The following is an 89,958-nucleotide window of genomic DNA, read 5'->3' on the forward strand; positions in this document are numbered from 1 at the left end:
GTCACATCAAACTGGATAATACGTTTTTCGTCGAACCCTTCACTCAATTGTCGGGGCTCGTCATCGACGGCCAGGATTACCACCTGGAAAACGGCTTATCTGCCGAGAGTGGTCGTACCAAGTCATTGCTGGGCAAAGCTGGTGCCACTGTCGGGCGTGACTTCAACTGGGGAGAAAAGCTCGTTCAACCTTACCTGCGTGGCGCCTATGTACATGAGTTCGCCACTCACAATGAGGTGAAGGTCAACGACAATCGGTTCAATAATGACCTGTCGGGCTCCCGTGCCGAACTGGGAGCCGGTGTCGCCGTGTCGTTGGGCGACAGGGTCTCTATTCATGCCGATTTCGACTACAGCAATGGCAGCAAGATCGAGCAGCCGTGGGGTGCCAACGTCGGTGTGCGCTATCTCTGGTAACGGTGGCTGCGGGCCATCCGCCCCGAGACAAAATGGCTGACGTCATTGAACCCCGGCGTCGAGGCGTGCCCCGGCGTCACCAGCGAATCGACCAGGGCTTCGTCTTCGGCGGTGATCTTCACGTCCAGCGCCTTGATGTAGGTGTCCCATTGCGCCTCGGTGCGCGGCCCGACGATGGCCGAGGTCACCGCGCCGTTGTTCAGCACCCAGGCAATCGCGAACTCGACCAGGCCGACCCCACGCTGTTGGGTGTACTGCTGCAACTGCTGGGCGATGCGCAGGGACTCGGTGCGCCATTCGGTTTCGAGGATGCGCTTGTCCTGGCGCCCGGCGCGGCTGTTGCTGTCCGGCGCAACGTCGGGGGCGTACTTGCCGCTGAGCACGCCACGGGCCAGCGGGCTGTAGGGCACTACACCGAGGCCATGGGCATGGGCGGCGGTGATCTGTTCGGTTTCTGCCTGGCGGTTGACGATGTTGTACAGCGGCTGGCTGATCACCGGCTGATCCACCCCCAGGCGCTCGGCCACCCGCATCACCTCACTGATGCGCCAGCCACGGTAGTTGGACAGGCCCCAATAGCGGATCTTGCCCTGGCGAATCAGCTCGCCGATGGCCGCCACCGTGACCTCCAGCGGGGTGTTGTGGTCTTCGCGGTGCAGGTAATAGATGTCCAGGTAGTCGGTGTCCAGGCGGCTCAGGCTGGCCTCGATCGCATTGAAGATGTGCTTGCGGTTGAGGCCGGCGCGATTCGGTACACCGTCCACCGGGCCGAAACCGACCTTGGAGGCCAGCACCCATTGATCGCGATTGCCGGCGATGGCCTCGCCGACAATCTCCTCGGAGCGACCGTTGGTGTAGACGTCGGCGGTGTCGATGAAATTGATGCCCTGGTCCCAGGCCTTGTCGATGATCCGCAGCGAATCTTCGGTGCTGGTCTGTTCGCCGAACATCATGCTGCCCAGGGTCAGGGTGGACACCTGCAGGCCGGAACGGCCGAGTGTGCGGTAGCTCATGACGAATTCCTTTTACCGGAGGGAAAGGCTCAATCAGATACCAGAAGGGGGGATGTGGGCAACCGTATTTATCCACTGCCGGGCTGGATAAAAAAAGGCCACCGCAACCCGACGTTGCGATGACCCGAGGGTGACACGTGCCTGACGCTCGATCAGCAAAAAATCAATGCGCCCCGGCCGCCTTGTTCAAATCGCTTTCCGCCCATTCGGTGTACACACAGGCATCCGCCGTGGCCCAGCGCACCCGCACCGGATCCCCGGCCTTGAGCGGCATGCCCGCAGCGGACAGGGCCTTGACGGTCATCGAGGTGCCGCCGGACGTCACTACGCTGCAGGTCTGGCTTTCACCGAGGAACAACACTTCCACGACCTTGGCCGAGACTTGGTTCCAGCCGGCGGCCAGCGGTTCTTCGGCGGCCTGGGCGACGCTCAGGGCCAGGGCTTTTTCCGGACGGACCATCAGCAGTACATCCTGCTCGGTCTGCAGGCCGGCGGTCAGGCGGATCGACAGCGGTTGGCCTTCGAACGACGCCGCAGCGTTGCCCTGGGCCTTGAGCCGCAGGAAGTTGGAGTTGCCGAGGAACGAGGCGACGAAAGCGTTCGGCGGGTTCTGGTAGAGGTCATAGCCACTGCCCAGGCCGACGATTTTGCCGTGGCTGAAGATCGCGATGCGTTGCGACAGGCGCATGGCTTCCTCCTGGTCGTGGGTCACGTAGACGATGGTGATGCCCAGGCGCCGATGCAGTTGGCGCAGCTCGTCCTGCAGGTCTTCACGGAGTTTTTTGTCCAGCGCACCGAGGGGTTCGTCCATCAGCAGGATGCGTGGCTCGTAGACCAGCGCGCGGGCGATGGCCACCCGCTGTTGCTGGCCGCCGGACAGTTGCGAAGGGCGGCGATGGGCAAACTTATCGAGCTGCACCAGCTTGAGCATGGCGTCGACCCGGCGCTCGCGTTCGGCAGCCGCCAGTTTGCGAATCTGCAGCGGGAAGGCGATGTTGTCGCGCACCGACAGGTGCGGGAACAGCGAGTAACGCTGGAACACCATGCCGATGTCGCGTTTGTGCGGCGGCACGTTCACCAGCGACTGGCCGTTGACCAGGATCTCGCCGCTGCTCGGCGTTTCGAAGCCGGCGAGCATCGACAGGGTGGTGCTTTTGCCCGAGCCGCTGGAGCCGAGGAAGGTCAGGAACTCACCGTCCTTGATGTCCAGCGAGATGTTGTCCACGGCAGCGAAGTCGCCGTAGTGCTTGTTCAGGTTGCGCAGGCTGACCAATGGCTGGTCGTGGTGCCGGGCGCTGTCTTTGATCACTGCACTCATGTCTTGCTCCTCTGCGCTCAGGCGCTGATTTCGTTGCGCCGGCGCAGGGCGGCGGCGATGACCATGACCAATACCGAAAGGCCGATCAGCAGCGTCGAAGCGACGGCGATCACCGGTGTCAGGTCCTGGCGCAGGGTGGTCCACATTTTCACGGGAAGGGTTTGCAGGGTCGGGCTGGCCATCATCACGCTGAGCACCACTTCATCCCACGAGACGAGAAAGGCGAAGAGGGCGCCGGCGACCATGCCCGGGCGGATCGCCGGGAAGGTCACCTTGAACACCGCCTGCAACCGCGAGGCACCGCAGATCACCGCGGCGTCTTCGATCGACTGGTCGAACAGCTTCAGCGAGTTGATGATCGAGATGATGGTGAACGGCAACGCGACGATCACGTGGCTGACCACAAAGGCGAACAGGGTCCCGGTGTAGCCCAGCTTGAGGAACAGCGCGTAGACCGCCACCGCGATGATCACCAGCGGCACGATCATCGGCAGGGTGAACAGGCCGTAGAGCATTTCCCGTCCGGGAAAACGCCCGCGCACCAGGGCGAAGGCGGTCGGCAAGCCCAGGGCCACGGCGAAGAAGGTGGTCAGCAGCGCCACCTTGAGGCTGGCCATGGCCGCGTTCATCCAGTCGGCATTGGAGAAGAACTGGCCGTACCATTTCAGGGTCCAGCCCGGTGGCGGGAACACCAGCCATTGCGAGGATCCGAACGACAGCAGGACGATAAATACAATTGGCAGCAGCAGGAACAGGCCGATCAAACCGGTGGTGGCGTACAGGCCGAAGCGCATCCGTCGGCTCATCGCATTGGGAGTCAGGAGCATGACGGCTTACCTCGCGTTGCTGGCGCCAACCGGGGATTCCGGTTGCAGCTTCAGGTAGAAGTAGAACAGCACCAGGGTGATCACGATCAGCAACGCGGCGCCGGCGCTGGCCAGGCCCCAGTTGAGGAACGACTGCACCTGCTGAATGATGAACTCGGGCAGCATCATGTTCTGCGCGCCGCCGAGCAGGGCCGGGGTCACGTAGTAACCGAGGGACATCACGAACACCATCAGCCCGCCGGAAAACAGCCCCGGCCGGCACAGCGGCAGGAACACCCGGAAGAAGTTGGTCCAGGGGCTGGCGCCGCAGATCGAGCCGGCCTGCAGGATCATCGGGTCGATGGCCTGCATGGTCGCCTGCAACGGCAGCACGATGAACGGGATCATGATGTAGCTCATGCCGATCACCACACCGGTGAGGTTATGCACCATCTCCAGCGGCTGATCGATGATGCCCAGGGCCATCAGGGTCTTGTTGATCACCCCCGAGGCTTGCAGCAACACCAGCCAGGAATAGGTGCGGGCCAGCAGGCTGGTCCACATCGACAGCAGCACGATGTTGAGGATCCAGCGTCCCCAGCCGCGGGGCACCAGGGTGATCGCCCAGGCCAGCGGAAAGCCCAGCAGCAGGCTGAACACGGTCACCAGGCCGGCCACCGAGAAGGTGTTGAGCAAGACCCGAGCGTAGGCCGAGTTGGCGAACAGCTGCTCGTAGTTGCCCAGCCCCGGCACCGGCTCCAGCACGCCGCGCAGCAGCAGGCCGATCAGCGGGGCGAGAAAGAACAGACCCAGGAACAGCAGCGCCGGGAGCAGGTTGCTCGCGCCGCGCCAGCGCTGGGCCAGGCTCGGTGCTTGACTCATCGCAGGTGCCTGGCCGGCAGCGCCAGCGGCGCTCCCGGCAGGTGTGGATGGACGGGATGCAGGAACCGTCATTTTCATTTGACCAGCCATTCGTTCCACCGTGTCGCGATGGCCTGGCCGTTTTTGGCCCAGTACGCGAAATCAAGAGTGATCTGGTCCTTGGCGTAGGCCGTTGGCAGGTTGGGCGCCAGTACCGAATCCAGGCGCGCCAGGCTGTCGACGTTGACCGGCGCGTAGGCGGTGAGGTTGGAGAAGTCGGCCTGACCCTTGGCGCTGCTGGCGTTGGCCAGGAACTTCATCGCCGCGTCCTTGTTTTTCGAGCCCTTGGGGATGACCAGGATGTCGGCCATGACCAGGTTCTGTTTCCAGCTCACGCCAACCGGCGCGCCGTCCTGCTGCAGGGCGTGGATGCGGCCGTTCCAGAACTGACCCATGCTCGCTTCGCCGGAGGCCAGCAGCTGTTGCGATTGCGCGCCGCCGCCCCACCAGACGATGTCTTTCTTGATGGTGTCGAGCTTCTTGAAGGCGCGGTCCAGATCCAGCGGGTACAGCTTGTCGGGCGCTACGCCATCGGCCAGCAGGGCCAGTTCGAGCACGCCGGGGCTGGGCCATTTGTAGAGGGCACGTTTGCCGGGGTAGGTCTTGGTGTCGAACAGCGCGGACCAGTCCTGCGGCTTGTTGGCGCCCAGCTTGCCTTCGTTGTAGCCGAGGACGAAGGAGAAGAAGAACGAGCCGACACCGTGATCGGAGACGAAGCGCGGGTCGATCTTGCTGCGGTCGATGACGTTGAAGTCGAGGGGTTCGAGCAGGCCTTCGGCGGCGGCGCGCAGGGCGAAGTCGGCTTCGACGTCGACCACGTCCCACTGCACGTTGCCGCTCTCGACCATGGCCTTGAGCTTGCCGTAGTCGGTCGGGCCGTCCTGGACCACGGTGATGCCACTGGCCTTGCTGAACGGGTCGGCCCAGGCCTGCTTCTGCGCGTCCTGGGTACTCCCGCCCCAGCTGACGAAGTTGACGCTTTCAGCGGCCATCAACGCTTGGCTGGTCGCGCTCAGCAGGCCGGCGAACAGCACTGCGGTGACACGTTTGTTCAACACCATTTTTACGCCCTCATTGTTGTGTTTATGAGCGGGGCTTTGAGTGCCCGCCTATCGGGAGCAGAAGGTCCATCGAGTCGCTGAGACTGTCCGGCCTATGGAATGACATATTATGGTATACCAAGCTTTTTGCAAGCATTTTGCCGTACCGGCTATCTGCTGGGATGGTTTTTTTTGGGGTATCTGTGTTGGCTGGGGCTGACGACCGCCACCCATTACCTATGGGGACCCTTGTAGGAGCTGGCTTGCCAGCGAAGGCGTCCGGATTGTTCACGCAAAGCTTCAGATTGCCTTCGCTGGCAAGCCAGCTCCTACACAGGTGTATGCCCAAGAGGGGGAACCGCTCAGCCGATAAAGGGAATACTCTCCACCACCTCCAGGTCATACCCGGTCAAACCCGCGTACTTCAGCGGCGGCCCCAGGTGGCGTAGCTTGCCCACCCCGAGGTTCTGCAGAATCTGCGCGCCGGTGCCGACTTCCGAGTAGATCCGCGACTGCGAGCGGCTGAACTGGCGCGGTGCCTGAGTCAGTTGCGGGACGCGTTCGAGCAAGGCCTGGGACGATTCGTGGTTGGCCAGCACCACCACCACGCCGCGACCTTCCTCGGCCACCCGCTGCAACGCGGCCCACAGCGTCCAGTTCGACGGGCCGCTGTATTCGGCGCCGACCAGGTCACGCAGCGGGTCGATGACGTGCACTCGCACCAGGGTGGGCTCATCGTGGCGCAGCTCGCCCATGACCATTGCCATGTGGACACCGCCTTCGATGCGATCCTCATAGGTGATCAGACGAAAGGTGCCATGCACGGTGGGCAGCTCGCGTTCGCCGATGCGCTCGACCGTGTGTTCGGTGCTCAGGCGGTAGTGGATCAGGTCGGCGATGGTGCCGATCTTGATCCCGTGTTTTTGCGCGAAGATTTCCAGGTCCGGGCGGCGGGCCATGGTGCCGTCGTCGTTCATCACCTCGACAATCACCGAGGCCGGGGTGAAGCCGGCCAGGCGCGCCAGGTCGCAGCCGGCTTCGGTGTGGCCGGCGCGGGTCAGCACCCCGCCTTCGCGGGCGCGCAGCGGGAAGATGTGGCCGGGCTGGACGATATCGGCGGCTGTCGCACCGGGGGTAACGACGGCGGCTACGGTGCGTGCGCGGTCGGCGGCGGAGATGCCGGTGGTGACCCCGGTGGCGGCTTCGATCGACACCGTGAACGCGGTGCTGAACACACTGCCATTGCTCGGCACCATCTGCTCCAGGCCGAGGCGCTGGCAGTGTTCGTCGGTCAGGGTCAGGCAGATCAGGCCACGTGCTTCGCGAGCCATGAAGCTGATGGCGGCGGCGTTGCAGCAATCGGCGGCGAGCAGCAGGTCGCCTTCGTTTTCACGGTCTTCGTCGTCAACCAGCAGGACCATTTTGCCGAGGCGGTAATCTTCGAGGATTTCTTCGATGCTGTTGAAGGCCATGCTGGACTCCCGGTGTTTGTAGGAAATATAGTGTGGTATACCATAATACATAAAAACGAGGAGGTCACGATGAAGGCTTACTGGATTGCCCATGTGGATGTCAGCGACACCGATCAATACAGCCAATACACCCAACGCGCGCCCAAGGCATTTGCCGCTTACGGCGGCCGCCTGCTGGCCCGCGGCGGTCGCAGCGAAGCCCTGGAAGGCCGGCCGACGCCGCAGCGCAGTGTGGTGATTGAATTTGATTCCTATGAACAGGCGCTGGCCTGTTATCACTCGGATTTGTATCAGGAGGCGAAGGGGCACCGGGAGGGTGTGGCGCGGGCGGAGGTGATTATTGTGGAGGGGGTGGTGCCGGTCTAATGAGCGCCGGATGCTGGATGCCCCTGTCGGAAAAACCTGTGATGGATCCTGTGAACCCTGTGGGAGCTAGCCTGCTAGCGATTGCGGTGGATCAGCCGCTAAAAGTGTTGAAAGTGCCGGCCTCATCGCTAGCAGGCTAGCTCCCACAAGGGATTTTCCACAGTCTGGGGGAGGGACTCAACGGATGAAGTGAATCTTTCCGCTATCGTCATTGCCAATGTAAATCCCGTAGACCCCAGCCTGGCGCTCTTCGATGTAACGCTCGAGAATCTGCCGGATGGCCGGGTAATAGATCTGGTCCCAGGGGATGTCTTCGGGGGCGAAGAATTGGTAGGCGAGGGTTTCCGGGCCGAACTGGCCGGTGATCTCCAGGGCGATCGCGCGGAAGATGATGTACACCTCGCTGATCTGCGGCACGCTGAAGATCGAGTAGGGCGAGAGGATTTCCCCGCGCACGCCGCTTTCTTCCCAGACCTCGCGCAACGCTGCCTGCTCGGTGGTTTCCCCGGCTTCCATGAAGCCCGCCGGCAGCGTCCAGGTGCCCGGACGCGGCGGGATCGCGCGTTGGCACAACAGGTATTTGCCGTCCTGCTCGATGATGCAGCCGGCAATGATTTTCGGGTTGATGTAGTGGACGTAGCCGCAGCCACGGCACATCAGGCGCTCGTGCGTATCGCCCGGCGGTAACTGCGACTTGAGGTCAGGGCTACCGCATTTTGGGCAAAAGCTCGGGCTGAACATGATCAACGACCTATGCGAGGTTCTTTCAGGGCGATGGGCTGGGTGATCGCGGGGATCGCGCCGGTTTCTTCCTGCTTGCGCTTGAGGTAGTCGAGGGCGACGTTGGCAGCGGCGCGAACGTGGTCGACACAGGCCTGGTGGGCGGCGAGGGCATCACCGCTCTTGATCGCCTCGACCATGCGTTCCATTTCCTGGTTGCTCGCGCCACGGCGGTTTTCCTGGGACACCGAGGTCGCCCGCAGGTAGCTGATGCGCGCCTGCAACTGACGCAGCTGGGTGGCGGCGACGTGGTTGCCCGACCCTTCCAGCAGTACGTCGTAGAAGCCCTGCACCGAGTCGATGACCTGCTGCAGTTCACCTTCCTTGAGCGCCTGGCGGTTTTCTTCCAGGGCTTTTTCCAGGGCCTTGATGTCCCGCGCCTTGGCCCGCAGGGTGAACAGCTGGACGATCAGGCCTTCGAGCACGCAACGCAGCTCATAGATGTCGACGGCATCGGCCAGGGTGATGATCGCCACCCGTGGACCCTTGGCGTCGGCGAACTCCACCAGGCCTTCGGATTCCAGGTGACGCAAGGCTTCACGCACCGAGGTGCGGCTCACGCCCAGGCGATCGCACAGATCGCGTTCGACCAGGCGATCGCCCGGTAGAAGCTGGAAGTTCATGATGGCGCTTCGCAGTTTATCCAGCACGATTTCGCGCAGGGTAACGGGGTTGCGATTGACCTTGAAGCTGTCGTCGAGTGGCAGGCGTTTCATGGGGTACGCTCTAAAATTGGCTGTCCCTGCACAACGGGCATCGTCCGTGCGCGTTCGGTTCAGACAGCCTAAGGTTGACTTGAGGCCTCGGCGTCGGCTTCGGCGAAGGCTTCGCGGGCCAGCCGGAAGCTGTCCACGGCCGCCGGGACGCCGCAATAAATGCCGACCTGAAGCAGAATTTCGCGTATTTGCTCACGACTCAGGCCGTTACGCAAGGCGCCGCGCACATGCAGCTTGAGTTCGTGCGGACGGTTGAGCGCCGAGATCATCGCCAGGTTGATCATGCTGCGCTCCTTGAGCGACAAGCCCTCGCGCCCCCAGACATGGCCCCAGCAGTACTCGGTGACCATTTCCTGCAGCGGCCGGGTGAAGTCATCGGCGTTCTCGATGGAGCGATTGACATAGGCCTCGCCGAGCACCTGGGTGCGGATTTGCAGGCCTCTCTGGTATTTTTCGTTGCTCATTTCAATGTCTCCCATGAATCCCGGGGTGGAAACCCGTGTAGGAGCTGGCTTGCCAGCGAAGGCGTCGTCAAGTGCGCTTTCGCCGGCAAGCCGGCTCCTACAAAAGCATGTCATCGCCGGCAGGTGTGGGCTTCAAGCAGCCCCTACAACCCACCCATCAAGGTGTATTTGATTTCCAGATAATCCTCGATCCCATACTTGGAACCTTCACGCCCAAGGCCCGAGGATTTGATCCCGCCAAAGGGTGCGACTTCGGTGGAAATCAACCCTTCGTTGATCCCGACCATGCCGTACTCCAGCGCTTCGCTCATGCGCCACGCCCGGCCCAGATCGCGGGTGTAGCAGTAGGCGGCGAGGCCGAATTCGGTGTCGTTGGCCATCTGCACGGCCTCGGCTTCGCTGCTGAAACGGAACACCGCCGCCAGCGGGCCGAAGGTTTCCTGGGTCGCGACCTGCATCTGCGCGGTCACGCCCACCAGCACCGTCGGCTGGAAGAAACCATGGCCCAGGGCATGCCGCTCACCGCCACACAGCAGCTCGGCACCCTGGGCGAGGGCGTCCTGCACGTGCTCCTCGACCTTGGCCACCGCGCGTTCGTTGATCAGCGGACCTTGAGTCACGCCACTGTCGAAACCGCTACCGACCTGCAATTGCCCGACCCGTTCGGCCAGCCGGGCGACGAACGTATCGTGGATGCCGTCCTGCACCAGGAAGCGGTTCACGCAGACACAGGTCTGCCCGGCGTTGCGGAATTTGGCGATCAACGCGCCTTCCAGCGCACGCTCGAGATCGGCATCGTCGAAGACAATAAAGGGCGCGTTCCCCCCCAACTCCAGCGAGACCTTTTTCAGGGTCGGCGCGCACTGCGCCATGAGCAATTTGCCAATCGCCGTCGAACCGGTGAACGACAGCTTGCGTACCTTGGCGCTGGCGGTGAGTTCGCCGCCAATGGCGATGGCGTCGCCGGTGATCACGTTGAAAATCCCCGGCGGAACTCCGGCCTGCTCGGCCAGCGCCGCCATGGCCAGGGCCGAGAATGGGGTTTCCGGCGCCGGCTTGACGATGCATGGGCAACCAGCGGCCAAGGCTGGGCCGGCCTTGCGGGTGATCATGGCGGCGGGGAAGTTCCACGGTGTGATCGCGGCGACTACACCGATCGGATCTTTACTGACGACGATGCGCGCGTCGCCCTTGTGGCTGGGAATGGTGTCGCCGTAGATGCGCTTGGCTTCTTCGGCGAACCACTCGATAAAGCTCGCCGCGTAGAGGATTTCGCCCTTGGCCTCGGCCAGTGGCTTGCCTTGTTCGAGGGTGAGGATCGCGGCCAGGTCGTCGGCGTTTTCCAGCATCAGCCCGTGCCAGCGCTTGAGAATGTTGCTGCGTTCCTTGGCGGTCAGTCCACGCCAGGCCGGCCAGGCTTTGTTGGCGGCGTCTATGGCCAGGCGCGCGTGCTCGGCGCCGAGGTTGGGCACCCGGCCGATGAGTTCACCGTTGGCCGGGTTGAAGATGTCCTGCTGCGCACCGTCGGGCGCGTCGAGCCACTGGCCGTTGATATAGGCCTGCTGGCGGAACAGGGGGGAGGCGGCTGGGTTCATGCGGGCTCCTGGCAAGAAATAATTGACCTTTGTAGGAGCGAGCTTGCTCGCGAAGACGGACTGACATTCAACATCAATGTCGACTGATACACCGCCTTCGCGAGCAAGCTCGCTCCTACAGGGAAGGGCTGTGTCAGGCCAGCGTGGGCAACGGCCCGAGCTTGCCTTTGTGGTAGATCATCGGGGTCACCGGTTGCGCGGGCAGGATCAGGTTTTTCACCGCGCCGACGATGATCGCGTGATCGCCGCCGTCGTATTCGCGCCACAACTCGCACTCGATGATCGCCGTCGCCTTGGCCAGCAACGGATTGCCCAGTTCGCTCAGGTGCCAGTCGATGCCGGCGGCCTTGTCCTTGCCCTTGCCGGCGAACGCATAGGCCTCGGCGGTCTGGTCGGCGGACAGCAGGTGAATCGCGAACTGCTTGCTGTCACGCAGGATCGGGTAGGTGTCGGAGCCGTAGTTGGGGCAGAACAGCACCAGCGCCGGGTCGATCGACAGCGCACTGAAGGCGCTGGCGGTGATGCCGACGATGGCGCCGTCCGGGTCGAGGGTGGTGACCACCGTGACGCCGGAAGGGAAGGAGCTCATGACGTCTTTGTAAATGCCGGGTTCGATCATTTTCAGGACTCCTAGCGCATGACAAACGGATCAGGCATCGGTGCCTGGGACAGGTTGATCCACACCGTTTTCAGCTCGGTGTAGGCCAGCACCGAATCGATGCCGCTTTCGCGTCCATAGCCGCTGTTCTTGAAACCGCCGATCGGCGCCATGGCCGAGACCGCGCGGTAGGTGTTGACCCAGATGATCCCCGAACGCACGTCACGGGCCAGGCGGTGGGCGCGGCCCAGGTCGCGGGTCCAGATACCGGCGGCGAGGCCGAACTGTGAGTCGTTGGCGATCGCCAGGGCTTCGGCTTCGTCCTTGAAACGGATCACCGAGGCCACCGGGCCGAAGACTTCTTCCTGCATGATCTTCATCGAATTGCGGTCGCACTCGAACAGCGTCGGCTCGTAGAACCAGCCATCGCCGAGGCCCGCCGGACGCTTGCCGCCGAGGCGCAGGCGCGCACCTTCGGCAATCGCATCGGCCACCAGGCCTTCGACCACGGCCAGTTGCTGGGCGGTGGCCATCGGGCCCATTTCGCTGCTGTCGTCCTGCGGATTGCCGATGCGGATGCGCTCGGCGCGCTGCACCAGGCGGCTGACGAATTCGTCGTAGATCTCATCCTGCACCAACAGCCGCGAGCCGGACACGCAGCTCTGCCCGGAGGCAGCGTAGATCCCGGCGATGGCGCCGTTGATCGCGCTGTCCAGGTCGGCGTCGGCGAAGATGATGTTCGGCGACTTGCCGCCCAACTCCAGCGACAGTTTGGCGAAGTTCTCGGCGCTGCTGCGCACCACATGCCGTGCCGTGGCGGCGCCGCCGGTGAAGGCGATCTTGCGCACCAGCGGATGACGGGTGAGGGCGGCGCCGGTGCTCGGGCCGTAACCGGTGACCACGTTGACCACCCCCGGCGGAATCCCCGCTTCCAGCGCCAGCCGCGCCAGTTCAAGGATGGTTGCCGAGGCGTGCTCGGACGGCTTGATCACGATGGTGTTGCCCGCCGCCAGGGCCGGCGCCAGTTTGATCGCGGTCAGGTACAGCGGGCTGTTCCACGGAATGATCGCGGCGACCACGCCCATGGCTTCATGCACGGTGTAGGCAAACAGGTCCGGCTTGTCCAGCGGCAGGGTGCCGCCTTCGAGCTTGTCGGCGAGGCCGGCGGTGTAGTGGAAAAATTCCGGCAAGTAGCTGACCTGGCCACGGGTCTCGCGGATCAGCTTGCCGTTGTCGCGGCTTTCCAGCTGCGCCAGGTGTTCCTTGTTTTCGGCGATCAGGTCACCGAGACGGCGCAGCAACTTGCCCCGCGCGGTGGCGGTCAAACCGCGCCAGGCCGGGCTGTCGAAAGCGGTCTGCGCGGCCTGCACGGCGCGCTCGACATCGGCTTCGTCGGCATCGGGCAACTGCGCCCAGGGCTCGGCCAGCGCCGGGTTGAGGCTGTCGAAAGTCTTGCCGGAGAGGGCATCGACCCATTCACCGCCGATGCACATCTGGAAGCGTGCGAGTGTCATGCAACAATCCCCTTTATCTGGTTTTGTCGGGAGTAGGCAAGGTCGAGGAACTCCAGCAGCATCTGGTTGACCAGGCGCGGCGACTCTACCGGCATCATATGCCGTTGCTCGGGCAGCACCGCAACCTTGGCGCCGGGTATGCAGCGGGCCAGTTGCTCGGCCATTTCCGGGGTCGAGCCGGGGTCCAGCTCGCCGGTGGCGATCAGCGTCGGCACCTGGATACTCGCCAGGTCGTCGGCGCGGTACATGTCCTGGGTGGCGAACAGCTCGTAGGTGGTCAGGTAACCCTGGGGGTCGTTCTGCGCCAGGGTCTGACGCAGCGCGGCGATCTGCGCCGGATTGGCCGCCTGGTATTCGCGGCTGAACCAGCGCGACAGCGCCGCTTCGGCGTTGGCATCCGGGCCGTGTTCGGCGGCCTGGGCGGTGCGGGCAATCACACCTGCACGCTGCTCGGGACTGCGGTTGAACACGCTGTTGAGCACCACCAGGCTCTGCAGGCGCTGCGGGTAATGCAGGGCGAAAGCACGGGCCACCAGGCCGCCCATGGAAAAGCCGATCACCGTGGCCGCCGGCAATCGCAGGTGATCGAGCAGCTCCAGCAACTGCTCGGCATAACCGAGCAGCGGCGTGCCGCTGGCCGGACGCGGGCTGGCGCCGTGGCCGAGCATGTCGTAGGTAATCACCCGGTACTTGGACGCCAGGCCCACGACCTGGCCGCCCCACATTTCTTTATTCAGGCCCACGCCGTGGATCAAAACCACGGGCTGGCCTTGGCCGGTCGCCAGGTAACTGGTTCCAGCCGGGGTGAGTTCAGCGGTGAGCCGAATCATGGAGCGCTCCTGCAGACCTTTTTGTTGGTGTGAACGACCGGCTTACTGGGCTTTTTCGGCGGCCAGTTCTTCCAGGTCGATGTAGCGGTTGCCGATACGCGGGTGCAGGCGGCCACCGTCGGCGCAGCCGAGGACGACGACGATTTCGTCGGCACGTGGCGCGTCTTCGATTTGCATTTCCAGGGTGATGTAGTGCGAGCGCAGGCCTTCGTCGTCCTTGTGCATCATCGGGATCTGGATCGACGTGCCCGGACCGCCGCGCTTGTTGGTGAAGCTCAGGTAGCTCTTGGCCTTGACCGCTTCGCGGTAGTGGTTGCCGAAGCGCAGGGTGTGGATCACCGCCGAGGCGTGTTCGATCTCGCCGTCAGCGCCAACCACCGCCGCCTTGCCATACGCCTCGATCTTCTCGGCACCGCCGATGATCCCCACCAGGCGTTCAACCATCAGCGCGCCGAGGTCGGAGCAGTTGGCACGGATCTGCGGCTTGAGGTCTTCGACAAAGCCGTTGCCCAGCCATGGGTTTTTCATCACTACCGCGAGGCCGACCATGGTCACCGGCTTGTCGGTGGCCTTGCCGCCCTCGATGAAGGTTTCTTCGACATAGCTGACGATCTTGCGGATTTCGAAACTCATGAGCTGCTCCATACGAGAAGAAAAGTGTCTGTGCGTCTGATGGTATACCATAATACCGATCGTGCAAGCGCTTAATCGGGTTTCTCGTCGGCAGGCGATGAAAAGCAGGTGGGAGGGGGGACGCGGTCACTGTAGGAGCAGCCCGGGCGGCGTTCCGCTGCTCGCGATGAATTCAGCGCCACCACGTTTATCCAGAATAAACGCGTTGCCTGGGCGTCCATCGCGAGCGGGCTCGCTCCTACAGGGGATATGTCGGCGATCAGATGCAAAGGATTCAACGCACCAACTGCGAATACGTATCAAAAACAAATGAGGTGCTATACCATGCGCCGCAATTTTCTGGCAGCTATGCCACCCCATTTGGCTATTCAGCAAGGTTCTTTCGATGCGTCGTACGCTGCTGTCGATCTGTGTGCTCCAGGCAATCTCCGCGTCATCCTGGGCCGACCAGGCCACACCCGATGAAAACGTCCTGCAACTGCAAGCGACCGACATCGTCGGCACTGCGGCTTATGAAAACCCGCTGGGCCCGGTGGACGGCTACCGCGCCACTCGCTCGGCCAGCGCCACCCGCACCGACACCGCGCTCCATGAAACGCCGCAGTCGATCAGCGTAGTGGGCAAGGACGTGGTCGAGGACCTCAGTGCCACGCGCCTGCAGGACGCCCTCGACTACGCCGGCGGTGTGGGCCGGGCCAATAATTTTGGCGGCCAGGGCCTGACCACCTTCACCGTGCGCGGCTTCACCACGGGTGAGTTCTATCGCAACGGTTTCCCGATCAACCGCGGCTATCCGAACATGCCGGATGCCAACACCATCGAACGCCTGGAAGTGCTGCGCGGGCCCGCGACCACGCTCTACGGTCGCGGCGATCCGGGTGGCACCTTCAACGTCGTCTCCAAGCAGCCGCTGGCCGAACGGACGGTAACCCTGGGCAGCCAGTTCGATGATCAGGGCATGCAGCGCGGCACCCTGGATGCCTCCGGCCCGCTCGATGAAGAAGGCCGCCTGGCCTATCGCCTGAATGTGGTGGGCGAGGGCGGTGACACCTTCCGCGACCATGTCGAGACCGAGCGCTATGGCGTGAGCCCGGTGCTGAGCTGGCAGGTCAACGATGACACCAGGCTGATCTTCGAGGGGGATTTCATGCGCAACAATCACCCGCTCGATCGCGGCGTGACGCGCTACCCGAATCAGATCGGCACCGCCTCCCGGGACACCTTCTTCGGCGAGAAAGACGTCGGCAAGCTGCACAACGACAACAACATGGCGCAGTTGCGTTTCGAGCACCTGTTGAGCGACGACTGGACCCTGGGCGGCGGCTTCCAGTGGCTGGACGGCAGCCTGCAGGGCAATGCGGTGGAAGCCAACGGCGTCGCGGCAGACGGGCGCACCCTGGGTCGCAACTTCAACTACCGCAAGCTGGAGTGGACCGACAAGGACACCCAGCTCAACCTCACCGGGCATTTCAGCGCGGGCGGTTTCGAGCACACTTTGCTGACCGGCGTCGAGTACGAGGATTACGACTACCAGCCGATCATCCAGCGCTCCAGCGGCGCGGTGAGCGCCTACCCGATTGATATCTTCGATCCGGTCTACGGCCAGCCGCGTCCCGCCTTGACCCGTACCCCGACCGACGACCAGGAAAACCTCAAGACCTACGCCGCCTTCGTCCAGGATCAAGTGGCCCTGACCGAGCGCCTGAAAGTCCTGGCCGGCGCGCGTTTCGAGCGCTTCGAACACGACTACCAGACCTTCGTGCCGGGCGGGCGCAGTTGGCAGGCCAGTGACAACGCGGTGACCCCACGCCTGGGCGTCACCTACGACCTGACCGACAGCGTGGCGCTCTATGCCAACACCGCTCGCTCGTTCAAGCCCAATGCCGGCGCCAGCCGCGAGGGTGGCGGCTTCGATCCGGAGAAGGGCAAGTCCTATGAGCTGGGCTTGAAGTGGGAGGCGCTGGACAATCAGCTGAGTGTCGACGCCGCGATCTACCAGATCGAAAAGCGCAATGTGCTGACCACCGACCCGGTGGATTCGACCTACAGCGTGGCCGCGGGCGAGGTGCGCAGCCGTGGCTTCGACCTGAATATCGCCGGCAACCTGACCCCGCAATGGCGGGTGATTGGCGGCTATGCCTACGTCGATGCCGAGGTGACCAAGGACAACGTCATCGATTCCGGCACGCGCCTGATGAACATTCCGCAGAACAGCTTCAGCCTGCTCAACGTCTACGAATTCCAGGACGGCGCACTAAAAGGCCTGGGCCTCGGCACCGGCCTCAAATACGTCGACGAGCGCGCCGGGCAGACCGCCAATACCGCGTTTTCCATGGCCAGCTACACCGTCGTCGATCTGCTCGGCTACTACAAGATCAACGACAGGATCCGCCTCAATCTGGATGTGAAGAACCTGACCGACGAAGACTATGAAGAAGGCGCCTTCGGCAACGTCTACGCCTATCCGGGCGCGCCGAGGACGGTGCAGGTGGGGATTGCGTATACGCTTTAAAAACTCACTGTAGGAGCGAGCCTCTCGCGAAAAAACCGAGAGCGCCGCGTGCATTCAGACAGCCCGCGTCATCGTTGACGACCTTCGCCAGCAAGCTGGCTCCTACAGTTATCGCGGTGAGCGCAGATCGTGTGATCGACGCAACCCTCCTGTAGGAGCTGGCTTGCCAGCGAAGAACCTGAGGACGCCGCGTACATTCAGACAGCCCGCGTCATCGTTGAAGACCTTCGCCAGCAAGCTGGCTCCTACAGGTCAACTGCGGCCGATCACAGGATCTGCGAACACTGCACCTCACTGTAGGAGCGAGCCTGCTCGCGAAAAACCTGAGAGCGCCGCGTGCATCCAGACGGTCATCATAATCCGCGAAAGGTCTTATCTACATCTTGAGTAGTAGGCCCTCTGGCTCATTGCACGCCGTCTGTTTGTTCGTAGACACTGCAGAGACCTTCACCTCTCCAGCCCATTCGAGCGCGCAATGACCGAAAACCGCGATCCACCGCAGTGGCTGTTGCTCGGCGGTACGCTGTTCAGCCTGGTGGCCTTTGCCGCCAACTCGATCTTCTGTCGGCTGGCCCTGAAAAGCGCCGCCATCGACCCCGAGTCGTTCACCGCCATTCGCCTGATCGGCGGCGCGCTGTTCCTGATGTTGCTGTTGCGCATCGGCCACAAGGGCGAGGCCGGGGGCAGTTGGCGCGGTGGGCTCTACCTGTTTGTCTACGCTTACCTGTTTTCCCTGGCCTACATCCATCTCGACGCCGGGGTTGGCGCGCTGATCCTGTTCGGCGCCGTGCAAATCACCATGTTCGCCCTGGGCTGGAAAAACGGCGAGCAGCTGCGGCCGAAAACCGCCGTCGGCATGCTGCTGGCGTTCAGCGGTCTGATCGTCCTGCTTGCTCCCGGCGGCAACGCGCCGCCACTGCTCAGCGCCCTGGCCATGAGCATCGCCGGGATCGCCTGGGGTATCTATTCAATCCTCGGCAGACGCTCGACCAACCCGCTCAAGGACACCGCCGGCAACTTCCTGCGCAGCGTGCCGCTGGTGGCTCTGGCTGCTCTCGCGACCCTGGCTCAAGGCGCCATTTCCATCACCCCGACTGGCGCGTTCTATGCCGCCGCGTCCGGCGTATTGGCTTCTGGCGCGGGGTACGCGGTGTGGTACGCAGTGCTCGGCAAGATGCGCGCGCAGACGGCGGCAACCTTGCAGCTGAGTGTGCCGGTACTGGCGTCGGTGGCGGGGGTGGTGTTTCTGGGGGAGGGGTTGTCGACGCGGTTGATGGTGGCTTCGGTGATAGTGCTGGGGGGGATTGGGTTGGCGTTGGTGGGGCGGCGGTAGGTTAGTGAGAGCGTGGGTACAACACACCTACAGCCTGCCTGATCAGCCCCCCAGTTTGGCCCAGAACTGCTCAGCCGATGGGCTGATGGGCGCAGTCGGCCGCGTCAGATGAATCTCCAGGGGAATGTCCCAGCTTTCATCGAGGGCCCGGACCAGCCGTCCATCGGCGATTTCCTGTTCGGTCAGGCTTTTGGGCAGCCAGGCAACGCCCTTGCTTTCCAGGGCCATGGACATCAGCACGGCCGCCAGGTGGCTGCTGAACAGGGGCTTGAGGTGCAAGTAGTCCTGCTTGCCGTGAAGGCGATGGGCGACGATCCGGCCCAGGCCCGATTCCTGGGTGTACGCCAGGTAGGGCAGGGTTTCAGGTGAGGTGCCCAGGTTCGCAGAAGCACTGGCCAGCGGTATGAGTACGTCTTCTCCAACCTTCTTGCCAATGAACTGATCCGGGGCCAGCAGCGGCGGTACATCGGGATGGCGGTGGCACAGCAGGAACTGCACCTGACCGTGAATCAGCATCTGCTCGCAAACCGCCATGCTGTCCGAGTGCAGTTGCACCGCATCGATCGGCGCACCTTTTTCGGTACTCCTCAGCCATCTCGGGAAAAACGTGAAGGACAGCGAGTGAGTGGCGGCAAATTGCAGGGTCTTGGCGGCCATGCCGGCCACTTCCTGCGCCTCGGTGCGCAACCGGTACAGGTGCCTGGCGGCCTCCTGGGCGCTGGGCAAGATCTGCCTCCCCGCTTCGGTCAGGATCGCGCCCTGGGGCGTGCGCACGAATAATTCGACGCCCATCCAGTTCTCCAATGACCGAACCCTGCGGCTGAACGCCGGCTGGGTGACGTGGCGTGCCTGCGCGGCTCGCACAAAGCTGCCGTATTCAGCGAGTGCTGATAAATCCTCAAGCCAGACGAGTTCCAAGGGCAATGCCTCCTGTGCATAGGGCGCGGCATTAATAGCATTGGGCGAGGGTCTTCGCAAAGCATAACGTGGCCTCACCAACAACAAGAGGAACCCGTCATGCGCATTGTGGACATCCGTGAAAAAACCGTCTCCATCGCCTCGCCTATTGCCAACGCCTACATCGATTTTTCGAAGATGACCTGCTCGGTTGTCGCGGTCGTCACGGACGTGATTCGCGATGGCAAGCCTGTCATCGGCTACGGCTTCAACTCCAACGGTCGCTATGGGCAAGGCGCGCTGATGCGTGACCGCTTCCTGGCGCGTATCAGCGAAGCCGATCCGGACACACTCATCGACCATGCCAACAACAACCTCGACCCGTTCGCCATCTGGAAGACCCTGATGACCAACGAGAAACCAGGCGGCCACGGCGAACGCTCGGTCGCGGTCGGTACCATCGACATGGCGGTCTGGGACGCCGTGGCCAAGATCGAAGGCAAACCCCTGTACCGCTTGCTGGCGGACCGTTATCGCGGTGGTGTGGCCGACGACAAGGTCTGGGTTTACGCCGCCGGTGGTTACTACTACCCGGGCAAGGATCAAACCAAACTCAAGGCCGAAATGCAGAGCTACCTGGATCGCGGCTACGACGTGGTGAAAATGAAGATCGGTGCGGTGCCGCTGGACGAAGATATCCGGCGTATCGAGGCGGTGCTGGAAGTCGTGGGTGACGGACGCCGTCTGGCGGTCGACGCCAACGGGCGTTTCGACCTGCAAACCGGCATCGCCTATGCCGAAGCCATCAAGAAATACAACCTGTTCTGGTACGAAGAAATCGGTGATCCGCTGGACTACGCCCTACAGGCCGAGCTGGCCAATCATTATGAACTGCCGATGGCCACCGGGGAAAACCTGTTCTCCCACCAGGATGCCCGCAACCTGCTGCGTCACGGTGGCATGCGTCCTGATCGCGACTACTTGCAGTTCGATTGTGCACTGTCCTACGGGCTCGTGGAGTACATGCGCACCCTCAAGGTCATGGAAGAAATGGGCTGGTCGTCGCGTCGCGTCGTGCCCCATGGCGGTCACCAGATGTCGCTGAATATCGCCGCGGGCCTGCACCTGGGCGGCAACGAGTCCTACCCGGATGTGTTCCAGCCTTTCGGCGGCTTTGCGGATGGCATCCGCGTGGAAAATGGCTACGTCGGCCTGCCGGATATCCCGGGTGTCGGCTTCGAAGCCAAGTCCGCCTTGTACGCAGTGATGCGTGAGTTGGGCGAGGGCTGATAGCGCCACCCCGTGGCCTCTTTGCCTGAGGCCACGGTCATGAGGCGTCGCCCGCGACGCCCTGCCACACGCCCATCACAACAATAAAATGAGGTGCTCCCGTGGAAAACTCCAAGTCGCGCTGGTATAGCCAGCTCTACGTGCAAGTGCTGATCGGCATCGTCATCGGTGCCGCCATCGGTCACTTCGAACCGCAATTCGGCGCCAGGCTGCAACCCTTCGCAGACGGCTTTATCCGACTGATCAAAATGCTCCTGGCGCCGATTATTTTTGGCACAGTGGTCGTCGGCATTGCCAAGATGGGCAGCATCAAGGAGGTCGGCCGGATCGGCGTCAAATCGCTGCTCTATTTCGAGATTCTCTCCACCATCGCCCTGGTCATCGGCCTGGTGGTGGTCAACATCGCCAAGCCTGGCGTGGGCATGAACATCAACGTCGACACGCTCGACGGCAGTGCCATTGCCAAGTACAGCCAGGCCGCCAGCGAGCAGGGCGGGACCATCGAGTTCTTCATGAACATCATCCCGCAGACGTTCGTTGGCGCGTTCTCCAACGGCATCATGCTGCAGGTCATTCTGCTTTCGGTGCTGATGGGCGTTGCATTGGTGCAGATGGGTGAAACCAGCAAGCCACTGATCAACACCATCGATCTGTTCCTGCAGGGGTTGTTCAAAATCGTCGCCATGGTCATGCGCCTGGCGCCCATTGGTGCCGGCGCGGGCATGGCGTTCACGATCGGCAAGTACGGGATCGGCACCTTGCTGTCCCTCGGCCAACTGCTGATTGCGCTCTATGTCACGACCTTGATCTTTATCGTAGTGGTGCTGGGGACAGTGGCGCGGTGGTCGGGTATGCCGCTGATGCAGTTTCTGCGGTACTTCAAGGACGAGATCCTGATCACCCTCGGCACCTGCTCGACCGAGGCCGTGCTCCCGCGAATGATGGTCAAGCTGGAAAAGCTCGGCTGCAAGAAATCCGTGGTGGGGATGGTGCTGCCGACCGGCTACACCTTCAACGCCGATGGCACCTGCATCTACCTGACCATGGCGGCGATTTTCATTGCGCAGGCGACCAACACGCCACTGACGTTCATGGACCAGATGATTCTGCTGGGCGTGTTCCTGCTGACGTCCAAAGGCTCGGCCGGCGTCGCCGGTGCCGGCTTCATCACCCTGGCCGCCACCCTGACCACCATCCACTCGATTCCCCTGGTCGGCCTGGTGTTGCTGCTGGGCATCGACCGCTTCCTCAATGAAGCGCGGGCGGTGACCAACCTGATCGGCAACGGCATCGGCACCATCGCCATTGCCAAGTGGGACAACTCGTTCGATGTGCAGGCTTGCGAGCGTGAGATTGCCGCAATGAAGCACGAGAAGGCCGAGCGCAAGATCTTGGCCACCCAAAAATAAACTGCACTGGCCACCGAACGTTGCGCTTCGAGAGCGGTGCAATGTCCGGTGGCTGATTTGCTGTGCGGTGTTCCCAGGAACATGCACCCAGTGCCCATGTGTTGGAGCCAGAACAATGATTGAGAAAACGCATCACGAACTGCGTCGGGCGTTCGCTGATTTGCTGCAGGGGACCGTGTGCAAAATCGCCGCGTCGGTGTTTGACCCGATCTCGGCGCGGATGGCCGGGGACCTGGGCTTCGCGGTCGCCATCCAGGGCGGGTCGGTCGCCTCGCTGCAAGTGCTCGGGGCTCCGGACATCGCCTTGCTGACACTTGGTGAGTATGCCGAGCAAGTGGGCAGAGCAGGGCGCGCCAGCCAGATCCCGATCATCGCCGACGCTGACCATGGCTTCGGCAACGCCCTGAACGTGATGCGCACCGTCACCGAACTGGAGAAGGCGGGCGCCGCGGCGCTGACTTTGGAAGACACCCATCTGCCCGCCCGATTCGACGAGCCCGCCAGTGGCCTGATCAATCGGCAGGAGGCCGCGAGCAAGATCTACGCCGCGCGGTTTGCTAGATCCGATCAGGCCCTGAGCATCATCGCCAGGACGAATGCGGGCGTGACCAGTCTGGAGGATTGCATTACCCGGACTGCGGCCTATCAGGAGGCTGGCGCCGATGCCATCTGCCTGGTGGGCGTGAAGGACTTCGACCACCTGCACGCCCTGACGGCTCACCTAAAGGTCCCGATCATGCTCATCAACTACGGCAATCCCGCGCTGAGTGATATCGAGCGACTGAGTGCGGCCAATGTGCGGGTGGTGGTCAATGGGCATGCGCCTTACCTGTCGGCCCTCCAGGCGACTTACGGGGCGCTGTGCGAGCAGAGTGGCAACGCGCGGGACGAGCTTGCCCTTGCTGAGTTGCTTGCCAGGTACACACGCTCGGACACCTACCGCGAGTGGGCCAACCTCTATTTGATGGCCGAGAACGGGTTGCACAGAGCGCCCTGAAAAGGAGCGGCCCGCGAAAAACCTGGAATCGGCGCGTGCATCCAGACAGAACGCGTCATCGTTGAAGTCCTTCGCCAGCAAGCTGGCTCCTACAGTGGTTGTGGCCGATCACACGATCTGCGAACACGCAACTTACTGTAGGAGCGGGCTTGTCGAAACGTCGCACCGCCGCGAAGAACCTGAGATTGCCGCGTACATCCAGACGGGATCGGTTCGGCATTGCGAGGGGCCACGCGGCAATGATACAAGCCTCACAAGATCCGCACGGCCACCCGCAAGGACCACCCCATGAACCGCACCCAGCACATCCACCTCATGGCGACCTACAACCAGTGGATGAACACCAGGCTCTACCAGGCCGCCAGCAACCTGCCCGATGAAGAACTCACCGCCGATCGCAAGGCCTTCTTCGGCTCCATTCTCGGCACCCTGAATCACTTGGCCCTCGGAGACCGGGTCTGGCTGCAGCGCTTCGCCAGGCATCCGGCGAACTATCCGCTACTCGAGCCGATTCGCCAGCTGCCGGCCCCCGGCAATCTCAAGGAACTGCAGTTCACCGACATCCGCGACTTGGAAGCCCATCGCCTGTGGCTCGATCAACTGATCATCGAGTGGGCTGGTTCGATTACCGAGGCGGACCTCGACCATCCCCTGCAGTACGCCAACATGAAGGGCGTGCCGGCCCAGAGGGATTTCTTTGGCCTGATCATGCATTTCTTCAACCATCAGACCCATCACCGTGGCCAGGTGACGACCTTGCTATCGCAGGCCGGCATCGACCCCGGCGATACCGACCTGCTGTTCGTCATGCCCTCCGAACCTGTGGCCTAGAACGCGCTCTTGATCACTCCGCCATCGGCGCGCAGTGCCGCGCCGGTGGTGGCCGACGACAGTGGACTGGCGACATAGGCGACCAGGGAGGCGATTTCCTGGGGTGAGCTGAAGCGCTTGATCAGCGACGTGGGGCGGACTTTCTCGAAGAATTCCTTCTCGAAACCTTCGAAGGATTGGCCCTCGGCCTTGGCCAGGGTCTCGACGAACTCGCCGACGCCCCGGGACTTGGTCGGCCCCGGCAGCACACTGTTGACCGTGATGCCGGTGCCGGCCACGGCTTCGGCCAGGCCTCGGGCGACGGCGAGCTGGGCGGTTTTGGTCACGCCGTAGTGGATCATTTCGACGGGAATCTGCACCCCGCTTTCGCTGGAGATGAAGATGATCCGTCCCCAGTTGGCCTGCTTCATTGCTGGCAGGAACAGCCGGGCCAGGCGCACGCCGCTGAGCACGTTGACGTCGAAGAAGCGTTGCCAGTCTGCGTCGGGAATATCTTCGAAAGCCTTGGGCTCGAAGATGCCAAGGTTATTCACCAGGATTTCCACACCCGGAAAGCGCCGTGCGACCTCGTCGGCGGCGGCAGCGGTGCTCAGGTCACCGGCAAATCCATGCACCTCGCCACCGGTCTGTGCTTTGAGTTGCGCAACCGCGCTGTCCACCGACGCCTGGGAGCGGCCATTGACGATCACGCGGGCGCCTTCCTCGGCGAGGGTCGTGACGATCGCCAGGCCGATGCCGGCGGTGCTGCCGCTGACCAGGGCGAGTTTGCCTTGCAGGTTCAGGTCCATGAGCGAGTGCCTTCTTCGTGGGTGGAAAAAACAGGCGACGGTGCCGCCAAGGGTGAGCAATCAGTCTAGTGCGGTTTTGCCGATTGAAAGCCACGTTCGTCGCGTCCTGACGGATCAGTCCCGGCTAAGGAAAACCCCTAGGCGCACTGGCGTTTTCCCCGCCCTTGATGCTGTTCGTCTCGATACCGCCCCGACCTCTACTGACTTACCTTGCACAAGCCCGACAACGCGGCGGCCGGCTTTCGGCTGCCACTGCGTCGGGCTTGAATGCGCTCCTATAACAACAGTGCCAAGCACGTACAGAGGTGGAGAGGGTTGATGTCCAGGGATAAGCAAGCGTGCCGCGGGCTCGGGTTTGCCAGCGTGATGGGGATGGTCTGTGCGCCATGGGTCGCCCAGGCGGATGTGATCGATGACAGCCACTTCAAGGTCGATACCCGCAACTTCTATTTGCACCGCAACTACACCAATACCAACGCACCGGTGTCCGAAGTGCACAGTTGGTCCCAGGGCTTCGATGCCCAGTTCACCTCCGGCTACACCGACACCGCATTGGCAGTGGGGCTGGATGTGGACGCGCAATACGCAGTGCGCCTCGATTCGTCGGGCAATGACGGTTCGTTACCCTTCAGTGTGCATGACCAGCAGACCGCCAACGATTACAGCCGCGCCGGCGCGACCCTGAAAATGCGCTACAGCAAGACCGAGTTGAAAGTCGGCGACCTGCGTCCGCAGTACCCGGTGGCCTTCGATGACCCCAGCCGCCAGCTGGATACCATCTACCAGGGCGCGGTGGTCGAGTCGAAAGAAGTCGACGGCCTGACCCTGACCGGCGGGCGTTTCTGGTCGGCGGTGACCCGTGAGTCGTCGAACCACGAGAAGCTCTACAAGTTCGGCTCCACCGACAACCTCGACAGCGACGGCCTGGATTTCGGCGGCGCCACCTACGACATCAGCAAGAACCTGCAGGCCAGCTACTTCTATGGCGTGCTCCACGACATCTACCAGCAGCACTACTTCGGCCTGATGCACATGGCCGAGCTGGGCAATGGCTACAAGCTCAAGACCGACCTGCGCTACTTCAACAACAACGAAGACGGCAACGCGCTCAACGGTGAAATCGACAACCGTTCCTGGGGCACCCTGTTCAGCCTGTTCAAGGGCGCGCACATGGTCGGCCTCAGCTACCAGCGCATGCTCGGTGACAGCGTGTTCCCGACCATGAACGGCTATATCCCGCAACCCTACCTGGTGCACTGGTCGTCCCTGGGTTTTGTGCGTCCGGGCGAACGCTCGTGGGCCGCGCGCTACAGCTATGACTTCGCCGGGATGGGCCTGCCGGGGCTGAAGTTCGTCACCCGCTACACCAAGGGGACGCAGTGGGACCGGGGCGCGAATCTCAGCGACAACCAGGAGAGCGAACGCTTCCTCGGCGTCAATTACGTGGTGCAGGGCGGGGCGCTGCAAGGCCTCGGTTTTGACCTGCGCAACATCGATGTGAAGCAGAAGTACGGCTACGACTACAACGAGTTCCGCGTCGCCACGACCTACACCTGGAAGTTCTGGTAAGCACCGTCGACCAGCGCCTTGCGTGCCCGGGGCGCCCTCCAAGAGGAATAAAACCAATGAATACGCAAGTCGATACCGCGCTGTTGCAGAAGAAAAAAACCTACCTCTATGAATGGTATGTGGTGGGCCTGTGCATGGTCGCCTACATCTTTTCCTTCGTGGACCGGCAGATCCTCGCGCTGATGATCGAGCCGATCAAGGCCGACCTGCAGCTCAGCGACACCCAGTTCAGCCTGCTGCATGGCCTGGCGTTCTCGCTGTTCTATGCGTTCATGGGCATGCCCATCGCCTACCTGGCCGACCGTTTTTCCCGACCGAAAATCATCGCCGTCGGCGTGGTGTTCTGGAGCCTGACCACCGCCGCCTGCGGCCTGAGCAAGAACTTCCTGCACATGTTCCTCGCACGCATTGGTGTCGGCGTGGGTGAGGCAGCCTTGTCACCCTCGGCCTATTCGATGTTCAGCGACATGTTCCCCAAGGAAAAACTCGGGCGCGCGGTGGGCATCTACTCCATCGGCTCGTTCATTGGCGGCGGCCTGGCATTTCTGGTGGGCGGCTATGTAATCGCTCTGCTCAAGGACATGAACACCATCGAAGTCGCGGTGCTCGGTGCGGTCAAGGCCTGGCAACTGGCGTTCTTCATCGTCGGCCTGCCGGGGATTCTTGTCGGTCTGCTGATCTGGCTGACCGTGCGTGACCCGGCGCGCAAGGGCCTGCAACTGGACGCCGAAGGCAAGCCACGCAAGGTCGGGCTGGGTGACGGCCTGCGCTTCCTCGGGCGCCATCGCGCGACGTTCAGCTTTCACTACCTGGGCTTTTCCTTCTACGCCATGGTGCTGTTCTGCATGATGAGCTGGAGCCCGGCACTGTACATCCGCAAGTTCGGCCTGTCGCCGGTGGAGGCGGGCTACATGCTCGGCACCGTGCTGTTGCTGGCCAACACCGCCGGGGTGCTGTTCGGCGGCTGGCTCACCGACTACCTGGCCAAGCGCGGCCACCAGGACGCGGCGATGCGCACCGGGGTGATTGGCGCCCTGGGCATGATCGTGCCGGCGGTGCTGTTTCCGCAGGTCGATCAGCTGTGGCTGTCGGTGACTCTGCTGGTGCCGGCGATGTTCTTCGCTTCGTTCCCGATGCCGGCGTCCACCGCAGCCATGCAGATCCTCGCGCCGAACCAGGTGCGTGCCCAGGTCTCGGCGGTGTTCCTGCTGATCAGCAACCTGCTCGGCCTGGGACTCGGTACAACGCTGGTGGCGCTGTTGACCGACCGTTACTTCGGCTCGCCGGCCGCGGTGGGTTCGTCGATGTCGCTGGTGATGATCGGCGCTTCGGCCCTCACCGTGCTGTTGCTGTGGCGCGGGTGCAAGTGCTTCCGCGAGAGCTATGCACGGGAGTACCCGAACCGGGCGTGATTTTCGCACTCGAAGCTTGACCCCTTGGCCTCGCCCCGTGACAACGGTGCGGGGCCAAGGCGTTGCAGAGAAGGAGTTGGCACCATGTTGAATGACATCCATCTGCTTGAACGGCACAGCCTGTTGAGTTCCGCCGATCAGCGCGAGATCCAGGCCAGGGTCAGCCACTATCTGTGCCCGCACCGCTTCAACGTACTGCGCGATGCGCCAATCCACACCCGGCTCAACGGTGTGTTCTTTGGCGACTCGGCGCTGCTCGACCTGCGCTATGGCGCGCCGGTGGAAATCACCATCGGCGACATCACCGACCAGTACCTGTTTCGCATCACCCTGCAGGGTCAGTGCGAAGTGGCCCACGGCCGGCGCAGCGCGGCGATGCAAGCCGGTTGCCTGAGCGTTTCATCGCCCTTCGCCCGCAGCCGGATCGTCACCGATGGCGAATGCCGCAACCTGATCCTGCGGGTCGCCCGCGATGCCCTCGAAACCCAGCTGCAACGCCTGCTCGGGCGCAGCTTGCGGCAGCCGGTGATCTTCGCGGTCAGTGTCGACCGGCAGGGCACCGGCATCGTCAGCCTGTACCACAGCCTCGATTACATCTGCCGGTTGTACGGCAGCGGCGTCGAGGGTCCGCATATCGCCGGCAGTCTCTCGGACTACCTGATGCAACTGTTGCTGACCCAGTTGCCCCACAACTACTCGGCCGACTTGCTGCGCGATCCCCGGGCGCCATTGCCGCACCATGTGCGCAAGGCGCGGGACTATATAGAGGAGCATCTCGATCAAGCCATCAGCCTGAGCGCCCTCAGCGAACTGTGCGGTGTGTCGATCCGCACCCTGCAAAACGGCTTTCGGCAGTTCCTCCAGCAGCCACCGCTGGACTACATCCGCGACCGCCGCCTGGCCCTGATCCACGAGGCCCTAAAGCAGGGCCGGGACCACGAAAGCGTGACCAGCATCCTGTTGCGCCACGGCATCAACAGCCTCGGGCATTTCTCCAGTGCCTATCGCCAACGCTATGGCTGCCTGCCCTCGGACACCCTGCGCCGCAGGACGCATTGAGACGGTTGCGTGATCGGTCGCTCGGTTGCGCAATCGGGTAAGCCGCCGCCGGCACGGCTGGTTAGCATCGAATCTCCAACAAGAGGAGAGTCAGAATGAAGATCAGTGTGCTCGGTGGTGGTCATGGCTGTTACGCGGCAGCGGTGGAAATGGCCGAGAAGGGCCATCAGGTGCGCCTGTGGCGGCGCGACGCTGCAGCGCTCAAGGAGCTGCTGGAAATCGGCAGCCTGACGGTCCGTGATTACCGTGGCACGCGCCAGGTGTCGGTGGGCCAGCCGGGGGATCTGCTGAGCCTGACCGACAACCTCGCCGAAGCCCTCGGCGATGCGCAGTTGGTGATCGTGCCGCTGCCGTCGACCTCGCACGACGACCTGGCCCAGCAAGTCGCACCGCACCTGCATGACGGCCAAGTGCTGTTCCTGCCACCGGGCACTTTTGGCAGTTACGTGTTTGCCAAAGCCATGGCCGATGCCGGCAATCACAGCCGGGTGGCCTTTGCCGAAACCGGTACCCTTCCGTATCTGGTGCGCAAGCACGGCGCTGACCAACTGGTGATCAGTTGCTACGCGACGCGCCTGCCGACCGGGGTGTTTCCCGCCGAGTTGTCCGAGTCGGCCTTCGCCGTACTTCGCGAAGCCTACCCGAGTGTCGAGCCGATCGAAGACGCCCTCAGCGGCGCGCTGATGAACGCGGGGCCGATCATTCACCCGCCGTTGATCATGATGAACGCAGGTCCCTTGGAACACTTCGAGACCTGGGACATTCACAACGAGGGCACTCAGCCGTCGATCCGCCGGGTGACCAACCAGCTCGACGCCGAGCGCATGGCCGTGCGCGAAGCCCTTGGTTATGGCGCTCCGCACTTCCCTTTGATCGATCACTACAACAGCACGGAAGGCGAGGAGTGGATGTACGGCCGTGGCGCCCATGGCAAGTTGACCGACAGTGGCGACTGGCGTGAAGACATCAATCTGCAGACTCACCGCTACATGCTCGAAGACACGCGCCTCGGCCTGTCGTTGCTGGTCTCGGTCGGGCGCTGGGCGGGTGTGCCGACGCCGGTCGCCCAGGGCCTGTTGAGCATTGCCTCGGCGGTGGCCGGGCGCGATCTCTACGCGCAAGGCCGGACTCTGGAAAACCTCGGCCTGGCCGAGCTGGATCGGCCGCAGATGAACGCACTGCTGACCCAGGGTTGCCCACGATGAACGCCGCGCTGCCGAAGGTCTGCGTGGTCGGCGCCGGACGGATGGGCGAGGGCATTGCCCTGGCGTTCATCCATGCCGGCCTGCCGGTGAGCCTGATCGATATCAAGGAGCGTGCCGAGGACCAGCGCCGGGAGTACTTCGAGCGGGTGCGCAACAACCTGCGCAGTGAATTGCAGATGCTGGTGCACCTGGGGTTGCTTGAGGATGCGCAGGCGGACATTGCCCTGGCTCGCCTGACCCTGCAATCGCGGACCCAGGCCGCGGCAAACTTGGGCGAGTGCGGCCTGGTGTTCGAGGCGGTGCCGGAAGTCATCGAGTTGAAGCAGGCGACTTTTGCCTGGATCAGCCAGCAAGTGCCGGCGTCGACCATTATTGCCTCGACCACCTCGACTTTCCTGGTCACCGAGCTGGCGGGGATGGTCGACGCGCCGCAGCGTTTCGTCAACGCCCACTGGCTCAATCCGGCGTACCTGATGCCGCTGGTGGAGGTCAGCCGCAGCGAGGCGACCTGTCCGCAGGTGGTCGAGCGCCTGCTGCAGTTGCTCAAACGCATCGGCAAGGTGCCGGTGGTGTGCAACCCGGTGGCCGGCTACATCGTGCCGCGCATCCAGGCATTGGCGATGAACGAGGCGGCGCGGATGGTCGAGGAGGGCGTGGCCAGCGCCGAGGATATCGACACCGCGGTTCGGGTCGGCTTCGGCTTGCGGTTTTCGGTGTTGGGGCTGCTGGAGTTTATCGACTGGGGTGGCGGCGACATTCTCTACTACGCCTCGCGCTACCTGAGCCGGGAACTGGACCCGCGCTTCGAGTCGCCGCAGGTGATTGCCGACAACATGCAGGGCGGTCGCAACGGCTTGCGCGATGGGCAGGGGTTCTACGACTACCGGGAGCGGGATGTGGATGCCTACAAGCAGCAGCGGCTCGGGGAGTTCGTGCGCAAGTTGCAACTGAGCGGGCTGACGCCGGCGTTTGAGGGGGCCTTGCGGCAGGGGTGATGACCCGGGACTGCCGCTTGGCTTTGATGCGATTACACGATGATGTGTGACAACGCTGCCCTTGTAGGAGCGAGCTTGCTCGCGAAGAACCTGAGGACACCGCGCACATTCAGAATGGGCGCGTTATCGTTGACGTTTTTCGCGAGCAAGCTCGCTCCTACAGTGGCGTGAGGCGTTTACTGCTGCTTCATTTTCTCCGCAATTTTCTTGTCCACCTCAGCCCGCACCTGGTCGATGCTGAAGCTCGCCGGGCGTTGGCTAGGCGGGTAGTCGACAAAGGTCTGCAGGAACGCGGCGGACCGGCGGACACCATCGAATATCAGGTAGTCGTTCTTGGTCAGCCAGTCATAGTATTGATCGGACACTACGTCGGCACGCTCGTAGGGGTCCATGCGCAGGTTGAACAGCTTGGGTACCCGCAGGCAGGTGAAGGGTTCGCTCCAGACCTTGAGGCCACCTGGCGCACGTTGCTCACAGAACACCAGTTTCCAATCGTTATAGCGCATGCTCACCAGCTCGCCATCGTCGTTGAAATAGTAGAACTCGGTGCGCGCGCTCTTGTCGGTCTTGCCGGTCAGGTAGTCCAGCTGGTTGTAGCCGTCCAGATGCACCTTGAAGTTCTTCCCGCCGATGTCGGCACCTTTGAGCAGGCGGTCCTTGATGTCGGTATCGCCAACGGCGGCCAACAGGGTCGGGAACCAGTCCAGTCCGGAGAACATTTGCGTGGCCACTTCACCCGGTTTGACCTTGCCCGGCCAGCGGATCATCGCCGGTACCCGGTAAGCACCTTCCCAGTTGGAGTTTTTCTCGTTGCGGAACGGCGTGGTGGCCGCATCCGGCCAGGACCACTGGTTCGGACCGTTGTCGGTGGTGTAGACGACAATGGTGTTGTCGGTGAGCTTGAGGTCGTCGAGGGTCTTCAACAACTTGCCGACGTCGCCATCGTGTTCGAGCATGCCATCAGCGTATTCATTGCCGAGCATGCCGCTTTGGCCCTGCATCGACTCGCGCACGTGGGTGAAGGCGTGCATGCGGGTGGTGTTCATCCAGACGAAGAACGGCTTGTCAGCCTTGGCCTGTTTCTCGATGAATGCCTGGGCGGCAGCGGTGGTTTCGTCGTCGATGGTCTCCATGCGTTTTTTGTTCAGCGCGCCGGTGTCTTCGATCTTGCCGTCGGCGAAGCTGTGGATCACCCCGCGTGGCGAGGCGGCCTTGACGAATGCGGCATCATCCTTCGGCCAGTACGGGCGTTCGGGCTCTTCTTCGGCATTGAGGTGATAGAGGTTGCCGAAGAACTCGTCGAAGCCGTGATTGGTGGGCAGGTATTCGTCCTTGTCCCCCAGGTGGTTCTTGCCGAACTGACCGGTGGCATAACCCTTGGCCTTGAGTGCCTAGGCGATGGTCACATCGCGGGCCTGCAGGCCAACCGGTACGCCGGGCATGCCGACTTTCGACAGGCCTGTACGCAATGGCGTCTGGCCAGTAATGAAACTCGAGCGTCCCGCGGTGCAACTGTTCTCCGCGTAATAGTCGGTGAACATCATGCCTTCTTTGGCGATACGGTCGATGTTCGGTGTCTTGTAGCCAACCACGCCCATGGAATAAGCGCTGATATTGGTCTGGCCGATGTCATCGCCGAAAATCACCAGGATATTCGGTTTGTCGGCGGCTGTGGCCGACAGCGCCAGGACGGAGGTCGCCGCGAAGGCGACCCTGGGTAACCACTTGCCTATGCGAGTCATTCGACTGCTCCCTTGCCGGTGGGTCGCTCTTTGCGACAGATTGCTGTGCAGTCCGGCACCACGCATCGAGGGATGCACTACTTGGGGGCGGACAATTCGACAACCCTAACGACGATAGACCAGCTCTGAGTTTTTGCTCTACCAAGGGATTAATCAGGTGAGAAATTTCTGTAGGGCGTTGCCTGGTTCACACTGTGGGGTGGGGGCTGCGGGTTTGGTGGCAGTTGGCCTGCTGGCGTTGGGTGACTGACGGTGTCCATTCCTGCAGAAACGCTCGCTCTACTGCGGGAGCTGGCCTGCCAGCGATGGCGATCTGTCGGTGTACCTATCCATTCCTGTCGAAACTCTAGCTCCACTGTAGGAGCGAGCCTGCTCCGGGCGGCGTTCCGACGAAAAACCTGAGACCACCGCGTACATCCAGTACAGCTGCGTTATCGTTGACGATCTTCGCTGGCAAGCCAGCACCTACAAGGGATTGAGTTGTACTTGCTTCCCTGAATAGGCCGGCCGGTAGGCCGCCTCGGCTGCTTTTGATTTTGATCCACCGGCCCCGTTACAGAAGGCTGAGTGGAGGCATGCATCCGAGGGGAGCGCGTAGCGCGCTGCGGCGCAGCCGCAGTCATCGAGAGGAGGTGCCAGCGAAGCCAACCGGAGGCGATGACCCACGGATGGATGCCGGAGCGAAGGTACGCCGAGCCTAAGCGAGGGGGCCGGATGTTGGGGCAAGACCTTTTGGTTCCTTTTGGGGCGTTTGCCAAAAGGGACTCGCCGTAAGGGCGAAACCATAAGCCGCCGTTACCGCAGGAATGGATATGTACACCGATAAACTGCCATTGAGCCCGTCCAGCCCTCCCTCAACTCTCCCGAATCCAATCCCACCGCTGGGCAATCTGTTCAGGGCTATCGGCCTGCACACGCGTCAGGTCCACAGGATAGTCAACATCCGGGTGTTCGGCGAAGCGCGTGGCGGTGAACTGGCCGTTGCTGGCGCGCAGGATGTAGCCGCTGTGGCGGCATTGCGGCGAGGCGAGGAAGATCACCCCCGGCACCACCCATTCCGGCTTGAGGTTGTGCGGTTCGCCGGTCTCGCCCCACATCCGCGTCCTGGCCACCGGTGAAATGGCGTTGACCATGATGGTGTCCGCCGCACCTTCAATGCTCAACGCATTCATGATTCCCAACTGCGCCATCTTGCCCGCGGAATAGGCCACCAGCCCGGCCTGCGCATACTGCTGGTACATCGCCCGGTCCGAGGTGGTGAGGATCACCCGCGCGTCGCTGGCCTGGCGCAGATAGGGCCAGGCATGTTTGCACAACCAAATGGGGGCATGGACATTGATCTCCAGCGCGCGCTCGAGAAACCCTGCGTCAGTGCTCTCAATCCCTTGATAACCCACCCAGCCGGCGTTGTGGATCAGGATATCCAACTGCCCGAACGCCTCGATGGCGGTGTCGATCAACTGCCGGCAGCCGGCTTCGCTGGACAGGTCGCCGTGATGGCCGACCACCTTGCAGCCCTCGGCCTCGAGCATCTGCGCGGCCTGCAGGGCGATCGATGCGTCGCTGCCGGCGCCCAGACGGTCGGCGCCGATATCGCTGATCACCACATTGGCCCCACGCCTGGCCAATTCCCGCGCGTAGCTCAAGCCCAGGCCACGTCCCGCGCCGGTGACGATGGCGGTTTTTCCCGTGAAGTTCATTGCATGCCCCAGCCAAATATCTCCCCACCATAACAACGGTTATTCGGCTTGTTTAATACTAATCAGCGACGCACTTGATACCCTATGCATATCAGAGGCTTGCCTGCCGACCCTCGCCTCGACCCGCACAGCCGAAGGACCCCCAGCAATGATCGAAACCCGCCTGCTCCGGCAGTTTGTCGCCGTGGCCGAGGAGCTGCACTTCCACAAGGCCGCGCAGCGCCTGCACATGGCCCAGCCGCCGCTGAGCCAGGCCATCAGCCGGCTGGAAGGCAAGCTGGGGTTCAGCCTGTTTATCCGCGACAAGCGCGAGGTCAAGTTGACACCGGCCGGCGGCGCCTTTCTCAGCGCCGCCTACCGCACCCTCAAGGAGCTGGAGCAGGGCGTCGAGCATGCTCGCCAGGTGGCGGCGGGGGTTGCCGGCAAGCTGACGATCACCTCGGTGTCGATTTCCGGCTACCCCTCGTTGCTCAACAGCCTCAGACAGTTTCGCCAGGCATTGCCCCAGGTGCAGTTGGTGATCAGGGAAATGCCCTCGGCCAACCAGGCCGATGCGATTGTCGCGGGGGAGGCCGATATCGCGTTTCGCCGGCGCCTGCCGATGACCGCGGCGAATATCGAGACGCGCCTGGTGCTCGACGAGCAGATCGTCATTGCGCTGCCCGCCGATCATCCGAAGGCCGTGGGCGGCCCGGTGCAGTTGGCCGATTTCGCTGAGGAAGACTTCGTGTTCACCCCGGCCGGCCTGGGCATCGGCTATTACAGCCAACTGATCGCCCTGTGCGACGCCGCGGGTTTTTTTCCGAAAGTGGTGCAGGAGGCGGCGCAGATGCAGACCCTGGTGGGGCTGGTGGCCTGCGGGTTTGGCGTGGCCCTGGTGCCGGAATCCATCGCCAACACGGTGGCGGGGGACAAGGTGGTGTTTCGCGGCCTGGCCCCGGTCAGCGCCGCCGGCAACCCTGCGGTCGGCCTGTACATGAGCTGGCATGCGCACAACCCGTCACCGCTGATCGAACGCTTCATGGCGCTGCTCGACTTCAGTCACGAGCCGCACATCGACTGACACTCAGCTGTCGACGCTGACGCCGGTGTCCTCGATCGTCTCGGCCGCCAGCTTCAGGCGGTCGGCCTTGCTGATGTACTTGGGCTTGTTCTTCGGCGCCAGCTTGGCACTCGCCTTCTTGGCGTGGGCTTCGAGTAACTGCTTGATTTTCTTGCGACGGTTCATGGTCTGCGGCTCGGCGGGTGAAGGCGCGGATGATAGCAGCTTTGCGGCGTCGGGCAGATGGCGCGGGCAACGGCACCATGGACAATTGCGACCCGCGGTCCTTATGCTCCCCCGACATCACATGAACAACAATTACAAACTCCATGGATATCCAACTCTCCGCGCGCCCGTTCTGGCGACGCCTGGCCCGGCCGCGCCGCAGCCTGGTGGCGCGCTACACCTTGCTGTCGATCGTGGTCATGGGCCTGGCGCTGATTGGCCTGGCGGTGCTCTATGAGCAACTGGCCAAGGACTTGCTCAACCGCCTGACCGGCGAACGCCTGGATGCCCAGGCGCTGTCCACGGCGAATCGCCTGTCGTCGTTTCTCGACGACCGTTTCTACCAGCTCTCGGCCTTGTCCAATCACCCCAACATGCCCGACTTCATCGCCGACCCGACGCACCCGGCCGGTGATGTCGATGCCTTGCTCAAGCTCGAAGGCGAGCTGCCGTTTCTCTACGGCGTGCTGTTTTTCGACGAGCAGGATCGCCTGCTCAAGGTGTTGCCCGGGCAGGCCGCATCGGGCGCGCCGTACTGGGGCCGCGAAGCCTGGTCGCTGGACGGCCTGGCGCGCCAGCGGGTCGGTGATGTCGAGGTGATCGGCCCGCTGCTGCCCCAGGCCGGGCGCTCGGGCTGGCTGCTGATTCGCAAGACCATCCGCAATGGCCGCCAGGATCACCGCGTGAGCATCGGCCTGCATTTGCGCCTGGCCTCCCTCAGTGAGCTGCTGGTCAGCTCCGGCCTGAACGGCGTGGTCACACCCTTGCTGCGGGTGCCGGGCGGGGCGTTTATCGATGCTACCGGACGCCAGGTCAAGGCGCCGAGCGACTGGCGCGAAGGGCCGGTGATCTTGCCCGGCTGGCAAGTGGTGTTCAGCGTGCAACCGGGGGCGATCCTCAAGCCGCTGGACGACGCGCGCGGCTGGTTGTACCTGGTTGCCGTGGGCTTTATCGGCTTTATCCTGATCGTCTTCTTCACCCTGTCGCGGCAATTGCGCACGCGGGTCGGCTCGCTGGTGGAAGGGGCGCATCAGTTGTCTTCGGGGGATCTGCGCTATCGCCTGGCGGAACAGACCCATGATGACGAAATCGGCCGGGTCACCCGTGCGTTCAATGTCATGGCCGGGCGCCTGGCGGATGTCATGGAACGCACGGTGCGCGCGGAAAAACTCGCCGTGCTCGGGACCTTCGCCACCGGCGTCGCCCACGAGGTGCGCAACCCGCTGGCGACCATGAAAACCACGGTCCAGGCCTTGCTCCGAAGGGAACAGGAAAGCCAGCGGCGCGAACTGCTCAGCGACCTGTGCCAGGAAATCGACCGCCTGTCCCACGTTACCAGCGACCTGCTGGAATACGGCCGTCCGCACCCGGCGATCCCCCAGGTGCTGGACCTTGAAACCCTGCTGGCGCGCATTCTGCGCCTGGTCGCGCCTGAGGCCGAGGCCAAGGGCATCGAATTTTCCTGCCAGTGCCAGGCCGGTCTGCAACTGTGGGTCGACCCGGATCAGGCGCAGCAGATCCTGCTCAACCTGTGCCTCAACGCCGTCGAAGCCAGCGAAGCCGGGCAGTCGGTGCTGATCACCGGCCAGGCCTGGGGCGAACGGGTCTGTGTGACCGTGGTCGATCAGGGTTGCGGCATTCCCGCGACCGCGCTGGACCAGGTGCGGCAACCGTTTTTTACCCTCAAGGCCCGTGGCACCGGCTTGGGCCTGAGCATCTGCCAGCAATTAATGGAAGCCAACGCCGCGCGCATGGAACTGGCAAGCACCCCGGGCGCCGGCACCGTGGTGACCCTGGATTTCCCCGCGCCCGCCGCGACTTATCTGAAGTGAGCGACCGATGTCCGAAACACATGTACTGATCGTCGATGACGAAGCGGCGCTGGTGCGCTCGCTGAGCTACGCCCTGAGCGGCGAGGGCATGTTGCCCCGCGCGGAGTACAGCGGCGAGGCGGCGCTGGAGCTGCTGGCCGACAGCAAGGTCGAGGTGGACATCGTCCTGCTCGACCTCGGCCTGCCGGGCATCGACGGCATCGCCACCCTCGAGGGCCTGCGAAAATTGCGCCCAGAGCTGCCGGTGATCATGATCTCGGCCCATGGCGACACCCGCGCCGCCGTGCAAGCGGTCAAGGGCGGGGCCACCGACTACCTGACCAAACCCTTCGAGCTCGACGACTTGCTGGCGACCATCGGCGCGGCCCTCGAGCGGCCCGACGCCGTTGCCAGCAGCGCGGCAGAGCAGGGCGCCTTGCTCGGCCAGAGCCTGGTCATGGCCAACCTCAATGCGGCGCTGCAACGGATCGCCCGCAGCTCGGCGACGCGGATCCTGCTGCTCGGTGAATCCGGCACCGGCAAGACCCTGGTGGCCCAGGCGCTGCACGCCAACAGCTCGCGGGCTGGCCAGGCGTTTATCGAGGTCAACTGCGCGGCGCTGCCGGAGCAATTGATCGAAGCCGAGCTGTTCGGCTCGGAGAAGGGTTCCTACACCGGCGCCCACCAGAAACGTATCGGCCTGGTGACCCAGGCGCACCAGGGCACGCTGTTCCTCGACGAGATCGGCGAATTGCCCCTGGCCCTGCAAGCCAAGCTGCTGCACTTTCTCGAGAACGGCAGCTACCGTGCGGTCGGTGCCAGCCAGGCCAGCAGTGCCGATGTGCGGGTGGTGGCGGCGACCAACCGCGACCTTGCCGAAGACGTGCGCCAGGGGCGGTTTCGTGAAGACCTGTTCTACCGCCTCAACGTCATTACCCTGGACATTCCGGCGTTGCGCGAGCGCGGTGACGACATCCTGCTGCTGGCCAGGCATTTCGCCGCGCATCAGGGTCGCGAGGAAAAAGTCGCGCCCATCGCTTTTGCCGCTGACAGCGCCGCCACCCTGTTAAGCCATCGCTGGCCGGGCAACGTGCGCGAGCTGAAGAACCTGATCGAACGCCTGACCATCCTGCTGCCCGGGCAAACCATCGGCAGCGCCCAACTACCGGCCCATCTGCAATCCGCCGAGCCGGCGCCGGCCTCGCTGGCGGCGCTGGATCACCAACTGGAGCGGGCCGAGCGTGAACTGGTCAGCGATGCCCTCAGCCGCAGCGCCGGGCACAAGGGCCTGGCCGCCGATCTGTTGGGGATTTCCCGGCATGCGCTCAAGCGTCGCCTGCAGCGCCTGGGCATCGAGCGCGGCGGTGAGCGCTAACCGCTCAACCGCGCGCGCGGCTTGAGCGCCAGCCGCTCAACACTGCTCGCCATATGCCGCGTCGGTCTTCTTCGCGGCGCCTCCCGATACGTGCCAGGTACCACGCAAAGCCTCATCGCAGAGCGCTTTCGTGGTATTTCGTGGTGCCTGATGCAAAGGCTGGCACAGCCTTTGCGATAACCCTTTCGCTAACCGACAAGAGGCGTCCCCGAACGCCCCAAGGGATTTTATGCAACTGCCGTTTTCCCACCTGCCGATCGTTGTCGCCCTGAGCGGCCTGCTGCTGGCTCACGCCGGATCGGTGCAGGCCGGTCGCGTCGAATTGGGCGCGCCTGCCGCGCAAGCCGAGCTGACCCTCGGTTGCCTGTACCCGATGACCGAGCGCGCGGCGATTTACGGCCAGGACAGCATCGCCGGGATCCAGGTCGCCCTGAGTGAGTTGCGGACCCGGCGCGAGGCCGGTGAGGCGATCCCGCAGTTGCGCGTGATCATCGACGACGACCAGTCCAAGGCGTCCTACGGTGTCAGCCTGGCCCGCGCGTTCATTCGCAAGGATGGCGTGCAGGTGTTGTGCGGCATGGTCTCGTCCGGTGTGGCGCTGGCGGTCAGCCAACTGGCCCGGGACGAAAAAGTGCTGATGATCGGCACCGACCACGCCTCGTCGCGCATGACCCTGGAAAGCGGCCATCGCTATTACTTTCGCGTGACCAACGACACCTGGACCTCGATGGCCGCCGGCGCTCATTACCTCAAGGCACTGCAGGCGAAAACCGGCTGGAAGCGCCTGGCCTTCATCGGCCCCGACTACGAATACGGCCATGTCTCGCGCGATGACCTGCACGAAGCGTTGCGCCAACTCGGTGTGCAGTTCGACGACGTCACCGAGCTCTGGCCACGCCTGTACGAGCCGGACTACTCGGCCTACATCGCGGCCCTGGAGCAGGCGCGCCCGGACATCATCGTCTCGGCACTCTGGGGCGGCGACTTCCATGCTTTCGTCAAGCAGGCGGCGGGCACCAGGCTGTTCGAGACCTCGCGCCTGGCCAACTTCGATACCGGTGGCAACTACGACTTCCTGGTCTCCTTGGGCGACAAGGCGCCGCCGGGGCTGATTCTGTCGGCGCGGCACCACAACAACTGGCCGCAGACCGCGCGCAACCGCTCCTTCGTCGAGCGCTTCCACAGCCTGACCGGGCGCTACCCGACCTACGCCGCCGAAGGCGCCTACACCGGAGTGATGGTGTTGGCCGCCGCCAGCCAGAAGGCCGGCGCCACCGACACCGAATCCCTGGTCACGGCCCTCGAAGGGCTTGAGATCGCGTTGCCGGAAGACCCACCGGGCTTTGTCTCGCGAATCGATCCGCTGACCCACCAGATCCAGCAGACCCAGGCCATCGGCACCCCGGTGCGCAACAGCGACTACCCGCCGGCGCAACTGATGCTCGGCGAGTGGTCGGTGTATTCCGCCCAGGACCTGCTGCCCGACCCGGCCGTGCGCGCGCGTCGCCAGGCCGGGCCAACCCATCCCGAGGGGCATGCCCCTTAGCTTCAGTAACCCGTAATGGAAATGACCATGAACAACTATAAGAAAAGCGTCCCGCACACCCGCAAGGCACTGACCCTGGCCCTGGCATTGGCCACGGCAGGTCTCGCCACTGGCCTCAGCGGCAGCGCCGTGGCCGCCGAAAACGGCAAGTTCCGCATTGGCGTGGTGACCTTCCTTTCGGGTCCCGCCGCCGGCCCGTTCGGCGAGCCGTCGGCGAATGCCGCCAAGCTGCTGGTAGAAAACCTCAACCAGGGCAAGCTGCCGGCACCCTACGACAAGCTGGGGATCAACGGCGCCGAAATCGAGATGGTGATCATCGATGAGGCCGGCGGTGCCGCCAAGCAGGTCGAGGAATTCCGCAACCTGGTGCAGCGCCAGAAGGTCGATGCGGTGGTCGGCTACATCTCCTCCGGCGACTGCCTGGCCATCGCGCCAGTGGCCGAGGAGTTGGGGGCGATGACGGTGTTCTACGATTGCGGCACCTCGCAACTGTTCAGCGAAGACAAGACCCCGCAATTCGTGTTCCGCACCAGCCTCGACGCCGCCGTCGACAACATCGGCGCCGCGCGCTACCTGGCCAAGACCCGTCCGGACGCCGTGCGCGTCGGCGGCATCCAGCAGAACTACGCCTGGGGCCAGGACAGCTGGAGCGACTTCACCCTGTCGATGGCCCAGGTCATGCCCAAGGCGCAGGTGGTCGAGTCGCAGATGCCCAAGGTGTTCCAGGGCCAGTACGGCGCGGAAATCTCGGCGCTGTCGGTCAAGCGTCCGGACATCATCCACTCCAGCTTCTGGGGCGGCGACATGGAGGCGCTGGTGCTGCAGGCCAACGCCCGCGGCCTGCTGGAAGAAGCCACTTCGGTGCTGACCTGCGGTGAGTCGGCGCTGGCACGCTACAAGGACCAGGCGCCCAACGGCATGATCATCGGCGGTCGCGGCCCGTTCGGCGCCTTCGCCCCGCAGAACCCGCTGAATAACTGGTTCACCGAGGCTTATCAAACAGCTTACAAAGCCGCGCCGACTTACCCGGCGAGCAAGATGGCGCAAGCGATCCTCGGCCTGAAATTCGCCGCAGAAAACGCCAAGGCCGAGGCCGGCAAGGTGCCGGCGCCGCTGGAAATGGCCAAGGCGTTCAAGGGCGCGACCTTCGAATCGGTGTCCGGCACCGTGCAGATGGCCCGCGCCGGCGGCCACCAGGCGATGCAGGGCATTGCCTACGGTGAGTACCACTATGACAAGGCCAGCAAGCAGGGCAGCGTGCAGAACGTCATCGCCTTCGCCGGCGAGTGCGTGACCCCGCCGGACGGCACCAGCGCCCACGACTGGATCAAGGCCGGTTTCCCGGGCGCGCAGTGCAACTGATCGCCACGCACAGCTGACCGATCGTGGCGGCCACCCATGGCCGCCACTCTTGCCAAGGTAGAACCTTATGCTGAGTCTTTATGCGGTGCTGATCGACGGCGCCATCTATGCCTCGTGGCTGTTTCTGGTCGCGGCGGGGCTCACCGTGATCTACGGTGTCATGCGCATCCTCAACATGGCCCATGGCAGTTTCTATGCCATTGGCGCCTATGCCGCCGCCTCGCTGGTGGGCTGGTATTTCAATAACGGCGTGGGCCCGGTGTGGGTCGGCTACCTGATGATGCTCGGCTGCGCACTGGCCGCCGGACTGGTGGTCGGGCTGCTGATCGAGCGCGGCCTGCTGCGTTTCATGTACGGCCGCGACGAAGTGCTGATGGTGATCATCACCTACGCCTTGCTGCTGATCCTCGAAGACGCGATGAAAATGATCTGGGGCGTCAACCCGTACTTCGCCTATCAGCCTTACGCCGAGATGGGGCGCAGTGTGCTCGCCGGGCTGAAAGTCTCCAACTACGACCTGATGCTGGTGGGCGTGTCGCTGGTGCTCGGCTTCGGTCTGTGGCTGTGGCTCGAGCGTACGCACCAGGGCAAGGTCCTGCGCGCGGTGATCCATGACCGCGAATTGGCGCAGGCCATGGGCGTCAACGTGCGCAAGGTGTTCACCCTGGTGTTCGTCCTCGGCACCGTGCTCGGCACCCTGGCCGGGGCCCTGACCGCGCCGGCGATTTCGGTGGCGCCGGGTATCGGTGTGGAAATCATCGTGCTGGCGTTTGCCGTGGTCGTCATCGGTGGCATGGGCAGCATCGAGGGCGCGGCCCTTGGCGCCTTGCTGGTGGGCCTGAGTCGCGCAGCGGCGGTGCACTACGCGCCGCAATTCGAACTCTTTGTGATCTATGGCGTGATGGCGCTGGTCCTCGCGGTGCGTCCGCAAGGCCTGTTCGGTCGCGTGCTTGCGAGGAAAATCTGATGCGCCTGGATAAAACCGAACTGATTCTGCTCGGCGTCGCCGTGCTGCTGGCCGCCGCCGGCCTGATCGCCCCGCAATGGCTGGTGTTCCTGCTGACCATGGCGTTGGCCAAGTCGATGGTGGTGCAAGGCGTGGTGATGCAAATGCGCGCCGGCCTGGTGACCTTCGGCCAAGGCCTGTACTTCTGCATCGGCGGTTACGCCGTGGGCATGAGCGGGCACTTTCTGGCCATCAGCGACCTGCCGACCCTGCTGCTGATCGGCGTGGCGGCAGCGGTCGCGCTGGCCATGCTCCTCGGCCTGCTGATGACCCGCTACCGCGAGATCTTCTTCGCCATGCTGTCGCTGGCGTTCTCGATGATTCTCTACGGCATGCTGGTGAAAAGCCCGGCCCTGGGCAGCACCGACGGCTTCAACGTCAAGCCCTGGACCCTGTTCGGCTGGAGCCCGGCCGCCGGCCAGGCGCCGCTGGCACTGTTCGTCATCATCGTCGCGGTCACCGCGGTGCTCGCGGTGTTGCTGCACCGCTATGGGCGCAGCAGTGCCGGGGCGATGTGCGAGGCGATCCGCGAGAACGAAGTGCGGGTCGAGTACCTCGGTCAGTCGCCGCGCTGGGTGCTGTACATGAACTACGTCGCCGCCGCCGGGGTCTCGGCGCTGGGCGGTGGCTTCATGGCCCTGGCCGCCGGCCATATCGACCCGGAAATGGCTTACTGGATCACCTCCGGCGAGTTCGTCTTCATCGCCTTGCTCGGCGGTACCGCCCACGTCGCGGCGCCGATCATCGCGGCGATCCTGTTCGCCGTGGTGCGCACCTACGCCATCGAACTGGTGCCCCACAGCTGGCAGATGATCCTCGGGGTCACCTTGCTGGCAATCATCATCTTTCTGCCCAAGGGCCTGTGGAGCCTGTTCAGTGGTCAGGCCCGCGCGACCAAGGCAGTGGAGGCCAAGGCATGAATTGCATTCTCGAAACCCGTGGGCTGTACAAGGAGTTCGGCGCGGTGACCGCCGCCAAGGACGTCAACGTGCGCATCAGCAAGGGCGAGGTGGTCGGGGTGATTGGCTCCAACGGCGCCGGCAAGACCACCTTCATCAACATGGTCACTGGCTACCTCAAGCCCAGCCGAGGTGAAATCCTCTTCAACGGCCAGTCGATCATCGGCCGCACGCCACGGGCGATCACCCGTGCCGGCATGGCCCGTTCGTTCCAGGTCGCGCAGCTGTTCCCCGAGCTGACCGTGCTCGACAACCTGCTGATTGCCCTGGCCGGTGCCGAATCGCCGTTTCCCTCGCTGCTGCGGCCGTTGCGCAACGACGCGCGGATCGCCCGTGCCGAGGCAATTCTCGATGAGTTCAGCATTCTCGGCTGGCGCGACAACAAGGTCACCGCAGTGCCGCAAGGCGTGCGCAAGCTGATCGACATCGCCATGGCGCTGATCGGCGATCCGCAGATGCTGCTGCTCGACGAGCCCACCAGTGGCGTCAGCGCCGAGGAGAAAACCCAATTGATGGACACCGTGATGCAGGTGGTGATCCGGCATCAGGTGACGGTGCTGTTCGTCGAGCACGACATGGACGTGGTGCGCCGCTACGTCTCGCGGATCCTCGCGTTCTACAGTGGAGAAGTGCTGGCTGACGGTCCGCCGCAAACCGTGTTGGCCAACGCCCGCGTCCAGGAACTGGTGACCGGCGGCCAACGGGCCCACAAGGAGGCAACCGCATGAGCCTGGACATTCGCAACCTCAACGTCGCCATCGAATCGGTGCCGATCCTGCATGACGTCTCGCTGAGTGTCGGGGCCGGGCAGATGGTCGGTCTGATCGGCCACAACGGCGCCGGCAAGACCACCCTGATCCGCACCCTGATGGGCCTGCTCGATGCCAGTTCCGGCTCGATTCACTTCGCCGGCACCGACCTGCGCGCCCAGCCCGGTTACCAGCGTGCAGCGACTGGCATCAGCTACCTGCCGGAAGACCGCCGACTGATTCCGGCGCTGACGGTGCAGGAGAATATTCTGCTGCCGGTGTGGGCCAACAAGCTGCCAGGCAGCGCCGAGCGCCTCGAGTGGGTGTACAGCCTGATCCCGGAAATCGCCCAGTTTCGCGATCGCCGCGCCATGCAACTGTCCGGCGGCCAGCAGAAACTGGTGGCCCTGGCCCGGGCGCTGATGCCGGGCAACCGGCTGTTGATCCTCGACGAACCGTTCGAGGGTGTGGCGCCGGTGCTGTCGCGGCGGCTCTCCGAAGTAATCGCCCAGCTCGGACAGGAAGGCCTGTGCGTGCTGATCTCCGAATCCGATGACACCCATTCCGCTGACCTGGTCGATGCGCTGTACCGCATCGAGCGCGGCAGCGTGCGAGCAGGATAATCCGCATGTCGAACTTTACTTTTGAAACCACCCCACGGGTGATCTGCGAAATCGACGGCGCCCTGCGCCTGGGCGCGCTGTGCCGTGAACTCGGCGCCACCCGAGCACTGCTGGTCAGCGACCCGGGCCTGCAACGCGCCGGCCTGCTTGATGCACCGCTGCAGGCGCTGCGTGACGCCGGCGTCGAGGTCACGCTGTACAGCGACGTCCAGGCCGATCCACCGGAAGCATCGGTGCTCGACGCAGTGGCGGCGGGGCGCAATTGCCAGGCCCAGGCGGTGATCGGCCTGGGTGGCGGCAGCTCGCTGGACACCGCCAAGCTGGTGGCGCTGCTCTGCGGCCATGAGCAGGTACTCAGCGATATCTATGGCATCAACCTGGCCAAGGGGCCGCGTCTGCCGCTGATCCAGGTGCCGACCACCGCCGGCACCGGTTCCGAAGTCACCGCCGTGGCCATCGTCACCACCCCCAGCCACGAGAAGAAGGGCGTGGTCAGCCCGTTGCTGTACCCGGATATCGCCTTGCTCGATGCGCGCCTGACCGTCGGCCTGCCGCCGGCGGTGAGTGCGATGACCGGGGTCGACGCCATGGTCCATGCCATCGAGGCCTACACCAGCCAGCACAAGAAAAACCTGCTGTCCGACGGCCTCGCGGTGCAGGCCCTGCGGCTGCTGGGGGGCAATCTGGATCGGGTGCTGGCGCAGCCGGATGACCTCGAGGCGCGTTCCGCCATGCTCCTTGGTTCGATGCTCGCCGGCATGGCCTTCGCCAACGCGCCGGTGGCGGCAGTGCATGCACTGGCCTATCCGCTGGGCGGGCATTTCCATGTGCCCCATGGCCTGAGCAATGCGCTGGTGCTGGTGCCGGTGCTGAATTTCAACCGCAGCGCGGCGCAGGCGCTGTACGCCGAACTGGCAGCGAGCGTGCTGCCCGGCCAGCGTTTCGACGATCCGGCGCAAGCTTGCGAGGCGTTTATCGACTTCATGACCGCACTGGTCCGGCGCATGCCGTTTGCCCAGCGCCTGGCCGAGGTCGGGGTCAGCGAGGCCGACCTCGATCGCCTGAGCGACGATGCCATGAAGGTCCAACGCCTGCTGATCAACAACCCGCGTCCGGTCAGCCGGGAAGATGCCCGAGCCATTTACGCCTCGGTGCTGTAAGGAGATGGCGATGAATCACGAGTTCAGAAGCGTGCCGCGGATCGTCTGCGCGGCGGGCGCTTTGCAAGGGATTGGCCAGGAATTCGCCGGGCTGGCGGTGCGGCGGGTGCTGCTGGTGTGCGACCCGGGCATCGTCAAGCTCGGCTTCGCCGCCCAGGCCTGTGCCGCGCTGGAGGCGGCCGGTTGCAGTGTGGCGGTGTTCGATCAGGTGGTGGCCGATCCGCCGGCGGCAGTGGTCGAAAAGGCCGTCAGCCAGGGCCGGGCATTTGCCGCCGATGGCGTGCTCGGCCTCGGTGGCGGCAGCTCGCTGGATGCGGCCAAGCTGGTGGCGTTGCTGATCAACAGCGAGCAAACGCTGCCGGAGTTGTACGGCAGCGACAAGGCCCGCGGCCAACGCCTGCCGTTGGTGCTGGTGCCGACCACGGCCGGCACCGGCTCGGAGGTGACCTGGGTTTCGGTGATCACCGACGCAGAGCAGCGCAAGCAGGCGGTGTATTCGGCGCAACTGATGCCGGACGTGGCGGTCCTCGATCCACTGCTGACCCTCGGCCTGCCCGCCGGCGTCACTGCTGCCACTGGCCTCGACGCCATGGTCCATGCGATCGAGGCCTACACCAGCCGCACCCGCAAGAACCCGATCGCCGATGGCCTGGCCACCACTGCGCTGCGCCTGCTCGGCGGCAACCTGCGCAAGGTGCTGGCCGACGGCCGCGACGTCGCCGCGCGCTCGGCCATGCTCCAGGGCTCGCTGATGGCCGGCATGGCCTTCGTCAACGCCTCGGTGGCGGCGATTCACGGCCTGGCCTATCCGCTGGGCGCGCGTTTTCACATCCCTCACGGCCACGCCAACGCCTTGGTCATGGCGCCGATGATTCGCTTCAACCTGCCCGCGGCGCAACGGCAATACGCCGAACTGGCCGCGCACCTGCTGCCCGAAGCCCGCTTCACCGACGAGGCCAGCGCCGCCCAGGCCTTTGTCGAGGCCATCGAGGCGTTGGTACGCGACAGCGGACTGGAACCCCGGCTGTCGCGATTGGGGATTGATGAGGACTCGATTGCGCTAATGGCCAAGGATGTGGTGACGGGGTTGCAGCGCCTGATCGACAGTAATCCGAGGGACATGGACGAGGCGCAGGTGCAGGCGATTTATCGCGGTATCTACTGAGAGTAGGGGGCAGTCAGCCGGTGTGGATGGCTGCCCTCACGCCTAGTTCGCCATGCCACCGCGGCAACCGCTCAATCAGGTGCTGGCAAGCAAGCCTTTCTGTTTGGCGACATGGGTCGCCAGCACGTCCATCAAATCCGGCGACAGGCAGTCATAAGGTTCCAGCCCGAGCGCGCTTCCGTTTTGCGGCGACAGCTCGGTGTGAACGAAGTCCAGGCCATAAACGCGTGGTCCCTGTTCTCGATGCGTCCGAAAAGATGGGCGTGACACCGCGTGCAGGTGTTGCGTTACTTGATCCTTGCGCTTATCCCGCTTATCCCGCTTATCCCGAAGGCCGGTTACAAGGGCCAGGACCAGGGGTATAACTGGCGGAACAACAGGCGGTCACCCGCCAGCGGCGCGGAGCGATGTGATGAGTGGCAGAGCGTGGCGATGGGCTCGCAAGGGCCTTCCTGGCTGCATCGCGCTAGCCTTGCTGGTCGCTCCACTGTGCGCCAGTGCCCTGTTCAAGTGCCAGGCCAGGGATGGGACCATCAGCTACACCCGCCAGGCCATTGCCAGCGCTCGCTGCAATCAGGTCAACGGCGCGGCGGGTCCCGGTGCGACTCCGATGGCCGTGCCACGCCTTGTGCGGGCGGACGACTCGGGCGCCATGCGCATTCGGGTGTTTACCTTCATGCACAAGGGTGTTCGGCAATACGTCAGCCGTCGCCCCGAAGGGATCTCGGCGCGGGTCGATGTTCTGGAAGTTTATTACATCCAGGGCTGCTATCTGTGCAGGGCGCCCAAGGATTTCAAGGTTGCCTCACTGAGCCTGGACACCCAGTCCTATCGGCGCGAGATTGAAGCTGCTTCGACTCTTTATGGTGTCGACAGGGCGCTGGTCCGTGCTGTGATGCATGCCGAATCGGGGTTTCGCCCCAACGCCATTTCGATGGCCGGCGCCCAGGGCCTGATGCAGTTGATGCCGGCCACCGCCGAGCGCTTCGCCGTGGACAATCCGTTCGACGCGCGCCAGAACATTCGGGGCGGGGTGCGCTACCTCGCCTGGCTGCTCAAGCGCTTCAACGGCAACGAGACGCTGGCGTTGGCCGGTTACAACGCCGGTGAAGCCGCGGTGGCCGAGCACAACGGGGTGCCTCCCTATGCAGAGACCCAGTCCTACGTCACCCTGGTGCGGTCGCTGACCGAACGCTATCGCCGGCAGCGGTAGGGCCGTGGCGCCTGTGGTGGAACGGGTCAGGCAGCGGAAAACTGCTTGGAGGCGCTGGCGATGCGTTGGAACTGACGCAACTGCCGGTTGGCGCCCCGGATATCCAGGAAGAAAATCTCGGCGCTGCGCCAGAGCAGCATCCAGGCGGTGACGGTAACGACGCCGACTGGGATGGTGCCTTCGATACCCAGCGCCGTGCCTGCCAGCACCAGGGCCAATGCCAGGCCCAGCAGTGTCAGCGCGACCAGCCGCTGGGCACGAATATCGCTTTTGAGTTGTTCGCTCTTCTGCGCAAAGGTATTGCCGATGGCTTGCTGCAGGCGTTCACGCTCGGCTTCCGGGCATCGAATCTGCAGGGTCAACTCGGTGTGGTACCCGGCGTTCTCCAACAGGTAGTCCACCAACTCGGCGCTGAGTTTGGGGTTATCTGGCGAGGCGAACGGATTGAGGTAGTCTGCGCTGATCGTCAGATCGATCTTTTTAGTCATAACGAACCCTTTGGCTGGTTGAGTGGTGGACGCAGGTTTCAATAGTCGGATTAAGGCTAGTTGCAAGACCGCGACTCTGCCTGATCGGCAGCCGCACGCGCTGATCAGGGCCCCGGCACACCCCCATGGTTGCAGCTAAGCTTTGTTGCGCCGGGTGGCAGTCGCCATGTTGCCCCGGAATATCCAGTTCTGGCACAGGAGCCGCCTATCTTGATTTTCCAACACAGCCATGCCCTTCAACCCACTTTGCTGGTGGTCGATGACACGCCCGACAACCTGATGCTCATGGCTGACCTACTCAAGGATCGGTACCGGGTCAAGGTCGCCAACAGCGGCGAGAAGGCGTTGCGCGTAGTGCTGGGTGATCCGCTGCCCGACCTGATCCTGCTGGATGTGATGATGCCGGGGTTGTCGGGTCATGAAGTGGCCGCGCAGCTCAAGGGCGACCCGCGCACCCGCGACATTCCGATCATCTTCCTGACGGCCATGGCCGGCACCGAGGACGAGATCCATGGCCTGGAACTGGGTGCCGTCGACTACATCACCAAGCCGATTCGTCCGGCGCTGGTGCTGGCGCGGGTCGACACTCAGCTCAAGCTCAAGGCGGCGCAGGATTTCCTGCGCGACCACAACGATTACCTGGAACAGGAGGTGCAACGCCGCACCCGCGAGGTGATTGCGATCCAGGATGTGGCCATCCAGGCCATGGCGTCACTGGCCGAGACCCGCGATAACGAAACCGGCAACCATATCCGCCGCACCCAGCACTACATCAAGGTACTGGCCGAGCACCTGCGTGAGCATCCACGCTTCCGTGATTTTCTCAGCGCCGACACCATCAACCTGCTGTTCAAGTCGGCGCCGCTGCACGACATCGGCAAGATCGGCATTCCTGACCATATTCTGCTCAAGCCGGGGCGCTACACCGAGGCCGAGTTCGAGGTCATGAAGACCCACACCACCCTGGGGCGTGACGCCATACAGCATGCCGAGGACCAGTTGGGGATTCGCGCGGAGTTCCTCAGCCTGGCCAAGGAGATCGCCTACAGCCATCAGGAAAAATGGGACGGCAGCGGCTATCCGCAAGGGCTGGTGGCTGACGCGATCCCCATCAGCGCGCGGCTAATGGCGGTGGCCGATGTCTATGATGCGCTGATCAGCCGCCGGGTCTACAAACCGGGAATGCCCCACGCCCAGGCCGTAGAGATCATCCGCCAGGGCCGCGGCACCCATTTCGACCCGGACATCTGCGACGCCTTCCTGGCCTGTGTCGAGCAGTTCCGGGCGATTGCCGAGCACTTTGCCGACTCCGACCAGGACATGGCCGCCAAGCAGGCTGCGCTGGAGCGAAGCGGCCAGGCTGAGTGAACTCGCGCGCATCGTCAAAATTTTTCAGGACCACCAGGATAAGCCATGGCCGGATTGCGTACCTTTCTCGAGCGTCTGTCGCTGCTGCATAAGCTGATCATCGGCTTCGCCGCACTGCTGTTGCTGGTGCTGGTACTCGGCGTGCAAAGCCTGCGCACCCTGGAATCCCTCAAGCGCGACATGCAGCAGCTGTATCTGCAGGAACTGACCGGGATGGAGTACCTGAGTGACGCCCGCGTACGCCTGCCTCACCTGGTGCAGGCGCTGCAGCGCGCGGTGGGGACCAACAGCGCCGAGATCCGCATTGAATCGCTGCAGCAACTGCGTGACACCCGCAACCGCCTGCAGTTGGCGCTGGCTCACGCCAAGCTGACCCTGACACGCCCGGAGAACCTTGCCCGTCTCGCCGAGTTCGAGCTGCTGCTCAAACAACTGGAGAACGATAGCGAGCAAGCTTTCCTGCTGATCGACCAGGGACGCCAGGGCCAGGCATTGCTGCTGCTCAACAGCACGGAGTTCCAGCAACTCGATTTGAAGGCCGATGCCCTGCTCGATGCGATTGCCCAGGTCAAGGAGGCAGCGATCCGCGACACGGCCAAGGACCTGGCCGACTTTGCCGAACGCAGCACCAAGCTGACCTACATCCTGCTGTTCGGTGGCTTGTCGCTGGCGCTGCTGCTGTCGTGGCTGGTCAGCCAGTCGATCCGCAATCCACTCAATCGGGTGCGAGTGGCGATCGACCAGTTGGCGGCGGGGCAGCTTGACCAGCCCATTCCCCATACCGACCTGAGCAACGAAACCGGTGATCTGGCGCGGGCCATCGCCCTGCTGCAGACCGAGTCGCAGCAACTCGAGCGCCAGCGCTGGATCAAGGCCCATACCGCGCAACTGCAGGTCGATCTGCAGCAGGCCGAGACGCCGGACGAACTGGCCCAGGTGTTCTTGCAGCACATGGCGAGCCTGCACGGTATCTGCCAGGGGGTGCTGTACAGCGCCGACGAAGATTCTGCCACGCTGCTGCTGATGGGCCGTTATGCCACCGACGCCGACCGGCCGCCGGAGGCGCAGGTCAAGTTCGGCGACGGCCTGCTGGGCCAGTGTGCACTGGATCGTCAGCCCCGGCAGTTCCAGGCGTTGCCGGAGCAGTATTGGCGTCTGCGCTCGCCGCTGGGCGAGATTCCGGCCAGTTGCCTGTTGCTGCAACCGATTGTGCGCGGCGAGCGGTTGCTGGGTGTGCTCGAGTTGGCCGGGCTGCAGCCGTTGGCCGAGCGCGATTGGCTGCTGTTGCAGGAGGCCACGCCACGCCTGGCGGCAGCCATGGCGATTCTGGAACGTAACCAGGCCGTGAAAGACCTGTTGCTGCAAACGCGGCGCCAGGCCAATGAAATGGAACAACAGGCGCTGCGCCTGGAGGAACAGGCGCAGGCCCTCGAATCCCAGCAGGGCGCGCTGCGGGCTACTGAGGCCTGGTACCGCGGGATCATCGAAGCGGCGCCGGACGGCATGCTGGTGGTGGATGCCGGGGGGGTAATCCTGCGCACCAACCGGCAACTCGATCAACTGTTCGGCTACGCCACCGATGAGCTGCTGGGCGAATCCATCGAACGCCTGGTGCCGTTGGCCAATCGCGGCCAGCACCGGGCGTTGCGCCAGGACTTCCTGACCCAGGGCGCCACGCGCCAGATGGGGGCCTACCTCGACGACCTGCAAGGCGTGCGCAAGGACGGCAGCCTGTTTTCTGCCGAGATCAGCCTGTCGCACCTGCCCAGCCTTGAAGGGGGCGGAGTCTGCGTGTGCGCCTCGGTGCGCGATGTCAGCGAGCGCCGGCAATTGCAGGCGGCGCTCAAGGCCAGCGAGGCACAGTTGCGCGCGGTACTCGACAGCAGCCCGGTGGCGATGCTGATCAAGGATGTCGGTGGCCGTCCGACCTACAGCAATCCGCAGTTCGACAGTTTGTTCGCCACGGATCTGGAGCAACTCGAAGTCATGGACCTGGGGCGATTCTGGGTCGACCCGCAAGTCCACCAACGCTTCAGCGCAGCCGCCGCGCAAGGTCCGGTGGTCAACTTCGAGGCCGGACTGCAACGTCTCGATGGCGAACGCTTCGATGTGCTGGTTTCGGCCGTCACCCTGACCCTGGGTGAACGCCACATCAAGGCCAACTGGTACTTCGATATCACTGCCCGCAAGGCCGCCGAGGTCGAGGTACAGCGTGCGCGAGAGGTCGCGGAAGAGGCGACCCGGGCCAAAAGCAATTTCCTGGCGACCATGAGCCACGAGATTCGCACGCCGATGAACGCGATCATCGGCATGAGCTACCTGGCTCTGCGCACCGAGCTCGACAACCGCCAGCGCAACTACATCGAGAAGGTCCATCGCTCGGCGGAATACCTGCTGGTGATCATCAACGACATCCTCGACTTCTCGCGAATCGAGGCCGGGAAGATGCACATCGAGCACACCGCCTTCCACCTCGAGGACGTGCTCGACGGCTTTGCCAACATGATTGGCCTCAAGGCCGAGGACAAAGGCCTGGAGTTGCTGTTCAACACCGACGCCGGCCTGCCCACCGCGTTGATCGGCGATCCGCTGCGCCTGGGCCAGGTGCTGATCAACCTGGGCAACAACGCGACCAAGTTCACCGAGCAGGGCGAGATCGTGCTCGGCGTCGAGCAACGGGGCGCTGCAGGGGAGCAGGTGCAGTTGCATTTCTGGGTGCGCGACACCGGGATAGGCATGGACGCCGAGCAAGCCTCCCGGCTGTTCCAACCGTTCAGTCAGGCCGACAGCTCGATCACGCGCAAGTACGGCGGCACGGGCTTGGGCCTGGCGATCTCGCGGCATCTGGTGGAGTTGATGGGCGGACGCATCTGGCTGGAGAGCGCGCCGGGCCAGGGCTCCACTTTTCATTTCGAGGTCAGCCTCGGCGTCCAGCAGGATAGCCCTGCACGACGTATGCCGAGTGCCGATGAGTTGCTCGGCAGCCGGGTGCTGGTGGTCGATGACAACGCCAGCGCGCGTGAAATTCTCTCGGGCATGGCGCGTAGCTTCGGCGTCGAGGTCGATGTTGCGGCCAGTGGGCGCGTGGCCCTGGACATGCTGGTGGAGGCCGAAGCCAGGCAACTGCCCTACGACCTGGTGCTGATGGATTGGCGCATGCCGGGCATGGATGGGGTGGAGACGGTGCGCCAGATGCACGCCGCCAGGCTGGCGCAAACCCCCTCGGTGATCATGGTCACTGCCTTTGGTCGCGAAGAGGCGCGGGAGGAGGCCAGGCGTCACGGCATCCAGTTGCCGGTGGTGTTGACCAAACCGGTCACCCCCTCGACCTTGCTCGAAGCATTGGGCACAGTGCTGGGCCAGTCTGCGCGGCTCGACTCCCGGGTCGTCGAGCGAACCGCCCAGAGTGCCGTGGCCATGGCCGGCCTGCGGGGCGCGCGCCTGTTACTGGTGGAAGACAACGAGCTGAATCGGGAGCTGGCCTGCGAACTGCTGGAGAGTGCCGGGATCGTCCTGCGCCTGGCCGTCGATGGCGCCGACGCCCTCGAGCAATTGGAGCGTGATGCTGATCTCGACGGCGTGTTGATGGACTGTCAGATGCCAGTGATGGACGGTTATACCGCGACCCGGCGGATCCGCGAGCAAGCGCGCTGGGCGAACCTGCCGGTGATCGCCATGACCGCCGACGCCATGACCGGTGACCGCGAGCGTGCACTGGCCTGCGGCATGAACGACCACATATGCAAGCCCTTGAACGTCGAGGAGATGTTCAACACCCTGGGCAAGTGGATCCATCCCGGTGCCGGCCGTCGCCCGCCGAGCGACGAGGTCGCACCGTCTGCTGGCGGGCCGGCGTTGCCGTTGCCGAGCGAACTGCCGGGTATCGATCTCAGGGCTGGCCTGGCGACCTGCATGGGCAAGGCTGACCTCTATCTGCGACTGCTGCACAGGTTTCACGCCAGCCAACAGGGGTTCTGCGCCGACTTCCTGGCCGCCCGCCGTCAAGCTGATGGCGTGGCGGCGATCAGGTTGGCGCATACCTTGCGGGGTACCGCGGGCAATATCGGTGCCGCGGAACTGGCAAGCGTCGCTGGCAAACTGGAGCAGGCGTGCCTGGGCGAGGAGGGCGAGCTGGCAGTGGGCGAACGACTGGCGCAGGTCGAGTGCAGCCTGGCCGTGGTGCTCCAGGGGCTGGCGGTGTTGAGCGAAGCCACTGCGCCGGAGGATACGGTACATGCAGCCGGTCAATGGCAGACGCAGTTGGCCCACGTCAGATCGCTGCTGGCCGAGAGTGATGTCCAGGCATTGAGCGTCTTGCGTGAATTGCAGGCCCTGGCACCAGGCGGGCAAGCCAAAGAACAGTTGCAGCAGGCATTGCGGCACGCGGAAGGCTTTGATTTCGATCAGGCGTTGGCCTCAATGGAAAACCTCGGTTGAGGTTACCCGCTGCGCGGCGATGGAGAGAGACAGTCCAGTGCTAGGTCAGCTTCAACCGTTCCAAGGCATGCTCCTTGCCCGCTGCCGTCAACTCGAAGGTGGTGGAACCGAACGTCCCGCGTGTCACGTTCTGATTGATCAGCCGCTTGGCCTGGAGTTGCTTGAGACCGAGTTCCACTTCTTGCGTACTGAGGGAAACCAGTTTGCAGACCGATTGCAGGTTGGCAATTTTCCGGCAGTGCGCGTGATAGGCCAGCGCTTCCAACAGCAGCGTCTGGTTATCGGTCAGTTGCACAAGGTATGGGGCGGTGGGTTTCCTGGCTTTACGCGCTGCCCCATGGGGCGCGCCGTTCAAGGCGTAGGTGCTTCGGGCCTGGAAAATGGCTACGCAGAGCAGGCTGGTCAGGACCGCGATGATGAACAACAGCGCCCAGTTCGGCACCGAGGTTTTCAACATCAGCCAATCGCTCAGATCCGCCAGCCAACCCGTGGTCAGTTCGAAGTAATCGGCGAGCAGCATGACCGCCACCCCAGCCATCAGGAAAACTCCCGACGAGGCAATGGCCTTGAACCTGAGCGAGGAGTGCTTGCCTTGGGCTGCCATGGTGAGGGTCTCTGCTGCGCGAACAGAATCAAGCAAGCATAGCAGTGCAACGGCGGGTTTCGAGCGCAGGAGGTGCCGACTCGAGGGCGCCAGCTTTGTTGTTGAGACGTCATGTCGGCGGCGACCAGGGTGCTTGGGCAAGGCTCAGGGGACTGCGTACAGTCCCGTAAGCGGCATCGAGCGCATCGATCGCCTTTACAGCGGCGAGGCGCTCATGGTTCAGGCCGGCTGCACCGCCAGGCGGTTGCTGACGTTACGCCCCAGCACCAGCACCGTGACAAAGCCGCAGCCCACCAGGGCGGTGGCCAGGCTCAACAGCACCGAGCTGCCCATCTGGTCGACGATCTGCCCGCCGAAGAACGAGCCCAGGGCAATGATCACCTGGAACAGCGCGACAAACAGCGGCATGCCGCGCTCGACGTCCTTGGGCGCGACGACGAACATCCAGATGCTCGCGCAGGCCGGGAAGGCGCCGAAGGCGAAGCCCCAGAGGCCGATCAGCAGCGCGGCGCCGGTCATGCCGGTGGCGAAGTGCGGGAACAATGCGGTGCTGACGCCGAGCATGATCGCCACCAGCATCAGCGTGTGGCGCACGCTGCGGTTGGCGGCGAAACCGGCAAAGATATTGCCCAGCACCCCGGCCACGCCGTAGAGCAATAGCAGCGAGCCAATGGTCGGGCCGTCGAAGCCGGCGTTCTGTTTGAAAAACGGCGCGACGTAGGTGTAGGCGGCAAAGTGCGCGAGGCCGATGAGCAACACGGCGATCAAGCCCACCCGCGCTTGCGGATTGATGAACAGCGCCGGCAGGTCACTGATGCGAATCGCCTTGTCCGGCGCCAGGCGCGGCAGCAGGAACACTTGCGCCAGCAGCACCGGCACGCCCACCAATGCGGTGACCAGGAACGTCATGCGCCAGCCCATCAGGCCGCTGAGCCAGGTGCCGACCGGCACGCCGAGCACGGTGGCCAGGGTCACGCCGACCATGATGATCGAAGTCGCCTGCGCCACCCCCACGCCCCTGGGCGCCAGCCGGCTGCTCAGGGCAATGGCCGTGGCCCAGAAACCGCCGATACTGATGCCCAGCAGGACGCGACCGAACAGCAGCAGGCTGAAATCGCTGGCGTAGGCCACCACCGCGTTGGCGATGATCATGATCAGCGTCAGGCCGATCAGCAGGTAGCGCCGGTCCATGGCACCGATGCCCACCGACAGCAAGGGCGCGGCGAGGGCGGCCATGATCCCCGGCAGGGTCACCATCAGCCCGGCCTGGCCGGCGCTGATACCGAGGTCGCTGGCGACATCGTTGAGCACACCGACCGGCAGGAACTCGCTGGTCACCAGTGCGAAGGCGCCGACGGCGACCGAGAGAATCGCCAGCCACTGCTGTTTGACGCTCTGTTGATTATGTTCGGGGACCTCGTGAGAGGTCGGGCTGATGCTGGGCATGGGCTTGATTTCCAAGGGGGATGGCGCCTGGAACAGGCGAAGGAGCGGGGGGAGTTGCCGGCGATTATAGGGACCGATTCTGACATGTCGACAGGCGGCGCTCTCGATATTAATCATCAGTGGGATTGATTAGACGCGGGTTACCTCCCATTCCCGACGGGAATGCACTGGATAAAATGATTGAATTTTTTATGGCGTCGGGTCTGGCGTAACGTGGTTGGAGGACATGGAGAACTGCCTTGAACACACCCACTGTCAACGCTGCAGAAAAGTTTGATCGCTCGCGTGCCGACGAATACGGACGCCAGAGTCGTATCGCCCTGGCCGGTTACGACGCCTGCCAGGACCTGGCGGCCTGCATGTTGGCCGCCAGTCTGGGTTCTGCCGATGAGGCCAGGATATTGGTGGTCGGCGCCGGCGGCACGGCGCAGGAAATCATTGCCATGGCCCGGCTTGAGCCGGGTTGGCGCTTCACCGCCGTCGACCCCTCCGAGCCGATGCTCGACGCCGCCCGCCAGCAGTTGCAGGTCAACGACCTGCTCGACAGCGTCGACCTGCACCTGGGGCAGGTCGAGGACCTGCCGGCGGATCAGCCATACGACGCGGCGACCTTGATCGGCGTGCTGCATCATCTGCCGGGGGATGCGGCCAAACAGCAGATATTGCGCGTCATCCAACGCCGTCTCAAACCTGGCGCGCCCTTGGTGGTGGCCGGTAATCAATACGCCTATGCCAGCCAACCGCTGCTGCTGGCCGCCTGGGGACAGCGCTGGCGGCAGCATGGCGCGAGCGCGGATGAGGTCAAGGCCAAGCTCGGCAAGATCCTCCAGGGCGCCGATCCACCCCACTCGGAGGCGGCAGTGCAGACGCTTTTGCATGATGCAGGCTTCGGCGATGCCACACGGTTTTTCAGCAGTCTGTTCTGGAGTGCGTGGTTGACCTGCAAGACCCTTTGACAGCACCTGCAGGAGCGAGCCCGCTCGCGATGGCGATTCATCATGCACTGATGAGGGTGGATGTACCGGCGCTATCGCGGGCAAGCCCGCTCCCACGGTGGTTGTGGCCAATGGGTTGGTGCAGATGCCCCGCGTTTCTAACTGAGGGTCACCACCACCTTGCCTTTGGCCCGGCCCTGTTCGACATAGCTCAGCGCGTCCGCCGTCCTTTCGAAAGCGAAGGTCTTATCTATGATGGGCTTGATTGCGCCGGATTCGATCAGCGCGGTAATCGCTTGCAACTGTGCGCCATCGGCGCGCATGAACAGAAACCGGTAAATCACCCCCTGCTTGCGGGCCTTGCGGCGAATCCCGCTGCTCAACAGGCGCATCACCTGCCGTAGCCCCCAGGACAAACCCTGCTCCCGGGCGAACTCCGCAGTCGGCGGTCCGGAGATAGAGATCAGCTGCCCGCCAGGCTTGAGCACCTTGATCGATCGTTCCAGGACGTCCGCGCCCAGGCTGTTCAGGACCACGTCATAGTCGTGCAACTCGCTGGCGAAATCCTCTCGCGTGTAATCGATCACCCGGTCCGCACCAAGCGCCTTCAGCCACTCGACGTTAGCGCTGCTGGTGGTGGTCGCGACGAAGGCGCCCAGGTGTTTGGCCAGTTGGATGGCCAGCGTGCCGACGCCGCCTGCGCCGGCATGGATCAGCACCTTCTGGCCTGGCTTGAGTTGTGCGCTGGTCACCAGCACCTGCCAGGCGGTCAAGGCGCTCAAGGGGATGGACGCGGCTTGCGTCATGTCGAGGTGGGTGGGTTTCAGTGCGAGGGCGTCCTGGTGCACGGCAATCCGCTCGGCGAAGCTGCCGATACGGCTCTCGGGAGGGCGTGCGTAGACCTCATCACCAGCCTTGAAGCGCGTCACCGCCGCGCCAACCCGCAGGACGATTCCAGCCAGGTCATTGCCCAACACCAGGGGAAACGTGTAGGGCAGGATCGGTTTGAAGGCGCCGCTGCGGATCTTCGAGTCCAACGGATTGACGCTGGCGGCGTGCACCTGGATCAGCACGTCATGGGCGCCAACTGCAGGCTCGGGCACCTCGCCAATCGCGCCGTGCTGCTTGCCGTACCGATCGATAAAAAATGCTTTCATGCTCGGGTTGCTCTGGTCGGTTGCACCGGGAACAGGGCCGATTACCGGCCCCATTGCGTTTCATTCACTTGGCCGACTGGTAACGTTGCGCAACGCTGGACTGCTTGATCTGCGACATCAGCCCCAGACGTGCCGCTTGCAAGGCGTCCCAGCGTTCACCTTCCTGCAGCGGCGGGATGGTCACCGGCTCACGGCGGTCGAAGCCAATCAGCGCGGCATCCACCAGATCACCTACTTCCATGATCTCCGGCAGGCTGTTGATGTCGATCCCGGCGCGATCCCAGATTTCCGTACGAGTGGCGGCCGGCAGTACCGCCTGCACATAGACGCCCTTGGGGCCCAGCTCCAGGCTCAGGCCCTGGGACAGGAACAGCGCAAACGCCTTGGTCGCGCCATAGACCGACATGCCGAGTTCCGGCGCCAGGCCCACCACCGAACCGATGTTGACGATGGCCCCGTCGCCGGCCTTGGCCAGGCGTGGCGCGATCGCGCTGGCGAGGCGCACCAGGGCGGTGGTGTTGAGCGCCACCAGGTGGGCCACGCTGTCGGTGCTCTGCTCGATGAAGCTGCCGGACTGCGCCGCGCCGGCGTTGTTGATCAGGATGCCGATGCTGGCGTCATCGCGCAGGCGCGCTTCGACGATGGCCAGGTCGCCGAGTTGGGTCAGGTCGGCCTGCAGCACATCAACGGCAACCCCATGCTCGCCGCTCAACCGGGCGGCGAGGGTGTGCAGGCGTGCCAGGTCGCGGGCGACCAGCACCAGGTCATGCCCACGTTGGGCGAAACGCTCGGCGTAGGCAGCGCCGATGCCGCTGGAGGCGCCAGTGATCAGAACGGTAGGGCGAGTGGTCATGGTCGTGTCTCTTGGTCAGGGATGTCGGGAAATGATGTGACTGCGGTGTTCTGGGTTTTATGATGATGATCATAATCTAAACTGTCAACATCATTTGATTACGATCGACATCTATGTATCATCGACCAACGATTCAACGCTTACGCAAGGTGATGCACATGAGAGTGACCAAGGCCCAGGCCGAGGCAAACCGGCAGCACATCGTCGAAACCGCCTCAGCGTTGTTTCGCCAACGCGGCTTCGACGGGGTCGGCGTGGCCGACTTGATGGCGGCGGCCGGGTTCACCCACGGCGGTTTCTACAAACATTTCGGCTCCAAGGCTGACCTGATGGCCGAAGCCTCCGCCAACAGCCTGTGCCAATCGCTGGCCAGTGCGCAGAAGCTGGATGTGCAGGGCTTCATCGACGTCTACGTATCGCGGGATCACCGCGACCGCCGGGACAGCGGCTGCACCATGGCCGCCTTGTCAGGCGACGCGGCGCGCCAGTCCGACGAGGTCAAGGCGAGTTTTGCCGACGGCATCGAAGGCTTGCTGCAGACCCTGGGTGAAAAATTTCCCAGCGCAGCGGATGCGCCGCCCGGGGAGGGGCGCGAGCAGATGATTGCGCTGCTGGCGCAGGCGGTTGGGGCAATCCTGTTGTCCCGGGCCTGTCCGGACGATTCGCCGCTTGCCGACGAAATCCTCGAGGTCTGTCACCGGCAGATGACGGCGGCGCTGGCTGCGCAGGTGTAGCGGCTCGAGCGGTCTGAGTCAGATCAGCATCTGCAAGGTATCGAACAGTCGGCGGTCTTCGGCCTTCGACGAGCGCGAACGGCGTCGGACCACCTGCAGGATGCAGTCGATAAAGCACTGCGCGGCGCTGCCAGGCTGGCTGTTGCGCGGGGTGACGATGCCAATGGTGTCGGTGGCGAAGGACTCGGCCAGGTTCAGCCGGGTCACGCGTTCGGCGAAGACCGGCACGGTCAGCATCGGCTCCGGGCAATAACTGAGCATGTCGGTCTGCTCGGTCAGCGACAGCATCAACTGCAATGACTGGGCACGCTGCACATGCTCCACGGCGATCAGCGCGCCGTGTTGGCCGAACAGTTCGTGCATGAAGCTGTCATGGTTGGCGTCCGGATAGTTGACCACCCAATCCTGATCCAGCAACTCATGGATTGAGCGGCAGTACTGTTTCGGATGGCCATGGCGAGCAATCACCGTCATTTCGTAGGCAAATAACGGGTCGCAGGCAAACTCCGGTCGCGGCATCAGCGCCGACACCAGGCCCACCGCAAGCTCCATGGTGCCGTCCCGCAGTCGCGGCAAGGCAACCGCCATCAAACCCTCGAAAATCTCCAGCCGTACCTGCGGCATGCGCTGGCGGAACAGTTGCACCACCTCGGGCAGCAAAGTCATGCCCATCCACGGCGAAATGCCCAGGCGCAGATGCCCTTCGGCCTGGCCGCGCAGGTGCGTCAGCTCCAGCTGTGCCTGCTCCAGTTGACCGAGCATTTGCCGGGCGTGCAGCAACAATGAGCGCCCATACTGGGTGAGCAGTACGCCACTGGCATTGCGGGTCAGCAGCGGCAGTTGCAGATGGCTTTCCAGTTCGCGCAGCGACTTTGCCACGGCGGTCTGCGAGACCCCGATTTTGCGGGCTGCGGCGCGGATGCTGCCGCAATCGGCGATGGCCACCAATGCCTGCAACTGATGCAGTTTCATGTCGGATTCCTTGTGCTCAGGTGTAAACCTATGGTTTTCAGTCCAACCATTTTGCGACTGCCGGCGGCTGGGCCGGCTGCCTATTATCGAGGCCGCAGCATGCCCGTTAATAACAACAAGGAAAACCCATGACCCAGCCGTGCGTCTTACCCGGTATCGCAGCGCTCGAAGCAGAGATGATTGCCTTGCGCCGACACTTGCATGCCCACCCGGAACTGAGCTTTGAAGAGTTCGCCACCAGCGATCTGGTGGCCGCCCGGCTTGAAGAGTGGGGCTACGAAGTGCACCGTGGCCTGGGCGGGACCGGCGTGGTCGGGCGCCTGCGCCTGGGTTCTGGCAACAAGGTCATCGGCCTGCGCGCCGACATGGATGCACTGCCTATCGTCGAGCAGACCGGCTTGCCCTACGCCAGTCGCAATCAAGGCGTGATGCACGCCTGCGGCCACGACGGCCACACTGCCATTCTGCTGGCGGCCGCCAAGCATCTTGCGCAAAGTCGTGAATTCGACGGCACCCTGGTGCTGATTTTCCAGCCGGCGGAAGAGGGCGATGGTGGTGCCCGGCGGATGCTCGAGGACGGTCTGTTCGAGCTGTTCCCTTGTGACGCGATCTTTGCCCTGCACAACATGCCGGGCCTGCCGACCGGCAAGTTCGGTTTTCTGCCCGGCCCGTTCATGGCCTCCACCGACACCCTGACCATCAGCGTCAAGGGTGTGGGCGGCCATGGCGCGATGCCCCACAAGGCCACCGACGCGATCCTCGCCGGCTCGGCGATTGTCCAGGCGCTGCAGAGTGTCGTCTCGCGTAACGTCAACCCGCTGGATTGCGCGGTGGTGTCGGTCGGCTCCTTTCACGCCGGCATCGCCCCCAACGTGATCCCTGACCACGCCGAGCTGCAGTTGAGCGTCAGGGCGCTCAAGCTCGAAGTCCGCGAGCTGTTGATCGAGCGCATCAGCGCCGTGGCCCAGGCCCAGGCCGCCAGTTTCGGCGCCACGGCGACGGTCGAGGTCGATCAGGCGCAGCGCTTTCCGGCGTTGATCAACGATCCGCAACGCACCGCCTTTGCCCGCCAGGTGGCGCTGGATTGGCTGGGCAGCGAGGGCTTGATCAGCGAGATGACGCCGCTGACCGGCAGCGAAGACTTCGCGGTGATGCTGGAGCAGTGTCCGGGTTGTTACCTGGTGATCGGCAACGGCGACGGCGAGGGTGGTTGCATGGTGCATAACCCCGGTTATGACTTCAACGATGAGTGCCTGGCCCTGGGGGCGAGCTATTGGGTGCGCCTGGTTGAAACCTTCCTGGCCTGATCGCCCACTGTCTGTCGGCCTGCGCCGTCGCTGCGTCGGGCAAAGGAGTTGTCATGTCCGCTACTGTTATCGCCCAGGGGAGCGTGGCTCGCGCCGCTCGTCCAGCCCTGAGTTCCCGTGCAATCGCCGCCATTACCTTCGGCTCGGCCCTGGAATTCTTCGAGTTTTCGGTGTTCAGTTTTTTTGCCACGGTGATCGGTCGGCAGTATTTCCCCGCACAAAGCGAAGTCGGCCAATTGTTGCTGGCGCTGGCGACCTTTGGCCTGGGCTTTGTCATGCGTCCGCTGGGCGGCCTGATCATCGGTGCCTACGCCGACCGCGCCGGACGCAAGCCAGCGATGTTGTTGACCCTGTGCCTGATGGCGCTGGGTTCGACGGCTTTGGCGCTGACCCCGACCTACGCTCAGATCGGCCTCGCGGCGCCGCTGCTGATCGTCGCCGCGAGGCTGGTGCAGGGCTTTGCCATCGGCGGTGAAGTCGGCGCCTCGACCGCGATGCTCATGGAGTACGCCGAGGATCACAACCGTGGCTTCTACGGCAGTTGGCAGTTCTTCAGCCAGGGCCTGAGTTTTCTCATGGGCTCGCTGGTCAGCCTGGCCTTGAGTGCCAGCCTCAGCGACGCAAACCTGGAAAGCTGGGGCTGGCGCATTCCGTTCCTGGTGGGAGTGCTGGTGTTGCCGGTCGGCGTGTACATCCGCCGGCACCTGCAGGAAACCGCCGCTGAACGCAGCGCGGATCAGGCGCCGCCGCTGCGACAGATCTTCTCGGCCCATCGCCGGGTGCTGGGCGCCGGCGTGCTGCTGACCATCGGCGGCACCGCCAGCAGCTACATCGTCCTCGACTACATGACCAACTACGCCGTCGCGGTGTTGCACCTGCCGCTGCAGGTCGGCATCGGCGCGTCCTGCCTCGGCGCCCTGGTGCAGATCATTCTGTCGCTGTGGGCCGGCAAGCTGAGTGACCGGATCGGTCGGCGTCGCACCATTGTCCTCGGCAGCGTACCGATGCTGATCCTGATTTACCCGGCCTTCCTGTTGATGACCCATTTCCCGACCCTGATCACCCTGATGCTGGTGTCGATCTTCAACACCTTCCTGCTGGTGATGATCACCGTGCCGTCGGTGGTGATGCTGACCGAGATGTTCCCTAGGGCGATTCGTGCCACCGGCCTGTCGCTGGTCTATTGCCTCGGCGTGTCGATCTTTGGTGGCTTCGCCCAGTTCTTCGCCACCGGCCTGATCAGCCTGACGGGGGACAACCACGCACCCGCGCTGTACGTGATGATCTGCATCTGCGCGACCCTGGTCGGCGTGGCGATGTCCAGGGAAACCGCAGGCAAGCGCCTCGACTGAGCCTCCGAAAGCGGCCGTGGCGCTGGTCACGGCCGAATAATAAAAACAGGCGCTCAAGCGCTCTTCAATCTGATGGATTTGTGCATGTCCCCTACTTCCAAGTTGTGGCCGTTGGCTGTTGCCTGCACGGCGGTTTTTTGCGGAACCTGCGTGGCCGAAGAGCAGGGCTTTCTGGCAGACAGTCACCTGACCCTGGTCAACCGTTTCAACGTCCTGAATACCCGGATCGCCGGCGACGGTCATGATCAACGCCGCAACAACCGACGGGATCCGCGCGATGTGTCCCTCGGCGAACGCTTGAGTTTTACCTCGGGTTTTACCCAGGGTCCGGTGGGTCTTGGCGTCGATGCGTTTGGCTACGCCGGGTTCAAGCTGGATGGCGGCGCCGGTCATGCCGGTTACGGCAATCTGCAGGTCAATGATCAGGGCGAACCGCAGCGCGCCTACGGCCGAGCCGGCGGCCTGCTGAAGCTGCGCTACGAGCAAACCCAATTGCGTTACGGGCAGATGGAAGTGCTGAATCCGGTGTTCGCCACCGCCGACGCGCGCATCCTGCCGAGCACGGCGACCGGCTTTCTCCTCAGCAGTAAGGACGTTCAAAACTTGCTGCTCGAAGGCGGGCATTTCACTGCAGGCACCGAGCCGGCCTCGACCAGCAGCCGGGGCGGGCTGTGGGCCAACTACGCCAATGTGCAGACCGCTGCTGTCGACTTCGCCGGTGGTCGTTATGCGCTGGGCGAGCAGGGTTCGGTCAGTCTCTATGGCTCCGAGTTCGAGGACCTGTGGCGCCAGCAATACATTGGCAGCAGTTACTCATGGAAGCCCAGCGCCGGCAGCCGCTTCGATCTTGAGGGCAACCTTTACCATACACAGGACCAGGGCCAGGCCAATGCCGGTGCCATCGACTCTACCGCCTGGTCGGGACTGATGGCCTACTCGCTGCTCAACCACAAGCTCACCCTGGCGTTCGAACACGTCATCGGCGACACCCCGTTCGACTACATCGGCTTCGGAAATAACGGCTCCGGCGCCTTCGGTAATTCGATCTTCCTCAGCAACGCGGTGATGGCGTCGGACTTCAACGGCCCCAACGAAAAGTCCTGGCAAGTGCGCTACGACCTCGACCTGGCGCCCTATGGCGTGCCCGGCTGGAGCGTGATGGGGCGCTATGTCTATGGCTACGACATCACCGACTCGCCGAACCCGCACTACGGCGCCTGGGCCAATGCCGACGGCGCCTCGCACAAGGAACTGGACCTGGAAGCCCGCTACGTGGTGCAGAGCGGTCCGGCCAAGGACATGCGCGTGCGTCTGCGCCGAGGCATGCACAACGCAATCGGCGGTCAGCCGGACGGCGACATCACCATGAACATCGTGGTGGTCGAATGGCCGCTGCGGATTTTCTAAGCCTCTCCAACAACAAAAACCAACCTGTAAGGATACCCACCGATGAAATCTCCAGCGCCACTTGGCCTTGCCGTACTCGCGGCTATTTCTTCGACGCTGTGCAACGCCGCCGATGCCCCCTGGGTGAATCCGGCCGTCGCCGCGGCCAGTGCCCAAGTGATCGACCTGCGCCACAGCATTCATCAGCATCCCGAACTGGGTAATACCGAGGTCAAGACCTCTGCGCTGGTCGCTCAGCAACTGAAGTCCTGGGGCATTGAAGTGCGCACTGGCGTTGGCAAGACCGGTGTGGTCGGGGTGCTGCGCGGCGGCAAGCCGGGCGCAGTGGTCGCCTTGCGGGCCGACATGGACGCGTTGCCGGTCAAGGAAATGACCGGCCTGCCATTCGCCAGCAAAGACGAGGGCGTTCGCCTGGGCAAAGCCGTGCCGGTGATGCACGCCTGCGGCCATGATGCCCACACGGCCATGTTGCTCGGCGCTGCCCGCGTGCTGGCGGAGAACCGGGAGAATGTTCCCGGCACCGTGGTGTTCCTGTTCCAGCCAGCGGAAGAGGGCGCCGCCGATGTCGACGACTTCGACACCCATGCAGTGATCGGCGCCAAGGCGATGATTCGCGACGGCGCGCTGGATTCACCGAAAGTCGAAGCGGTGTTCGGCGTGCACGTGATGTCCGGCTATCCGAGTGGGCACCTGTACTTCAAACCGGGCACGGCGTTGAACAGTGCCGACGATTTCCGCATCACGGTCAACGGCAAGCAGACCCATGGTTCGGCACCCTGGACCGGGGTCGACCCGATTGTTGCCAGCGAGAAAATCGTCGACGGCCTGCAGACCCTGGTCAGCCGCCGTATCGATTTGACCAAGGGCATGGGGGTGATCAGCGTCGGCTCGATCAACGGCGGCACCGCCACCAACATCATCCCCGAAACCGTGACCCTGTCCGGAACCATCCGCACCAACAGCGCCGACATCCGCGACACCATCCTGACGAAACTGCCAACCCTGGTCAGCGGCATCGCCACTGCCTATGAGGTCAAGGCCGACCTGGAAGTGATGCACTACGCACCGGTCACCACCAACAACCCCGGATTGACCGAGGCGATGGTCCCGGCGCTGCAGTTGGCAGCACCGGGCAAAGTCGAGCGGCTGCCGGCATCGCTGTCGCCGAGCGAAGATTTTTCGCTGTACGCGGAAAAAGTCCCGGGACTGTTCGTGTTCCTCGGCGCGACGTCCGAGGGCCAGGACATGAACCAGGCGGCGCCCAACCATAGCCCGTATTTCACCGTGGACGATGAGACCCTGGCGACTGGGGTCAAGGCCCATGTGCAGTTTGTGCTGAACTATGCCGGGCGGGTTGCGGGCAAGTCCTGAGGGGTTTGCCTCCGCTGTGGGGCCTGCCAGCGATGAGGCCATCAGGCACACCGCATCAACTTCATCGCCAGCAGGCTGGCTCCTACAGGTTCCGTGGCCGATCACAAGATCTGCATCCACCACAAATGAACCTGTAGGAGCTGGCTTGCCAGCGAAGGCGGAGGATCTGATCTACCGCCTTACTCCACTTCCTCCACCACCCCCTGATCCTCCCCCAGGAACCCGCCACTCTGGTGCTGCCACAACCGCGCATAGGTGCCGTTTTTCGCCAGTAACTCGGCATGGGTGCCTTGCTCGATGATCTGCCCGTTATCCATGACGATCAGCCGATCCATCGCGGCGATGGTCGACAGGCGGTGGGCGATGGCGATCACGGTCTTGCCCTGCATCATCTCGTCGAGGCTTTCCTGGATCGCCACTTCGACTTCCGAGTCGAGGGCGCTGGTGGCTTCGTCGAGCAGCAGGATCGGCGCGTTTTTCAGCATCACCCTGGTGATCGCGATGCGTTGGCGCTGGCCGCCGGACAGCTTGATTCCACGTTCGCCCACCAGGGTGTCGTAGCCGCTGTGGCCCTGGCGGTCGCTGAGCTGGCTGATGAACCCGTCAGCCTGGGCGTTGGCGGCGGCGCGCTGGATCTGCTCGTCGGTGGCATCCGGACGACCGTAGGCGATGTTGTCGCGGATCGATCGGTGCAGCAGCGAGGTGTCCTGGGTGACCATGCCGATTGCACTGCGCAGGCTGTCCTGGGTCACTTTGGCAACGTTCTGCCCGTCGATGCGAATCTCCCCGGCGTCGACATCGTAGAAGCGCAGCAGGAGGTTGATCAGGGTCGACTTGCCGGCACCGGAGCGGCCCACCAGGCCGATTTTCTCCCCGGGACGGATGTCCAGGCTGAGGCCATCGAGCACCTGGCGCTCGCCGTTATAGTTGAAGCTGACATTATCGAAGCTGACCGCGCCGCCCATCGGCACCAGTGTCCCGGCGTTCGGCGCGTCCTGCACCTTGGGCCCCAGGGTCAGGGTCGCCATGCCGTCCTGCACGGTGCCGAAACTTTCGAACAGCGAAGTCATCTGCCACATGATCCAGTGCGACATGCCGTTGATGCGCAGGGCCATGGCGGTGATCGCTGCCACCGCGCCGGTGCCGACATCGCCCTGGTGCCACAGCCACAGGGCATAGCCGCCGGCGCCCATGATCAAGCCAACCACCAGCGCCTGGTTGACGATCTCGAACTGGCTGACCAGGCGCATCTGGCGAAAGCCGGTGACCTTGAAATCTTCCATCGCCGCACGGGCAAAATGCGCCTCGCGCTTGGAGTGGGAGAACAGTTTGACCGTGGTGATGTTGGTGTAGGCATCGGAGACCCGGCCGGTCATCGACGAGCGTGCGTGCGCCTGTTCCTGGCCGACCTTGCCCAGGCGCGGCACGAAGTACAGCATCGCCAGGCCGAACAGCACGAGCCAGAGTACAAAGGGCAGCATCAGTTTCGGGGCGAAGCCGCCGGCCAGGGCGATGATCGCGATGAAGTAGACGCCGATGCCGGGAAGGATTTCGATCAGGGTGAACAACACCTCGCGCACCGCCAGTGCGGTCTGCATGACCTTGGTGGTGACCCGCCCGGAGAACTCGTCGGAAAAGAACGACAGGCTCTGGCGCAGCATCAGCCGGTGGAAATCCCAGCGCAGGCGCAACGGCAGGTTGATCGCCAGCACCTGGTGCTGAACCATGGTGCGCAACGCCACCAGGCCGATGCTGGTGACAAGCACGATGCCGATGCCCCACAGCACCCGACTTTCCTCACCCGGCGCCGCGCCGCCGGCCTGCCAACTGGCGAGCAGGTCGACCACCTGGCCAAGAAAGGCGAACAGCCAGGCTTCGTAAATGGAGACCGCGGCACTCAGCAGCGCCAGCGCCAGGATGTAGCCGCGAGCGCCACGGGTGCAGGCCCAAAGAAAGCGCACCATGCCCATCGGCGGTGGCGGCGCCTCGTCAGGTGGGAAGGGGTCGAGCCGGCGTTCGAATGCTCCGAGCATGGTGGTCTCCGTTACAAGTGAATGCTGGAGAGTCTGCCATCTAACGGATGTTTTGCGGGATTTGTCAGCGAAGTGCCTGACAACGCAGGGGAAATGAATTACACCGATTACGCCGGAAAAAGCCTGGGTCAGTCGGATGGCGGTGGGCGCAGACAGCCAACGGCCATGGCCACCAGACTGTCAAGCAAGGCTGGCTCTTCCAGTTGCGCCGGGAGGTCCTCCAGTACCGATCGGATGACGCTGCGCAACCCCTGACCGAGCAGATACGCTGCCAGGGCAGGGTGTTGTGTGCTGATCTCATCCTGGTACAGGTGCAGCAGCGGCAGCCAGGTGGCTTCGATGAATTCGCCTGCCGTACGGTACGGGCCGCGCCACATTCCCAGGTGAAGGGCAGAGTGATATCGCAAATGGAAAGCCTTGTTGAGTTTGAACAGGCGAGTCTCGACACGAATGATGTTGGCCAATATTTCTCGAAGCGCCGGTTGCAACGGCACGCCAACGAGCCTCTCGCGCACTTTCAGCAACTGGGCGGATTCTTCGTCGAGAACCCGCTCGTACAGCAATGCAACAATTGCATCCTTGTTAGGGAAGTATTGGTAGATCGAGCCGATCGCGACTCCTGATATTTCAGCGATCCGGGCGACAGTCAGCGATGCTTCGCCAGTCTCATCGAGAATCCGCAGACAGGCCTGCTCCACAGCGACCACCAATGCCCGCGAGCGTGACTGGCTCGGGCGTTTGCGTAACGCGGGAAGCTGTTCCTGTGATGACTGTTGGCCCATGGCGATGTCCTTGTCCTGGTTGTTCATGGAAATCCGAGTGGTACCTCCAGCTTTGACCGGCCAAACCTTAAAATATCTTATAAAACAAATGGTTGCGTGGTCTTTCTGAAGGGGCGGAATGCGAATATCTCAGCCGTTTCGACCTGAGTATTATCTTTTTCGTCGATCAGACAACGTCCAAATGCGTAGTGATGCGCCCCTTGAGATTGGATGTTCCAACGCCACCAGGAGATAGCCCATGTCGTCATTGTTCACCGTCCGGCCCCTTGGCCCCAACCTGGGGGCCGAAGTGCTGGACCTGGATCCTGCTTCAGTCGTTTTGCCGCAAACCCTGGCAGCGCTAGAGGCTGCGCTGGTCAAACATGAAGCCTTGGTGCTGCCTGTCCCGGAACTGAGGCCCGAGCAACATCTGGCGATTGCGCGCTATTTCGGCGAGCCCGAAGTGCACACCTTCTATCCCAACCTTGGGGAAGGCTTCGAACAGATCACCGTGATCGACTCGAAGCTGGGTGATCGAGCCGATATGTGGCACCACGACGAAAGCTTTCTGCCCCGGCCGCCGATCATCACCATGACCCATGCGCAGATTCTTCCGCCCTGTGGTGGCGACACCTGCTGGATCAGTATGACCAGCGCTTATGACGGGCTGTCCGAGCGGATGCGACACTACCTCGAGGGGCTTCACGCCTGGCACGACATGAACGGACCGATGACGGCGGCGCTGCGCCAGAATGTGGTCAGCCACGAGCGCTACGTCGAGGTCATCAACATGAACCGGCGGCATCTGCATCCGCTGGTGCTTCAGCACCCGGTGTCCGGTCGCAAGGCGTTGTACCTGAGTCCGACCTACACCACTCATATCGACGGCCTGGCCATCGGCGAGAGTGATGCGATCCTGGCCTACCTGCATGCACATTGCCAACAGGTCCAATTCGGCTTCCGTCATCGCTGGCGCGTCGGTGACATGGTGCTCTGGGACAACCGCAGTGTGTTGCACAACGCAATCCTCGACTATCAGCCGCATCAACGACGGATGCAGCGCACTTCGGTGTTCGCTCGTGGGCCGTTGCACGCATAACCCTTTGATTGCCCAGCGACGCCTGCAGCGCTCGCTCAAGAGGATATCGCCATGTTGAATGATGAACTGAACTACACCCTGCTGGCACGTTACATTCCCCGTCCAGGTCGGCACTCGTTGCTGCCGCCATTGACACCGCATCAAAGTGTGGCGTTGCTGTGCCGGGTATTGTCTCGCGAAGGCTACAATGACCATATCGCCGGCCACATCACCGTTCGCCAGGATGACGGCACTTACCTGGCCAACCCATGGGAGCTTACCTGGAGCGAAGTGACCGCTTCGGATATCGTGCGCCTCGATCAGCAGGGCAAGGTAATCGAGGGGGAGTGGAACATTACCCCGGCGATCAACCTGCACATGGACCTACATGCTGCTCGGCACGACGTCGGGGTGGTGATCCACAATCATCCGCGCTGGGGCTCGGTGTGGTCGGCGAGTGGTCGCATTCCACCGGTTTACGACCAGACTTCCGCACTGGTCGACACCGACCCGGTACTTTACAACGAATATCAGGGCACGGTTGAAGACAGCGACCGAGGCCGTGCGGTGGTCGAAGCGCTCGGCACGCAAAAATGGGCGCTGCTCGCCAACCACGGCGTGCTGGTGGTGGCCAACGGTATTCGCCAGGCGCACCTGCGAGCCATCACGCTGGAATGGCGCAGTCGTCTGGCCTGGCATGTCGAGGCGCTCGGCGGCGGTACAGCGTTGCCCGCCAGTGTGGTGAGCGCGACGGGTGGGCGCACCGATGCGAACGGCTTCCCGTTTCTCTGGGAGGCGATGGCACGCGAGGAAATCCGTCGCGATCCCCGCGTGCTCGAGTAAAGCCGTGATCGGCGATGCGAGAGGGACCGGCAGCGGATCATTCTCGCAGCGAACACCACTGTGCCGCGGCTGCCATTTGCAGCAGTCGCGGGCGATTCATGTGGGTGGGCCGGTGCGGGAGTGTCCGCGTTGTCATCTCCTACTGGTCTGTGAACTGCGCCCGGTGATCAGCGACGCACTTTGTTCAGGGCTTTCAAACGCTGGGTTGCCCGTGCCACCGCCGCCATTTTTTCCGGGCGCTTCATGCGCTTCCACTGGCGGATGTCGGCCTTGCTGCGCCCGCAACTGATGCACAGGTCGCCGCTGATCTGGCACACGGCGATGCAGGGGTTTTCGATTTCCCTGGCCACGTTCAACGACTCCTGGCCAGGCGCTTGCGCCAATCGCCGGCGTGGCTGCGTTGGCACTCTTCTTCGGAGTCCAGGCACAGGTTGCGCGCGGTTGGCGCCAGGTCGATGTCGGCCTCGCGCAGGGCGATCGCGGTGAGTTCGACGATGCGTGCCTTGGCGCTGGCCTCGGCCCGCTGACGGTCGGCCAGGGTCTCGAACACCCAGGTGATCCGCAGGGTGTCAGTCAGGGCGTTGAGGTCGACGGTGTGGGTGAGCCAGGCAAAGCCGTGGATTTCACCCTTGGCCGTTTCGCAGGCGTCGGTGAGGGTGGCGATCAACCGGCGCTCGATCCGTGCCAGTTCGCGTTTGCCTGGAGGCATGCAGGGTTCCTTGCAAAAAATGGTCAATCAGGCCGGGCGAAACTCGACCGTCAGGTGGCTGATTTCATGCACCGGCTTGAGCCGCTCGCGGATGCGTTCGGCGTCTACTGTGGTCGCGCCCTGGACGCTGACAATCGCGGCATGGGCTTGCGGCCCGACCCGCCAGACGTGCAAGTCAGTGATGGTGGCATCGCCTGCCTGCTCGACCCGCTCGCGCACTTCCTCGGCGATCTGTGTATCGGTCTGATCCAGCAATACCGCCGCGGTGACGCCCATCAGGGTCCATGCCCAGCGTCCGATCACGACAGCGCCGACAATTCCCATCACCGGGTCCAGCCAGACCCAGCCCAGATAGCGCCCGGCGAGGAGGGCGGCGATCGCCAGCACTGAAGTCAGCGCGTCGGCGAGGACATGGACGTAGGCCGATTTCAGGTTGTTGTCGTGGCCGTGATGGGCGTGGTCATGGTCGTGGTGATGATCGTCATGCTCATGCTCATGGCTGTGACCATGCCCGAGCAGCAGGGCGCTGACGATATTGACCACCAGACCGACGATCGCGATCAACGTCGCCGTGCCGAAATCGACGGGTGTCGGTTGCAGCAGGCGCATCACCGACTCGATGCCGATGCCCAGGGACACCATGCCGAGAATCAGCGCCGAGGCGAAGCCACCGAGATCGCCGACCTTGCCGGTGCCGAAGCTGTAGCGCGGGCTGTGGGCATGACGCCTGGCGTAAGCGTAGGCGGCCGCCGCGATGCCCAGGGCGCCGGCGTGGGTCGCCATGTGAAAGCCGTCGGCGAGCAGCGCCATCGAACCGGTGAGGTAGCCGGCGCTGATTTCGCCGACCATCATCACCAGGGTCAGGGCGACCACCCACAGTGTGCGCCTGGCATTTTCGTCGTGGGCCGAGCCGAGGAACACGTGCTCGTGTACCGGATTGCTATTCATGGGGGGGGCACCTGGCGACTTACTTGGAATAACGGCGAATGGCTTCCAACAGCTCTTCGACGCCCTGATTGCGCTCGGCTTCACTGAGTGTTGGGTTGGCGACGTGCTCGCGGGCGTGGTCCTCGATGACCTGTTCCATCAAACCGTTGATCGCGCCGCGGGTGGCGGCGATCAGATGCAGGGTCCTGGCGCAGTCGTGATCGGACTCCAGCGCCCGTTCAACGGCCTGGATTTGACCGGCGATGCGCTTGACGCGTTTGAGCAAGTCGTCTTTGTTGGCAGCGATATGACCCATGGCGGACTTTCCTGTGCATTGAGGTCGCCATGATAGGTATACCCCCTATGCCTATGCAAGTGCCACGATTGCTTACAAATGCCCTGACTTCCCCCCCTGTGGTTGGGGGTGTGTGAAGGGGGGCGGCACTTTCTAATTGGCGCCCATTCACCAGAGGGCGCGTCATGCCGTCGAAAAAACCTGCAACCTGGCGCATGACGCTTGCGGCGCTGACGCTGTTGATCAACCCGGCGGCCTTTGCCGGGGGACTCATGTTGCATGAGATCGCCACGGACAATCTCGGCCTGGCCAATGCCGGTGCTGCGGCGCGGGCGCAAGGGCCCGCGACGATCGCCAGCAACCCCGCGGGCCTGGGTTATCTGCAGGGCACCCACGTCAGCGCGGGCGCGCAGTTGCTGTTCGGCACGCTGCAATTCGAAGATGACGCGGGCAGCGACAGTGGAAATGTGCTTCGACCGATTCCTGCCGGAAGTTTTTTCATCAGTCACGCCCTGGATCAACACTGGGTGGTGGGCTTTGGTGCCTATGCCGATTTCGGTCTCGGGCAACAGTATCCCGATCACTGGGCTGGGCGGTATTTCCTGCAGAACGCCAGCCTGGCCGGGTTGTCACTGGTGCCGAGTGTGGGCTATCGCCTCAACGATCAGTGGTCGCTCGGCATGGGCCACAAGGCCATGCAGGCGATGCTCGGTTCCGAAGCAGCTATCGATCAGTCGCCGTTTGGCCTGGGCCAGCGAGAGGACGGTCACTACCAGTACCACGACAGTGATTGGGGGTATGGCGTCAACCTTGGAGTGATCTATGCGCCGCAGCCCGGCACCCGGATCGGCCTGGCCTACACCAGTCCGGTGGATCTGCAGTTCCAGCATCGCGTGCAGGTGCAGGGCGGCAGTGCGTTGGCCAGCCGTCTCGACGGCACCAGCCTTGGCCTCGATCTGCGTGTACCGCAGACCGCGACCCTGAGCCTGTATCAGCAACTGGGAGGGCAATGGGCGTTGCTGGCGTCGCTGAATTGGCAGGACTGGTCGACGTTCGGCGAGATCGGCGTCGATATCGACGGCAGGGCTGGCAATGAACGCGCGGCGACCCTCGATGCGCAGTATCAGGACACCTGGCAACTGGCCCTGGGTGCGCAATACCAGTTGAGGCCTGATCTGCGCTGGGACCTCGGCATGGCCTATGACAGCTCGGCGGTGGCGGATGCCGATCGCACCCTGAGCCTGCCGACGGGTGCTGCCTGGCGCCTGGCGACGGGCCTGACCTATGGGCTGAATGAGCAGACCGAGGTCAATCTAGGCTGGGCGCTGGTGTGGATGGGCGACCTGGCCGTGGATCAGCGCAAGTCACTGTCGGGGCCGCGCATCAGTGGGGAGTTTGATGACACCTGGATGCAAGCCTTGTCCGCCAACCTGACCTGGCAGTACTGATGTCCCCGATAAAGCGCTACGCTCTGCTCAACGCCGCTCGCCGTCACTGACCGTTCACCAAAGACCAGGAACCATGGATCCCGTAGAGCCGCAACTGATCCTCAAGACCACACCGCCGCGGGTCAAAGCCTCGGTGCCGAACCGTGCCCGACTGGCGCTCGACACCCCGCGCCTGGCCGACAAAATGGTCATCGCCGTGCAGGCACCTGCCGGTTTCGGCAAGACCTTCCTGCTCACCCAGTGGCGCCGCGAATGCCTGTCCCAAGGGGCGGTGGTGGCCTGGCTGAGCCTCGATGGCCAGGATGACGGCAGCCGCTTCGTCCAGGGCCTGGGCCTGGCCATGGCGACTGGCAGCGGACGCCAGTCCTTTGTCCGGGTTTTCGAGCGGGTCCGTGAACCGCGACGTGATCAGTTCGAAGGCCTGACCCAATGGCTGGCGCAAGTCGCCGAGCTGGCCAGCGAAACCGTGCTGATCCTCGATGAGGCCGACAGCTTGCCGGCCCCGACGATTCGCCATTTGTTGACCTACCTGCTGTACAACGCCCCGGCCAATTTGCGGATCATTATGGCCTCACGGGTGCGCCTGAACCTGCAGGTCAGCGATCTCTCGGCGCGGGGTCGCTACGCCACGGTGGGCACCGCCGATCTGCGCCTGGGCATCGATGAGTCACTGAGCATTCTGAGCGGGCACTTTGGCGCGAAGATCGATGCCGATCAGGCTGTGCGCCTGCATGAGGTGACGGAAGGCTGGCCCCTGGGCTTGCAGTTGGCCATTTCCACACTGGAAAAGGCCCCGAGCGCGGCCGCCGCCATTGCTGCGCTGGCCACCTCCACGGGGGACATCCAGCACTATTTCGTCGAGAACCTGGTGGCGCAACTGAGCGCGGAGCAGGTTGATTTTCTGACCGGGATCGCCTTGCTGGAACGGGTCCAGCCCTCGTTGTGCGCCGCCCTCACCGAGCACCCACGGGCAGAAGCGCTGCTGGCGGAGCTGTGCCAATCGACGCCGATTTTTGTCGAGAGCATCGACAGCGACTGGGTGCGCATTCATCCGCTGGCCCGGGAGTTTCTGCTGGGACGCTTTGCGACCCTGGCCGACGTTCAGCGTCAGGGTTATCACCGGCGAGCGGCGCTGTGGTTGCAACAGCACGAATTTCTCGAACAGGCGGCCCGTCAGTTTCTGCTGGCCGGGCTGCCGGGGCCGGCCTATGAAGTGATCGAAGAATGTGTCTACGACGTCGCCTTGCGCGGGCGCTTCAGCCGAGTGCTGGAGTGGATCGAAGAACTCGGCACCGAGGCCGTGCTGGACCGCCCGCGCATTTGCCTGGGGGCCGCCTGGGCCTTGGCCATGGGCGAACGCCAGGCGCAAGCGGCACAGATGATCCAGGCCATCGAGCGGCGGCATGCCAGCGATCAGGCCACTCTGTGCGAAGCGGCGGCGATAAGCAGTGCCGCTGCCTACTTTGCCGACCGTATCGATGATTCGCTGGCGCTGGTGTCACCCTGGGCAGAACGCATGCCGGGGTTTCCGGTCAAGGTCCAGGCCATGTTGGCGAACCAGTATGCCCGGCTGGCCTTGTCCCAGGGCCAGCCGGAAAAGGCCCGGCGGATTTTCCAGCGGGCGCCGCATTACTCGTGGACCACCGGGATGGACGCGATTCGCGGGATTGGCGCGTGGTTGATGGGCTTCTCCTACCTGTGGGAAGGGCGCATGCGCTGCGCCGAGGACACCTTGCGCGACAGCCTGCTGGTGGCCGAGCAGGACATCGGTCGGCGCAGTCCGATTGCGGTGATGATGGCTTGCACCCAGGCGATGGTCTTGCTCGAGCGCGGGGAAATTCTTCAGGCCAGTACCGTGCTGGCGAACCGCATGGACATGGTCGAGCGCCACGCCTCGCCGGACACCATCGTCCAGGGCTACCTCGCCGCCGCGCGCCTGGCGGCGATTCAGGGCCAGCGGGCGCGCTGCCAGGATCTGCTGGAAGCCTTGTTTGCCCTGGGCGAGGAGCGCGACATGCCGCGCCTGTGCATGGCCTCGTTGGCCGAGCAGATTCGCCTGCACGCCTTGCAGGGCCGCAACGACACCTGCAAGGCCCTGTGGCGACGCCTTGAGGCGGTGACGCCGCTGTGTGCCCGCGAGCAGAGCGGGTTGCTCGGGCCGGAGCTGGCGCTGATCGCCGGCGTCGCCGAAGCCTATGTGTTGCTGCTCAGGCGCGATTGGCCGGCAATGCTGGCGGTGCTCGAGCGATCCAGCGTGATCGCGCAACAGCTGCGCCGGGGACGTGACCTGGTGCAGATCAAGCTACTCACGGCCCTGGCGCTCAGGGCCGGGGCTGAGGATGGCGAGGCCTGTTTGCTGGAAGCGGTCAGCCTCGCCCAGGAGCATGGCATGCAGCGGATCGTGCAGGACACCCATCCGGAGCTGCCCAAATGGCTGCAGTCGCTGCAGCGGGAAGCCCAGGAAGGAGAACCACTGGCTCCAGGGACGGCAGCGGCGATCCGGGTCGAACCGCCGGCTTCCAGCGTGTCGCCGAGTCGCCTGCTGACCCCCAAGGAGCGCGAAGTGTTGCAGTTGCTGGCACGCAACCTGTCGAACAAACAGATCGCCATGGCCCTGGCCGTCGGCGAAGAAACCGTGAAGTGGCACCTGAAAAACCTGTTCGGCAAATTCCAGGCCGGCACCCGTCAGCATGTGGTGGCGCGGGCCTACATGCTGGGTATCCTCGAAAGCGCCAGCTGACAGTCCCGCGCTACACACATCCCCCTGGTCCGATTGCCCCCCGATACCCCCTGCCAATGGGGGTTCAAGCCCCTCGATGAAACCCTAGTCTGACCCCAACAAGTGCGCCGTTGGGGAGTGATGACGATGTCTGGAAAGGTGCTGGTCGCCGGTGCGGGAATGGCGCCGTTTCAGCCGCTGGGTAGCAGCGCCGGGCACGCGACGATGGCCGGGCAGGCCATTCGTGCGGCGCTGACGGATGCGCGAATCGACTACGAACTGGTGGACCAGGTCTTTACCTCCTGCGTCCACGGTGGTGCCGGGATTGCCGTCCAGGCGCTGTCGCAGATGGGCTATTCAGGACTGCCGGTGTTCAGCCTCGGCGATGCCTGCGTAGCGGCCAGCAGTGCGTTCGAGCTGGCCCTCAACAGCCTGCGCTGCGGCCAGGCCGAATGCGTGTTGGTGGTCGGTGTGGAGTGCATGCCAGCGCCCATGGGCGATCGGCAGTTCTTCGGCTTTGGCGATGGGTTACCGGTGTTTGGCCAGGCTGACGAATTCAGCGCTTGGCTCGCGCAACGGCTGCAACCGATGCAGCTGTTCACCGCGCAGCACAGTTGGCTGCTGAGCCAGATGGGGGTGAGCCCGTCCGACGTTGATCAGGTGCTTGCCAGGGCCGGCAGCCAGGCCGCGCTCAACCCCTGTGCGCTGCTCTATCGCACGGTGCAGGACGACGGTCGTTTTGCGCCTTTCCTCTGTCCGCCAGCCTGCGGTGCCGCGGCGACAGTGCTCTGTACCCCGGCCTTCGCCCTGCGTTTTGGGGCGCCGGCCGATGTACAGGTGCTGGCCAGTGCCAGGGGCAGTGACTGCGCCTGCGAGCAGGAATCTGCTTGCGTGCTCGATGTGCTGGGCCGGGCGACGACCCGGCGCGTCGCGCAGCAGGCCTATCAGCAGGCCGGGCTCGGCGCGGAGGACATCGACGTCGCCGAACTGCACGACCAGAGCGTCGCCGACGCCATGGTCAACAGCGCCGCGCTGGGCTTTTGCCGGGAGGAGGAGATTGCCCGGTTTGTCCAGATCAACAGCCCGTTGCGCGGGCAGATGCACGCCATCAACCCCTCGGGTGGCCTGCTGGGACGCGGTCACGCCCCCGGTGCCAGCGGCCTGGCGCAATTGGTGGAGCTGGTCTGGCAACTGCGCGAGCGGGCACCAGGCCGACAAATCGACGGCGTCCGCACGGCGCTGCAACACAGCAGCGCCCTGGGCCGGGCGGTGTCGGTGAACATTTTACAACGCACCTGAAAGGAGACCGTGTGCGCAGTGATTAACCCATGACTTTTCGCAACCAATGAGCAGGTGCCACGCTTGATGAATTACAACAATAAGATCTGCCCCGACAACCTCCGCAAGGGCTTGCTGGCGTCCGCCATTCTCACCGGCCTGGGCATCGCCCCGGTGCATGCGGTCGAGATCAACACCGGTAATGAAGACTTCGCGGTGCGTTTCGACAACACCCTGAAGTTCAACTACGCCCAGCGCGTGGAGGCGCCCAACAGCAAGCTGGCGCATTCGTGGAACAACAACGACGGCAATCGCAACTTCTCCTCCGGCAGCCCGGTGGCCCAGCGGCTCGACGTGTTGTCCGAGCTGGATGTGGTTTACAAGGAAAAGGCCGGGTTCCGGGTCAGTGCCAACTCCTGGTACGACCATGCCTACGAGGATGTCGGCAGTGCCAACGCCTCGACTAACCAGCTCGACAATGGTCGTCCGGACGCCCGGCACCAGAGCGGCTATTCCGATCGCTACTACAACGGCCCGTCGGCAGAAATTCTCGATGCGTTCGTCTTTGCCAGCACCGACATCGGTGACGAGTCGCTGCTCAGCGGCAAAGCCGGCAAGCACACCAATTACTGGGGCGAAACCCTCCTTGCGTTCGCCCATGGCAACAGCTATGGCCAATCCGGGCTGGACCTTTCCAAGGCGCTGGCGGTGCCCGGCACCGAGGCCAAGGAACTGTTCATTCCGCGTAATCAACTGTCCGCCAGCTTCACCCTCAACCCGGAGCTGACGGTCGCCGCCCAGTATTTCCTCGACTGGGACGCAGCGCGCCTGCCGGAGTCGGGCACCTACCTGGGCTTCAACGACGGCCTGCAGAATGGCGGCCACAACCTGTCGCTGATTGCCGGGCAGAACCCGTTCTTCGGCCTGCCAGGACCGATCGGCGCCAACCAGTTCCTGCGCCTGTCCAACGGTCACACCTACACCCCGGACAAGCACGGTGACTTTGGCTTGATGGCCAAGTGGAGCCCGCAATGGCTGGAGGGCACCCTGGGTGTCTACTACCGCAAGACCTCCGACATCCTGCCCAACCTGGTGTTGCAGCCCAAGGCGGTCGGGCCGGCAGAGCTGATTTCCGGCAACGTCGGCAGCTACAACCAGTTCTATGTCGACGATATCGATATCTATGGCCTCAGCCTGTCGAAAAGTGTTGCCGGGGTCAGCGTCGGCCTGGACCTCAACTACCGCCACAACATGCCCTTGGCCAGCGTTCCGGCGGCGGTCAATCCGGCGGCGGGTGCTGCGGGGTTGCCCGGCTTCATCAGCGGTTTCGATGGCGAGAACGGCGTGGCCCGAGGCAACACCGTGCATGCGGTGCTCAATGGCTTGACCACCTTTGGCGCGACCCCGCTCTGGGACAGCTCCAGCTTGCTGGTCGAACTGGCCTACAGCCGCTGGCTGGATGTTACCGAGAACCAGCAGCTGTTCAAGGGCGAGGACTGGTACCGCGGCGTCGACAAGGTCACGAAAGACAACTACGTGCTCGGCGTCAACTTCAACCCCACCTGGTATCAGGTGGCTCCCGGCATCGATCTGTTCATGCCGCTGAGCTACAACGTCGGCCTGTCGGGCAACTCGGCGGTGCAACTGGGCGGTAACGAGGATTCGGGCAGTTACTCGATCGGTGTCGGCATGGACGTGCGCAACCAGTACCGCTTCGACCTCAAGTACGTCGACAACTTCGGCCCCTTCGACACCTGCGATACGGCGGGCAATGCCAGGGGGCAGGGCGACGGTGCCGCGCCAGGAGCCAACGGCCAATACAACTGCGCGCCGGGGCAGACCACCGCCTTTGGCGGCACGCAACCGCAGCTCAAGGATCGGGGCATGGTCACCTTCACCTTCAAAACGACCATTTGATCGAAATCTTTGCTTGAACGCAGGAGTCACCCCATGCAGTTGATCAACACGTTATTGTTCACCGCCCTGAGCCTCGCCATCAGCGGCGCGGCCCACGCAGCGGTGCCCGCCGACCAGGCGGCCAAACTGGGCAGCAGCCTGACCGGCGTCGGTGCCGAACAGGCCGGCAATGCCGACAACACCATCCCGGCCTACACCGGTGGCCTGACCACCCCCCCCGCGAGCTTCCAGCCGGGCAGTTCGTTTCGTCCCGATCCGTTCGAGGCCGACAAACCTCGAGCGCTGATCGACGGCAAGAACTTCGGCCAATACAGCGGCCAACTCACGGCCACCACCCAGGAATTGCTCAAGCGTTATCCCGGGTTCCGGGTCGACCTGTACCCCACCCATCGCAGCGTCGCCCTGCCGCAACGGCTGCTGGACAACACCGCGAAAAATGCCCTCGGCACCACCACCTCCGAAGGCGGCCTGGCCCTGGACAATGCCTTGCCGGGCGTGCCGTTCCCGATTCCGCAGAATGGCTATGAAGCGATGTGGAACCACCTGCTGCGCTATCAGGGCTACGCCATCAACTTCAAGTACGATTCGTGGAACGTCGACGGCTCCGGCCGGGCGATCCTCGCCACGTCCGGCAACGCTTACCTCGAATACCCGCTCTACGACCCCAAGCGTACCGAGGCGGCGAAAGAGACCGACCTGTTCTTCAAGACCAAGCTGCTGTACCAGGCCCCGGCCCGCCGTGCCGGCGAGGCGATCCTGGTGCAGGACGCGGTCAACCCGCTGAAAATGGAGCGCCGTGGCTGGCAATACCTGCCGGGCCAGCGCCGGGTGAAACTGGCGCCCGACATCGCCTACGACACGCCCAACCCCGGCACGGCCGGTGCCTCGACCTACGACGACGCCTGGGTGTTCAACGGCGCGATGGATCGCTACGACTTCAAGTTGGTGGGCAAGCGGGAAATGATCGTTCCCTACAACACCTACAAGCTCAACTACCACAAGGACGCCGCCGCGATCACCACGCCGCACTTCGTCAATCCCGACCTGATGCGCTGGGAGTTGCACCGCGTGTGGGTGGTCGAGGCCACGCTGAAACCGGGCAAGCGCCACATCTACAGCAAGCGCACCTTCTACCTCGACGAGGACAGCTGGATTGCCCTGGCGTCCGACGAATACGACGCCAGCGGCAAGCTGTACCGCGGCTCCTTCGCGCACCTGGCCTACAGCTACGACGTGCAGGCGCCGAACTCCGACAACCACATGATTTATGACCTGGTCTCCGGCAGCTACAACATCACCGGGATTTACGGTCCGTATGGCGGCGTCAAGTACACCGACCCGCTTTCCAAAGCGCAGTGGGCACCTGAGTCCCTGGCGGGTACCGGCATTCGCTGATCCGTCGACACAGGTGTTTTTTTTGCCGCCGGCAGTGGGCTCTTCGCTGCCCGGCGGTTTTTTTTCAGGTAAATCCCATGAATGCATTCAGATGGATAACGCTTGCGGCACTGGGCGTGGCAATCGCCGTGCCGCTGATTCGGCCCGTGGTCGCCAACGAGTTCGTCGACCCGCTGGCCAGTCCGGCGCTGGTCAGTGAAAAGGCGCTGCACGGCGCGTTCACTGGCTTGGCGAGTGCCGGTCAGCGGCTGATCGCGGTGGGTCAGCGCGGGCATATTTTTTATTCCGATGACGCCGGCGCACGCTGGACCCAGGCGCAAGTGCCGGTCAGTTCAGACCTGGTGGCGGTGCAGTTCCCCAGCCCGACCCAGGGCTGGGCGGTGGGGCATGACGGCGTGGTGTTGCACAGCAGCGACGCCGGACAAACCTGGCGCCGCCAGCTCGATGGTCGGCAACTCGGACAGCTCATGCTTGCGCACTACCAGCGCCAGGCCACACCGAACCAGGCCTTGCTGGCCGACGCCCAGCGGATGATCGAGGAGGGCGCGGACAAACCCTTTCTCGACCTGTGGTTCGCCAACGAGCAAACCGGCTACGTGGTCGGCGCCTTCAACCTGATTTTCCGCACCGACGACGGCGGGCACAGTTGGCAGCCGCTGATGGACCAGGTCGACAACCCGGGCGCACTGAACCTGTATGGCATTCGCCAGATCGGCGCTGACCTGTTCATCGTCGGCGAGCAAGGCCTGGTGCTCAAACTGGACCCGGCGAGCGGGCGCTTCGGCACTCTGCCAACTCCTTACAGCGGCAGCTATTTCGGCATCACCGGCAAGCCCGGGGTCGCCCTGGCCTACGGTTTGCGCGGCAATCTCTATCGCAGCCTCGACCAGGGCGCGAGCTGGAACAAGGTCGAACTGGGCCTGGCGTCGAGCATTACCGGCGCTGCCGTCACTGCCGATGGCCGGATCCTCCTGGTCAGCCAGGCCGGGCACCTGCTGGTCAGCAGCGATGACGGCGCGAGCTTCCGCCAACAGTCGCCAGCGCGCCTCGGGCCTGCCGCGGCGGTGCAAGCCGCAGGTCCGGCGTCGTTGGTGATCGCCGGCGCCCAGGGCCTGCGCCAGTTACCGCTGCCGTGAACCCACTTCAGACAATAAAAAGAGACGAGCCACGTCATGGGTAACAACAACTTCGATCCGATGCCAGTGATACGCGAGCTCAAGGGCTTCGACGCACGCTCCGGGAATGTCCTCGAACGGCTGATCTTCAATCACCGACTGCTGGTGGTGCTTGCGTGCCTGATCGTCACGCTGCTGCTGAGCTATGTCGCCGCCACCCGGCTGACGCTCAACGCCAGCTTCCAGAAGATGATCCCGCAGAGCCAGCCCTACATCAAAAACTACCTGGAGAACCGCCAGGCTCTGCGCGGGCTGGGCAATACGGTGCGGGTGGTGGTGGAAAACACCGAGGGCGATATCTACGACCCGACTTACCTGGAAGTGCTCAAGCAGGTCAACGACACGCTGTTTCTCACCAGTGGGGTGGGCCGCGCCTGGGTCAAGTCACTGTGGACGCCGTCAGTGCGCTGGACCGAAGTCACCGAGGAAGGCTTTCGCGGTGGTCCGGTGATGCCCGATTCCTACGACGGCTCGGCCGCTGGCGTCGAGCAGTTGCGCCTGAACATCGCCCGTTCGGGAATCATCGGCAGCCTGGTGGGCAACAATTTCAAATCGAGCATGATCGTCGTGCCGTTGCTGGAAAAGGATCCGCTCAGCGGCGCGGCGATCGACTACCACCAGTTCTCCCGAACGCTGGAAGAGCAACTGCGCGGCAAGTACGAATTTGCCGGTAAGGCAGCCCCCGGTTTCGGCGCGGAGGGCAAGGGCCCGATCAAGATCCGGGTGATCGGCTTCGCCAAGCTGGTGGGCGACCTGATCGATGGCCTGCTGTTGATCATGCTGTACTTCGGCGCCGCCGCGTTGATTGCCACGGCGATCATCTACGCCTTCACCCGTTGCGTGCGCAGCACCGCGTTGGTGATTCTCTGCTCGGTGATGGCAGTGGCCTGGCAACTGGGCCTGATCAGCCTGCTGGGCTACGCGCTGGACCCGTTTTCGATTCTGGTGCCGTTCCTGGTGTTTGCCATTGGCGTGTCCCATGCCGCGCAGAAAATGAACGGCATCATGCAGGACGTCGGCCGTGGCGTGCATCAACTGGTCGCGGCGCGCTACACCTTCCGCCGGCTGTTCCTCGCCGGGCTCACCGCATTGCTGGCCGATGCCGTGGGCTTCGCGGTGCTGATGCTGATCGATATCCCGGTGATCCAGGACCTGGCCGTCACCGCGAGCATCGGGGTCGCGGTGTTGATTTTCACCAACCTGGTGCTGTTGCCGGTGCTGTTGTCCTATTGCGGCGTCAGCCCTAAAGCGGCGGCGCGCAGCCTGCGCCGGGAGCGCGGCGAGAGCAGGGGCGGGGATCCATGGCGGGTGCTCGAGCGCTTTACCGAACGCCGTTGGGCCACCGGCGCGGTGCTGGTGGCGGCGCTTTTGGCGGCGGGCGGCTTCATGGTCAGTACCCAGCTGAAAATCGGCGACCTCGACCCGGGCGCCCCGGAACTGCGTGCCGACTCGCGCTACAACCGCGACAACGCCTACATCACCGCCAACTACTCGCTGTCCAGTGATCAGTTCGCAGTGATGGTCAAGACCCCCAGCGAAGGCTGCCTGAAGTACCAGACCCTGGTCGAAGCCGATCGCCTCGGTTGGCTGCTGCAACAGCAACCGGGGGTGCAGACCACGGTGTCGCTGGTCAATGCGGTGCGGCAGATCACAGCGGGTTCCTACGAAGGTAACCCGAAGATGTTGAGCATCGCGCGCAACCAGGATGTGCTCAATTACGGCGCGCAACAGGCGTCGGTAAACAACCCGGAACTGTTCGACAGCGACTGCTCGATGATGCCAGTGATTGCCTATCTGGCTGACCACAAGGCGGAAACCCTCGACCGGGTGGTGCAGGTGGCCGAGCAGTTCGCCCGTGAGCACAGCAACGACGAGCGCCAGTTCATGCTCGCTGCCGGCAGCGCCGGAATCGAGGCGGCGACCAACATCGTCGTGCGCGAGGCCAACCGGACCATGCTGCTGTACGTCTATGGCGCGGTGATCGTCCTGTGTTTCATCACCTTCCGCAGCTGGCGCGCGGTGGTGGTGGCGGTGGTGCCGTTAATGCTGACCTCGATCCTTTGCGAAGCCTTGATGGTCTGGCTGGGCATGGGCGTCAAGGTCGCAACCCTGCCGGTGATCGCCCTGGGCGTCGGCATTGGCGTCGACTACGCGCTGTACCTGCTCAGCGTGCAACTGGCGCAACAGCGTGCCGGCCTGTCGCTGAAAGAGGCGTACAGAAATTCCGTCGCCTTCACCGGCAAAGTGGTGGGCCTGGTGGGCATCACCCTGGCCGCCGGCGTGATCACCTGGGCCTGGTCGCCGATCAAGTTCCAGGCCGACATGGGCATCCTGCTGACCTTCATGTTCATCTGGAACATGGTCGGCGCCCTGATATTGATTCCGGCGCTGTCGCACTTCCTGCTGCGTCGCGCCCCTTGAGACAGGAACCCTCGATGGCCATTACCGACTTCACCCACAAACGTGTGTTGATCACCGGTGCCGCTTCGGGCATCGGTCGCGCGGCGGCGTTCGCGTTCGCCCGGCGTGGCGCGCACATCATCGCCACGGACGTCGACTATCAGGCGTTGCGCCAACTGCAGTTCGACATCGTCGCAGAAGGGGTGATTTGCCTGATCCACCAGTTGGACGTGTCCAATGACCAGCAGATGCGCGCATTTGCCGAGCATCCGTACATGAACCAGCGTCCGCTGGACGTGTTGATCAACAACGCCGGGATTGGCTATCTCGGCCAGTTCCTCAAGAGTGACCTGGAGCATTGGCGACGGGTCATCGACATCAACCTGATGGGTGTGGTGCACGGCTGCCACCACTTCATCCCGCCGATGATCGAGGCCGGCGGCGCGCGCCATGTGTTGAACGTGGCTTCGGTGGCGGGGATCTATCCGTCGCCGAGCATGGGCGCCTACGCGGCCTCCAAACATGCGGTGTTCGGCTTCAGTGAAGTGCTGAAAATGGAGCTGGCGGACAGCAATGTACGGGTCACCACGGTCTGCCCCGGGATCATCAATACTGCCATCACCCAGTCCCGCAGCAGTGTCTCGCCGTCGATCAGCGACAGCCAGTTTGCCCGGTTGCAGACCTACTACCAGGCCAAGGGCTGCCGCCCGGAGGTGGTGGCCGAGGCGATGGTGCGCGCCGTGTGCAAAGACCAGGACCTGGTGCTGGTCGGGCCGTTCGCCCGGCTGATCTTCCACCTGCGCCGCCTGTCCATCGGCCTGATGCGCCGAGTGATCCTCAGCGATGCGCGGAAGGTCGGCTACCTCTAGTGATTGCAGTGGACCCCAACAACAATAAAAGGAATACCCCCTGATGCTCGGCTTGATGCAAGACCAACCGCTGTTGATTTCCTCCGTACTGGAACATGCCCTGCGGGCCCATCCACACACCACTATTGCTTCGCGCAACGCCGACGGCCCGGTGCACCACTGCAGCTACGCCGATATCGGCCGGCGCAGCAAGCAGGTGGCGAATGCCCTGGTGGCGCTGGGCGTGCAACCCGGCGCGCGCATCGCGACCCTGGCCTGGAACGGCTACCGGCACATGGAGTTGTACTTCGGCGTGTCGGGCATGGGCGCGGTGCTGCACACCATCAACCCGCGACTGTTCGCCGAGCAGATCGAGTTCATCGCCAACCACGCCGAAGATCAGTACCTGTTGTTCGACCTGTCGTTTGCCGGGCTGGTGGAACAGCTGGCGCCGTCGCTGAACACGGTCAAGGGCTTCATCGCGCTGTGCGATCGCCAGCAGATGCCCTCGATAAAGGTAGCGAACCTGATCTGCTACGAGGACCTGATCGCCGAGTACAGCAGTGAGTTTTCCTGGCCGCTGTTCGATGAGCGCAGCGCTTCGTCGATGTGCTACACCTCGGGCACCACCGGCAATCCCAAGGGCGTGCTGTATTCCCATCGCTCGTCGATCCTGCATTCGCTGGCGCTGTGCACTGCCGAAGGTTTTGGCTTGTCGGCGGCGGACACGGCGTTGCTGGTGGTGCCAATGTTCCACGTCAACGCCTGGGGCATGCCGTATGCGGCGGCGATGTGCGGCGCGCGCCTGGTGCTGCCGGGTGCCGCGCTGGATGGAGAGAGCCTGTATGGATTGCTGCGGGATGAACAGGTGACCCTGGCCCTCGGGGTGCCGACGGTGTGGATGGCCCTGCAGCAGTATGTCGATAGCCAGGGCCTGGAGCCGGCGGCGCAGTTGTGCCTGGATCGGGTGGTGATTGGCGGTGCGGCGGCGCCTCGGGTGCAGGTGCAGACCTTCGAAACCACATTCGATGCGCGGGTCCTGCACGCCTGGGGCATGACCGAGATGTCGCCGCTGGGCACCGTCTGCAAACCACTGCCCAAACACCGCGATGCGCCGTTGCAGCAGCGCCTGGATTTGCAGGCCAGGCAAGGCCGGGCGCTGTTTGGCGTGGCGCTGAAAATTGTCGACGAGCAGGGCATTGAGTTGCCCCATGACGGCCGTTCCTCCGGGTTATTGCTGGTCAAGGGACCGTGGATTGCCAGCCAGTATTACCGGGGCGAGGGCGGTCCGTTGCTGGATGCCGAGGGCTGGCTGGACACCGGCGATATCGCCACCATCGATGGCGACGGCTACATGCAGATCACCGATCGCGCCAAGGACGTGATCAAGTCAGGGGGCGAGTGGATTTCCTCGATCGACCTGGAAAACGCAGCGGTCAGTCACCCGGCAGTGGCGGAAGCGGCGGTGATTGGCTTGCCCCATCCAAAATGGCAGGAGCGCCCGCTGCTGGTGGTGGTGCTCAAGCCGGGCAGGACCGCAAGCAAGGAGGAACTGCTGGAGGTGCTGCAAAGCCGCGTCGCCAAGTGGTGGCTGCCGGATGAGGTGGCGTTTGTCGAATCCCTGCCACACACGGCGACCGGCAAGCTGCAGAAAATGAAGCTGCGCGAGCAGTTCCGCGATTTCAGGTTTCAGGCCTGACCATCACGTGTCCAGCGGTATGAGCAGCGGGCCGGAAAACGCCTGCATGATCAGCGCCGCTGGCTGCTTGTGGCTCACCAGTTGGGCCATTGCGTTCATGTAGGGCGTCAGGTGGCGGAAGTATTTCTTGTAGCTCGGGCACAGGTAATTCAAGCCCGGCTCGCCGTTGGGTGCGGTGGCAAAGCGGTTCTTCGGGCACTCGCCGTGGCAGGCGAAGCGGTAGTCGCATTGCTGGCAGAGCGTCGGTAATGTCAGCTCCTTGGCAGCACCGAAGGCCTGTTGCGCAGGGCTGGCGAGCAGTTCGGCCGGGTCGTCGGTCTTGAGGTTGCCCAGGCGGTACTCGGGATACATGTAGTGATCGCAGGAATAGACATCGCCATCGTGCTCGACAATCGCCGCCTTGCCGCAGCGCGGGCTGAACAGGCACACCGACGCCGGCAACTGGCACCATGCGGCCAGCGCCCATTCGAAGTTCATCACATGCACCGTGCCGACATCCTGGCGCACCCACTCGTTGAAAATGGCGATGAGAAAATCGCCATAGGCTTCGGGGTCCACCGTGTGTTCGGTGATCTGCGTCGGCTCCGGTATCGCGTGCAGGCGTAGTTCTGGCGGCACCGCAAAGTGCAGGCCCTGGTCGACTTGCGGGGCGCTCGGCGGGCGTTCCACCACCGGGTTGAACTGAATGTGCCGCACGCCCTCGGCCTTGAGGAAGCGATAGATTTCCAGGGGGTAGTGGGCGACGTCGCGGGCCACGGTGACCAATACATTGAACGCGACCCCGTGCAGCTTGAGTAACGCCAATCCGCCCATCACCTGATCGAAACTCGAGCGCCCGCGTTTGTCCGGGCGGTACAGGTCGTGGACGAAGCGCGGACCGTCGAGGCTGATCCCGACCATGAAACCTTCACGGGCGAGAAATGCGCACCAGTCGTCGTCAAGCAGGGTGCCGTTGGTCTGCAGGGTGTTGCGAATGGTCTTGCTCCCGGCGAACTGTCGCTGCCAGGCCACGGCGCGCTGGAAGAAATCCAGGCCGAGCAGCGTTGGCTCACCGCCTTGCCAGGTGAATTCGACCACGGGGGTTGGCTGGGCTTCGATGTAGCCTTGTACATAGGCGCGCAACACCTCGTCGCTCATGCTGAAGCGCTCGCGGGGCGGGTAGAGCTGCTGTTTTTCCAGGTAGAAACAGTAACTGCAATCGAGGTTGCAGATCGGCCCGACCGGCTTGGCCATGAGGTGCAGGCCCTGGGGCGGGGAGTCGAGGGTAGGCATGATCACCAACTGCGTGCGCACCGCCCGGCGGGATGCTGCGGTGTCAGCGTCCAAGCCTGGCACCCAAGCCCCCATTTTCCGCCCCCCATGGCTGGGGGGACGGAGTGGATTCCAGGCTGGCGGATCGGGGTTCAGCCGATATGGTTGGGTTTCATCAACCTGATGTAGGAGCTGGCCTGTCGGGTCGCCGCATCGCAGCGATGAGCCAGAGGCCGCCGCGTTAATCCAGGATGTACGCGTCATCGTTGACGACCATCGCGAGCAGGCTCGCTC

At 63.6% G+C, this 89,958-nt stretch carries 75 protein-coding genes and 2 pseudogenes (1 of these 77 running past the window's edge); 44 read left to right on the top strand and 33 right to left on the bottom strand.

Annotation, left to right across the window (positions count from 1 at the left end):
- Positions 1-416 carry the end of an autotransporter outer membrane beta-barrel domain-containing protein gene (locus ACZYR5_RS20975; protein ID WP_489091352.1) on the top strand. 1,912 nt of this gene lie to the left of the window's left edge, so 416 of the gene's 2,328 nt are visible here — the last part of the coding sequence; its start codon lies off the left edge, out of view; it ends in the stop codon at positions 414-416.
- On the opposite strand, the gene ACZYR5_RS20980 is transcribed toward ACZYR5_RS20975, so the two are convergent.
- The 6 genes from ACZYR5_RS20980 to ribBA form a co-directional block, all read right to left on the bottom strand.
- Positions 404-1,429 (bottom strand): aldo/keto reductase, encoded by a 1,026-nt coding sequence (locus ACZYR5_RS20980; RefSeq protein ID WP_489091353.1) that lies wholly within the window; start codon positions 1,427-1,429, stop codon positions 404-406. The two genes, ACZYR5_RS20975 and ACZYR5_RS20980, sit on opposite strands and share 13 nt — an antisense overlap.
- A 163-nt stretch (positions 1,430-1,592) precedes the next feature.
- On the bottom strand, positions 1,593-2,747 hold the full coding sequence (locus ACZYR5_RS20985; protein ID WP_489091354.1) for an ABC transporter ATP-binding protein: 1,155 nt from the start codon (positions 2,745-2,747) through the stop codon (positions 1,593-1,595).
- A gap of 17 nt (positions 2,748-2,764) precedes the next feature.
- Positions 2,765-3,574, bottom strand: a complete 810-nt coding sequence (locus ACZYR5_RS20990) for an ABC transporter permease (RefSeq protein WP_489091355.1) — start codon at positions 3,572-3,574, stop codon at positions 2,765-2,767.
- A gap of 6 nt (positions 3,575-3,580) precedes the next feature.
- Positions 3,581-4,513: an ABC transporter permease gene (locus ACZYR5_RS20995; protein WP_489091356.1), complete on the bottom strand. Its 933-nt coding sequence runs from the start codon at positions 4,511-4,513 to the stop codon at positions 3,581-3,583.
- Complete coding sequence (locus ACZYR5_RS21000) at positions 4,510-5,535, bottom strand: ABC transporter substrate-binding protein (protein ID WP_489091357.1); 1,026 nt, start codon at positions 5,533-5,535, stop codon at positions 4,510-4,512. The genes ACZYR5_RS20995 and ACZYR5_RS21000 overlap by 4 nt, the downstream gene beginning before the upstream one ends.
- A 341-nt stretch (positions 5,536-5,876) precedes the next feature.
- Positions 5,877-6,986 (bottom strand): bifunctional 3,4-dihydroxy-2-butanone-4-phosphate synthase/GTP cyclohydrolase II, encoded by a 1,110-nt coding sequence (gene ribBA / locus ACZYR5_RS21005; protein WP_489091358.1) that lies wholly within the window; start codon positions 6,984-6,986, stop codon positions 5,877-5,879.
- Positions 6,987-7,055: 69 nt separating this feature from the next.
- Between ribBA and ACZYR5_RS21010 the strand changes: the two genes are divergently transcribed.
- Positions 7,056-7,352, top strand: a complete 297-nt coding sequence (locus ACZYR5_RS21010; protein WP_489091359.1) for a DUF1330 domain-containing protein — start codon at positions 7,056-7,058, stop codon at positions 7,350-7,352.
- 177 nt (positions 7,353-7,529) lie between these two features.
- Here the strand turns inward: ACZYR5_RS21010 and ACZYR5_RS21015 are convergent, their stop codons facing one another.
- From ACZYR5_RS21015 to ACZYR5_RS21050, 8 genes are all read right to left on the bottom strand, one after another.
- Entirely contained in the window at positions 7,530-8,093 is a 564-nt protein-coding gene (locus tag ACZYR5_RS21015) for an NUDIX hydrolase (protein ID WP_489091360.1), read from the bottom strand.
- A 2-nt stretch (positions 8,094-8,095) separates the two neighbouring features.
- Positions 8,096-8,848, bottom strand: coding sequence for a GntR family transcriptional regulator (locus ACZYR5_RS21020; protein WP_489091361.1), 753 nt, complete (start codon positions 8,846-8,848; stop codon positions 8,096-8,098).
- 68 nt (positions 8,849-8,916) lie between these two features.
- Positions 8,917-9,312: a carboxymuconolactone decarboxylase family protein gene (locus ACZYR5_RS21025; RefSeq protein ID WP_489091362.1), complete on the bottom strand. Its 396-nt coding sequence runs from the start codon at positions 9,310-9,312 to the stop codon at positions 8,917-8,919.
- A 143-nt stretch (positions 9,313-9,455) separates the two neighbouring features.
- On the bottom strand, positions 9,456-10,907 hold the full coding sequence (locus tag ACZYR5_RS21030; protein WP_489091363.1) for an NAD-dependent succinate-semialdehyde dehydrogenase: 1,452 nt from the start codon (positions 10,905-10,907) through the stop codon (positions 9,456-9,458).
- Positions 10,908-11,040: 133 nt separating this feature from the next.
- Complete coding sequence (locus ACZYR5_RS21035; protein WP_489091364.1) at positions 11,041-11,526, bottom strand: flavin reductase family protein; 486 nt, start codon at positions 11,524-11,526, stop codon at positions 11,041-11,043.
- A gap of 11 nt (positions 11,527-11,537) precedes the next feature.
- Positions 11,538-13,019, bottom strand: coding sequence for an aldehyde dehydrogenase (locus tag ACZYR5_RS21040; RefSeq protein WP_027620799.1), 1,482 nt, complete (start codon positions 13,017-13,019; stop codon positions 11,538-11,540).
- Complete coding sequence (locus tag ACZYR5_RS21045; RefSeq protein WP_489091365.1) at positions 13,016-13,849, bottom strand: alpha/beta fold hydrolase; 834 nt, start codon at positions 13,847-13,849, stop codon at positions 13,016-13,018. The genes ACZYR5_RS21040 and ACZYR5_RS21045 overlap by 4 nt, the downstream gene beginning before the upstream one ends.
- Positions 13,850-13,891: 42 nt before the next feature.
- Positions 13,892-14,482, bottom strand: a complete 591-nt coding sequence (locus ACZYR5_RS21050) for an amino acid synthesis family protein (RefSeq protein WP_007978708.1) — start codon at positions 14,480-14,482, stop codon at positions 13,892-13,894.
- A 385-nt stretch (positions 14,483-14,867) separates the two neighbouring features.
- Here ACZYR5_RS21050 and ACZYR5_RS21055 point away from each other — a divergent pair, with 385 nt between their 5' ends.
- Both ACZYR5_RS21055 and ACZYR5_RS21060 read left to right on the top strand, forming a co-directional pair.
- A complete protein-coding gene (locus ACZYR5_RS21055) occupies positions 14,868-16,994 on the top strand; it encodes a TonB-dependent siderophore receptor (RefSeq protein ID WP_489091366.1) in 2,127 nt (708 codons plus the stop codon).
- A gap of 475 nt (positions 16,995-17,469) precedes the next feature.
- Positions 17,470-18,327, top strand: a complete 858-nt coding sequence (locus tag ACZYR5_RS21060) for a DMT family transporter (protein ID WP_489091367.1) — start codon at positions 17,470-17,472, stop codon at positions 18,325-18,327.
- 42 nt (positions 18,328-18,369) lie between these two features.
- On the opposite strand, the gene ACZYR5_RS21065 is transcribed toward ACZYR5_RS21060, so the two are convergent.
- Positions 18,370-19,245, bottom strand: coding sequence for a LysR family transcriptional regulator (locus tag ACZYR5_RS21065; protein ID WP_489091368.1), 876 nt, complete (start codon positions 19,243-19,245; stop codon positions 18,370-18,372).
- A 99-nt stretch (positions 19,246-19,344) separates the two neighbouring features.
- Here ACZYR5_RS21065 and ACZYR5_RS21070 point away from each other — a divergent pair, with 99 nt between their 5' ends.
- The 4 genes from ACZYR5_RS21070 to ACZYR5_RS21085 all read left to right on the top strand — a co-directional run bounded on the left by ACZYR5_RS21070 (position 19,345) and on the right by ACZYR5_RS21085 (position 23,751).
- A complete protein-coding gene (locus ACZYR5_RS21070) occupies positions 19,345-20,514 on the top strand; it encodes a mandelate racemase/muconate lactonizing enzyme family protein (protein WP_489091369.1) in 1,170 nt (389 codons plus the stop codon).
- 101 nt (positions 20,515-20,615) lie between these two features.
- Positions 20,616-21,923, top strand: a complete 1,308-nt coding sequence (gene dctA / locus ACZYR5_RS21075) for a C4-dicarboxylate transporter DctA (protein ID WP_489091370.1) — start codon at positions 20,616-20,618, stop codon at positions 21,921-21,923.
- Positions 21,924-22,038: 115 nt separating this feature from the next.
- Positions 22,039-22,920 carry an isocitrate lyase/PEP mutase family protein gene (locus tag ACZYR5_RS21080; RefSeq protein WP_489091371.1) on the top strand — a complete coding sequence of 294 codons (882 nt, stop codon included), beginning with the start codon at positions 22,039-22,041 and terminating at the stop codon, positions 22,918-22,920.
- A gap of 288 nt (positions 22,921-23,208) precedes the next feature.
- Entirely contained in the window at positions 23,209-23,751 is a 543-nt protein-coding gene (locus ACZYR5_RS21085) for a DinB family protein (protein ID WP_489091372.1), read from the top strand.
- On the opposite strand, the gene ACZYR5_RS21090 is transcribed toward ACZYR5_RS21085, so the two are convergent.
- The gene (locus tag ACZYR5_RS21090; protein WP_489091373.1) at positions 23,748-24,539 is read right to left on the bottom strand and encodes an SDR family NAD(P)-dependent oxidoreductase; all 792 of its coding nucleotides are present in this window, start codon (positions 24,537-24,539) and stop codon (positions 23,748-23,750) included. The genes ACZYR5_RS21085 and ACZYR5_RS21090 overlap by 4 nt on opposite strands.
- Positions 24,540-24,857: 318 nt before the next feature.
- On the opposite strand from ACZYR5_RS21090, the gene ACZYR5_RS21095 reads away from it, so the two are divergent.
- From ACZYR5_RS21095 to ACZYR5_RS21115, 5 genes are all read left to right on the top strand, one after another.
- Positions 24,858-26,108 carry an OprD family outer membrane porin gene (locus ACZYR5_RS21095; protein WP_489091374.1) on the top strand — a complete coding sequence of 417 codons (1,251 nt, stop codon included), beginning with the start codon at positions 24,858-24,860 and terminating at the stop codon, positions 26,106-26,108.
- A 56-nt stretch (positions 26,109-26,164) separates the two neighbouring features.
- Positions 26,165-27,520: a spinster family MFS transporter gene (locus tag ACZYR5_RS21100; RefSeq protein WP_489091375.1), complete on the top strand. Its 1,356-nt coding sequence runs from the start codon at positions 26,165-26,167 to the stop codon at positions 27,518-27,520.
- Positions 27,521-27,604: 84 nt separating this feature from the next.
- Positions 27,605-28,579 carry an AraC family transcriptional regulator gene (locus ACZYR5_RS21105; RefSeq protein ID WP_489091376.1) on the top strand — a complete coding sequence of 325 codons (975 nt, stop codon included), beginning with the start codon at positions 27,605-27,607 and terminating at the stop codon, positions 28,577-28,579.
- A gap of 95 nt (positions 28,580-28,674) precedes the next feature.
- On the top strand, positions 28,675-29,784 hold the full coding sequence (locus tag ACZYR5_RS21110) for an NAD/NADP octopine/nopaline dehydrogenase family protein (RefSeq protein WP_489091377.1): 1,110 nt from the start codon (positions 28,675-28,677) through the stop codon (positions 29,782-29,784).
- Positions 29,781-30,779, top strand: coding sequence for a 3-hydroxybutyryl-CoA dehydrogenase (locus ACZYR5_RS21115; RefSeq protein WP_489091378.1), 999 nt, complete (start codon positions 29,781-29,783; stop codon positions 30,777-30,779). The genes ACZYR5_RS21110 and ACZYR5_RS21115 overlap by 4 nt, the downstream gene beginning before the upstream one ends.
- Before the next feature lie 176 nt (positions 30,780-30,955).
- Here the strand turns inward: ACZYR5_RS21115 and ACZYR5_RS21120 are convergent.
- Both ACZYR5_RS21120 and ACZYR5_RS21125 read right to left on the bottom strand, forming a co-directional pair.
- Positions 30,956-32,521 (bottom strand): annotated as a pseudogene (locus ACZYR5_RS21120) (arylsulfatase).
- Between the two features lie 854 nt (positions 32,522-33,375).
- Complete coding sequence (locus tag ACZYR5_RS21125; protein WP_489091379.1) at positions 33,376-34,221, bottom strand: SDR family NAD(P)-dependent oxidoreductase; 846 nt, start codon at positions 34,219-34,221, stop codon at positions 33,376-33,378.
- A gap of 148 nt (positions 34,222-34,369) precedes the next feature.
- On the opposite strand from ACZYR5_RS21125, the gene ACZYR5_RS21130 reads away from it, so the two are divergent.
- Positions 34,370-35,284 (top strand): LysR family transcriptional regulator, encoded by a 915-nt coding sequence (locus ACZYR5_RS21130; RefSeq protein WP_489091380.1) that lies wholly within the window; start codon positions 34,370-34,372, stop codon positions 35,282-35,284.
- Positions 35,285-35,287: 3 nt separating this feature from the next.
- On the opposite strand, the gene ACZYR5_RS21135 is transcribed toward ACZYR5_RS21130, so the two are convergent.
- Entirely contained in the window at positions 35,288-35,449 is a 162-nt protein-coding gene (locus tag ACZYR5_RS21135) for a DUF2986 domain-containing protein (protein WP_489091381.1), read from the bottom strand.
- Between the two features lie 143 nt (positions 35,450-35,592).
- On the opposite strand from ACZYR5_RS21135, the gene ACZYR5_RS21140 reads away from it, so the two are divergent.
- The 10 genes from ACZYR5_RS21140 (at position 35,593) to ACZYR5_RS21185 (ending at position 47,244) form a co-directional block, all read left to right on the top strand.
- Positions 35,593-37,320 (top strand): sensor histidine kinase, encoded by a 1,728-nt coding sequence (locus tag ACZYR5_RS21140; protein ID WP_489091382.1) that lies wholly within the window; start codon positions 35,593-35,595, stop codon positions 37,318-37,320.
- A 7-nt stretch (positions 37,321-37,327) separates the two neighbouring features.
- Positions 37,328-38,674 (top strand): sigma-54-dependent transcriptional regulator, encoded by a 1,347-nt coding sequence (locus ACZYR5_RS21145; RefSeq protein WP_489091383.1) that lies wholly within the window; start codon positions 37,328-37,330, stop codon positions 38,672-38,674.
- A gap of 229 nt (positions 38,675-38,903) precedes the next feature.
- Positions 38,904-40,220: an ABC transporter substrate-binding protein gene (locus ACZYR5_RS21150; RefSeq protein ID WP_489091384.1), complete on the top strand. Its 1,317-nt coding sequence runs from the start codon at positions 38,904-38,906 to the stop codon at positions 40,218-40,220.
- Positions 40,221-40,247: 27 nt separating this feature from the next.
- The gene (locus ACZYR5_RS21155; RefSeq protein WP_489091385.1) at positions 40,248-41,582 is read left to right on the top strand and encodes an ABC transporter substrate-binding protein; all 1,335 of its coding nucleotides are present in this window, start codon (positions 40,248-40,250) and stop codon (positions 41,580-41,582) included.
- Between the two features lie 67 nt (positions 41,583-41,649).
- Positions 41,650-42,549 carry a branched-chain amino acid ABC transporter permease gene (locus ACZYR5_RS21160; protein ID WP_489091386.1) on the top strand — a complete coding sequence of 300 codons (900 nt, stop codon included), beginning with the start codon at positions 41,650-41,652 and terminating at the stop codon, positions 42,547-42,549.
- A complete protein-coding gene (locus ACZYR5_RS21165) occupies positions 42,549-43,508 on the top strand; it encodes a branched-chain amino acid ABC transporter permease (RefSeq protein ID WP_489091387.1) in 960 nt (319 codons plus the stop codon). Before ACZYR5_RS21160 ends, ACZYR5_RS21165 begins: the two co-directional genes overlap by 1 nt.
- Entirely contained in the window at positions 43,505-44,275 is a 771-nt protein-coding gene (locus tag ACZYR5_RS21170; RefSeq protein WP_489091388.1) for an ABC transporter ATP-binding protein, read from the top strand. Before ACZYR5_RS21165 ends, ACZYR5_RS21170 begins: the two co-directional genes overlap by 4 nt.
- Positions 44,272-44,919: an ATP-binding cassette domain-containing protein gene (locus tag ACZYR5_RS21175; RefSeq protein ID WP_489091389.1), complete on the top strand. Its 648-nt coding sequence runs from the start codon at positions 44,272-44,274 to the stop codon at positions 44,917-44,919. The genes ACZYR5_RS21170 and ACZYR5_RS21175 overlap by 4 nt, the downstream gene beginning before the upstream one ends.
- Positions 44,920-44,924: 5 nt before the next feature.
- Positions 44,925-46,079, top strand: a complete 1,155-nt coding sequence (locus ACZYR5_RS21180) for an iron-containing alcohol dehydrogenase (protein WP_489091390.1) — start codon at positions 44,925-44,927, stop codon at positions 46,077-46,079.
- Positions 46,080-46,089: 10 nt separating this feature from the next.
- Positions 46,090-47,244 (top strand): iron-containing alcohol dehydrogenase, encoded by a 1,155-nt coding sequence (locus ACZYR5_RS21185; protein ID WP_489091391.1) that lies wholly within the window; start codon positions 46,090-46,092, stop codon positions 47,242-47,244.
- Positions 47,245-47,319: 75 nt separating this feature from the next.
- On the opposite strand, the pseudogene ACZYR5_RS21190 reads toward ACZYR5_RS21185, so the two are convergent.
- Positions 47,320-47,531, bottom strand: a pseudogene (locus ACZYR5_RS21190) (S-(hydroxymethyl)glutathione synthase); the annotation flags it as partial.
- 125 nt (positions 47,532-47,656) lie between these two features.
- Here ACZYR5_RS21190 and ACZYR5_RS21195 point away from each other — a divergent pair.
- A complete protein-coding gene (locus ACZYR5_RS21195) occupies positions 47,657-48,457 on the top strand; it encodes a lytic transglycosylase domain-containing protein (RefSeq protein WP_489091392.1) in 801 nt (266 codons plus the stop codon).
- A gap of 26 nt (positions 48,458-48,483) precedes the next feature.
- Here the strand turns inward: ACZYR5_RS21195 and ACZYR5_RS21200 are convergent, their stop codons facing one another.
- Positions 48,484-48,945: a hypothetical protein gene (locus ACZYR5_RS21200; RefSeq protein WP_489091393.1), complete on the bottom strand. Its 462-nt coding sequence runs from the start codon at positions 48,943-48,945 to the stop codon at positions 48,484-48,486.
- Positions 48,946-49,155: 210 nt separating this feature from the next.
- On the opposite strand from ACZYR5_RS21200, the gene ACZYR5_RS21205 reads away from it, so the two are divergent.
- Together ACZYR5_RS21205 and ACZYR5_RS21210 are read left to right on the top strand one after the other, a co-directional pair.
- Positions 49,156-50,313 carry a response regulator gene (locus ACZYR5_RS21205; protein ID WP_489091394.1) on the top strand — a complete coding sequence of 386 codons (1,158 nt, stop codon included), beginning with the start codon at positions 49,156-49,158 and terminating at the stop codon, positions 50,311-50,313.
- Between the two features lie 45 nt (positions 50,314-50,358).
- On the top strand, positions 50,359-54,750 hold the full coding sequence (locus ACZYR5_RS21210; RefSeq protein ID WP_489091395.1) for a response regulator: 4,392 nt from the start codon (positions 50,359-50,361) through the stop codon (positions 54,748-54,750).
- A gap of 40 nt (positions 54,751-54,790) precedes the next feature.
- On the opposite strand, the gene ACZYR5_RS21215 is transcribed toward ACZYR5_RS21210, so the two are convergent.
- Together ACZYR5_RS21215 and ACZYR5_RS21220 are read right to left on the bottom strand one after the other, a co-directional pair.
- Complete coding sequence (locus ACZYR5_RS21215) at positions 54,791-55,354, bottom strand: hypothetical protein (protein ID WP_489091396.1); 564 nt, start codon at positions 55,352-55,354, stop codon at positions 54,791-54,793.
- Positions 55,355-55,573: 219 nt separating this feature from the next.
- Positions 55,574-56,800: an MFS transporter gene (locus ACZYR5_RS21220; RefSeq protein ID WP_489091397.1), complete on the bottom strand. Its 1,227-nt coding sequence runs from the start codon at positions 56,798-56,800 to the stop codon at positions 55,574-55,576.
- A gap of 239 nt (positions 56,801-57,039) precedes the next feature.
- Between ACZYR5_RS21220 and ACZYR5_RS21225 the strand changes: the two genes are divergently transcribed.
- Entirely contained in the window at positions 57,040-57,756 is a 717-nt protein-coding gene (locus ACZYR5_RS21225; protein WP_489091398.1) for a class I SAM-dependent methyltransferase, read from the top strand.
- A gap of 137 nt (positions 57,757-57,893) precedes the next feature.
- On the opposite strand, the gene ACZYR5_RS21230 is transcribed toward ACZYR5_RS21225, so the two are convergent.
- Together ACZYR5_RS21230 and ACZYR5_RS21235 are read right to left on the bottom strand one after the other, a co-directional pair.
- The gene (locus ACZYR5_RS21230) at positions 57,894-58,892 is read right to left on the bottom strand and encodes an NADP-dependent oxidoreductase (RefSeq protein ID WP_489091399.1); all 999 of its coding nucleotides are present in this window, start codon (positions 58,890-58,892) and stop codon (positions 57,894-57,896) included.
- Between the two features lie 64 nt (positions 58,893-58,956).
- On the bottom strand, positions 58,957-59,745 hold the full coding sequence (locus tag ACZYR5_RS21235) for an SDR family NAD(P)-dependent oxidoreductase (protein WP_489091400.1): 789 nt from the start codon (positions 59,743-59,745) through the stop codon (positions 58,957-58,959).
- A gap of 158 nt (positions 59,746-59,903) precedes the next feature.
- On the opposite strand from ACZYR5_RS21235, the gene ACZYR5_RS21240 reads away from it, so the two are divergent.
- Positions 59,904-60,479, top strand: a complete 576-nt coding sequence (locus ACZYR5_RS21240; protein WP_489091401.1) for a TetR/AcrR family transcriptional regulator — start codon at positions 59,904-59,906, stop codon at positions 60,477-60,479.
- A gap of 18 nt (positions 60,480-60,497) precedes the next feature.
- Here ACZYR5_RS21240 and ACZYR5_RS21245 read toward each other — a convergent pair whose 3' ends face one another.
- On the bottom strand, positions 60,498-61,451 hold the full coding sequence (locus ACZYR5_RS21245) for a LysR family transcriptional regulator (RefSeq protein ID WP_489091402.1): 954 nt from the start codon (positions 61,449-61,451) through the stop codon (positions 60,498-60,500).
- 128 nt (positions 61,452-61,579) lie between these two features.
- On the opposite strand from ACZYR5_RS21245, the gene ACZYR5_RS21250 reads away from it, so the two are divergent.
- The 4 genes from ACZYR5_RS21250 to ACZYR5_RS21265 all read left to right on the top strand — a co-directional run bounded on the left by ACZYR5_RS21250 (position 61,580) and on the right by ACZYR5_RS21265 (position 66,888).
- Entirely contained in the window at positions 61,580-62,758 is a 1,179-nt protein-coding gene (locus tag ACZYR5_RS21250; protein ID WP_489091403.1) for a M20 aminoacylase family protein, read from the top strand.
- A 53-nt stretch (positions 62,759-62,811) separates the two neighbouring features.
- On the top strand, positions 62,812-64,110 hold the full coding sequence (locus ACZYR5_RS21255) for an MFS transporter (protein ID WP_489091404.1): 1,299 nt from the start codon (positions 62,812-62,814) through the stop codon (positions 64,108-64,110).
- 84 nt (positions 64,111-64,194) lie between these two features.
- Positions 64,195-65,517, top strand: coding sequence for an OprD family outer membrane porin (locus ACZYR5_RS21260; RefSeq protein WP_489091405.1), 1,323 nt, complete (start codon positions 64,195-64,197; stop codon positions 65,515-65,517).
- A 42-nt stretch (positions 65,518-65,559) separates the two neighbouring features.
- Positions 65,560-66,888 carry an amidohydrolase gene (locus ACZYR5_RS21265; protein WP_489091406.1) on the top strand — a complete coding sequence of 443 codons (1,329 nt, stop codon included), beginning with the start codon at positions 65,560-65,562 and terminating at the stop codon, positions 66,886-66,888.
- 179 nt (positions 66,889-67,067) lie between these two features.
- Here ACZYR5_RS21265 and ACZYR5_RS21270 read toward each other — a convergent pair whose 3' ends face one another.
- On the bottom strand, positions 67,068-68,921 hold the full coding sequence (locus ACZYR5_RS21270; protein ID WP_489091407.1) for an ABC transporter ATP-binding protein: 1,854 nt from the start codon (positions 68,919-68,921) through the stop codon (positions 67,068-67,070).
- A gap of 128 nt (positions 68,922-69,049) precedes the next feature.
- Positions 69,050-69,730, bottom strand: coding sequence for a TetR/AcrR family transcriptional regulator (locus ACZYR5_RS21275; RefSeq protein WP_489091408.1), 681 nt, complete (start codon positions 69,728-69,730; stop codon positions 69,050-69,052).
- Between the two features lie 211 nt (positions 69,731-69,941).
- On the opposite strand from ACZYR5_RS21275, the gene ACZYR5_RS21280 reads away from it, so the two are divergent.
- A complete protein-coding gene (locus ACZYR5_RS21280) occupies positions 69,942-70,781 on the top strand; it encodes a TauD/TfdA dioxygenase family protein (RefSeq protein WP_489091409.1) in 840 nt (279 codons plus the stop codon).
- A 51-nt stretch (positions 70,782-70,832) separates the two neighbouring features.
- On the top strand, positions 70,833-71,603 hold the full coding sequence (locus ACZYR5_RS21285; RefSeq protein ID WP_489091410.1) for a class II aldolase/adducin family protein: 771 nt from the start codon (positions 70,833-70,835) through the stop codon (positions 71,601-71,603).
- A gap of 167 nt (positions 71,604-71,770) precedes the next feature.
- Here ACZYR5_RS21285 and ACZYR5_RS21290 read toward each other — a convergent pair whose 3' ends face one another.
- The 4 genes from ACZYR5_RS21290 to ACZYR5_RS21305 are packed head-to-tail and all read right to left on the bottom strand — an operon-like array spanning position 71,771 to position 73,555.
- The gene (locus ACZYR5_RS21290) at positions 71,771-71,953 is read right to left on the bottom strand and encodes a DUF1289 domain-containing protein (RefSeq protein ID WP_489091411.1); all 183 of its coding nucleotides are present in this window, start codon (positions 71,951-71,953) and stop codon (positions 71,771-71,773) included.
- A gap of 2 nt (positions 71,954-71,955) precedes the next feature.
- Positions 71,956-72,312 (bottom strand): hypothetical protein, encoded by a 357-nt coding sequence (locus tag ACZYR5_RS21295; protein ID WP_489091412.1) that lies wholly within the window; start codon positions 72,310-72,312, stop codon positions 71,956-71,958.
- A gap of 27 nt (positions 72,313-72,339) precedes the next feature.
- On the bottom strand, positions 72,340-73,260 hold the full coding sequence (gene dmeF / locus ACZYR5_RS21300; RefSeq protein WP_489091413.1) for a CDF family Co(II)/Ni(II) efflux transporter DmeF: 921 nt from the start codon (positions 73,258-73,260) through the stop codon (positions 72,340-72,342).
- A gap of 19 nt (positions 73,261-73,279) precedes the next feature.
- On the bottom strand, positions 73,280-73,555 hold the full coding sequence (locus tag ACZYR5_RS21305) for a metal/formaldehyde-sensitive transcriptional repressor (protein ID WP_489091414.1): 276 nt from the start codon (positions 73,553-73,555) through the stop codon (positions 73,280-73,282).
- Between the two features lie 164 nt (positions 73,556-73,719).
- Here ACZYR5_RS21305 and ACZYR5_RS21310 point away from each other — a divergent pair, with 164 nt between their 5' ends.
- The 9 genes from ACZYR5_RS21310 to ACZYR5_RS21350 all read left to right on the top strand — a co-directional run bounded on the left by ACZYR5_RS21310 (position 73,720) and on the right by ACZYR5_RS21350 (position 88,413).
- Positions 73,720-74,982, top strand: coding sequence for an OmpP1/FadL family transporter (locus ACZYR5_RS21310; RefSeq protein WP_489091415.1), 1,263 nt, complete (start codon positions 73,720-73,722; stop codon positions 74,980-74,982).
- A 73-nt stretch (positions 74,983-75,055) separates the two neighbouring features.
- Positions 75,056-77,722, top strand: a complete 2,667-nt coding sequence (locus ACZYR5_RS21315) for a winged helix-turn-helix domain-containing protein (RefSeq protein WP_489091416.1) — start codon at positions 75,056-75,058, stop codon at positions 77,720-77,722.
- A gap of 126 nt (positions 77,723-77,848) precedes the next feature.
- On the top strand, positions 77,849-79,000 hold the full coding sequence (locus ACZYR5_RS21320; RefSeq protein WP_489091417.1) for a thiolase C-terminal domain-containing protein: 1,152 nt from the start codon (positions 77,849-77,851) through the stop codon (positions 78,998-79,000).
- A 66-nt stretch (positions 79,001-79,066) separates the two neighbouring features.
- The gene (locus ACZYR5_RS21325) at positions 79,067-80,896 is read left to right on the top strand and encodes a DUF1302 domain-containing protein (RefSeq protein ID WP_489091418.1); all 1,830 of its coding nucleotides are present in this window, start codon (positions 79,067-79,069) and stop codon (positions 80,894-80,896) included.
- A gap of 33 nt (positions 80,897-80,929) precedes the next feature.
- On the top strand, positions 80,930-82,291 hold the full coding sequence (locus tag ACZYR5_RS21330; protein WP_489091419.1) for a DUF1329 domain-containing protein: 1,362 nt from the start codon (positions 80,930-80,932) through the stop codon (positions 82,289-82,291).
- A 77-nt stretch (positions 82,292-82,368) separates the two neighbouring features.
- Complete coding sequence (locus ACZYR5_RS21335) at positions 82,369-83,427, top strand: WD40/YVTN/BNR-like repeat-containing protein (protein WP_489091420.1); 1,059 nt, start codon at positions 82,369-82,371, stop codon at positions 83,425-83,427.
- A 36-nt stretch (positions 83,428-83,463) separates the two neighbouring features.
- On the top strand, positions 83,464-85,887 hold the full coding sequence (locus ACZYR5_RS21340) for an efflux RND transporter permease subunit (protein WP_489091421.1): 2,424 nt from the start codon (positions 83,464-83,466) through the stop codon (positions 85,885-85,887).
- 14 nt (positions 85,888-85,901) lie between these two features.
- A complete protein-coding gene (locus ACZYR5_RS21345) occupies positions 85,902-86,735 on the top strand; it encodes an SDR family NAD(P)-dependent oxidoreductase (protein ID WP_489091422.1) in 834 nt (277 codons plus the stop codon).
- 43 nt (positions 86,736-86,778) lie between these two features.
- Positions 86,779-88,413 carry a 3-(methylthio)propionyl-CoA ligase gene (locus ACZYR5_RS21350; protein ID WP_489091423.1) on the top strand — a complete coding sequence of 545 codons (1,635 nt, stop codon included), beginning with the start codon at positions 86,779-86,781 and terminating at the stop codon, positions 88,411-88,413.
- Positions 88,414-88,416: 3 nt separating this feature from the next.
- On the opposite strand, the gene ACZYR5_RS21355 is transcribed toward ACZYR5_RS21350, so the two are convergent.
- Positions 88,417-89,739, bottom strand: coding sequence for an anaerobic sulfatase maturase (locus ACZYR5_RS21355; protein ID WP_489091424.1), 1,323 nt, complete (start codon positions 89,737-89,739; stop codon positions 88,417-88,419).
- Positions 89,740-89,958 lie beyond the last annotated feature (219 nt).

This window comes from Pseudomonas sp. F007, from assembly GCF_057814275.1.

Bases quoted from the DNA above. Each gene is read 5' to 3' on its own strand.
- ACZYR5_RS21245 (WP_489091402.1), bottom strand. From the start codon at position 61,451: ATGAAACTGCATCAGTTGCAGGCATTGGTGGCCATCGCCGATTGCGGC.
- ACZYR5_RS21345 (WP_489091422.1), top strand. From the start codon at position 85,902: ATGGCCATTACCGACTTCACCCACAAACGTGTGTTGATCACCGGTGCC.
- ACZYR5_RS21175 (WP_489091389.1), top strand. From the start codon at position 44,272: ATGAGCCTGGACATTCGCAACCTCAACGTCGCCATCGAATCGGTGCCG.
- ACZYR5_RS21315 (WP_489091416.1), top strand. From the start codon at position 75,056: ATGGATCCCGTAGAGCCGCAACTGATCCTCAAGACCACACCGCCGCGG.
- ACZYR5_RS21030 (WP_489091363.1), bottom strand. From the start codon at position 10,907: ATGAACCCAGCCGCCTCCCCCCTGTTCCGCCAGCAGGCCTATATCAAC.
- ACZYR5_RS21340 (WP_489091421.1), top strand. From the start codon at position 83,464: ATGGGTAACAACAACTTCGATCCGATGCCAGTGATACGCGAGCTCAAG.
- ACZYR5_RS21140 (WP_489091382.1), top strand. From the start codon at position 35,593: ATGGATATCCAACTCTCCGCGCGCCCGTTCTGGCGACGCCTGGCCCGG.
- ACZYR5_RS21335 (WP_489091420.1), top strand. From the start codon at position 82,369: ATGAATGCATTCAGATGGATAACGCTTGCGGCACTGGGCGTGGCAATC.
- ACZYR5_RS21060 (WP_489091367.1), top strand. From the start codon at position 17,470: ATGACCGAAAACCGCGATCCACCGCAGTGGCTGTTGCTCGGCGGTACG.
- ACZYR5_RS21085 (WP_489091372.1), top strand. From the start codon at position 23,209: ATGAACCGCACCCAGCACATCCACCTCATGGCGACCTACAACCAGTGG.
- ACZYR5_RS21220 (WP_489091397.1), bottom strand. From the start codon at position 56,800: ATGCCCAGCATCAGCCCGACCTCTCACGAGGTCCCCGAACATAATCAA.
- ACZYR5_RS21285 (WP_489091410.1), top strand. From the start codon at position 70,833: ATGTTGAATGATGAACTGAACTACACCCTGCTGGCACGTTACATTCCC.
- ACZYR5_RS20990 (WP_489091355.1), bottom strand. From the start codon at position 3,574: ATGCTCCTGACTCCCAATGCGATGAGCCGACGGATGCGCTTCGGCCTG.
- ACZYR5_RS21145 (WP_489091383.1), top strand. From the start codon at position 37,328: ATGTCCGAAACACATGTACTGATCGTCGATGACGAAGCGGCGCTGGTG.
- ACZYR5_RS21110 (WP_489091377.1), top strand. From the start codon at position 28,675: ATGAAGATCAGTGTGCTCGGTGGTGGTCATGGCTGTTACGCGGCAGCG.
- ACZYR5_RS21275 (WP_489091408.1), bottom strand. From the start codon at position 69,730: ATGAACAACCAGGACAAGGACATCGCCATGGGCCAACAGTCATCACAG.
- ACZYR5_RS21015 (WP_489091360.1), bottom strand. From the start codon at position 8,093: ATGTTCAGCCCGAGCTTTTGCCCAAAATGCGGTAGCCCTGACCTCAAG.
- ACZYR5_RS21325 (WP_489091418.1), top strand. From the start codon at position 79,067: ATGAATTACAACAATAAGATCTGCCCCGACAACCTCCGCAAGGGCTTG.
- dmeF (WP_489091413.1), bottom strand. From the start codon at position 73,260: ATGAATAGCAATCCGGTACACGAGCACGTGTTCCTCGGCTCGGCCCAC.
- ACZYR5_RS21130 (WP_489091380.1), top strand. From the start codon at position 34,370: ATGATCGAAACCCGCCTGCTCCGGCAGTTTGTCGCCGTGGCCGAGGAG.
- ACZYR5_RS21250 (WP_489091403.1), top strand. From the start codon at position 61,580: ATGACCCAGCCGTGCGTCTTACCCGGTATCGCAGCGCTCGAAGCAGAG.
- ACZYR5_RS21125 (WP_489091379.1), bottom strand. From the start codon at position 34,221: ATGAACTTCACGGGAAAAACCGCCATCGTCACCGGCGCGGGACGTGGC.
- ACZYR5_RS21240 (WP_489091401.1), top strand. From the start codon at position 59,904: ATGAGAGTGACCAAGGCCCAGGCCGAGGCAAACCGGCAGCACATCGTC.
- ACZYR5_RS21195 (WP_489091392.1), top strand. From the start codon at position 47,657: ATGAGTGGCAGAGCGTGGCGATGGGCTCGCAAGGGCCTTCCTGGCTGC.
- ACZYR5_RS21215 (WP_489091396.1), bottom strand. From the start codon at position 55,354: ATGGCAGCCCAAGGCAAGCACTCCTCGCTCAGGTTCAAGGCCATTGCC.
- ACZYR5_RS21155 (WP_489091385.1), top strand. From the start codon at position 40,248: ATGAACAACTATAAGAAAAGCGTCCCGCACACCCGCAAGGCACTGACC.
- ACZYR5_RS21070 (WP_489091369.1), top strand. From the start codon at position 19,345: ATGCGCATTGTGGACATCCGTGAAAAAACCGTCTCCATCGCCTCGCCT.
- ACZYR5_RS21055 (WP_489091366.1), top strand. From the start codon at position 14,868: ATGCGTCGTACGCTGCTGTCGATCTGTGTGCTCCAGGCAATCTCCGCG.
- ACZYR5_RS21115 (WP_489091378.1), top strand. From the start codon at position 29,781: ATGAACGCCGCGCTGCCGAAGGTCTGCGTGGTCGGCGCCGGACGGATG.
- ACZYR5_RS21270 (WP_489091407.1), bottom strand. From the start codon at position 68,921: ATGCTCGGAGCATTCGAACGCCGGCTCGACCCCTTCCCACCTGACGAG.
- ACZYR5_RS21025 (WP_489091362.1), bottom strand. From the start codon at position 9,312: ATGAGCAACGAAAAATACCAGAGAGGCCTGCAAATCCGCACCCAGGTG.
- ACZYR5_RS21305 (WP_489091414.1), bottom strand. From the start codon at position 73,555: ATGGGTCATATCGCTGCCAACAAAGACGACTTGCTCAAACGCGTCAAG.
- ACZYR5_RS21280 (WP_489091409.1), top strand. From the start codon at position 69,942: ATGTCGTCATTGTTCACCGTCCGGCCCCTTGGCCCCAACCTGGGGGCC.
- ACZYR5_RS21080 (WP_489091371.1), top strand. From the start codon at position 22,039: ATGATTGAGAAAACGCATCACGAACTGCGTCGGGCGTTCGCTGATTTG.
- ACZYR5_RS21160 (WP_489091386.1), top strand. From the start codon at position 41,650: ATGCTGAGTCTTTATGCGGTGCTGATCGACGGCGCCATCTATGCCTCG.
- ACZYR5_RS21100 (WP_489091375.1), top strand. From the start codon at position 26,165: ATGAATACGCAAGTCGATACCGCGCTGTTGCAGAAGAAAAAAACCTAC.
- ACZYR5_RS21170 (WP_489091388.1), top strand. From the start codon at position 43,505: ATGAATTGCATTCTCGAAACCCGTGGGCTGTACAAGGAGTTCGGCGCG.
- ACZYR5_RS21180 (WP_489091390.1), top strand. From the start codon at position 44,925: ATGTCGAACTTTACTTTTGAAACCACCCCACGGGTGATCTGCGAAATC.
- ACZYR5_RS21200 (WP_489091393.1), bottom strand. From the start codon at position 48,945: ATGACTAAAAAGATCGATCTGACGATCAGCGCAGACTACCTCAATCCG.
- ACZYR5_RS21350 (WP_489091423.1), top strand. From the start codon at position 86,779: ATGCTCGGCTTGATGCAAGACCAACCGCTGTTGATTTCCTCCGTACTG.
- ACZYR5_RS21150 (WP_489091384.1), top strand. From the start codon at position 38,904: ATGCAACTGCCGTTTTCCCACCTGCCGATCGTTGTCGCCCTGAGCGGC.
- ACZYR5_RS21035 (WP_489091364.1), bottom strand. From the start codon at position 11,526: ATGATCGAACCCGGCATTTACAAAGACGTCATGAGCTCCTTCCCTTCC.
- ACZYR5_RS21165 (WP_489091387.1), top strand. From the start codon at position 42,549: ATGCGCCTGGATAAAACCGAACTGATTCTGCTCGGCGTCGCCGTGCTG.
- ribBA (WP_489091358.1), bottom strand. From the start codon at position 6,986: ATGGCCTTCAACAGCATCGAAGAAATCCTCGAAGATTACCGCCTCGGC.
- ACZYR5_RS21260 (WP_489091405.1), top strand. From the start codon at position 64,195: ATGTCCCCTACTTCCAAGTTGTGGCCGTTGGCTGTTGCCTGCACGGCG.
- ACZYR5_RS20995 (WP_489091356.1), bottom strand. From the start codon at position 4,513: ATGAAAATGACGGTTCCTGCATCCCGTCCATCCACACCTGCCGGGAGC.
- ACZYR5_RS21235 (WP_489091400.1), bottom strand. From the start codon at position 59,745: ATGACCACTCGCCCTACCGTTCTGATCACTGGCGCCTCCAGCGGCATC.
- ACZYR5_RS21105 (WP_489091376.1), top strand. From the start codon at position 27,605: ATGTTGAATGACATCCATCTGCTTGAACGGCACAGCCTGTTGAGTTCC.
- ACZYR5_RS21135 (WP_489091381.1), bottom strand. From the start codon at position 35,449: ATGAACCGTCGCAAGAAAATCAAGCAGTTACTCGAAGCCCACGCCAAG.
- ACZYR5_RS21020 (WP_489091361.1), bottom strand. From the start codon at position 8,848: ATGAAACGCCTGCCACTCGACGACAGCTTCAAGGTCAATCGCAACCCC.
- ACZYR5_RS21090 (WP_489091373.1), bottom strand. From the start codon at position 24,539: ATGGACCTGAACCTGCAAGGCAAACTCGCCCTGGTCAGCGGCAGCACC.
- ACZYR5_RS21010 (WP_489091359.1), top strand. From the start codon at position 7,056: ATGAAGGCTTACTGGATTGCCCATGTGGATGTCAGCGACACCGATCAA.
- ACZYR5_RS21320 (WP_489091417.1), top strand. From the start codon at position 77,849: ATGTCTGGAAAGGTGCTGGTCGCCGGTGCGGGAATGGCGCCGTTTCAG.
- ACZYR5_RS21095 (WP_489091374.1), top strand. From the start codon at position 24,858: ATGTCCAGGGATAAGCAAGCGTGCCGCGGGCTCGGGTTTGCCAGCGTG.
- ACZYR5_RS21295 (WP_489091412.1), bottom strand. From the start codon at position 72,312: ATGCCTCCAGGCAAACGCGAACTGGCACGGATCGAGCGCCGGTTGATC.
- ACZYR5_RS21040 (WP_027620799.1), bottom strand. From the start codon at position 13,019: ATGACACTCGCACGCTTCCAGATGTGCATCGGCGGTGAATGGGTCGAT.
- ACZYR5_RS21310 (WP_489091415.1), top strand. From the start codon at position 73,720: ATGCCGTCGAAAAAACCTGCAACCTGGCGCATGACGCTTGCGGCGCTG.
- ACZYR5_RS21000 (WP_489091357.1), bottom strand. From the start codon at position 5,535: ATGGTGTTGAACAAACGTGTCACCGCAGTGCTGTTCGCCGGCCTGCTG.
- ACZYR5_RS21265 (WP_489091406.1), top strand. From the start codon at position 65,560: ATGAAATCTCCAGCGCCACTTGGCCTTGCCGTACTCGCGGCTATTTCT.
- ACZYR5_RS21045 (WP_489091365.1), bottom strand. From the start codon at position 13,849: ATGATTCGGCTCACCGCTGAACTCACCCCGGCTGGAACCAGTTACCTG.
- ACZYR5_RS21210 (WP_489091395.1), top strand. From the start codon at position 50,359: ATGGCCGGATTGCGTACCTTTCTCGAGCGTCTGTCGCTGCTGCATAAG.
- ACZYR5_RS21185 (WP_489091391.1), top strand. From the start codon at position 46,090: ATGAATCACGAGTTCAGAAGCGTGCCGCGGATCGTCTGCGCGGCGGGC.
- ACZYR5_RS21050 (WP_007978708.1), bottom strand. From the start codon at position 14,482: ATGAGTTTCGAAATCCGCAAGATCGTCAGCTATGTCGAAGAAACCTTC.
- ACZYR5_RS20980 (WP_489091353.1), bottom strand. From the start codon at position 1,429: ATGAGCTACCGCACACTCGGCCGTTCCGGCCTGCAGGTGTCCACCCTG.
- ACZYR5_RS21230 (WP_489091399.1), bottom strand. From the start codon at position 58,892: ATGAAAGCATTTTTTATCGATCGGTACGGCAAGCAGCACGGCGCGATT.
- ACZYR5_RS21255 (WP_489091404.1), top strand. From the start codon at position 62,812: ATGTCCGCTACTGTTATCGCCCAGGGGAGCGTGGCTCGCGCCGCTCGT.
- ACZYR5_RS21330 (WP_489091419.1), top strand. From the start codon at position 80,930: ATGCAGTTGATCAACACGTTATTGTTCACCGCCCTGAGCCTCGCCATC.
- ACZYR5_RS20985 (WP_489091354.1), bottom strand. From the start codon at position 2,747: ATGAGTGCAGTGATCAAAGACAGCGCCCGGCACCACGACCAGCCATTG.